Consider the following 115,343-nt stretch of genomic DNA (forward strand, 5'->3'; position numbering starts at 1 on the left):
CTGAGAAATTGGATATAGGCCTGACGGTTTACTAGGCTCAATCTCGATGTTTGAAAAATTGATAGATTCTAGAAATTTGGCAACTGATAAGCTTTCCCAAAGAAATGTTCTTTTCTTATCTGAGGTCTTTAGATAGTGATTTAGCCAAGCTGTGAAGCTTGTAAAATTAGATTGCTTGTAGATTTTGTTTCGCTGAATCAGTAAAAGCTTTTTACCGAATTGAATTGATATCTTATCTAAACCTTTTTCCATTGAAAGAAGTTCAGCTTCGATTGTTGAGAGTGAAATAGTAGTTTCTGTCATTTTTATAAGTCCTCTTAATTTTGGGGTAATAAGAGGCCTATAACATGAGATTAATCTAATGCCTCCTGTAAACCGAATTTTAAAAATACGTTGATGTATTTCATTTTTTTGTCCAAAAGTTGAACGTTAATTAAAGGTATTTTCATACCAAATTAGTTTAAAGGTCATGCACCTCATTCCACTCTATTCGTGCAGTTGAGCAGCGGCTTTCAATATATTCTGCTAAGTCATTAATACTTACTAAATATGGAGCTTTTTGACTACCATTTAACTTAACAACTGGAAATGGCAACTCATACTTCTTAGCTTTTCTTTTGGCTGAATTTTTACTTAGTCCTAGTACAGGTTGTGCCAACTCCTCTAGAGGTATTAATTGTCTAACCCCAAATTCAGCCATTAATAAGCACATTACAATAGAACTGCTTGGATTCGTCATTATCATTCGCAGCCCTCCTAGTGATCATTCGCTTGATTCAATGAAATACCGTGCATGAAACGCAGTAGTATATTTTTCATGATAAAGTGAAATATTAACCAATAATTGTATAAATTCTTTTCAGGTGCTGATTTTTCTTTTTGTACAAATAGTATTTTCAGAGCGTCCGCAAAACCTAAAACCATGCATGAAACTTCGAATAATTCATCAGCTTGCTCTCTATCTATTTTCTTTGTTTCTAAAATATTACTTAAAGTGACTTTGGTATCTACAGAAATAAAATAAAAGCCTAAATCAACTTTATTCTCATAATATGAATATAGATTTTCAATTATTCCAATCAATTTATCAGGGACATCAATTTTTATAATTGAAGGGGGGGAATTTGTCTGTATTGTCATAGTAACTCTCCTAATTTAGGTTATAGGAGGCTTATGACATGAGATTAATCTAATGCCTCCCGTAAACCATGATTTAAAAATACGTTGTTGTATTTCATTTTTTTGTCCAATAGTTGAACGTTAATTAAAGGTATTTGCATACCAAACTAGTTTAAAGCTAGAAAGTCCCTTTCCAGTATTCCAACTAATAAAAGCTGGCAGTGCCCTTCTACATTTTTAAAAACTATCTATGTGATAGCAAAATTAAGTCCTTTTACGGTTCTCCAACTAATCTAAGTTGGCAGTTTCCTTTTTCATCTTTCAAAGCTATCTGTGTGATAGTGAGTTAAGTCCTTTTACGGTTTTCCAACTAAACTAAGTTGGCAGTTTCCTTTTTCATCTTTCAAAGCTATCTATGTGATAGTGTGTTAAGTCCATTTATATTTTTCAAAGCTATCTATGTGATAGCAAGTTAGCCAAATTTATCTACCTGTCAGTTTTGAGTAGAAGCCCTCGACTTGCTGCATATTATGTCAAAAAACAGAGTGCAAGTCAATGGTGTTTCATAGTTTTAATTCAAAGTCAACCACTTTTTAATGTTTTTAAATCATTGTAACTTATTGAAATTATTGAATTATTTATGGTGTTTTTCTTGACATACTGAATTTAATTAAAATTAAAATAATTTTAAAAGTAAGGAAAAAGAATATAATAATAAAAAATATTGTTTATATTTTGAGCTTGTATATGGTGGTATTTGACTACGAAATTCAAATTTAGGGAGGTTATAAAAAGCTAAGGGCTGATATGGTTTTTATAAAATATGATTTGATTTAAGCTTTAAAAAACTCTTCAATATTAACGTTTAAGCTATTTGCGATTACACGTAATTGAGCAGCAGAGATCCTGTTTTTATTTTTCTCGAATAATGATATTTGTTGATTCGACACTTCGATAAAGTCTGCAACCTTTTGTAATGAAAGACCTTTTTCAGCTCTGATTCTAGCTAAGTTCTTACTTATTAAAGCGTTAATTTGGTCTTCTTTTTCAGACATTTATCAATAATTTCTTAATTCAACATATTGATAAATTTTAAGTAACTTGCTAATTTATAGCTCCAAGTCACACTTGGAGTTATTCCAATTTCAAATCTGTGACTTTTTTAATATGTTTTATTCCAAGTAATACTTGGAAGATTTAAGCTGTGGTAGCGAGGTGCTATATGAAATTATTAAAGGTTACAGGGTTAGTTAGTTTTGGTTTATTGAGTCTTTCTGCTTGTGGAGAAAGCACTAAAACGAAAGATGAACTTAGCAAACTTTCTATTGATGAATACGCTGTCAATGTTTGCCAAGCATTTGTTGATGGCAACATCGATCAATTAAGACTGATGTACGATGCAAAACTATTTGAAAGAGTAGAGAAAAAGATCACTCCTGATCTGAAATGGTATGTAAAACGTCAGGAAAAATTAGGCGAATGCGTAATCACCAAAAGCAAAAAATATAGCCGACTTGAAGGCCACCCTCAAAAATATGGTATTGAAATTAATGGAGTCAAAATTTTAATCCAAGAAGCTGACAACGGTCATTTTACAGTAACTAAATTAGGGTAACTGATTGTGAATTTAGTCAAATCATCATTCACCATTTTACTAGCCACTGTTCTCGCTGCTTGTGGTTCACCTGAAGATAGGGCAAATGACGTAATCGCAGATTTCTGTGACGCATATCGAGATAATGATCATGAAGCCCTAAAGGAACTAACCACTTCAAGAGAATTCAGTAACTTTAATTTAAGTTCTGCCGAAGAGCGTGAAAAAGCAGAGTGTGGTGAGCAAGTCAAAAAAATCAGTGATAAAAAGTTCATTTTTATTCTGAAAGAGTCAGGATTTGCTGCTCCTGTTAAAGTTGAAGAAGTGAATGGTGTCTTCCAAGTTACTGGCTTTAACATGTAATTTTAAAAGGAATTTATAATGAAAATAGTCAACAAAATATTAGCCAGTGTGTTTGCTCTGGCTATTAGTACACAAGCGTCCGCTGGCATAATCACACTTGATACTGAAACCAATGAAGATTACCTCAATATTTTGAACGAAGGTACGCTTACCACGTACTCTTTTGAAAACTATGGAGACATGGTTATTGGCTTCAATGACAATCACGTACTTTTCGATTTTCAAGGTGAAAAAACTAACTTCGCAGTCATTCAATTCGACCCTTTGTTGGTCGATTTTAATGATGTAACCAGCTTTGCTTATGGGGAAAATTTAGGTTACTTTTTTGATAGCCACATGAATGTAATGGTTGCTCAAAGTGCTGTGGAAAATGATTCTAATTTTAAATTGATGTTAGAGTTTAACGACACTTTTCAAATTGACGCTATTTCAATTGATGAATCTGGTGGTGACTCACAGAGCGGTATAATGTACAACGATTTCAGTCAAAATGTGCGCTTTGGCAACGTAGGAATTGAATACTCTGAATATGTATCCAATGCTGTCGATGTGCCAGAACCGTCATCTCTTGCAATATTTGGTCTAAGTATACTTGGATTAGTTTCAAGAAGATTCGGTAAAAATAATCAATATATTTAAATTAATCTCAGATTTGATATTAATCTAATGCTGAGTTTTTTTGATTTACAATAAGGGGGGATTTTCCCCCTTTAATCAAACCTTGGTTTAACAGCTTATTGTCTTTGCAAGTTAAATATTTACAAAATCGTCAGCTGAAATCTTCAAACGGGTCATAGTCTGTGTCGTCATGGCCTTTTAAATGATCATCATCAAGATCTTTGTAAATACTTTTTATTAACTTGTATTCTTCAGGATCTCTTTCTTTTAAATGTAAAAGCCAAATATTCTGTAAATATCTATCAACGTCAACAATTTCATTTTGTTCTTGCTTATAATCAGTAACTATCCAAAGCATATTCCAATTTCTATTTTGGTTTGGTAAATACCCGGCTACAAATCCTTCTTTTTTTAATTGTTCTAGTGCTTTTTTAAGCCTCTTTCTACCTTCTTTTTTTACCTCACCGACCTTTTTAGAGCCTGCACTCTTATCAGGTATGGGGTAATTTATGATTTGAAGCAGTTGGCTTAAATAAAACTGAACAAACTGTTGTTTTGTTAAGAACTTCATTAACGCTTTAGCGTTCTCTGAGAGCTTCTTAGACGTTAAGCGGCTAATGTCGATAAATGTACTATCTAAATGTTTTAGATAGGGTAAATCTTCATAGAATAATTGTAGAGTTTCACCTATTTTCACTATGATTCTTTTTGGGTTGCTCTTATTTTTATAATAGAATTCGGCATCGGCTAAAATTGGAGAAAACTTAGTCATCTTTTTGCCTTTAATTTTGCTTTGCAAAACAACAGAGCAAGATATTAATCGTTTTAAACTATCCTTGATAACCTGATATCTTTCTTCGTTTTTGGGTTTATGTTTTAAATACTCCTCAAACAACTTGTCTATTTCTTCTAACTCAATAACCACTTTATCGATATTTGAATTTTCTTTTAATCGTTCATTGAGCCAAAATCGAATAATAATAGCTAACAAGGGATAATCAAATCGATGCGATAATCTGCTTTCTTGAACTTCAATTCTATATGAATCATTTTCATATACTACAGATTCGCCACTAGAAATCTTTTGATTTACTTCCTTCTTTTCAAGAGGAATAAATAGTGGAAGTCTATTAAATATATTAATTATTGGAATTGCATTATTTGAAGCAATTTCACCAATTATATTGTCCTTTACAGTAGAAATGTTTTTCTCCAAATGTCGTTTTAGCAACACCAAAATATTAGTTTAGCTACACTTTTATTTCTATTTAAAGCTATGAAAAATATTGATAAATTTGAATCAATGACATGCTGCCAGTATATCTTATAGTGTATGTTCATTAGGTTTTCTGAATTGATAAGATACTTTAACTCGAAAACGTTACTTAGATCATTAACATATTAAAACTGAAAAACAACAACTTAGTATTTTACATTTAAATGTTATAGGTGTTTAAGAAATGTTTTAATAGCCAGTAATATTTTGTATTAAAGTTGAATATAGAGTTGCTGTGATGCATGTCTTCGACATGTGACTTAGTTAATCTATGAAACTATAATTTTATGAGCAGAGTACAGGTTTTTAATTCCTGTACCTTTTATTATTTCTAGCCACAAGTTTGAGCATGGCACTTACTGATAGAATTTTTCTAAGGATTTGGATGATCGAGTAACACCGTATTATTCGTGCCAACTATAAAAAAATCCGCATCACTTTTATTGATAATTTTATTTTTAATATCATCAATTTTTAACTTTAAATCTGGATATCTCTGCAAATTACATCCTGTAGTTTGTGTCATGAATTCCAGCACGTTTGGTTTGTTACTATGTTTACTAATAGCGTTTAATACTCCCTCTTCAACGTCATCGTCACTTGTAATAACTTGCTCGATGAATGTATCAACTGACATGATAAATCGATGCTCTAACGTATCTTTGTTATAAATATGAACTGAGTTATCTCGAATGAACTTGAAAGGATAAACATCATCAACTCTATGTCTAATCATGTTTCCATTATCAAAAACAATGCCCATCGCAAAAGGCCTATCTTTTAAATGGAATAAAACATACAACAACATGCACATTTCTACTATTGAAACAAAGGATGTTCTATCAACAAGTTGAAATTGCCATTCGAGGTAATCATCATCATTTATCACGGAACATTGGCTACATTGCTTAAGATGCTGAAACACGATGTTCATCAATTGATCCAAGGTCATGTTTTTTAGGTCTAATTTTTTGAGAAATGGAAACTCCAAAATTAACATTCGTACTAATTTGATAATGTCGTTTCGTCTATCTTGTAGTCGAATTGCCGTAATTTCTTCAAAATGATCTATAAAGTTTTGAGCAAATAATCGATCTAATGGTAAGTCGTTCATGATTAAATAATTTTGTTCTATATTTTATTTTTACCATATCTCAAAATTATAAAAACCAAAGTATGGGTTAATAGCTAATTAACTAATAAATAATGAATTATTTTTTATTATTGGCTGCCGCTATTCTTATTTGTGGGTTTTTGCTTTTTTCTTCTCCTACGTTTTCGTGTTTTCACTTTATTCGAAATTTTTAATGGCTCGGCTAAATCGTGATTATTTTCAACTATTTTGGCTGTATCTATAATGATTGATACTTCGCTATTTTTAACATTTTCGAGACTGTTAATATCATTTGAAATTTCTACAGCTAAATCAGCGACTAGCAGTTTTTGGTTGGCATGAATTGCATTTAGCCACTCTTTAAATTTACTTTTTACCCTTTCAAATATGGCTTTAAATTCCGATGCGTATTTAAAATATTTTGGACGAATTTCGACAGGCTTTTTGTCAGTAAAATATTCATCTTCTGGCTTGAAAACAGATGTATTTGGCTGATACTTCATGTGATCTTCATTAACCAGTTTTTTCATCGCATAATTAAAACTTTGTTTGATATTAAAAGTTGCGCCTGTTTGAGTGATGGGTTTGATCACTTCGTTATTCATGATGTTACTAACGAGGATGTGGAGATGATTCTTTTTATCTGCACTGGCAGATTCATCATGCAAGACAACATGGCAATGCTTAAAAAATTCTTCCTCTGAAATATTTTTTAATACTGGCTGTTTTTTCGTTGTTTTTTTAAGGTTGGCAATTGAGTATTTTTCGTTTTGTTTATCTATCTTATGATTAAGATGTAACAGCAGTTCTTTCAGGACATACTTTGACAAAATCGTCCATTGCCTATCGGTCAATTGCGTAATATCTCTTGGAATAGACAGAATGAAAGAAGTAGCTTCATTCTTGACTCTATAAGCCCCTTTGAGCTTATTTTCTTTCCTGAATTCAGCACGTTTATCATTAGCATTAATTATCGATTTTGCACCGTCCTTAAGAACAACAATTCTTGTTGCATCATGTGACTTTGCATTTTGATTCGATAAGTAACTTATGTGTCCATAACTTGTTCTAATTTGAGATGTTTTAACTAACCAATTTTTCAACATACTTTAAACTTAACATTAGAAATTAAATTTAAATCAATAAAATAAGTCTGTTGGCAGTTTCTCCATTAGCTATTGAAAAATTTGTAGTTTTGCCTTTTTAAATAGCTCTGTTACATCTTAATTTTGCTGTTATGGGTTAATAAGTAATAGATTAATGGAAAATGCATTTTCATTCGAATCAGAGAGACGTTACAGCTTAAGCAGATAAATGATTTCTTTTTTTTGAATAGATAAGTCTATAAGCAAGATAGGGGGGGAATACATCTGTCACGATTTGCAACGGTAAAAAAGTAGGCCGATACACCGTTCCAAATTTTCTCATATGTCTTCTGATCCCCCCTAATTTCTTGGCATGGGGATAAATCCCCCTACAACCCCAAAATCAAACAAGTTGATTTTCAAAAGAGAGAAAAAATAGAGAAGTTTTAAACTTCACTATTCTTTTGGGATTGATACTTTTCAAATTCAGATTTAGCAAAATTTTTGACTTCCATCGTTGAATAAATGTCATAGAGAATATTAAGATTTTTGTGACCTGTAATTTTAGCTACAGTCCTAATATCATAACCTTGCTCTGCGAGTCTTGATGCACCTTCTCGTCTCAAGTCGTGATATCGAAGATCTTCAATACCTAAAGATGATCTAACTCGTTGCCAACCTGCACTAATACTGCGTGGATTATATGGAAAAATTAAGTTTGGGTTATCAGGATCTATTCGCTCTTTCTGTTTCAATATAATAGGGTAAGCTTCACCAAGTAGTGGTACTTCCCAATCGTTGTTCTCTTTTCTACGAGGATCTTTTCTATCTCTAACTATGATGGTTTTATTTTCATGGTCTAAATCAGACCATCTTAATTTTGTTAATTCTCCCACTCGCATTGCTGATAAAATCGAAAATTGTAAGATATCATTGAACGGTATTTTTGATGAACGGTTCATCTCTCGTTTTGCTAAACCTTCTTCTAAAAGCCTTAATTCTTCCCGTGTTGGTCTTCGGTTCCGCTTTCCTGAACGGCCTATTAGCTTCAAAGAAACTAATTCAGGAATAGCCTCTTCATGATAAGACAAATTTGTATTGACCTTAAAAACTTGCTTTGCTCTTTTTATGACTGAATGTAAATAAGTCACATCGTGATAAACGGTCTGTGGGGATGGTTTTGTTTCATCTTCTAATCTGAATTGGCAGTGGTTGATCAAATCATTTGCCGTTAGCTGGCTAACTATTTTTTGTGATATATCATAGTTTAATAGAGCTTCTAAAACGTAACGTTTAGTTCTTCCAAGATCTTTTGAAGTAAGCGGATTTTTAAGATATTCATTAATCAATTCACCTACTGTAGTTTCTTTAAGTTTCTCTGATGCTTCAGGCGAAAAATAAGTACCATTCTTAATGTCGTCTTGTTTACTCAACAACACTTTTTCAGTTTTTTTCGCCCATGCTTGTGCGGCTTCTCTAGTTTTTAGGGTCTTTTCATCTTTATCTATAATTTTGCCAAACTTAGTAATTCTCACTCTTGCTCTATAAGAGTAACCATTTTTCAATTTACGCTTTTCAATGTTAATTGTTGCCATATTCAACAGATCCTTTTTTCTAGTATAATCCTGCCTACATTCGTTTTATTACGGTCATGCACAATATATGTTTTGTACCCTATTGATGTACCCTAGGGTACAAAACAATAAGGGAATAGTACAAAATGTACAGAAATAGTACAAAATAATTGTATGGTTTTATTGGTGATTATGGCTGCAAGCCCTTATTAAGGAAGGGATTATGAGAAAGAAAATAGATCATAGATTTTGTGTTGCTCCGATGCTGGATTGGACAGATCGTCATTGTCGTTACTTTTACCGTGCAATGAGTAAGCACACTGTACTTTACACGGAAATGGTGACAACTGGTGCAATTCTGTATGGAAAATGGGACTACCTGGCGTATAACCAAGAAGAGCATCCAGTGGTATTGCAACTTGGCGGTAGCGATGTAAAAGCAATGACAGAGTGCGCTAAGATTGCACAAGACCGAGGCTATGATGAAATTAACATTAATGTTGGTTGCCCGTCTGATCGCGTGCAAAATGGTAGATTTGGTGCCTGCTTAATGGCAGAGCCAGAACTCGTCGCTGACTGTGTAGCTAGTATGCAAGCGCAAGTTGATATTCCTATAACGGTTAAATCACGTATTGGTATTGACGATCAGGACAGTTATGAATTTCTGCATACTTTTATCGATACTGTCGCCAAGGCTGATTGTAAGCACTTTATCATTCATGCTCGCAAAGCATGGCTAAGTGGTTTAAGCCCAAAACAAAACAGAGAAATACCACCGCTTGATTACTCGCGGGTATATCAAATTAAACAAGAATTTTCAGATCGTTTGATTTCTATCAATGGCGGGATCACCAGTTTCGAGCAAACGCTTGAGCATCTAAATCATGTCGATGGTGTCATGATTGGCCGTGAGGTTTACTACAACCCATATATTTTAGCGAGTGCGGATCAAACTATATACGGTGCAGATACCCCGATCATTACCCGAGAAGCACTAATAGATCATATGTGTGAATACATTGACCAAGTTGTCGCATCAGAGCAAGGTAGGGCATGGCATGTGATCCGCCATATGATTTCGATGTGCAATGGTTTACCTGGTGCCAAGAAATTCAGACGCTACCTAAGCGAACAATGCCAAGTTGAAAATAGCAGCCAAGTATTACGTGACGCGTTTAAACTCGTTGGTTAATCAAATTGGTTAAAAATTGGTCTATTTTGCCAATGTAGGGTGTTTCAGCCGCCGTCGGCTTTTCTATCAAAACCATTTCTTAAAATTAAATTATTATAAATTTCAATGATTTATGATTTTTTTACTATTCTGGCACAACCTTTGTAAGTGTTATTGCAACTTAATAAGTAATCGAATGAGTTAAATCACACGATTATGGCAACCGCTTTTACTTGTAATTACGCAATGGAAGCACCGAAGGAGAGTAACGATGAAAGCATTAAAAATAACTGTAGTAGCAGTTGCGATGTTCACATCAGTTACTTCGTTAGCCAATCAAGCTGTACAGGTTAAACAAGTAACTGATCAAATGGTGAGCAAGCAACAAGCCACTTTTAATCAAACATTAAACGATCAATTACTGTTGGATATTCAAAAAGCTGGTATCGCACTAAAATACGAAATGGCGACTAAAGAGGCGCAAAAAACGTTATTAGTTAAAGCGACCAGTGACAAAAATAAGAAAGATAACACGGTAAATAAATAACGGGTTTATGACAATGTTAAGTACTATTTCACTACTTACTATGATGATTCTGCCAAGCATTTGCTTACTAATCACATCGATAGTAGTCAGAGTTTTAGAGATACATTCCGAGTAGCGGTAGGTTTAACTGCAATAGCAGTTAGGTGAATGCTTGTTTGAGACAAGTTTCACCGCCTCACCAGCACTTGGGTCTTTTGCTAAAGTTAGCGTAAAGTATATGAAAAGACTCAAGGCAACTACCTTACATGTTCCAATCACCGATCATCTCAGCGAAACAACTTCTCGATAACGTTTCAAACACTTTAGTTAAAGTACTCGATGCGAGCATTCCGCCAATAGGCATCAATAAACAGCCGCAATATGCTTGGCCGCAGCAGGTGATACCTGGCGCGCTTAAATGTGACATCAATCAAGCCTTTTCCGATCACAACGCAACAACCGCCCATGCGATGTTATCTCCAGCCGCATTCCAGCAACAGGCACGCCAGTTAGGTATTAATCAAAATGACACGCTAGTGGTTTACGATAATTTGGGTCTGTTTAGTGCCGCTAGAGTTTGGTACATGTTTAAAAGTATGGGGCATAAACACGTCGTGGTCCTTGATGGCGGCATTGACGCCTGGGTAGCGGCCGGCGGCAAATTGGCTAAAGCACAATCAAACTCAAATTCGATTGGAAATTTTGTCTCCCAACCTGTTGCTGGCGCTTTTGCTGATAAACATGATGTATTGGCGGCTATAAAACATAACTCTCATTGTATTGTTGATGCTCGTTCACCGCAGCGCTTTTTAGGATTGGTTGAAGAACCTAGGGCGGGCGTTCGCAGTGGACATATTCCCACATCAATCAATCTATTCTTTAATGATTTGCTTCAAGATGGATATTTATTATCTCAGCCAGCATTAGACGCCTTGTTTGCGCAAGCTAAGGCCTGCGAGCAAAAAGTCATCTACAGCTGTGGTTCTGGTGTGACCGCATGTATTTTAGCTTTGGCTGGAGAAACCATAGGAATTTCTGACTATACCGTTTACGACGGTTCATGGTCAGAATGGGGGGCAGATCACACCTTACCAATTGCCTAAACTATTGATTGGTCAAAATGACCAACTAGATAATATTTTGACCACTTGTTCGTTCTTCTTTCATACCAAATAACTCTATCAAATTTTTCGTTGTCTAAATTTTTATAATTAAAACAGTATCTTAATTATTTTTTAAAAGTTGGCACGCCACTTGTAATAGTAAGTGTGTAATTAACTAATTTAACAAATAACACAGATAGTGACATTCAAAGGAAAAATCATGAAAACGGTAAAAATGAGTGTTGTATTAACAGGGTTTTTAGCAGGTATGTTGTCGTTTACAACCTTAGCAAGCAACGAAAAGTTAACCACAGATATTGAACATGCATTAGCAAACCAAAATGCAGCAGTAAAAGCGAACATTAGCAATCAGTTCAAACGTTCAGTATCAGAGCAATTGTCTCAACTAGCGATTGAGAACGAAGTGCTACTACAAAGTGTTGCATTGGATTCGTTAAACAAAAACGAAAACGATGACACAAACAAAACAGAAATTATTGCATCGGCAAAGTAATAGGAGTCAATCATGGGAATTTTTTCACGCTTTACAGATATTGTTAACGCCAATTTAAATAGCTTATTAGACAAGGCTGAACATCCTGAGAAAATGATCCGCATGATCATCCAGGAGATGGAAGAAACCTTAGTTGAAGTACGTGCCACCGCAGCCAAACAAATCGCTGAGAAAAAACATGTACAACGTCAGTTACGTCAATTAGCAACATCGGTTTCAAATTGGCAAGACAAAGCCGAACTGGCTATTGCAAAAGGTCGCGAAGATCTAGCTCGCTCTGCACTGACGCAAAAGTTAAAAGCACAAGAAGAGCATGATGAATTGCAAAATGTGCTAACTGAAATAGACAAGATGCTGGATGCTATCCAAGAAGATAGCAGCAAGTTACAAGCTAAGCTAACGGAAGCTAAGCGTCGTCAAGAAGCATTATTAATGCGTCAACAATCGGCAGAAGTTCGTTTGAAAGCGCGTGAAAAGGCTGTTGTTTACAACATCGACGAAGCAATTGGTAAGTTTGAGCGTTATCAGCAAAAAATTGACCGCATCGAGGCAGAAGTAGAGGCGTTTGATGTAACAGCAGAAAACGACTTGGAAAGCCAGTTTAAAGCGCTAGAGCAAGACGAAAAACTTGCCGAAGAATTAGCTGCTTTAAAAGCGAAGACCGCTAATAAAAAGGCAAATGCTAAGGAATAGCAATGATTAACGTGCCATGGATAGCAGTATGTACATTATGTTTAGCGCCAGCATTCTTGTTTTTATTGCTGGGCTTAACCTTCGCAACATTTAGTTCTCCAAAGCGGAGATAAGGGTTAAAAATGAAATATCAAAGAGACTATGGTTTAGAAAGAACTTTGTCTAAAGATAACCTAAACAAAAAATTATCAGGAGTATGTGCCGGTATCGCTAGATACTACGACTTAGCGCCCCTTTTTGTGCGAGTGCTAGCGATATTGGCATTACTAATGTTCCCAATGGCTACAGGTGTTGCATACATAGTAGCTGCAGCATTAATGCCTAATAGCAAACACTATTAGGCCATTTTGGAGAGCAATATGACCTTTTTAAAATCCTTATGCTTAGCGATTTTAGCGACCGTTGTGCTAACCGTATTTTTGGGCTTAGGATTATTGGAAATGTTTGACATTGATGTTGTCGTCGATTCACAAATCTTGGAGCCTTTGGCCGCGATAGGCCTTTCAGCATTAGTGGCAGTGTTTTTGGTACTAGTCGCTTTTGCTATTGTGTTGACCGTATTCGGTTCATTGATATTCGCAGCAGTAGTTGCTGTTGGTGCTATAGCGATGGCGCTAGTTGGCGTGTTTTGGCCAATACTTGTTGCTGCATTTATTATATGGCTGCTGTTTAGAGATAAAAAACAGCCACAGCGATATCACCAGTATCAACGTTAACGTTTAAAAAATTGGGCTAAGATGGCTTGGCAATCATCGCTTGCAAGCAGTGCTTTAAACCATTTAGCCTCTTCATCCATCGCTTCAGCGATATGTTTTGGCCTACTGCGCAAAAGCTCGCGGCTTGCCATAACAGCTTGATGAGGTAACTTGGCAATTGCAGTGGCACATTCAAGCGCCTTTGATAGTACTTCTGATTCATCAATTTGGTAGTTAATGATACCCAACGCTAATGCGTCAGCAGTTGAAAAGGTATTGCCTAAAACCAGAAGCTCAAAGGCTTTGTTGTAGCCTAAACGTTCACGTAAAAGCATGCTAGAGCCTGCTTCTGGTGCTAGCCCTAACTGCGCAAAAGGTAATTTAAATTTGGCATTGGGGGCAGCAAATACCATATCGCAATGCAATAGCATAGTTGTGCCGATACCAACAGCGGCACCAGCAACTGCAGCGACTAACGGCTTGTTAAATTGCGCCAGAGTATGAATGAAAGAAAAAGCGACTAGGTCTTCGTCTTGCGCCATAAAATCTGCGAGATCATTTCCCGCACAAAAACATTGCTCGTTACCTTGAATTAACACACAATGGATATCCGGCGATTGACTAGCATGGTCAAACGCGTTACAAAGTTGTTGATACATATCATTATTTAGCGCATTTTTCTTATCGAAGCGGGCTAAAGTAATGATCAAAACATGTTGTCGTTGTTCGGTTAAAATTAAGTTACTCATCTAGGCTAACTTGGTTACAATGCCATATACTGACAATAACGTTTCCGATATAGGATGTATAGCGAACATGAAAAAAATACTATTTACTCTCATCACAGTTACTACAACATTGTTCAGTGGCTTTCTCATGGCGGACGAAAGTGAAGATCAGGGGCAAGTGTCAGTAAAAAATCCTTATGTTCGTGAGTCTATTCCTGGTACACAAATTACCAGCGCATACATGCAAATAACCAACACTACTGACAAAGATTATCAGTTGGTTGGCGCAACGGCTAACATTAGCCCGCGTATTGAAATTCATGAGCACTATCAAGAAAATGATGTGATGAAGATGCGCCAAGTGCTCGCTTTACCATTGCCGGCAAACGGCGAGATTACGATGAAGCAAGGCGGTTTTCACTTAATGATATTTGATATCGTTAAGCCAGTTAAGCAAGGACAGAAGATCTTACTTACCTTACATTTTACCGATCACGATGACATCACCATAGAAGTCCCTGTGCAAGGCATTAAAAAGCAGCACAAAAGTGGACATCATCACCACTAATTAGAGCAATTCATTATGACCTTTAAACTTTCTCCTAAATTCTTCGCGTGGCTATTTACGGGATTATTCGTACTTGGTTATTTGATTGGTGTTTATTGGAGCTTTGAGCCCGATATGATTGATATCAGAGCTGAAGTTACCAAGGATGCATCCGCTGAAAATGTGGCCCCTGTAATAGGATATACCACAACGACGACACTGATCAGAGTGTCCGAAACGCTGCTAGATAAGCCGGGTGGATATCTTGCCAATGATGCTATGCCGCCATCTGTGTTTTTAGACAATATTCCAGCGTGGGAGTTTGGCGTATTAGAGATGGTGCGTGACTTATCGCTTATCATGCGACAAGGCTTTAGCCGCAGCCAATCTCAGTCGGTAGAGAATGAACACCTTAAAAAAGCACATCCGAAATTCAATATTGACCATAAAAAGTGGGTGTTGCCGAGTGCTGAAGGCGAATATAGAGACGCTATTCACGAATTGTACTTATATCGCCAAGCACTAACTGACGTAAATACCCAAGGTGCGCAATTTTATGCACGTGCAGATAATTTAGTCGATTGGTTAAACGAAGTGCAAAAGCGCTTGGGTAGCTATTCGCAGCGCTTGAGTGCCAGTGTTGGTAGAGAGCAACTAAATACAGATTTAGCCGGTGATAGTGCCGCACAGCAATCGACTTTCGCCGATTCATCCATGGTGTTAAAAACCAGTTGGTGGCAGATTGATGATGTATTTTATGAGGCGCGCGGTGCAAGCTGGGCATTGCTTCATTTTTTAAAAGCAATTGAAATAGATTTTAACGACGTACTAGAAAAGAAAAATGCTAAGGTGTCGTTACAACAAATCATACGTGAACTGGAAGCAAGTCAACAAACGGTGTGGAGTCCGATGATTTTAAACGGGGATGGCTTTGGCGTGTTGGCTAATCATTCATTAGTAATGGCTAACTACATTTCTCGCGCTAATGCCGCGCTAATTGATATAAGTGAATTACTTAACAAGGGGTAAAATAATAAGATGAAAAAATCAGCATTAGCCGTAGCACTATCTATGTGTGTTGCAGTATCAGCACAAGCAGACGTTATTGGTCTGTATATAGGTGGCAATGTTTGGCAAAATCAAGGTTCAGGATCGTTTGGCGATACTGGCGTGGTATCTACACTGAGTTCTAGCGGTGCAGAATTTGATTTCGAAAAAGAAAACAACGCGTCATATTTTGTTGCGTTTGAGCATCCAATTCCAATTATTCCTAACATCAAAATCGCTTCTTCTACCCTAGATACAACGGGTATGGGTATGGTTACTGGCGAGTTTGATTTCGGTGGTATCGAGTTTCCAGTGGGGACCAATGTAGATTCAGTGTTCAATACCAGCTTTATTGATTACACCCTTTACTATGAAGTGTTTTCTAACGACCTTATTGCTTTTGACTTTGGTGTAACAGGTCGTGATATTAGCGGTGACATAACTGTTTCTGAAGCAACTGCGGGTACCGGTGAGCTTGAGTATGAAGGTATCATTCCAATGGCTTATGTTGCTGCTAAAGTAGGGATCCCTGCAACAAGCTTCAACGTCTTTGCCGAAGTAAACTATGTTGGTTGGGCAGATGATGCTATTACTGACTACCAAGTAGGTATTGGTTACGAATTATTAGATAACTTAGCTGTCGATTTAGATATTACTGTTGGTTATCGTTCAGTGACTTTAGAGCTTGATGATGTTGATGGTCTATATAGTGACCTAACATTTGATGGTGCCTATGCTGGCGCAGTAGTACATTTCTAGTACGCTGCAACGCACTAATTCAATCAAGGCCCAGCAATATATTGCTGGGCCTTTTTTATTTCTATGCTTTCAATATCAATAACTAACGCACCTGATTTTTACTATCAACGATTTTAAATTCTTTTTTAGCATAAAAAATCGTTTTTTATTCTTTTTCATATTGACCTAACCGCACTATCCTTTGCACATTGATAGTAATAGGCATAGAAACGCTATGACGGGTAGTCAACAAAATATGAATGCAGCTGCACTGGACGCGAGCCAGTTGTCTCAGTTGCAACAACTTACGGCGGGTTACTCGCCGTTACAACTTGCATGGGCAAGTGGTTATTTAGCGGCAAAAAGTGAAGGTGGCGATATTAGTATTGCGCCTCAAGGCCCAAGTGCATCTGTCACGGTGTTGTATTCATCGCAAACCGGTAACGCTAAAGGCGTTGCTACGCAGTTTGCCAAACAAGCAGAAGAAGCTGGTCTTCCAGTAAGCTTGAAGAACATCGCCGATGTCAAAGCGAAAGCGCTTAAGAACGAAACACATCTAATCATTGTCACCAGTACCAATGGTGAGGGTGAGCCGCCTGATGATGCATTAGCCTTCCATGAATTTTTACTAGGTAAAAAAGCACCGAAATTAGACAACTTAAATTTCGGTGTTTTAGCCTTAGGTGATACCAGCTACGAGTTTTTCTGCCAGACAGGTAAAGATTTTGATGAACGCTTAGCTGCGCTTGGCGCAAGCCGCATATTAGATCGTGTTGATTGCGATCTAGATTATGATGAACCTGCCGCACAATGGACATCAGAAGCTATAGCATTACTGAAAGAGCAAGTAAGCACTGCCACTGCTGCAGCGCCTGTAGCAGCTAGTTCAGCTGTTGCTGCAAGCCAATTCGACAAGCAAAACCCGTATGAAGCAGAACTGTTAGTGAGTCAAAAAATTACTGGTAGAGACTCAAATAAAGATGTTCGTCATGTTGAGATTGATTTAGCAGAGTCTGGTTTAAGCTATCAAGTTGGTGATGCGCTAGGCGTTTATTTCGAAAACGATAGCGAGCTTGTTAACGAGCTTGTTGATGCACTTTCATTTAGCGGTGACGAAGTCGTAACGGTAAAGGGTAATGAATTATCGTTATCACAAGCGTTAACAACTGAACTGGAAATTACTCAAACTGCTCCAGCGTTTGTGGATTTTTGGGCACAGGCAAGTGCTAGTGAAGCCTTGTTGGCACTTGCAGAAGACAAAAATGCGCTACGCGAATTTGCTGGCCGCCATCAATTGGTGGATGTGGTTAAACAAGGTAGTGCAGATATCGACGCACAAACCTTCGTTGATACCCTACGCAAAATAACGCCGCGTTTATATTCAATTGCTTCTAGCCAAACGGAAGTGGAAGAAGAAGTACATTTAACCGTTGGTTTAGTGGCGTATGAACAAGACGGTAAACAACGTTTTGGTGGCGCCTCAGGATTTTTATCTAACCGATTGGAAGAAGGTGGCAAAGTAAAAGTATTTGTTGAACACAATGATAACTTCCGCTTACCACAAGACAGTAATACTCCGGTGATCATGATCGGCCCAGGTACAGGTGTAGCACCTTTTAGAGCGTTTATGCAGGAACGTGAAGCAACTGATGCAACCGGCGACAACTGGATGTTTTTTGGAGACCAAACTTTTACCCAAGATTTCCTATACCAAGTTGAATGGCAAAACTATTTAAAGTCGGGCTTGCTGACTAAATTGGATGTTGCATTTTCACGTGATCAAGCTGAAAAAGTGTATGTACAACATCGAATTAAAGAGCAAGCACAAGAGGTGTTCCAATGGTTGGAACGCGGTGCCCATCTGTATATTTGTGGTGACGCTGATCGTATGGCAAAAGATGTTCACAATGCACTTGTGGAAGTGGTTGCTGAGCAGGGCGGTCTATCTTTAGACGACGCCGAAGAGTATTTGAAAGAATTAAGACTGAACAAACGTTATCAGAAGGATGTTTATTAATGAGTGATTCAAGCACAGGTCCATTAATCGTGGAAGGTAAGCTTGCTGATAACGAGCGCCTAAAAGATCAAAGTAACTATTTACGCGGTACCATTGAAGCAGATCTTCAAGATCGTATTACCGGCGGTTTTACCGCTGACAATTTTCAATTGATTCGCTTCCATGGCATGTATCAGCAAGACGATCGCGATATTCGCGCCGAGCGTCAAAAGCAAAAATTAGAACCATTGCATAATGTTATGTTGCGCGCGCGTATGCCGGGCGGAATCATTACACCGACACAATGGTTAGCTATCGATAAATTCGCGACTGACCACACCATGTATGGCAGCATTCGCTTAACAACGCGCCAAACGTTTCAATTTCACGGTGTACTTAAACCTAACATTAAGTTGATGCACCAAACATTAAACAGTATTGGTATTGATTCGATCGCAACAGCAGGTGACGTCAACCGAAACGTGTTGTGTACATCAAATCCAGTTGAATCAGCGTTGCATCAAGAAGCATATCAATGGGCGATTAAAATTAGTGAGCACTTACTCCCTAAGACGAAAGCCTATGCCGAAATTTGGTTAGATGGTGAAAAAGTTGAAACAACGGAAGAACCTATTTTAGGTAAAACTTACTTGCCACGTAAGTTTAAAACGACGGTTGTTGTGCCACCTCAAAACGATGTGGATTGTCATGCCAACGATTTAAACTTCATTGCTATTGCAGAAGACGGTGAGCTTGTTGGTTTTAACGTGCTTGTTGGCGGTGGCCTCGCAATGACGCATGGCGACACCTCAACGTATCCACGTAAAGCGGATGACCTTGGCTTTATTCCATTGGATAAAACACTTGATGTTGCAGCTGCTGTTGTTACAACGCAACGAGACTGGGGTAATCGTGTCAATCGTAAAAATGCTAAAACCAAGTACACCTTAGATCGTGTAGGTACAGACACGTTCAAAGCGGAAGTTGAAAAGCGTGCCGGTGTTACCTTTGCAGAAAGCCGCCCATTTGAATTCACAGGTCGTGGTGATAGATTTGGTTGGGTAGAAGGTATCGATGGTAAACACCATTTAACCTTGTTCATTGAAAATGGACGTTTGTTAGACTTCCCAGGCAAACCATTAAAAACGGGTGTTGCTGAAATCGCCAAAATACACCAAGGCGACTTCAGAATGACAGCAAACCAAAACCTGATTATTGCCGGTGTACCCGAAGCCGATAAAGCTCAAATTGAGCAGCTTGCCATTGAATTTGGTTTATTGGACGGTAAAACCAGCGAGCAGCGCAAAAACTCTATGGCGTGTGTTGCGTTCCCTACCTGCCCATTAGCCATGGCAGAAGCAGAGCGCTACTTACCGGGACTAGTGACAGACGTTGAAGGCTTATTGGCCAAACACAACGTGGCAGATGAGCATATTATTTTACGTGTAACAGGCTGTCCAAACGGTTGTGGCCGTGCGATGTTGGCTGAAGTTGGACTCGTGGGTAAAGGCCCTGGCAAGTACAATATGTATTTAGGCGGTAACCATGAAGGTACCCGCATACCGAAGCTGTACAAAGAAAACATCAACGAACAAGAGATCATTGACGTACTTGACGCATTAATCGCTGATTGGAGCGCTTCTCGTCAAGCAGGTGAAGGTATTGGGGATTTTGCCATCCGCACCAAAATTGTTGCTGAAGTTAAAGTCAGTAAAAGGGATTTTCATGACTAAAAACTCCGCGCATAGTCGTTTTCCTGAATCCTTGCCCGAGCCGTGGCTCGCGCAACGAAACGAAGTCTTAGAAAAGCAATCGCCGATTGAGCGTATTGAGTGGGCAATGCAAAACTTGCCTAGTCAATTTGTATTGTCTTCAAGCTTTGGTATTCAGTCTGCGGTAATGTTGCATATGATGACGCAAGTTGATCCCGATATTCCGGTTATTTTAACCGATACCGGGCATTTGTTTCCTGAAACCTATCAGTTTATTGAACAGTTAACTGAACGCTTAAAGCTGAATTTGCATGTATACAGTGCCGTTGAAAGTACGGCATGGCAAATGGCTAAATATGGTGAGCAGTGGAACCAAGGTGAAGATGGGCTTAAGGCTTATAACCAGCGAAATAAAGTTGAGCCGCTAGAGCGAGGATTGGACGAGTTAAATGCCGGTACTTGGTTCTCTGGTATTCGTCGTCAGCAATCTAGTCACCGTAAAACCTTGCATGTGGTTGATATACTTCGTGGCCGTTTCAAGGTGCACCCGATTATCGACTGGCACAATAAAGACGTACATCAGTACTTAACTAAACATGACCTACCTTATCACCCTTTATGGGAAGAAGGTTATGTATCGGTAGGTGACGTGCACAGCACCAAACCACTGACCCTAGGTATGAGTGAAGAAGACACTCGCTTTGATGGCAATGGCCGCGAATGTGGTCTGCATATTGATGGTGACGGTATTTAATAAAAAGGCGCTTGTAGCGCCTTTTTTAATTCACTTCAGCTCGCGTTAAGCGAGTAATATTGTCCTGACTTGGCTGCATAGGCACTAAGGTAGACAACAGTAACGAACACACAGCAAATCCAGCGCCAACAAAAAACACCAAACTATTATCATAGACCCAAACCAACCCTAGTAATGCTGGAATGAAAACGGCTGCGATATGGTTTATCGTAAAGCTAACACCAGCACTTGCTGCGATATCTTTTGGATCCGCTATTTTTTGGAAGTAGGTTTTGATAGCAATCGCCAACGCAAACAGCAAATGGTCAATCACATACAGTACTGCTGCCCAAGTACCACTTTCCACTAAACCATAGCTAACGAATAAGATTGCTAAACCAATATATTCAAATATTAACGTTCTGCGCTCACCAATGATGCCAATTAACTTGCCAATTTTGGCTGCAAACAACCAGTTAAAAACATAGTTTATTAAAAATAGTGCGCTGACTTCGGCAACACTATAACCAAATTTCTCGACCATCAAAAAGCCTGCAAATACCACAAAAATTTGTCTTCGGGCGCCGCTAAAAAAGGTCAACGAATAAAACAACCAATATCGTTTGCGAAGAATTATTTTCTTATGTTGCTCTTCTTTTTGTTCAAAGCGAGGAAAGCTTGCAGCTAAAATGATGGTAGCTAATAAGCCAATAGCGCCGAACAGTAGGTAAGTATTTTGATAGTCCCATTGGAAATACTCCATGAGTAACCAAATGCTAGAAAAGGCGAGTAAAGAGGCGATAGATTTTGCCGACAATGCGCGCCCTAAGAAGTGAGCGGTGTCTTCTTTTTTAATCCATTGTAGTGTCAACGATTGATTAACGGTTTCAAAATAATGAAAGCCGGCAGACATAATAATGGTGGTGATGTATAAGCCAAGCGCAGTTGGGTAGAAACCTGTGATCATGACACCAAAGCAGGTGACACCTAAAGAAAGCAGTGCAAGGCGTTGCTCTTTAATAAACAATAAAAGATAAATCACCGTAAACGCTAGAAAACCAGGAATTTCACGAAGGCTTTGTAGTATGCCAATTTCCTTGCCGGTGAATGCGGCACGTTCAACCACAAAATTGTTTAACAGTACCATCCAAACGGAAAACACGAGTGGCATTATAAACGCCATGGCGAGTAACATATTTTCTGGCGTACGAGCGAAACGAAACGGCATAGGAAGATTCTTTATATTGTAGTTGAGCACCAGTATATCGTGCTTGATGCTTGTTTAACATGGGGTTTTAGTAATTTATCTGATCGCCCACTAATTAGGGTTTGGGCATTTTTATTTACAAAAATTCAACACTCAAACAATTATTTTAAACAGGTGTTTAAAAAATTTGCTTTCGCTTTGAAGAAAAGGCATAGTTACTGCCACTTTTTCGACTTAAGTCGACTATTATTATAACGACATTAACGATTATAGTGATCACAGTCGTTCCACAAATATCGCAACAGGTGAGGAGAGCAGGCATGTTATTTGAAGGCAAAAGCCTATCTGCCCAGTTACTAGATAACGGCATCGTCGAAATGAAATTCGACGCGCAAGGTTCTGTAAACAAATTCGATCAAGCAACGTTTGCAGAATTTTCACAAGTGATTGAAGTCATCAATCAATGTGAACAAGCCAAAGGTGTATTAGTAACATCAGGCAAATCAGCATTTATCGTTGGTGCTGATATCACAGAATTCTTAGATACCTTTAAAAAGCCAGAAGACGAATTAATTCCATGGATCAAAAATGCTACAGACATTTTTGATGCGTTTGAAGATTTAGATATGCCAACTATCGCTGCCGTAAATGGTTTCGCGTTAGGTGGCGGTTGCGAAATGACACTAGCGTGTGATTATCGTGTAGCAGATACAACAGCTAGCATAGGCTTACCTGAAGTTAAATTAGGTTTAATGCCAGGTTTTGGTGGTACGGTGCGCTTGCCACGCCTTATTGGTGCCGACAATGCCGTTGAGTGGATGTCTACAGGCAAACCAAACAAGCCAGAAAAAGCAATGGCAGTTGGTGTGGTAGATGCTGTAGTCGCGCCAGAGCAACTTAAAGATGCTGCGATACAAATGCTCACCCAAGCGATTGAAGGTAAGTTAGATTGGCGTGCTAAACGTCAGCCAAAACTTGAGCCATTAAAGCTGAGCCAAATTGAATCGGTTATGACATTCACCACATGCAAAGGCATGATTGCTGCCAAAGCTGGTAAACATTATCCAGCGCCAATGGTGATGGTGAGCACGATTGAAGCTGCAGCGCTTAAAGACAGAGCGGGCGCTATGGCACTTGAAAATGCTGGTTTTGCTAAGCTTGCTAAAACAGATGCTGCAACTGCTCAAATTGGTTTGTTCATGTCTGATCAAGTGATTAAAGGCAAGGCGAAGAAAGCGGCGAAGTCAGCACAAAAACAAGTAAACAAAGCTGCTGTGTTAGGTGCGGGCATTATGGGCGGCGGTATCGCTTACCAATCTGCATACAAAGGCACGCCTATTGTCATGAAAGACATTAATGACGACGCGCTAGATTTAGGTTTAACTACTGCAGCGGGCATTTTAACTAAGCTAGTTGAACGTGGTCGTTTGAACGCGAAGAAGATGGCTGGCGTGTTGAACAACATTACACCTAGCCTAAGCTACGACAGCATGAAAGATACTGACATTGTAGTAGAGGCGGTTGTTGAAAACCCTAAAGTGAAGGGCATAGTGCTCGCGGAAGTCGAAGGACAAGTAGCAGAAGACACCATTATTACCTCTAATACGTCTACGATTTCTATCGATCTTCTGGCTGAAAGTGTATCTCGTAAAGATAAATTCTGTGGTATGCATTTCTTCAACCCAGTCCACAAAATGCCATTAGTAGAAGTTATTCGTGGCAAAGACACATCAGACGAAACGGTTGCGACGGTAGTTGCTTACGCGGCGAAAATGGGTAAATCACCTATCGTGGTAAATGACTGTCCGGGTTTTTACGTGAATCGCGTATTATTCCCTTACTTTGCTGGTTTCAGTCAGTTGGTGCTCGAAGGCGCAGATTTCACTGCCGTTGATAAAGTGATGGAAAAACAATTTGGTTGGCCAATGGGTCCAGCTTATTTGCTTGACGTTGTCGGTATTGATACGGCGGATCATTGTACAGGCGTTATGTCAGCTGGTTTCCCAACCCGTATGGCAAAAATAGACAACGACCCTGTCACTAAGCTCTATGGTGATGAGCGCTATGGTCAGAAAAATGGCAAAGGTTTTTACGACTATGGTAAAGACAAACGTGGTAAGCCAACAAAAGTAGCGAGCGAACAGGCTTATGCGCTTATTGGTGGTGAACAAAAAGAATTCTCTGCAGATGAAATTATTGCACGCCTTATGATTCCAATGGTGAATGAAGTTGTTCGCTGTTTAGAAGAAGGTGTTGTAGCGAGTGCTGCTGAAGCGGACATGGGTCTGATATATGGTTTAGGCTTCCCGCCGTTTAGAGGTGGTCCAATTCGTTATCTTGAAACATTAGGTCTCGATAACTTTATTGCGATGGCTGATAAGTATGCTCACTTAGGTGAGATTTATCAGGTGACTGATGGCATGCGTGAAATGGCAGCGTCAGGTCAATCGTACTTTTCAACAGATGTAAAAAAAGCATAGGCCTAAGGAGATAATCATGAAAGAAGTAGTAATTGTCGATTGCGTACGCACGCCGATGGGACGCTCTAAAGCTGGTGTTTTTAGAAATGTTCGTGCTGAGCAACTTTCTGCTCATCTAATGACGGCTTTGCTTGAGCGTAATCCAAATCTAGACCCTAACGAGATAGAAGATATTATCTGGGGTAACGTAAAGCAAACCAAAGAACAAGGTTTTAACATCGCTCGTAATGCGCAGTTGTTAACCGATATTCCAAAACATGTAGGTGCGGTAACAGTAAACCGTTTATGTGGTTCATCAATGCAGGCGCTTCATGACGCAGCTACAAGCATCATGGCTGATCAAGGCGATGTATTTTTAATTGGCGGTGTGGAGCACATGGGTCACGTACCTATGATGTACGATGTTGATTTTGATCCAGCACTTAGCAAATATATTGCTCGAGCATCAGGTTCTATGGGCTTAACAGCCGAGCTTTTAGGTAAGCAACATCAAATCAGCCGTGAAATGCAAGACGCTTTTGGTGCTCGTTCGCATCAAAAAGCACACGAAGCTACATTAGCAGGCCGTTGGAAGAATGAAATTGTACCGGCGCTTGGTCATGATGCTAATGGTATTCTTACCATGGTAGAGAGCGATGAAGTTATTCGCCCAGAAACTACGATTGATACGCTGTCTGGTTTACGTCCAGTGTTTGATCCTGCTAACGGTACAGTGACAGCAGGTACATCATCTGCGCTTTCAGATGGTGCGTCAGCTATGTTGGTGATGTCAGCTGACAAGGCAAAAGCACTTGGTTTAACTCCTCGCGTTAGAATTCGTGGTATGGGTGTTGCCGGTTGCGATCCAGCAACCATGGGTTTTGGTCCAGTACCTTCAACTAAAAAAGCATTGAAACGCGCTGGCTTGTCGCTTGAAGATATCGAATTGTTCGAATTCAACGAAGCCTTTGCTGCACAAGCGTTAAGCTGTGTAAGAGCGCTAGGTTTAGAAGACAAAATGGACGATCGCATTAACTTAAACGGTGGTGCAATTGCATTAGGTCACCCGCTAGGTTGCTCAGGTGCACGTATATCAACAACCCTGATTAATCTGATGGAAGGACAAGACGTTAACCTTGGTTTAGCGACCATGTGTATCGGATTAGGTCAAGGTATAGCGACAGTGTTCGAGCGCGTATAAAGTTGCGCTTAGCTAAAGAACCATAAATAATAAGGCCAGTATCTACTGGCCTTTTTTATGGTTAAAAAGCAGTTATCAAGGAAATTACTATGCAGATGCCTAACTACGAAGAATACAACAGGGAAGAAATCGAACAAACGTTAAAGTATATCGATAAGGATAGTTATCCTGAGCGGGCAGAGAAGCTAGCAGAAGAGTTACAAAAGCGTATAGAGCAAGAAGCGCTGGAGGAAGCAGAAGCAACGCGTATACAACAAGAGCAAGCGCAGATGGCTCCAAGCCATCAAGTTAAATCGAAAAAAGGGATATGGTTATTGCTCGTATTATTGGTTGTGATTGTTGCTGGTATTTTCGTGATGATGAGTCAACCGGCACCAACAGAATCACCAAGTGCACCTGACACTGAAACGCAGCAACCAACACAAGATTAACTGCCTTTCGCTAATTTTTTCCTTTGCGCGGTAAAGAGGTTTACTGCGCGTTCATGGAATATGCTTGAACAAGGTGCTACTTTGCCAATTATCGCCACAACCAAATTTGGCAATGGTTTACATTATTGCTTTTAAGTTTGTGCTTATCTTTTTCAGCTAAACGCTTACGCTCGTAAGGACCTAAGTAAACTTTAAACCACTTGCCGTTGCTGCCGTTTGATTCACTTACCATAGCTTCTAATCCAACAAACGCGATTTGAGCGCGCAATCGCTCGGCGTCACTTTGTCGCTTAAAAGAGCCACATTGCATTTTATACGGGCCTTTTTCTGGTACTTCATATTCACCGGCTTCAACTTCTTTGTTCTTCAAATCGTCGACATAAGACCACTCTTCTTTGGGTGGTTCTGGTAACTCAACACCATTTTTAGTCTCAACAGTAGCGACCGTTTCTACTGGTTTTTCTTCGGGTTTACTCACTGTTTTCGTAGGCTCTATTTTTGCTAATTGCATCAAGCCATAGACAAAGGCAGGAATAATAACAAGCATGGCAACCGTAGCGATTTTGGCTTTTAGCGGCATAGCAGGGCTCGCTTTTTTCTTAGTTTGCTTGCGCTGATAAGGGTTGTTCTTTTTATTAGGCTTGCGAGAGCGAGAAACGTAATCTTGATGCGCCATGAGGAAATACCGAAATCTAAACGTGAAAAATATGCTTTATTGTTATATTGCCATTGTAACTAGGGTCGAATTTTAAAATCAATACATCGACCATAAATATCATTATGCAATAAGAAATCGCTACTGTTTACCAAGTTAAATCTATCGGGTCTACATCGAGTGTCCATCGCACCCTGCTAGTTAAACTATGTTGCTGTGCCACCTGCAACAAAGACGATAATGCTCGGTGCAATGTATTTCGCTGTTTGGCCTGAATTAATAGATGGAATCGATATTTACCTGCTTTCTTTTCTGCGGGCGCAGGCATGGGACCGGCTACCTGACAAGAAGCTATGGGTGTATCTGCTAAAGCGGTTAAAAATTGTTTTGGTAAAGTGTCATTGTTAGCCTCCGCGCGAAACAAGGCTTGGAAGCTCGCAGGCGGTAAGCCAGCAAGTTTTCTATCTGTTAGTGCTTGCCGGGCAAAATGGCCGTAGCCATTTAATACCAGATCTTGTAGCAATGGATGCTGTGGATACTGACTTTGAATTAACACATGTCCAGGTTTACTTGCTCGCCCTGCACGACCAGATACTTGCGTAACAAGCTGCGCCATATGCTCGCCCGCGCGAAAATCATAGCTAAACAATGCACCATCTATGTCCAACACTACCACCAAGGTTACATTGGCAAAATGATGCCCTTTAGCTAACATCTGAGTACCAACTAAAATGTGATGCTTGCCCTGGTGTATGTCATTAAAAAGGGTTTGCATGCTACCTTTTTTGCGCGTGCTGTCTCTATCTATTCTGACAATACTGGCTTGTTCAAACTTTTGATTAAGTAACTCTTCTAACTGCTCAGTGCCTTGACCCAAAGGGTGGATGTGCGTTGACCCACATTCGGGACATTGCACAGGCACTCTTTTTTGACTGCCACAGTGATGACAAATTAAACGTGCTGGATGCTGATGCAAGGTATAAGGTTTATTGCAACGTTTGCAGTCTGCTAGCCAAAAACATTCTTGGCAATTGATCGCTGGGGCATAGCCACGACGATTCAAAAACACCATGACTTGCTCTTGTTTGTTTAAGGTCGCCGCAATTGCGTCGAGTACAGGTTTTGATAGCCCTTGCTCCAATCTGTGCGTACTGGCGTCAATAATGTCGATCTTAGCGACACTGGCGTTGCCGGCGCGTTTGGTTAATGTTAAGTGAGTAAATTTTCCTAATTGCGCGTTGGCGATTGATTCCAAGGCGGGGGTTGCACTACCTAATACGATGGGAATATTGAGTCCTCGCGCTCGCAGTACGGCAAGGTCACGCGCTTGATAGCGAAAGGTGTCTTGTTGTTTAAATGAATTGTCATGCTCTTCATCAACAATAATTAAACCCAGCGATTTGAAGCTCGAAAACAAGGCTGAACGCGTGCCTATAAGTAAAGCTGCATGCCCTGTTTTAGCCATTTGCCACGCTTCATATCGCTCTTTATCATTTAAGCCAGAATGGTGGATAGCGATTGGGACGTTAAATCGTTGTTCAAAACGAGATAATGTTTGTGGCGTTAAACCAATCTCTGGTACTAAGACTAACACTTGCTGATTGCGTTTTAATGTTTCTTCAATCGCTTGCAAGTACACTTCAGTTTTACCGCTACCCGTAATACCTTCAAGTAAAAAGCTTTGAAACGAATCAGCCGCATGATTAATCGCTGAAACGGCTAGTGCCTGTTCGGTGTTTAGCTGATGTTTTGCTTCTTCATTAATACAATTTTGTTGCCAGTGAAAAGGAGAAATTTGCTGCGCTTTGCTCAATATTAGCTGTTTTTCTTCAAGTCCGTTGAGTTGCGCTTTGGTGTATCCAAGGGTTCTTAGTTCTGCCCATGTAAGGCCAGGCTTTTGCGCGATAGCTTGAAACAACGCTTTTTGTTTTTTAGCGCTTTTTAGCGCAGTTTCAACGACGTCAGGGTTAACATCTTGGCAGTGCCAAACCATCACAGGTTCGGGCTTTGGTTTGTCTATTTGGCGCAATACAGCGGGCAAGGCAATATTAAGCACTTCGCCTATCGGGTGATGATAATAGTTGGCCGCTTGCGCTAAAAACGCCATATGCTGAGGTGAAAAAGTCGCCTCTGCTGACAATACGCTAATAACGGGCTTTACCTTTTCGGCATCATAGGCACAAGATTCAGCGACGGATAGAACAAAACCAATGAGTTGTCGGCTGGTAAATTGCACTAAAACTCGTGCACCAATATCCGGCGCATCTTTAAGAGACGCAACTGACAATTTGTAGGTGTAACTTTGTCGCATGGGCACTGGCAGTGCCACTTCGAGAAACAGATCCGTCATGTGGTTATTCTTGTTTTATCGATAAAGCTATTTTGACCAACTAGTAAAAGAGGTACAAGAAAAAAGATAGAAAGATGCAAGATTGAAAGAAATAAAGAGCCGCGGGCTGCATGCTGCGGGTTGCGTGAAAACCACTCCACGTCCCTTGTCCCCAGCAGCATCGCTGCGCGTCCCTCGTCCCGAATAGCTAGAAACTAAAAAAACTCTTGCGCAAAACACGTTGTTCATATATTATTCGCGCCCAATTAATTTTGTAACATTCGTATGGTGCTTAGCGGTAAAGACTGACTAAGTGGCGATGCGGCCTAATATAGAGGTTTCCCATGAAAGACGGTATTCATCCTAACTACGTAGACATCAAGGCAACATGTTCTTGTGGTAACGTTATTAACACACGCTCAACACTTGGCAAAGACATCCACTTAGATGTTTGTTCTGAGTGTCACCCATTCTACACTGGTAAGCAAAAAGCTGCTGAGACTGGTGGTCGTGTTGATAAGTTCAACAAACGTTTTGCTGTTCTTGGTAAAAAATAAGCCAGAATTCCAAATAAAAAAAGCGCCTTTAGGCGCTTTTTTTATATCCATGGACGGATGGTATCCTTGAGTTGTCTGGAACATTCTCAAGGGCATGCCCAGGGAAGGGCGGTATTAATATACCCAAATCATCAAGTACCTTTGTGTTCAGTAAACTTTCTATTTATTCATTGTCCGGAACATTCCAAACACAAACGCTACCCTAGAAGCACGAAGCACGAAGCACGAAGCACGAAGCACGAAGCACGAAGCACGAAGCACGAAGCACGAAGCACGAAAATATCCTTTTCGTTTTGGCTAAATGCTTGTTGTTTACGAAAAGATACGAAACGACAACAGATAATCGTAAATATCGCTTGAGTATCAACCTTGACTCAGTATAATAGCGGGCTCACTTCTAGAGTATCTCTTAACTTTCCCAAAAAAACTAAGAAATCACTCGACAAGTGTAACTTGAAAACGGCGTATTGAGGCTACATATAGTCAATACGTCGAAGAATTAGGGGTATAGTTCCAATTGGTAGAACAGCGGTCTCCAAAACCGACGGTTGGGAGTTCGAATCTCTCTACCCCTGCCAAATTCCAGCGAAAGCTGACAATAAGTGACAATGATGTTACTTATTTAAAATGAAAGTAGTTTACAGGTAGAAATATGAACGCAAGTACAGAAAACCAAACAGGTGGTTCTCTAGACACAGTAAAATGGTTACTCGTGTTAATCATTTTAGCTGGTGCCGTTGTTGGCAATTACATGTTTGGTGAAGAATCAGTATTAGTGCGCGCTATCGCAGTTGTAGCGGCTGTTATCGTTGCTGGTTTAATTGCTATGACCACTGAAAAAGGTAAAGCAGGCGTTGCTTTTGCTAAAGAATCACGTACAGAAGTTCGCAAAGTAGTTTGGCCAACGCGTCAAGAAGCAATTCAAACGACTGGTATCGTTTTAGTTGCTACAGTAATCATGGCTCTTATTTTATGGGGTCTAGACTCAGTGCTATTCTGGGTTGTTGGTTTCATCACTGGCTTACAGGTGTAATTAAAGATGACTGAAGAAAATAAACCAAAGTTAAGATGGTATGTTGTACAGGCTTTTTCTGGCTATGAAGCGCGTGTACAAAAAACATTGCTTGAGCATATCGAAATTCACGGTTTACAAGATAAATTCGGTCAGATCTTAGTACCTACTGAAGAAGTAGTTGAGATGCGTGCTGGCCAAAAACGCAAGAGCGCGCGTAAATTCTTCCCAGGCTATGTTCTAGTTGAAATGGCGATGGACGAAGAAGCATGGCACTTAGTTAAAAGTGTACCACGTGTATTAGGTTTTATTGGTGGTACAAGTGATCGCCCAATGCCAATTACACAGAAAGAAGCTGACCGTATTCTTCAACGCCTTGAAGATTCTACGGACAAGCCAAAGCCAAAAACAATGTTCGAAGTGGGCGAAGTGGTTCGCGTTATCGATGGTCCATTTGCAGACTTCAATGGTGTGGTTGAAGAGCTTGATTATGAAAAATCACGCATTAAGGTATCAGTCCTTATCTTTGGTCGTTCAACACCAGTAGATTTAGAATTCTCACAAGTTGAGAAAAGCTAATTCAATACTTAATTGAATAAAAAAGCCCGCAATAGCGCAATGCTGATCTATTAAGAATGTGATCAGTTGACCGATCCAAATGATCGTGCAAAATCCGTAGTCAGTTTTCTGATTACGGATTTTTTTATGCCTGCCTTCACCCAGTTTCACGATTTTATCGAAGAATCCCCAGTAGATATTGCCAAGTTAACCACCTTTTGTGAGCACATTCCTGACGATTGGGTTTATCAAGCGACAGGGTTGTCAGCCAAAGCTACAATCCGAAGACGGCGTTTGCCCAGTGATATGGTGCTTTGGTTGGTAGTTGGTATGGCATTTTTTAGAAACGAACCGATTGCTGAAGTAGCAAGGCGTATGAACATATGTGCTGAAGGCTTAGCTGATGAAAAACTTTTAGCTAAAAGTGCATTAACCGAAGCGAGAAAACGTCTTGGCTCTGAATCGATGGCATGGCTATTTAGGCAATGCAGCAACCAATGGGGATTAGAGCGTTACCCAGGTGACACTTGGCACGGCCTTCAGGTTTTTGCTGTTGATGGGGCTTTATTTCGCACAAATGATACGCCTGAATTACGTGAGCATTTCGGCTCTGGAAATACGAGCACAAATCGGCAAACGCCATTTCCTATGTTAAGGCTCGTGACGCTAATGAATGTTCGCTCTCATGTGATTGTTGATGGCGATATAAGCCCTTATCGAAAAGGTGAAATTCCTCTCGCAAAGGGGTTCATGGATAAGTTGCCAGATAACTCAGTTACCCTACTAGACAAAGGTTTCTATAGCGCAGAGCTACTTCTGGGTATAAACAAACTGGGAGACAACAGTCATTGGCTTATTCCCGCAAGAAAAGGTTTAAAGTACACGCTGCTCGACAAGCAAGAAAGTAATGACCAATTGGTCGAGATGAAGGTCTCCCCTCAGGCAAGAAAGAAGAATCCTGACTTACCGGAAACTTGGAAAGTTAGGGCTGTAACGTATGAAGTTGCTGGCAAAGTAAAAACGGTATTCACATCATTACCTCGTGATAAATACAACGCTCAAGATGTTGCCGAGTTATACCATGAGCGTTGGGAAATTGAGCTAGGTTACCGAGACATCAAATCATCAATGCAACACAATGCGATCACCCTTAGAAGCAAAACAGTTGATCTTGTATATCAAGAGTTATGGGGACTTGTGCTGGGTTACAACCTTGTTCGAAGAGAAGCTAGTCAAGCGGCCGTTTCTCATCAAAGAGCTCCTAACGAAATTAGTTTCAAATATGCTTGCCAGTTCATCGCCAGTCAATTGAAAGTGATGGCAAAAGCGCTATCACCTGGTAATACACCAAAACGATTAGCTCAGCTTCGAGGTGACTTGACCATGCTCTTCAAAGAAAACCGCCCTAGGCCATCAAGACCTAGGGCGGTAAAGATATCAAAGACCCGTTATCCAATTAATCGCAATGCTGCTCCACTAAAGTGAACAGCATTGCGCAATAGCGGGCTTTTTTATTGATATAAGATTACACCCTTTAGCTACATGCAGCTTATAGCACGCAGCATACAGCTTCTAATTATATGCACCACTTGAATAGGTTAATTCATAACTGTGGCTATAAATTTCTAGAATATTGCCAAACGGGTCTTCCATATAAATCATGCGATAGGGTTTTTCACCAGGGTAATAGTATCTGGGTTCCTTCATTCGTTTTTTACCGCCAGCGGCAACGATTTTTTCAGCCAAACCTTCTACATCTGGGTCTTGTACGCAAAAATGAAATACGCCGGTTTTCCAATATTCGAAGTTATCTTCAGGGTTTTCCTGATTATGAAATTGAAAAAGCTCTACACCAATACGATCGCCTGTCGACATATGGGCAATTTTGAATCGTTTCCAACCACTGCCAAATACGTCTGTACACATGACGCCTATTGGGGAGTCATCTTCGACAATTTCGGTTGGAGTCATGATCAAGTACCAGCCTAAAACTTCGGTATAGAATTTAACGGCTGCTTCTACATCGGGAACTGAAATGCCAATATGTGAAAAGGTTCTTGGGTATACAGAATTGCTCATTATTGCCTCTATGTTTTGTTTGCTTAACAGCAGTATAGGCACTATTTGGAAAGTTGCTTCACGGCTTTGCGATTGTATTTAAGAACTAAGAACTAAGAACTAAGAACTAAGAGCTAGGAGCTAAGAACTAAGTGCTGCGCGCTTCGAGCTACGTGCAGTGTGTTGATATGAATTCCATGCCCCATGCCCCATTAGCGAAGCGAACATGCCCTTTTCTCGCATGAGATCCCGTATCAAGGTACGGGATGACGGAATCTTATACGCCTTTTGCCCCTCAAAACGACTATTTCCAAAAAATGCTTGATATTCAGACGTTGATTAATTTATAATCCACCGCCGCTTTTTATTGGGTGCTTATTTTAGCATCAAATTGGCGGCGTATTTTTAACCGGGGAGCTGTATTGTTTCAGCGTTATCACCCATATAAAAGGTATTAAACAATGGCTAAAAAAGTCCAAGCTTTAATCAAGCTTCAAGTTGCTGCTGGTGCAGCTAACCCGTCACCACCAGTTGGTCCAGCTCTTGGTCAACACGGTGTGAACATCATGGAATTCTGTAAAGCGTTCAACGCAAAAACAGATTCTCTAGAGAAAGGTGCTCCAGTACCTGTAATCATCACAGTTTATAACGACCGTTCTTTCACGTTCGAAACTAAAACTCCACCTGCGTCTTTCCTTCTTAAGAAAGCTGCTGGTATCAAGAGTGGTTCTGGTCGTCCAAACACTGAGAAGGTTGGTACTGTTACACGTGCACAACTTGAAGAAATCGTTAAGACTAAAGAACCAGACTTAACGGCAGCAGATATGGATGCTGCAGTACGTACAATCGCGGGCAGCGCTCGTTCAATGGGTTTAGTGGTAGAGGGTTAATCAATGGCTAAATTATCAAAACGCGCTCGTCTTATCCGTGAAAAAGTAGACGTATTAAAAGAATACGATATCGAAGAAGCAATCGCACTTCTTAAAGAGTTTGCTACTGCAAACTTCCGTGAGAGTGTAGACGTTGCGATCAACTTAGGTATCGACGCTCGTAAATCAGACCAAAACGTTCGTGGTGCAACTGTACTACCTAACGGTACTGGCCGTGAAGTTCGCGTTGCTGTATTCACTCAAGGTGAAAACGCAGACAAAGCGAAAGAAGCTGGTGCAGACATCGTTGGTATGGACGACTTAGCTGAGCAAGTTAAGAAAGGTGAAATGGACTTTGACGTAGTAATCGCTACTCCAGATGCTATGCGTGTAGTTGGTCAATTAGGTCAAATCTTAGGTCCACGTGGCCTTATGCCTAACCCGAAAGTTGGCACAGTAACTCCAGACGTAGTAACTGCTGTTAACAACGCTAAAGCGGGTCAAATTCGTTACCGTAACGATAAGAACGGTATCATCCATACTACTATCGGTAAGGCTGATTTCGAAGAAGCACAATTAAAAGAAAACCTTGAAGCATTATTAGACGCGCTTAAGAAAGCTAAGCCGGCTCAAGCTAAAGGTCAGTACATCAAGAAAGTATCAGTATCTACAACAATGGGTGCTGGTGTTGCTGTAAACCAAGCGAGCTTGGCGTACTAATTCTTTTTTAAGACGCTTTACAGGGGCGAAATTCTAAACTATAATTTTGCCCCTTAAATTTTGGTAGGAGCTGCAAGTTTTACTTGTTCAGCGCCCGTCAAAGACCGTAGGAGCCGAGACTTTTAGGAGTTAACGCTTAATAAAACAATCCTACGTAGATGGTGATTACCCAGATATTTCCTAAATACTGGTTTCGCCGTTCAGTTCCAAGGGTGACCTTGGGAAATGTTAATACCGGATTTATCCGGTGAACCAGGAGTTAAAGCCAATGGCTATCAATCTTGATGACAAAAAAGCAATTGTTGCTGAAGTTCAAGAAGCTGCTGCTGGCGCTCAATCAGCTGTAATCGCAGACTCTCGCGGTGTTACAGTAGATGCAATTACTGCTTTACGTGCTACAGCACGTGAAAACGGTGTGTGGATGAAAGTTGTTCGTAACACATTAGCACGTCGCGCAGTTCAAGGTACTGACTTTGAATGTCTAACTGACAACTTAGTAGGTCCTTCATTAATTGCATTCTCAACTGACCACCCAGGTGCTGCTGCACGTATTTTTAACGATTTCGCGAAAGAAAATGACGCGTTTGAATTAAAAGCAGCTGCATACGAAGGTGAAGTTGTAGACGTATCGGTACTTGCTAAGTTACCAACATACGACGAAGCAATCGCACGTTTGATGAGCGCTATGAAAGAAGCATCTGCAGGCAAGCTTGTTCGCACTATTGCTGCAGTTCGCGATCAGAAAGAGCAAGAAGCTGCTTAATATTAGCAAGCAAGCTTTTTGGTTTAATAGTTATTTACACAGCCTATAGGCTGTATTTGAAACAGGAAATTGAAAATGTCTATTTCTAAAGACGATATCCTAAACGCTATTGCTGACATGTCAGTAATGGAAGTTGTAGAATTAGTAGAAGCAATGGAAGAGAAGTTCGGCGTATCTGCTGCAGCTGCTGTTGCTGTTGCTGGTGGTGCTGATGCAGGCGCTGGTGCTGCTGAACAAACTGAGTTCGACGTAATCTTAACTGGTTTCGGCGACAAGAAAGTTGGTGTTATCAAAGCAGTACGTGGTGCAACTGGTCTTGGCCTTAAAGAAGCTAAAGAGCTTGTTGAAGGTGCACCTAAAGCTCTTAAAGAAGGCGTTGACAAAGCAGAAGCTGAAGCTCTTAAAGAAGAGCTTGAAGCAGCTGGCGCTACAGTTGAGCTTAAGTAATCTGTTAATCTACAGATTCGCCTGAAAAGGCAATGGCTGGTGATTTAAACGTCACCGGCCTTTTTGCGCTAAAGAAAGTTGTTTTTTTAGCGCAAAGCCTTAACTATTAAGGTGTTGGTAAGAAAACTTGAATTTTATTCAACTAACTTACTGATAAAAAATAGTAAATCTGTTTGGTATTTGTACTAAAACAGTGCATTATTTGATGTTTAGACGTAAACGTCATTGCAAGAAAACTTGTCTTGATAAGACATTTTGGCCATAACCATCAAGCTGAGGAACCCCATGGTTTACTCTTATTCAGAGAAGAAACGAATCAGAAAAGACTTCGGTAAAAGCACACAGGTAATGGATTATCCATTCCTTTTGTCTATTCAACTCGAATCTTTCCGCAAGTTTATTGATATCGATGCGACTGGTGAAATCGGTTTAGAAGCCGCATTCCGCTCGATTTTCCCTATCAAAGCCTATTCAGGCAATTCAGAGTTACAATATGTAAGCTACCGTTTAGGTGAGCCATTATTTGATGTTAAAGAATGTCAAATCCGTGGTGTTACATACTCTGCGCCATTACGCGTTAAGTTGCGTTTGGTTGTTTATGATAAAGACGCACCAGCAGGTACAGTTAAAGATATCAAAGAACAAGAAGTGTACATGGGTGAAATTCCCCTGATGACAGACAACGGTACGTTTGTTATCAATGGTACAGAGCGTGTTATTGTTTCACAATTGCACCGTTCTCCTGGCGTATTTTTTGACCACGATAAAGGTAAGACACACTCTTCAGGTAAGGTGCTTTATAATGCACGTGTTATTCCTTACCGTGGTTCTTGGTTAGACTTTGAGTTTGACCCTAAAGATAACTTATTTGTACGTATCGACCGTCGTCGTAAACTTCCCGCGTCAATTATCCTGCGCGCGTTAGATTTCTCGACAGAAGAGATCTTAGCTACTTTCTACGACACAACTGATTTCACTATAAAAGGTGACAAGCTAATTATGGAGCTTGTGCCTGAGCGTTTACGTGGTGAAACAGCGACGTTTGATATTAAAATGCCTAATGGTGATGTATTAGTTGAGCAAGGTCGTCGTATTACTGCTCGTCATATCCGCACCTTAAGTAAAGAGAAAGTTACTGAATTAGAAGTACCAGCAGAATACATTGTTGGTAAAGCACTTTCTAAAGCATATGTTGACGAATCAACAGGTGAAGTAATTGCAGAAGCAAATGCTGAACTTACGCTAGAAATGTTGGCTGAACTTTCTCAAGCAGGTCATAAAGTAATTTCTACTTTATATATGAACGAATTTGATGTTGGTTCATATATGTCAGATACATTACGTATCGACTCTACAACTAACCGTTTAGAAGCGTTAGTTGAAATCTACCGCATGATGCGTCCTGGTGAGCCACCAACAAAAGATGCAGCAGAAGCATTATTTGCTAACTTGTTCTTCTCACTAGAACGTTATGACTTATCTAACGTTGGTCGTATGAAGTTCAACCGTCGTGTTGGCCGTAAAGAGTCAACGGGCGAAGGCGTATTGTCTAACGACGATATCCTTGCGGTAATGAAAACATTAATTGCGATTCGCGATGGTAAAGGTGAAGTGGACGATATCGATCACTTAGGTAACCGTCGTATTCGTAGCGTTGGTGAAATGGCTGAAAACCAATTCCGTGTAGGTCTTGTGCGTGTAGAACGTGCGGTACGTGAGCGCTTAAGCTTAGGTGACCTAGACGCAGTAATGCCACAAGACTTAATTAACGCTAAGCCTATCTCGGCTGCGGTTAAAGAGTTCTTTGGTTCTTCTCAGCTTTCACAATTTATGGATCAAAACAACCCGCTTTCAGAAGTTACGCATAAGCGTCGTATTTCTGCATTAGGCCCGGGTGGTTTAACACGTGAACGTGCAGGCTTCGAAGTACGTGACGTACACGCAACTCACTATGGTCGTGTTTGTCCAATCGAAACGCCAGAAGGTCCAAACATCGGTTTGATCAACTCATTATCATGTTACGCTCGTACAAACGACTACGGTTTCTTAGAAACGCCGTATCGTAAAATTGTAGATGGTGTTGTAACAGACGAAGTTGAATATTTATCAGCGATTGAAGAGGGCGGTTATGTAATCGCTCAGGCTAACGTTGATATTGACGCAAAAGGTAAGATTTCAAACGAATTAGTACCTTGTCGTCACAAAGGTGAAACAACATTGATGTCTGCTGAAGCAGTTCAGTACATGGATGTTTCTCCACAACAAATCGTATCTGTAGCTGCATCACTTATCCCATTCCTAGAGCACGATGATGCCAACCGTGCATTGATGGGTTCAAACATGCAACGTCAAGCGGTTCCTACGTTAAAAGTAGACAAGCCACTTGTTGGTACTGGCATGGAGAAAATCGTAGCGGTTGACTCTGGTGTTACTGCAGTTGCTAAGCGCGGTGGTGTTATCGATTACGTTGATGCATCTCGTATTGTTGTTAAAGTAAATGAAGATGAAATGGTTGCTGGTGAAGCAGGTATTGATATCTACAACTTAACTAAATACACGCGTTCTAACCAAAACACATGTATTAACCAACGTCCTACTGTAAACGTTGGTGAGCCAGTTGTACGCGGTGACGTTTTAGCTGACGGCCCTTCAACTGACTTAGGTGAATTGGCACTTGGTCAAAACATGCGTATCGCATTCATGCCTTGGAATGGTTACAACTTCGAGGATTCGATGTTGGTTTCTGAGCGTGTAGCGCAAGAAGACCGTTTCACAACAATTCACATTCAAGAATTAAGCTGTGTAGCTCGTGATACCAAGCTAGGTGCAGAAGAAATCACTTCTGATATTCCTAACGTTGGTGAATCTGCGCTTTCAAAACTTGATGAATCAGGTGTTGTATACATCGGTGCTGAAGTTAAGGGCGGCGACATCTTAGTAGGTAAAGTAACGCCTAAAGGTGAAACGCAATTAACACCAGAAGAAAAGCTTTTACGTGCAATCTTCGGTGAAAAAGCGGCAGACGTTAAAGACAGCTCACTACGTGTACCTAACTCAGTGTCAGGTACTATCATCGACGTTCAAATCTTCACACGCGATGGCGTTGAAAAAGATAAGCGTGCATTAGAAATTGAAGAAATGCAGCTTAGCGAAGTGAAGAAAGACTTAGGTGATGAGTTCAGCATTTTAGAAGACGGCATTTATGCACGTACTAAGAAGTTACTTCTTGCATCAGGCATGAAAGAGTCAGATATCTCTGCATTGCCACGTGAGAAGTGGTTAGTTCAAAACTTGTCTGACGAAGGTCAGCAGTCTGAACTAGAGCAAATCGCTGAGCAGTTAGACAATATCAAAGCTGACTTCGATAAGAAGTTTGAAGCTAAGCGTCGTAAAATCACTCAAGGTGATGATTTATCACCAGGCGTACTTAAGATTGTTAAGGTTTACCTTGCAGTTAAACGTCGCATTCAACCGGGTGATAAAATGGCCGGTCGTCACGGTAACAAGGGTGTTATCTCTAATGTTGTACCTGTGGAAGACATGCCTTACGACGAGAACGGTGTACCAGTAGACATCGTACTTAACCCACTAGGTGTACCATCGCGTATGAACATCGGTCAGATCCTTGAAACTCACTTGGGTATGGCTGCACGCGGTATTGGTGAGAAAATCAATCGTATGATGCAAGAACAACGCGAAATTGCAAAACTTCGTGAGTTCTTGAAAGACGTATACGACCTAGGTAACTCTCGCCAAGACGTAGATATTGCCAACTTTACGGACGATGAAATTGTTCGTTTAGCTAACAACCTACGTGCTGGTTTACCTATCGCGACACCTGTATTTGACGGTGCTAGCGAAAAAGAAATCAAAGAGCTATTCAAGTTAGCGGACATGCCTGAGAGCGGTCAATTTACGTTAACTGATGGCCGTACTGGTCGTACATTTGAACGTCCAGTAACTGTTGGCTACATGTACATGTTGAAACTAAATCACTTAGTTGACGACAAGATGCATGCTCGTTCAACAGGTTCGTACAGCCTTGTTACGCAACAACCACTTGGTGGTAAAGCGCAATTTGGTGGTCAGCGTTTCGGTGAGATGGAAGTATGGGCACTTGAAGCATACGGTGCTGCTTACACGCTACAAGAAATGCTTACTGTTAAGTCAGATGACGTTAACGGTCGTACTAAGATGTACAAGAACCTTGTTGATGGCGACCATCGTATGGAGCCAGGTATTCCTGAGTCATTCAACGTATTACTTAAAGAGATTCGTTCTTTAGGTATTAACATTGAGTTAGACGAAGAGTAATACAAACGAGAATAGCTGACGTTCAATTAGAGTCAGTACACGAGAGGGGAAATTTTCCCCTCTTACTAAGGTTAAAACTCCGACAGGAGACAGAGTGTGAAAGATTTACTTAAGTTTCTTAAGCAACAAAATCAAACCGAAGAATTCGATGGTATTCGCATCGGATTAGCATCACCGGACATGATTCGTTCGTGGTCTTATGGTGAAGTAAAGAAACCTGAGACAATTAACTACCGTACTTTCAAGCCAGAGCGCGACGGTTTATTCTGTGCGCGTATTTTCGGCCCAGTAAAAGACTATGAGTGTCTTTGTGGTAAGTACAAACGCCTTAAGCATCGCGGTGTAATCTGTGAGAAGTGTGGCGTAGAAGTTACATTAACTAAAGTACGTCGTGACCGTATGGGTCACATCGAATTAGCAAGCCCAGTAGCACATATCTGGTTCTTAAAATCGTTACCATCTCGTATCGGTTTATTACTAGACATGACATTACGTGATATTGAGCGCGTACTTTACTTTGAATCATACGTGGTAACTGAACCAGGTATGACAACGCTTGAGCGTGGCCAAATTTTAACAGAAGAAGAGTACTTAGACTCTTTGGAAGAGCACGGTGACGAATTCGACGCGAAAATGGGTGCAGAAGCGGTATTAGCCCTTCTTCAACACATTGAGCTAGACGAAGAAATCGCGCAAATGCGTGAAGAGTTACCAGAAATTGGCAGCGAAACTAAGCGTAAGAAAATTACTAAGCGCCTTAAGCTTATGGAAGCTTTTGCGCAGTCTGGTAACAAGCCAGAGTGGATGATTATGTCGGTTCTTCCGATCCTTCCACCTGATTTACGTCCACTAGTTCCACTAGACGGTGGCCGTTTTGCTACGTCTGACTTAAACGATTTATATCGTCGTGTTATCAACCGTAACAACCGTTTGAAGCGTTTATTAGACCTAGTTGCACCAGACATTATCGTACGTAACGAAAAACGTATGTTACAAGAATCTGTAGACGCGTTATTAGATAACGGTCGTCGTGGTCGTGCGATCACAGGTTCTAACAAGCGTCCACTTAAGTCGCTTGCAGACATGATCAAAGGTAAGCAAGGTCGTTTCCGTCAAAACCTTCTTGGTAAGCGTGTTGACTACTCAGGCCGTTCTGTAATTACTGTTGGTCCAACGTTACGTCTACACCAGTGTGGTCTTCCTAAGAAGATGGCACTTGAGCTATTCAAGCCGTTTATCTACGGTAAATTGGAAGCTCGTGGTCTAGCTACAACGATCAAAGCAGCGAAAAAATTAGTAGAGCGTGAAGGCGCAGAAGTATGGGATGTGCTAGACGAAGTTATTCGTGAGCATCCAGTACTATTAAACCGTGCACCAACACTTCACCGTTTGGGTATCCAAGCGTTTGAACCAGTACTTATCGAAGGTAAAGCTATTCACCTACACCCATTAGTGTGTGCGGCGTATAACGCTGACTTCGATGGTGACCAAATGGCGGTTCACGTTCCATTGACATTAGAAGCACAGCTAGAAGCTCGTACGCTAATGATGTCGACTAACAACGTACTTTCTCCAGCGAATGGTGATCCAATCATCGTTCCTTCACAAGACGTTGTATTAGGTCTTTATTACTTAACACGTTCACGTGTAAACGGCGTTGGTGAAGGCATGGTATTTGCCAGCACTAAAGAAGCTGAAAAAGCGTACCGAACTGGTGCTGCTGAGCTACACGCACGCGTTAAAATTCGTATCACAGAGCACACTCGTAATGACGAAGGTGAACTAGTAGCACACACTACCTTGCGTGATACAACAGTTGGTCGTGCAATCTTATGGCAAGTATGTCCGAAAGGCATTCCATTTGAATTAATTGACCAACCACTTGGTAAGAAGCCAATTTCTAAGCTGATCAACCATGCGTACCGTAACTTAGGTCTTAAAGATACTGTTATCTTTGCTGACCACATTATGTACACAGGTTTCCACTACGCGATGGTAGCGGGTGCGTCAGTTGGTATCGACGATATGGTTATTCCTGATGAGAAATACACTATTATCGAAGGTGCAGAAGAAGAAGTTGCAGAAATCCAAGCGCAGTTTGACCAAGGTCTTGTAACTGCGGGTGAGAAATACAATAAAGTTATCGATATTTGGTCATCAGCTAACGAACGTGTTTCAAAAGCGATGATGGATAACTTATCTAAAGAGCACATCGAAAACCGTGACGGTGAGATGGAAGAGCAAGACTCATTCAACTCTATCTTCATGATGGCCGACTCAGGTGCTCGTGGTAGTGCTGCTCAGATTCGTCAGCTAGCAGGTATGCGTGGTCTAATGGCTAAGCCGGATGGCTCAATCATTGAAACGCCAATTACCGCTAACTTCCGTGAAGGTCTGAACGTACTACAATACTTCATCTCAACTCACGGTGCGCGTAAAGGTCTTGCCGATACAGCACTTAAAACAGCGAACTCTGGTTACCTAACGCGTCGTCTAGTAGACGTTGCACAAGATTTGGTAGTAACTGAGCACGATTGTGGTACTGAAGAAGGTATCATGATGACACCACTTATCGAAGGTGGTGACGTTGTTGAACCATTACGTGAGCGTGTACTTGGTCGTGTAGTATGTGAAGACGTACTTATCCCGGGTTCAGAAGATGTATTAATTGCACGTAACACATTAATTGACGAGAAACTTTGTGACGTACTTGAAGAGCATTCAGTCGATCAAGTTAAAGTTCGTTCAATTATTACCTGTGAAACAGACTTTGGTATTTGTGCACACTGTTACGGTCGTGACTTAGCACGTGGTCACCTAATTAACCAAGGTGAAGCGGTAGGTGTTGTAGCTGCTCAATCAATCGGTGAGCCGGGTACACAGCTTACGATGCGTACGTTCCATATCGGTGGTGCGGCATCTCGTGCGTCAGCAGAAAACAGTGTTCAAGTGAAGAACACAGGTACTTTGAAATTGCAAAGTGCTAAGACTGTTGAAAACACAGACGGTAAAACAGTTATTGTTTCTCGTTCATCAGAGCTAACAGTTATTGATGAGCTAGGTCGTGAAAAAGAGCGCTATAAAGTACCTTACGGTGCTGTGCTTGATAAAGGCGACGGCGCTGCTATTGAAGCAGGCGAAACAGTGGCTAACTGGGATCCGCATACGCATCCAATCATTACTGAGGTTGCTGGTAAGATCAAATTCGTTGACCTTGACGAAGGCATTACAATGACGCGTCAAACTGATGAATTAACTGGTTTATCAAGCATCGTTGTTACCGATCCAAACCAACGCTCAAGCGCTGGTAAAGAAATGCGTCCAATGGTTAAGCTAGTTGACGCTAAAGGTAACGATGTAATGATCGCAGGTACTGAAATTCCAGCACAATACTTCTTACCAGGTAACGCAATCGTTAACCTAGAAGATGGTGCAGAAGTTGGTATCGGTGATGCATTAGCACGTATTCCTCAAGAATCTTCTAAAACACGTGATATTACCGGTGGTCTACCGCGTGTTGCTGACTTATTTGAAGCGCGTAAGCCAAAAGAGCCAGCTATACTTGCAGAGAAGACAGGTATCATTGGATTCGGTAAAGAGACTAAAGGTAAACGTCGTCTTCTAATTACTCAGCCTAGCGGTGAAGTATATGAAGAGATGATTCCTAAGTGGCGTCAACTTAACGTGTTCGAAGGTGAACAAGTTGAGAAAGGTGAAGTTATCGCCGACGGTCCAGAGTCTCCACATGACATTTTACGCTTACGTGGTATTGCACCAGTTGCAAACTACATCGTAAACGAAGTACAAGACGTATATCGTTTACAAGGTGTAAAAATTAATGATAAACACATTGAAGTTATCGTGCGTCAAATGATCCGCAAGTGTGAGATCTTAGACGGTGGTGATAGTGAATTCTTGAAAGGCGAACAAGTTGAAGTGGCGCGCGTTAAAATCGCAAACCGTGAACTTGAAGCGGCAGGCAAGCAACCAGCTGAATATGACATCCAAATGATGGGTATCACTAAAGCTTCACTTGCTACTGAGTCATTTATCTCAGCTGCATCGTTCCAAGAAACAACTCGTGTTCTAACAGAAGCTGCAGTAAGTGGTAAGAAAGACAGCTTACGTGGTCTGAAAGAAAACGTTATTGTTGGTCGCTTGATCCCAGCAGGTACAGGTTATGCTTATCATCAAGACCGCGCTCGCAAACGCGCTGCGTCAATTGAAGAAGAAGCAACAGTATCAGCTGACGAAGCAGCGATTGCACTTTCTGAAGCATTAAGTGCAGATGCTCAAGACGATACACAAGCACCAGAGAGTGGCGAATAAGCAATTCTTTGTAAAAATGTGCTAACAAGCGGCCTGTCAGGCTTGACAGGTTAAAGCTTGACCATTAAAATGCCGCGTCCATTATATTCTAGTAATATTATGGACGCGGTTTTTCACGTTTATGAAAGTGTAATTTTTACTGGTGATTCGGTAACTATTACCAATGTTTTAACTTAATCAGGAGCTATAATGGCAACTATTAACCAATTGGTACGTAAACCACGTACCAGAAAGGTTGCGAAAAGCAATGTTCCAGCATTGGAAGCTTGCCCGCAACGCCGTGGTGTATGTACTCGTGTATATACTACTACGCCTAAAAAACCTAACTCAGCACTACGTAAGGTTGCTCGTGTTCGTTTAACTAACGGTTACGAAGTTACTTCTTACATCGGTGGTGAAGGTCACAACTTACAAGAGCATAGCGTTATCTTAATCCGTGGTGGTCGTGTTAAAGACTTACCTGGTGTTCGCTATCACACTGTTCGTGGCGCACTTGACTGTTCAGGTGTTAACGATCGTAGACAAGGCCGTTCTAAGTACGGTGCTAAGCGCCCTAAATCTTAACGGTTTCCGTGAAGTAAGGCCAAATTTAAACTATTAACAATTTTGGGAAATCCCTGAATTAAACGGAGAATTCAAGATGCCAAGAAGACGCGTCGTAGGACAACGTAAAATATTACCGGATCCTAAGTTCCATAGTGAACTATTAGCAAAATTCATCAACATTCTTATGGTTGATGGCAAAAAAGCTGTTGCAGAAAAAATCGTATACGGTGCACTAGACATTTTAGCTGAGAAATCAGACAAAGAGCACTTAGACCTTTTCGAAGCTGCGTTAGAAAATATTCGCCCAGCAGTAGAGGTTAAGTCTCGTCGTGTAGGTGGTTCTACTTACCAAGTTCCAGTTGAAGTTCGTCCAGTTCGTCGTAATGCACTAGCCATGCGTTGGTTAGTTGAAGCAGCTCGTAAACGTGGTGAAAAATCAATGGCTCAGCGCCTAGCTAACGAAATGTTAGATGCGTCTGACAACAAAGGTACTGCGGTTAAGAAACGTGAAGACGTTCACCGTATGGCTGAAGCGAACAAAGCGTTCGCACATTACCGTTGGTAATATAATGAGCGGCGTGGTTACTAGATGTCATCATCTGGTAACTACGCTTTTCTATAATCTGAGGAAATTCTCCTTAGAAAGAGGATAAGATTGTGGCTCGTACAACCCCTATAGAGCGCTACCGTAATATTGGTATTTGTGCTCACGTAGATGCAGGTAAAACGACAACAACAGAACGTATTCTATTCTACACTGGTTTATCTCATAAAATCGGTGAAGTACATGATGGCGCAGCTACCATGGACTGGATGGAACAAGAACAAGAGCGTGGTATTACAATTACCTCTGCTGCTACGACTTGTTTCTGGAAAGGAATGGATGCGCAGTTCGACGATCATCGTATCAACATCATCGACACTCCAGGTCACGTTGACTTTACTATCGAAGTAGAACGCTCTTTGCGTGTACTTGATGGTGCTGTGCTTGTGCTGTGTGCTTCTTCAGGTGTTCAACCGCAAACTGAAACGGTTTGGCGCCAAATGGAAAAGTACTCTGTACCTCGTATGGTTTTCGTTAACAAAATGGACCGCATGGGTGCAAACTTCCTCAGCGTTATCGACCAAATGAAAGATCGTTTGGGCGCAAATGCAGTGCCAATTCAATTACCGATTGGTGCGGAAGAGAATTTCACAGGTGTTGTTGATCTTATCAAAATGAAAGCAATCAACTGGAATGAATCTGATCAAGGTATGACATTTTCCTATGAAGATATTCCTGCTGATATGCAAGATCTCGCCGAAGAATGGCATGAAAACCTTGTTTCAGAAGCTGCAGAATCTTCTGATGAGTTAATGGAAAAGTACCTTGAAGAAGGTGAATTAACTGAAGCAGAAATTAAAGCAGGTCTTCGCCAACGTACACTAGATAACGAAGTAGTACTTTGTTCATGTGGTAGTGCGTTTAAAAACAAAGGTGTTCAAGCTGTATTGGATTCAGTGATTGAATTTATGCCTTCGCCAACAGAAGTTCAGGCGATTAGAGGGATAAACGAAGACGAAACTGAAGGTGTCCGTGAAGCAGACGACAATGCGCCGTTCGCTGCATTAGCCTTTAAGATCGCAACTGACCCATTCGTAGGCACTTTAACGTTCTTCCGTGTTTATTCTGGTGTAGTTAACTCTGGTGACAGTGTTTACAACCCAGTAAAAGGTAAGAAAGAGCGTTTTGGTCGTATTGTGCAAATGCACTCTAATGACCGTCAAGAAATTAAAGAAGTTCGCGCAGGCGATATTGCTGCCGCTATCGGCTTAAAAGAAGTTACCACTGGTGACACACTTTGTGATGCAAACAAGGTTATTACACTTGAGCGCATGGAATTCCCAGAGCCGGTTATATCAGTAGCAGTAGAACCACGCACTAAAGCTGACCAAGAAAAAATGGGTATTGCTTTAGGTAAGCTAGCGGCCGAAGATCCTTCTTTCCGTGTTGAAACGGATGAAGAGTCGGGGCAAACGATTATCTCAGGTATGGGTGAACTACACCTTGATATTATCGTTGACCGCATGAAGCGTGAATTTAAAGTGGAATGTAACGTGGGTAAACCTCAAGTTTCATACCGCGAAACTATTCGTTCAACTGTTGAAGTTGAAGGCAAATTTGTTCGTCAATCAGGTGGACGTGGACAATTTGGTCATGTTTGGCTTAAATTAGAACCACAACCAGAAGGCGAAGGTTTTGAATTTGTTAACGAAATCGTTGGTGGTGCTGTTCCAAAAGAATACATCCCGGCTGTTGAGAAAGGTTGTAAAGAGCAAATGGAATCTGGTGCTTTAGCTGGATATCCAATGCTAGATGTCAAAGTGACACTTTACGACGGCTCTTACCATGATGTTGACTCAAACGAAATGGCGTTTAAAGTAGCAGCATCTATGGGCTTTAAAAAGGGTGCGCTTGAAGCAAATCCTGTCCTGCTTGAACCTGTTATGCAGGTTGAAGTAACAACGCCTGAAGAAAACATGGGTGACGTTGTCGGTGATTTAAACCGTCGTCGCGGTGTAATCGAAGGTATGGACGAAGGCCCGTCTGGCTTAAAACTGGTAAATGCAGTTGTGCCACTGGCGGAAATGTTTGGTTACGCTACAGATTTACGTAGCGCAACTCAGGGTCGTGCATCATACTCTATGGAGTTTAAGCAATACGCTGAAACCCCTAAAGCAGTTGCCGATACTATTATTGAATCTCGTAAGGCTTAATAAAAGCCTGGCTCGGTTTAGGCTGGGCTTTTAAATTAAACTTTAAGGTACATGTAAAATGGCTAAAGAAAAATTTGAACGTTCGAAACCGCACGTTAACGTTGGTACTATCGGCCACGTTGACCACGGTAAAACAACTTTAACAGCTGCTATCTCTGCAGTATTAACAAAAACTCACGGTGGTGAAGTTCGTGATTTCGCACAAATCGATAACGCTCCAGAAGAGCGTGAGCGTGGTATCACAATCAACACATCTCACATTGAGTATGACACAGCAACTCGTCACTACGCACACGTAGATTGCCCGGGTCACGCGGATTACATCAAAAACATGATCACTGGTGCTGCTCAAATGGACGGCGCGATCTTAGTTGTAGCTGCAACAGACGGTCCAATGCCACAAACACGTGAGCACATCCTTCTTTCACGTCAGGTTGGTGTACCTTACATCATCGTATTCATGAACAAATGTGACATGGTAGACGACGAAGAGTTACTTGAATTAGTAGAAATGGAAGTTCGTGAACTTCTTAACGAATACGAATTCCCAGGTGACGACCTTCCAATCATCCAAGGTTCAGCACTAGGCGCACTTAACGGTGAAGCACAGTGGGAAGAGAAAGTACTTGAGCTTGCAGAGCAACTTGATACTTACATTCCAGAGCCAGAGCGTGCGATTGACGGTGCATTCATCATGCCAATCGAAGACGTATTCTCAATCTCAGGTCGTGGTACAGTAGTAACAGGTCGTGTAGAGCGCGGTATCATCAAAGTTGGTGACGAAGTAGAAATCGTTGGTATCAAAGAGACACAAAAGACAACTTGTACTGGTGTTGAGATGTTCCGTAAGCTTCTAGACGAAGGTCGTGCAGGTGAGAACTGTGGTATTCTTTTACGTGGTACTAAGCGTGAAGAAGTAGAGCGTGGTCAAGTACTAGCTGAGCCAGGTTCAATCACTCCACACACGAAGTTCGAATCAGAAGTATACGTACTTTCAAAAGATGAAGGTGGTCGTCACACGCCATTCTTCAAAGGTTACCGTCCACAGTTCTACTTCCGTACAACTGACATCACTGGTGCTGTAGAGCTTCCAGAAGGTGTAGAAATGGTAATGCCAGGCGACAACTTGAAGTTTGTTGTTGAGCTAATCAACCCAGTAGCGATGGACGAAGGTTTACGCTTCGCTATTCGTGAAGGTGGCCGTACAGTTGGTGCTGGTGTTGTATCTAAGATTATCGACTAATCTTAGCTAACACAGCTACCACTTAAAAAAGAGCGCTTAGGCGCTCTTTTTTGTTTTAAGGCCACCAAGCGGAGAATCCGTGATGACGATTTAGTTCTAAATTAGTCCCAATGGCCTAATTTACTAAATCGCCACATGCCTCTGGCTTGGGGATAAATCATTGTATGATTTACATGAGTCGTACAGTAGGTGCATTCGTTGGCCGAAAGTGTTCCCGACACGTATCGGCATTTCCTCCTTCCATGGGGATAAATCATTGTATGATTTACATGAGTCGTACATAAAAAGGAACGAGGGACACGCAGCACAGCTGCTGGGGACAAGGAAGGAGATGATTAAGCGCTTCGCTATAGGAGCATGGTGCATGGAGCAGGTTGTTTTACTTAAAGCATTCAGCTTTAAAGCCTATGGCCAATAATTTCTTCCGTCATCCCGTGATGTTTTAACACGGGATCTCCATGGGGTACATTGTGCGTTTAACAAGTACTTCAAAGTTTAAAGGAGATCCTGTTTTTCAACAGGATGACGAATGCTATTGGTGCCAGGCACCAACCTAGTATTTTCTATGATTTACTAGCGCCGTACGTAAAATAGGGACGACGGACACGCAGCACAGCTGCTGGGGACAAGGAACGTGGTTACTTATTCTCGTGAATATGCAGTTACCACCGTCATCCCGTGATGTTTTAACACGGGATCTCCATGGGATTCATTGCGCGTTTAATAAATGATGCTAAGTTTAATTGAGATCCTGTTTTTCAACAGGATGACGAATGCTATTGGTGCCAGGCACCATGTCTTTTTCAGCTTCTTTTCTTTACCTAACCGAGTTAAATTTTTAGTTCTTAGTTCTTAGTTCTTAGTTCTTAGTTCTTAGCCCTTAGGTTTGTGTTGTTCTCTAACTTTACGTCGATACCAAACCACATCCCAATCACCTAAATAGTCTTTATGCAAATATTGCTTGTGGAAGGTCATGCCAAGCTTTTTCATTACACCTATTGAGGCGCCATTATCTTCATCTGCAATTGCAGAGACATATTCAACTTCCGGTGACGCTGATACGACGTCGATAATGGCTAAAGCCGCTTCAGAAGCGTAGCCCTTACCCCAATGGTGTTGAAAGAAACGCCAACCCAATTCTAGGTCGTTAAATAGTGGTTTATCCAAGAAGAAATGCATAGGGCGCACTAACACCCAGCCCAAGTATTCACCTGTTTCAGTTAGGCTAATATGCCAAAGTCCCCATCCCTTTTCTGGATTGCGATACTTCTCCATACGTGGCACGAAAACCTCTTCAATTTGCTGCATAGAGTTTTTCTTACCACCATTAATAAACTTCATCACTTCTTCGTTTTGATCTATATCGTAAAGCGCTTGCTTATCTGATGCGTCCATTAATCTGTAAGTTAGGCGTTCGCTGTTTGGAATATGCATAGAAGTAGGTTCTTAGTTTTTATAAGTATGCAGTATCTTAAATGGGGTATGTGTTGTGAGTAAATACTTATGTTGATTTTGGCACAAGTGCGCTTCGCTGCAGGTACAAATGAATTGATGCATTAACACGGGATTTCAAACAACTTTCCACAAAAACTTACTTTTAAGTTCATCAGTTGGAACCATACATTCTTGAGTTCTTCCAAAAATACTGTATCTATTTCGTGCGAATGAACGATAGAAATAATCTCTAATAGGGCGAGGCAATATTTTGAATATTCGAAAAAGGTACCAGTAGCCGTTTAAATCTTTAGTAATTTCTAATGCTGCGTTGCTTCTGAAAAAACACTGGTTTTTTTTGACGAGTAAAAAAGTGTCAAAGCCCACCTTATCTGCGCCATACTCACTAATTAAATTTTGTGCAAAAGGGCTTTGCATCGGCGCAAACAAAAATTTGTTTGAATGATCTCTTTTAATGATGAAGTTAACAGCTGCATTACAGAAATTACAAACGCCATCAAAAACAATAATGTGTTGATTATTCATTTTTCTCCTGACTAATTACAATCATTAAGCGAAAACAACATATGGCTTAACAATTAGATAACCTTCGATGGTAAATCAGTTACCTACCCAAATCAAAACAAGACTTTTTTGTTCATCAAAGAATGGCGAAACTTTTGGCAGGCGTTTTAGGGTCTGAACACATAGAGGAATTAGCCAACACAATGAGCTGTGCAACATAACCGTTCCCCCATTGAGGGTTGCCGATAGCGTTTTTTAATGATCATGTATAAGTTCTTCATGGATGAAGAACAAGGTGAAATAGGACAGGGATGTGCTATTGAGACGGTACATCGACATCATTGAAAAATGATAGCGGGGTTGTCAAACCGAGTTGGGGCGTGGGGGTATGCCCTAGGGGTGTCACGCTACACCCCTGGGCTATTGCTCCTTTAGGAGTAATAAAACTTTTAAAGCTAACAAATAGCTCGCAGCTTACTACTAATAAGATAAAAGAATTTTTTATCTTTTTCCCTTTTCCTTTATACTGACAGTATCAAACCTTTTAACGGCATTTGGATGACTGTTAACGACCCTCATCAAAAGCGCGAAGCGCAAAAATATCAAAAACCTATCGCCAGTCGAGAATATATCCTCGAACTTATTCAACAAGCTTATGCGCCGCCTACGTTCAGCGCTCTTTACAAAAGGCTTGGCTACTCAGATGAAGCAGACAAAGTCGCCTTGAAACGCCGCCTTAGAGCGATGGAGCAAGATGGTCAGTTAGTCTTTAATAAGTTTAAGCAATACGCCATACCCAAAGAAAATAGTGTATTAACAGGTACTATTATTGGTCATCGCGATGGTTATGGTTTTTTTACGCCGGATGGTGGCGGAAAAGATTTATTTGTCTCCTCTCATGAAATGCAAAAAGTATTTCATGGCGACGTAGTAGAGGCGATAAAAATGGACCGTACTGATCGTAAAGGCCGTCAGGAAGTCCGTATTCTAGATGTTATTGAAGGCCGAAAAACGCCCATTGTTGGACGTTTTTATGTGGAACACAATGTCGCGTTTGTGGTGCCAGATGATGCCAAAATCAGTCAAGATATTGTGATTGATCCGAAAGCAAAAATGGGTGCACGCCATGGGCAAGTGGTTGTGGTTAATGTGGTACAACGCCCAAGTAAACGCAACAATGCTGTTGGTGAAGTGGTGGAAATTCTAGGTGAGCATATGGCACCGGGAATGGAAATTGAAATTGCGCTGCGAGAGCATGATTTGCCGCATAAATTTTCAGCAGAGATTGAGCAAGAGCTAGCACTTATAGCGGATGAAGTTACCGATGAAGCAAAATTGCCACGCAAGGATTTGCGAGACTTACCTTTAGTCACCATTGATGGCGAAGATGCGCGTGACTTTGATGATGCCGTTTACTGCCAAGTAGAGCCTGATGGTGGTTGGCGCCTTTGGGTCGCAATTGCCGATGTTAGCTATTATGTAAGACCTGGCATGGCCCTAGATGATGAAGCAATAGCGCGAGGTAACTCGGTTTACTTCCCAAGCCAAGTCATTCCTATGTTGCCAGAAAAGTTATCTAACGGACTATGTTCACTAAATCCTGACGTTGATCGTTTGTGTATGGTCTGTGAAATGACCGTGAGCGCCGCAGGTGAACTATCAGGTTTTGAATTTTACCCTGCGGTAATGCGTTCAAAAGCTCGTTTTACTTATACAAAAGTGGCCGCTATTTTAGAAGGCGACCCTGAATTATGCGAACAGTACAATGACTTTATTGGCGATTTAACTCATCTCCACCAATTATATACTGCGTTGAATTATGCTCGTGGGCAACGTGGTGCTATCGCCTTTGAAACGGAAGAAAGTCAGTTTCTATTTAATAGTGACCGAAAAATAGAGTCGATTGTGCCACTGGTTAGAAATGACGCGCACAAGATGATTGAAGAATGCATGATTTTGGCAAATGTCTCGACAGCACGTTTTGTTGAAGAACATGAATTTCCAGGTTTATTTCGCGTCCACGACAAGCCGAGTGAAGAAAAGTATAACAACTTTGTGAGCTATATCAGCGAGCTTGGCTTAACCATAGATAGGGAGCAAGAACCGACACCGGCAAACTTTAGCAAAATTCTTGATTTAGTTGATGGGCGACCTGATCAAGAACTTATCCAAACCATGCTATTGCGCAGTATGAAGCAAGCCGTTTATCAATCGGAAAACCTAGGTCACTTTGGTTTAGCCTTACCGCAATACAGCCATTTTACCTCACCTATTCGTCGTTATCCTGATCTTGTTATTCACCGTGTGATCAAAGCTATTTTGCAGCAACAACAGCACAATGATGCCAACATTGGTTATTACAGTTATGACGAACAAGCAATTTCTGAACTGGGTGAACATTGTTCAATGACTGAGCGCAGAGCAGACGATGCAACTCGCGATGTGTCGGATTGGCTCAAATGTGAGTATATGCAAGACCATGTTGGCGATGTTTTTTCTGGGGTGATCTCTACGGTAACTAACTTTGGTGTTTTTGTAAGGTTAAGTGACTTACACATTGAAGGCCTTATTCACATTAACTCTCTTGGTCGCGATTATTATCATTATGATGATGTGCGAATGACATTAACTGGCGAAAAAACGAAAACACGTTATCATGTCGGCGATTTGTTAGAGGTGCAAGTGGCTGCGGTCAATCTTGACGAAAAGAAAATTGATTTAACGCTATTTGGCAAACAAGAAGAGCCGGAAAAAGCGAATAAATATCGTCCGCCTAAAAAACCAAAAAAACAGGCGGCGACAACAGAGCGCAAGTCGGGAAAATCAACTACGAGTAAGAAAGCTAAATCTAAAGCAGGACGACGCCAGACTAAAAAATCTCGCCCAGGTAAAAATGCTCGTAATAAAACGAAAAGCCGAATATAACAGCAGGAATAGATAACGCTATGGCAAAAAGTGAAGAAATCGTTTTTGGTATTCATGCCATTACTGAATTAATTAAACGTTCACCAGAACGTTTTAAAGAACTTTGGTTATTAAAAGGCCGTGAAGACGATAGAGTCATGCCGATTATTAATTTAGCGCGAAAGTACAAAATTCCTGTACAAGTAGTACCGCGTAAAGTTTTAGATGACAAATCTAAAGGAGAACAACATCAAGGTGTTGTTGCTAAGGTAGCACCAGGCAAAACCTATACTGAGGCCGATCTCGATAGTATTTATCTCGATGCAGAAAAAGCGGGACGTGATCCTTTCTTCTTGATTCTTGACGGGTTAACAGACCCGCACAATTTAGGGGCTTGCTTGCGCAACGCAGATGCCGCCGGCGTTGATGCGATAGTGGTACCTAAAGATAACGCCGCACGCTTAACAGCAACTGTGCGCAAAGTAGCGGTAGGGGCCGCTGAAACGGTTCCTTTAGTGCAAGTCACTAATTTATCGAGAGCGATGAAACAATTACAACAAATGGGTTTGTGGATTGTGGGTACCGCTGGCGAAACTGATGTGTCTTTATATGATGTCAAATTAACGGGCCCCATGGCACTTGTCATGGGTGCAGAAGGCAAAGGCATGCGTCGCTTGACGCGAGAGCATTGTGATCAGTTGGTGAAATTACCTATGGCGGGTGCCGTTAGTAGTTTGAATGTATCGGTTGCAACCGGTATTTGTCTCTATGAAATTGTCAGGCAACGTAAGCAGGCTTAACAGCCTAATCATAACCTTTCCTGGCACTGTTTCAACCCTTTAGCAGATTGTTTTAATTGGCAAATACCTGTATGTTATAGCCCTCCTATTTCTCATTAATTAGTGATGTAGGCGTCCACACATTAAGCTACGTAGTGTCTTTTATGCAAAACAAGCGCTTGCAAAATACCTGTGGAAAGATGAAACGAAAAACTGATTTATGGCAACACAGTAGGAAAATTGTCGTTACTGGCAAAGGATGTGTTGGCACACAACATAAAAATATAAAAGTAAGGGAAGTTTAATGAAGAAACTCGTTGGTCTGCTCGTTGTTTTAGCAGCGATTGTTTTAGTAGCGCCAAAGTTTGTTGGCGATGTAGTAAAAGAAAAGTATTTAGATATTGCTGAAAAGGTAAGTGAATCTGGCGATATCACAGCGACGACGCAATTTACTGATGAAGGTTGGTTCGGCGCGACGGTAATTACCGATTATAAAATCAACCTGCCAATTGAAGCTGAAACGTTTGAAATCATTATTACTTCTACAGAAGAGCTGTCTTACGGTCCTGTTATTTTTAAAGATGGTGTTAAATTCGCATTAAGCTATTCAGACATCGTTTTGAGTTTCTCTTTTGGTGAAGAATTGCCTATTGAAGCACAGGATATTTTAGACAGCTTTAATGAAAAAGTAGCGATTAAAAATAGCATCACTTATGGCTTAGACGTGCTATCAACGTTTGATATGGGGCAAGTAGAAACTGACCTAGATGGTGACACATTCGTACTTAAGCCATTGCATGGTGAATTCGTTGTTGAAGACAACAAACGTTTGTATGGCTTCATGCAGTGGGACGGTATGACAATCGGAAACCCTGACATGAGCGCTGAAATTGGCAAGATCATTTTTGATGTAGACCAGACTGCGCTTGAAGGAAACGTATACAGCAGCACTGCATTGTACGAAGGTGGTGGCTCTGTATTAATAGAAAACTTTGACATGACGTCAGCTCTACAACCACAGGCAAATGTCAAAATGAAAGACTTTTTGATAAAAGCTTATGGTACTGTAGAAAACAATTTAATGGCAGTTGAAGTGCTTTACAACGTCAAAGAAATTGTCGCTGCAGGTCAAGTTATCTCTGATGCTAACATCGACATTTTAATCGAAAACCTTGATGTTAAAGTGCTACAAGAGCTAATGGATGAAACTTCATACAGCGCTATAGCGGTAACAGAAGAAGAAGCTGCTGCTCAGGTGGAAAGAATTGGCGCAATCAGCGAGAAGCTACTTGCATCGAACCCAACTTTAAATCTTCGTGATATGAGTTTTCAAATGCCAGCAGGTGGCGCACAAGCCAATATGACTGGTCATATTGATGCTTCTATGTTTGATTTGAGCCAAGTAGAGCATATAGATAAAGCTATGGTTGCTAATGGTAACGTAGCTGTAGACGAAAGCTTGTTAGCAACATACGGCATAATGCCAATGGCAGATATGTATATTCAGCAAGGCTTTGCTGAAAAAGCAGATGGCCAAGTAAAGACAACAATTAGTGTTGCAAATGGCGAGCTCAAAATTAATGGTATCGTGATGCCACTTGGTCAAGAGCAACAATAAAATACTTGGCTGCGGGCTGCGGGCTGCGGGCTGCGGGCTGCGGGCTACGGGCTTAGTAAGTTTTACCAATTAGTTAGATTGTAAAAAGCGACATTTATGTGTCGCTTTTTTTATGCAAGCGATTAATTTTTTAAGTATTTTATTGCGTCATTCCTTGCGTTAAAACGGGATTTTAAACAGCCTGTTTTAAGCCAAGCGATTAACGTTTAGTTATTCAGCAAGTAGAATAAACGTCAATATAATCTAGATTCCTTTAAAACTTTACGGTATCCCACCATAAAAGCTTGCTTTACAAGGTCATTTTATCTACAATACGCCGCCTTAATTCAGCCGCAAGTTATTTTGTTCCTTGCCTCAATACTGGTGGTGGCTGAGCCAGATAAGAGGCTACAACCGTAAGGAGCTCGTAATGCGTCATTACGAAATCGTTTTTATGGTTCACCCTGATCAGAGTGAACAAGTTCCAGGTATGATTACACGTTATACCGACATGATCACTGCTGCTGAAGGCAAGATCCACCGTCTAGAAGACTGGGGTCGTCGTCAGTTAGCATACCCAATCAATAAGCTTCACAAAGCTCACTACGTTTTATTAAACGTTGAAGCTCCTCAAGCTGTTATTGATGAATTAGAAACTTCTTTCCGTTTCAACGACGTTGTGATTCGTAACATGATCATGCGCACGAAAGGCGCGGTAACTGAAGCATCACCTATGGCTGCTGCTAAAGAAGACCGTCGCGAAGTTAAGAAAGAGGTTACTGAAGCGCCAGCTGCTAAAGAAGCACCTGCTACTGAAGAAGTAGCTGCTGAAGAAGCTGCAAGCGAAGAATAAGTAATCTGTGACATCAAACAGTCTTACTTTGGTAGGCATGGTCGTTAAAGCGGCAAAATTGCATACCAGCCCGGCGGGGATTCATCATTGTCAGTTTTCCGTTGAACATCGTTCAACACAAGTGGAAGCTAACTTGAATCGCCAAGCATTTTTAAGAATGCAGGTCGTGGCAACAGGAGATTGGTCACAACACTTAACACGTGAGTTAATTGAGGGCAGAGAAGTTAAGATTCAAGGTTTTTTAAACCGACATGAATCGCGAAATGGTAACCCTATTTTGGTACTTCACGCTCAACATATTGAAATGATTAATTAGGTAGCTGTTAGTTTTAGCGGTTACATTAAAGGAGAAATCCATGTCTCGTTTTTTTAGACGTCGTAAGTTCTGTCGTTTTTCGGCAGAGGGCGTAGAAGCAATCGATTATAAAGACGTTGCTACGCTTAAAAATTATATCACTGAAAGTGGTAAAATCGTTCCTAGCCGTATCACTGGTACAAGTGCTAAATACCAACGTCAACTTGGTCGTGCGATCAAGCGTGCTCGTTACTTAGCATTATTACCGTATACTGATTTACACAAGTAACCTATAGGGGATTTGAAAATGGAAGTAATTCTTCTTGATAAAATCGCCAAGTTAGGCGGCCTTGGTGACAAGGTAACTGTTAAATCTGGTTACGCTCGTAACTATCTTTTACCACAAGGCAAAGCTGTTTTTGCTTCAAAAGCTAACGTTGAGCACTTCGAAGCTCGCCGTGCTGAATTAGAAGCTAAATTAGCTGACGCTTTATCAGCTGCAGAAGCTCGTGCTGCTAAATTAGCAGAACTTGCTGAAGTAACTATCGCTTCAAACGCTGGTGATGAAGGTAAATTATTTGGTTCAATCGGTACTCGTGACATTGCTGATGCAATCACTGCTGCGGGTGTTGAAGTAGCTAAATCAGAAGTACGTTTGCCAAACGGTACTATCCGTGAAGTTGGTGAATTCGATATCGCAATTCACTTACACACAGATGTTGATACAAACATCAAAGTAAACGTTGTTGCTGAAGACTAATTTTTAATTATGTTTTCAAATAAAAAGGCTGGGTAATCCCAGCCTTTTTTGTTTCTAGTTTACTAACTGTTTCACTAGTTACATGTGCCTATTTCATAGTAACCGTCGCTAGTTTCTGCAAGCGTAGTGGTAACAAAAGTATTGTAAAGTCCCATATTTTCATTTGAACCTACGCTATAAACATAGCCCAGTGATGTTGTCGCTCTACCGGCTACCACGTGAGAGTAGTTGCTTGCGGTAGTTTCTTGACAGCTGAAGTCGCCATTTGGCGTTGAATCACATGCATCGCCAAGGCCATCACTATCAGCATCAGCCTGACTAGCATTTGCTATTGCCGGGCAATTGTCTAGTGCATCCTCTATGCCGTCATTATCACTATCTAGTGGCTCACCATTAGGTGTTGAATCACAAACGTCGCCTAAGCCGTCGTTGTCAGTATCTACTTGATTCGCATTGGCAATTGCCGGGCAATTATCAAGCGCATCTTCAATACCGTCATTGTCGCTATCAGTGATTTGAGTCTCACCATCTGGCGTCGCATCACACACATTACCAATACCATCGCTATCGTTATCCGCTTGATCGGCATTGGCGTTGTTTGGACAGTTGTCACTGTCATCTGCTATGCCATCATTGTCTGAATCTACAGGCGTTGGCGGTGTTGTTACCGTACATGCTTGTGCAGGCCCTGCGCAGCTCGGCTCGCCATCAGCTACCCAATTACATTGTCCTGAGCCTGCGTCATACTCACGCATAGTAAAATCACTGGTGCCAAATGCAAGGTAGCAAGCAGAATAACCTACACCCCAGGTGATGTGTCCTTCATTGATATGTAAATTGTAGTCTCCGGTGACACCAGCATCGATATCAAAGGTGATTGTCTCACTGCTTGATAGTTGCTGTGTATCGGTTGCTGTCACGGTTGCTTGGTTAAGGCCACCAGGCAAGTTACATCCTTCCGCCATAAACGTAGTGCCTGTTACAGAGGCGCTAACAACATTATTTGCAAAAGCGACATTCACAGTATTTAAATCCTGGTTTACGTCCACTACCGTGCCTGTAACCGTTGCACATTGACCAGATACAGCAGCACTTAACGCAGATAACTGAGGTGGTTGATTAGCCGGTGGCGCGCCAATGCGCTGGGTTAACGTAATATCGTCACTTGCCTTTGACTCATTATCTATGGCTGAAACGGTTACGCTGTATAGCGCATCTGGCAAAGCAGCCGAGGTGTAGCTAAATTGGTTGCTCGCATTTGTGGTAGCAGAGCCAGTATCAACAACAACAGCAGGCGTTACATCAACTTGCGTTACTGTGATATTAACTTGTGCAACACTTCCCTCACTATCGACAGCATTACCAGAAATAGTAATAGCTGAAGACGATACGCTTGTGGCTAAATTCGACAATTCAGGGGCTTGATTTCGGCTTACACGTTTGTTGTGCTGAGCAAAATATTCACCTAAGTAAGTTGCAAAGTTAATGCTATTGCCAGCAACATAAGAGCCAGATGCACCGGCGCCGCCCGACCATGAATGGTCTAAGCCGTCAAAAAATAGCATAGATACACGATTGTCTTGCCATAGAGACTCGGACGCTGTTCTTGTTGCGTCATCAGATACAGTGGTTGAGCCTGGCAACTGATTGACGCCATAAACATTAGCGAAACCATCGGCATTTTGTTGGTTATAGCACGTATTTACCGTTGTATCGGCTGTACCATGTCCAATCACCGCGATTTGTGTATCTAAATGGGAAGCATAACTACCCGCGTAGCTTTCACAGCGATTTTTAAAGGTCGTTTGCGTAACCGTTTCACAAGTAGATATTGCACCACTTGAACTGGTACCAATACTTGGTCCTGCACTAGGCGCAACACCCGCGAAGATGTCTGGCGCGGCACAAGCGGTTTGCATGGCAAATGCTGCACCAGAGGAAAGGCCAGCAATGTATACCTGATCTGGGTCTATATTACGGTTGCTATCGGAAGACATCGCATTCGCTAAATTAACTAGATTTCTGTAATCGCCAGAGTTTCTGTTAATTGCACCTTGCCAATAAGACCAACAAGAAAAGCCTGCCTTATTGACGGCGTCGGGTACGGCGATGACCATACCGTGAGCTTCTGCTGCATCTTCTAAATTGGCGTTTAGATAGGCATCGATTGATTGAGTACATCCGTGTAAAACAATTAGTAAGGCTTGTCCATCGCCTATGGTTGATTGAGTGTCTGGAGTATAAATATGCACATTGTTGAAACCGCCTAAACTGACATTTTGCTGCCAATCACCGGCGTTCGCTGTTGCAGTCATTCCCCATGCTAAGCCCGATAGAGCTATTGCTTTCTTAACTGTTTTCCACTTCATTTTATTTAATTATCCTCGTGGTTTAGATGGCATTGGCGACGTTGCTTAGGGAAGAAGTGTACTGATAATGCCGACAACTAAAAAACGAGAGCGAAAAAAATGATCTTGAATTCAACAGTAATAGACTACTTCACGTTAAACGCGTTGGCTTAACATCCCTTATGCCTTCCCTGAGGGTAATAGATATAACAGATCTCTCTATGGTACTTTGGTGGTACTACTCTGAGGTAGTACATTGGTGGATACTAGGAAAAGTTAGGTTTATCAGGAAGTTGAATTGGCGCTTTGGTAATAATTCCTCGTTCGAGCATACCGCCTAATCCCTGTAGCCCACCAGTATGTATGAGCATGATTTTGTGCCCAGCAGGAAAATAATCCTGCTCTACAAGCTGTTTTAGCGCTAGTAGCATTTTGCCGGAATACACAGGTTCAAAGGGGATATTTAATGTGGCCGCAAAATGGCACATTTGCTGATAGGCTTGCGCAGAAAACTTTGCATAGCCACCCAGATGAAAGTCATGCATTAAGCGCCAATTATCGTACTGCTTGCCTGCTAGCTTCTCAATATCGCCTTGCAAATAGTTGCCACCTTTTAATACACAAATACCAATAAGTTTATGTTGATTCTCATCCGCTTTTACTAGGCCCGCCAACGTACCGCCACTTCCGACAGGAACAATTAATGTGTCAAAGCTTTGTTGGTGCCTCAACTCACTTATCACATCGCCAACACCATCTAGCGCTAATGTGTTTGAACCACCTTCTGGTACAACCATGTAATCGGGGTATTGTTCACTCAGCTTTTTTAGGTAGGCATCATTGTGTCTAAGGCGGTAAGTTGCGCGATCAACAAATTGCAATTGCATCTGCCAATGCCTAGCCCAGCTTAGGGTATAGTTGCTTTGATAAGCTTGTTCACCTCGAATAATTCCAATGCTGGGAATATTGTGCTGGTGACAAGCAAAAGCAAGCGCGTGGATATGGTTTGAATAACTACCGCCAAAGGACAAGATCCCCTTGTTGTTTTTTCTGGCAAGGTGCAGATTTTGTTTAATTTTTCGCCACTTATTACCCGAGATTATAGGGTCAATGAGGTCGTCTCGTTTAATAAATACTTGCAGCTTTTTTTCGCTAAAAAGCTGATGTTTCAGGGTTTGTATTGGAGATGCTGGTTTCATATCAGTGTACGAAGAAATTCCTAAATGCTAATAAGATGTTAAATTCCTTGCCAATATCTTTCAAACAAGCATAATGAGCTAAGTAGGGATAAAATAATATTAACGCTAAATGAGCTTCATTACACGGTTAAAGCAAAGGTTTTCAGGTAAAGCCGCTAAACAAAGTATTGGACTTGCGTTTCAACGTGCAGGTGTAGGTGTATGTTATATTCCCTCACTTGTGGTAACGCAAGCACAAGCAGAACAACAAGCATCAGCAGTTGCCGAAAAAGCCGCTGAGGAAGCTTTAGACACGCCTGAAAATACTTCAGAAGAAATCGACACTAATTTTGCCACCAAAGATACTGTAGATTCTTTGGCTGTTGCGCTGGCAAAACAAAGCCAAGCAGAAAGAGCACAAATTGAGGAATCACCGGATCCAACACCTGCTGCAAACCCACTAAAATCGAATGGCCTTTTCCTAAACCTAGAGGGTACGCCAGGGGATAAAAGTGAAGCTATCGCTAATATTGCAACGTCTGATCTAACCGGTGACTGTTTTGTTGTATTGCCATCCGATCAAGTAAAAATCGTTCAAATCGACAAACCTATGGTGCCTGAAGCTGATTTAGCGCAGGCGCTAAAATGGCAAGTAAAAGATTATGTTACAGTGGGCGCAGAAGACTTAGTGTTAGATTATTTCGATTCACCGGTGCTACTTAACGGCGTTGAGAAGGTCAACGTTGTTTGTGCCAGCAAGCGTCAGATTCTGCCGATACTTGAAGGCATTCACGGCAGCAATATATCGATTAAGAAAATCATTTGCGAAGAATTTGCTTTTGCGCAGTTAGTGCCTGTGCAGGAAGAAGCAGTGCTGCTACTTTGTCAGCAGCCAGATGAAGAACTGCTAATCATTATTGTTAAAAATGGTCAAATATGGTTTAACCGTCATCTGCGTGGATTTGCACAAGTGGGTAATTTTGAAGACCAAGAACTTAGTGACAGCGCAGAAAAGCTAAGTTTGGAATTACAACGCGCTTCTGACTTCTTTGAAAGACAGCTCAAGCAAGCGGCCGTAACGGAAGTGCAAGTATTGGTGCCAATTGAAAAAGAAGCCTATCTTGCAAGAAAGCTGGCGGAAAACAGTAATGTGCCTGTTACTTTATTTAAGATGCCAGAAGGTTATGAAGATCAACGAGGCTATGCCGCCTCAATCGGCGCGACAGTGGTACAAGAGGAGGTAAAAAATGGCTAAGTACACCATTAACTTACTTTCAGAAGAGCTATTACCAAAACAACCACCGTTGACCCTCAATCGCGTAATCGCAAGCTGGGTAGTTTTACTTGTTATCATGCTTGTGTGGGGCTCTTCTATTTCAAGCAAAGAAACGTCACTTGGCCAACAAGCAAGCATGATCAAAGATGAAACAGATGATTTAGTAAGGCGCGAAACTGTACTAAAAGCACAGCTTGCGGCGTTAAAGCCTGATCCTGATTTAGTCGCGCAATTAGAAAATATTCGATTGCTGATGCGCAATAAGAAAGCTTTACATGCGCAGCTTACCGACCCTAATCGGACACAATCCCAAGGCTTTTCGGGCGCAATGACTGAATTGGCTCAAAATTACAGTAAAGATATTTCTTTGCAGAATATACACATTAGTAATCAAGATATGAGTTTTAGTGGTGTTGCTCGTATGCCTGCAGCGGTGCCAGCATGGCTTGCTGGATTTGAAGAATCGCCATTCTTAACCGGACAAACCTTCAATAACTTCCAAATTACAGAAGATGATGAAAAAAACATTGGCTTTATAGTGAGCTCTGAGTTGGCTAAAGGAGCAGGTAAGTCATGAAAGAGCAATGGTTAACCTATAACAACAAGTTCTTGGAACTATCGCCTAGAGAACAAATTCTGATTTTGTGCTCTGGATTGTTTGTTGTGTTCTTCTTAGTCTTCAACACTATGATATCGCCGTCGATGGACGCAATCGATGAACATGAGTCTCAGATTTCTTCGTTGACAACCAAGAAGTCGCAAACTGTTAAGTCAATTGCTGTGCTCAGTGAAGGCATCAAGAAAGATCCTAATGAAGCAATCCGCACGCAAATTGAGCAGTACAAATCTCAACTTACCGATGTAGATAAAGATCTATTGTCTTTAACTAATGAACTGATCGGCCCCGTCCAAATGCGTCAAGCTTTGGTCAATATGTTGAAACAAACCAATGGTGTGAAACTTACCAAGTTTGAACAGTTGCCAACGCAAGTGCTGGTGTCACCATCGAAAGAGAAAGTGACCGAGGACGGCGAAGAAGTTACTGTAAAATCGGATTTGTACTTATACAAACACAGTATTCGAATTACGCTGTCGGGTCGTTACTTTGAAATTCGCAACTATATAAAGTCATTAGAAAAGATGGAATGGAAGTTCTTTTGGCAGGCATTTGATTACAAGGTAACAGAATACCCTACAGGCGAACTTATTATTGAAATGTATAGTTTGAGCACGAAGAAGGAGTTTATCGGTGTATAAAAAATTACTCCTTTTAACCATGTTGCTTATAGCGCCTAATGCGCTAGCAGCAGAAGTAGATCCCACCAGGCCGCTTAGCTATCGAGCGCCGGTGAAGTCAGTTTCAGAGCCCGTGTTTTATTTGCAATCTATTGTATTAAGCAAGGAACATGGTCACACAGCCATTATCAACGACACTCTGGTTGCAGAAGGTCAATCGATTAGTGGTTATAAAGTCGTGAGTATTAGCAATAATTCAGTATTGTTAAGCTCTGGTGAAAAGCGTAAATCTTTGTCGCTTTTTTCAGGCTCGGTAAAAAAACAAAGTGGAAAAGATAACTAGTATGATTAAACATCCTTTAAAACTTTCGTTAGTCACTATGCTGCTTATTGCAGGTTGTACTACAACGCCAGATAAGCCAACCGAAGTGAATGAAGCGCTTGACAAAGCTTATGCGGAAAACGTTAGGCAGAATATAAAGCCGTTAACTTATGTACCCAATGCTGTGCAAAACGAGTTGATGCAGCAAAACATTCAAACCGCTAAAAACCAAATGCTAGCGGAGAAACGATTTGATGTGGCTGCTCGCGGTGTACTTGCGCAAGATTTCTTCTCAGCGCTAGTTAAAGGCACAAAATACAATATTGTGATGCACCCAGACGTTAAAGGGCGCATTACCATAGACTTGCGTGACGTAACACTGATTGAAGCGTTAAAAGTCATCGAAGATATGTATGGTTATGGCATTGAAAAATCTGATCGCGTTGTACAAGTTTTTCCAGCCGATGTGCGCACAGAAACAATTCCGCTAAATTACCTGTTTTTAAAACGTTTTGGTTTATCAACCACTACAGTTAATTCTGGTGGTGTTTCTGAAAATGATCCAAACAGCGGTGGCAATAACAGCGGCAACAACGGTAATTACAACAACAATAACAATAATAACTACGGCAACAACAACAGTAGTAATGGCGGCAACAATCAAAACAATCCAAGTGGTACCAACATTTATACCGAGAATGAATCGGATTTCTGGAAAGAGTTGAAAGAAACTCTAACCGAAATTATGGGTAATGAAGAAGGCCGTTCAGTAATAGTATCTCCTCAAGCAGGTTTGGTGACGGTGCGTGGATTGCCTCAGGAAATTAGAGCGGTTAAGAAGTTTATTTCTGATACCCAAGAGCAATTGCGCCGACAAGTGATTATTGAAGCGAAGATTATGGAAGTTACGCTTAATGATGATTATCAACAAGGTATTAACTGGAGCAATGTTATAGCGTCAGCGGGCGATACTGACTTTACTTTCGATACTACAGGCAACATTGTAAATAACGTTATTTCTACCGCGATAGGCGGTACAACAAGCTTCGGTGTGTCAAACCCTGATTTCACTGCGGTAATTGATTTGTTGCAAACTCAAGGTAACGTACAAGTCTTGTCTAGCCCTCGTATTACCGCGTCAAATAACCAAAAAGCGGTAATTAAAGTAGGTGAAGATGAGTACTTCGTTACAGAAGTCTCTAGTACCACCACAACGGGTACGGCGACAACTACAACGCCTGAAATTGAGTTAACTCCGTTTTTCTCAGGTATTGCACTAGACGTAACGCCACAGATTGACCACAACGGAGAAGTGATTCTTCATGTGCACCCTTCAGTCACGGTGACAGATGAGCAAACTAAAACAATTAAGATTGCGGAAGATGAGTATGTATTGCCACTAGCGCAAAGTAACGTGCGTGAGTCTGATACCATCATCAAAGCGAAGTCTGGTGAAATCGTCGTGATTGGCGGCTTAATTGAAACCAAGAAAACCGATATAGAATCGAAAACGCCACTGCTTGGCGATATTCCATTTCTTGGTGAACTCTTCAAGAGTAAAGCCGAGTCTATTCAGAAGAAAGAACTTGTTATCCTATTGAAACCAATCGTAGTCGGTCAGGACACATGGCAGCATCAGATTAAAGATGCCCGTGAAATGCTGAAAAAATGGTTCCCTGAAGATGATGACTCAGACGATGAAGAAGGCGAATAAGGTAAAGGTTTGAAAGGCTAAGCAACATGTATTTATACCACTTTGGTTTAAAAGAACTGCCTTTTACACTTACCCCAAATACAAATTTTTATTTGGGGTTAGCGCCTCACAATGAAGCGCTCGCAGTACTGCTAACGGCCTTGCAAACTGGAGAAGGGTTTATCAAGGTTGTCGGCGAAGTCGGTACGGGGAAAACTTTAATATGCCGTAAGCTGTTGAATGAAATACCAGATCATTTTAAAACAGCTTATATTCCGAATCCGTATTTGTCTCCTGATGAGTTAAGACGTGCGGTTGCTACTGAATTGGGCGTTGAAGGTGCAGAAGATTTATCAGCACAACTGCTTACTCAAAAAATACAGCAAAAACTGTTGGAGTTGCATGCGCTAGGTCATAGCGTAGTGTTGATTTTAGATGAAACACAAGCGTTACCTGACGAGAGTCTTGAAGCATTGCGCTTATTCACTAACTTAGAAACAGAAACAAGAAAGTTGTTGCAGGTGGTGATGTTTGCACAACCCGAATTAGATGAAAAGTTAGCGGAAACCAAGTTTAGGCAGTTAAAACAGCGTATCACGTTTTCATATAAACTCCGCCCAATGACTGAAGCGGAAGTAGAACAATATATAAATCATCGCATGGAATGCGCTGGTTACAAGGGACAACCCGTGTTTACCTCAAGTCTTTGTAGGCGAATTACAAAAATTACTAAAGGGGTACCAAGGTTAGTCAATATTTTATGCCATAAGATGCTCATTTTGAGTTTTGGTAAAGGGCGACATAAGGTCAGCCATCAAGATTTTGTCGCCGCAGTAAAAGACACTGAAGGCGTGCAAAATATCGGTTTGTTTAATCGATATTTGTTCTCAAGCATAGCGCTAGCTAGTTTGGCAGCAGCAGTTTATTTAATTTGGAGAGTTCCAGTTTGAGCGTAATTAATCAAATGTTAAATGACCTAGACGAACAAAAGTCTGGTCAAGGTTCGTCGTCTAATGGCGACGCTACGCAAAAAGGTCGTGCTAACAAACCTGCGTTTTTTCTCACGATATTGCTCGCCTTAGTGATTGTTGCAGCGAGTTACTATATTTGGACGCTAAATAACAAGATTGAAGCGTTAACAGAACAAACGCAAAAAACTGAGGTTGCCCATAAGCATCAGGTGAAGCAGCTTGAACAAGAAATTGCCTCGCTTAAACAGCAACTAGCGCAATTGCAAGCAGACAACCAAAAGTTGCAACTTGAAAACCAAATGTTGAAAGATCAACTTGCTACTCAACCCAAGGCTGAAGAAAAACCAGTAGAAGTTGCGCAGCAGCCAGTCGCTCCAGTAAGTAAGCCAAAACCAAAAGCGAAACCAAAGAAAAAAGTAACGTCATCACTGGCTAAGAAAGAAGAGCCAAAAATTGCGGTGACGATTCACAAGTTAACGCCAGAAGAATTAGCACAACGTAAACTCATTAGTGCAGAGCAAGCGCTCGACAAAAACGACATGCAATCGGCAGAAAAATACCTGGCGGAAGCGCTTGTACTGACGCCGGATAACAAAGAAGCACGCATGAAATTGGCAACATTGTATTTCGCGCGTGGTGCTAATAGCGCTGCTCACAGCACCTTAGCGCAAGGCATCGCGATTGACTTTACAGACAAAGACTACCGCATGTTGAAGGCGCGCGTGTATATGAAACAAGGCAACTTTGAGGCCGCTTATGACACGCTTGCTCCACTAGAAGACATCACAAAACAAGATTATCAAGTGTTACTGGCTAATGTTGCACAAGGTATAAGCAAATACGACAAAGCCGCATTAGCATTTCAACGCTTAATAAGCATGCAACCAGAAGCAGGTCGCTGGTACTTAGGCTTGGCTACAGCACAGGATCAAATGGGGCAATTTGAAGCAGCAGTAAAGTCGTACAAACAAGCGCTTGATATGGGCAATTTAGCTAAGCCTTCCGCTGACTTTGTTAAACAACGTCTTGTAGCGCTTGGAGAGTAGTTTATGGTCGCACCAAAACTAAAAATGCGACTAGGTGATTTGCTCGTACACGAGCATATCATCTCAGATGAACAGTTGATGCAGGCGCTGAATAGCCAAAAATCAACAGGCAGAAAGCTGGGTGACACCCTAATAGAGCTTGGTCATATTCAAGAGCGTCAGTTATTGGAATTCTTGGCGCAGCAACTTGATGTGCCGTTTATTGATATTAGTCAAAAGCGTATTCCTGCTGAAGTAGCCACAGTGCTAGCGGAGGTGCAAGCACGCAGACTCAGAGCAATTGTGCTAGAAGATAGAGGTGATTCTGTCTTACTTGGTATGAGCGATCCCGCTGATTTAAATGCCTTTGACCAATTAGAACAGTTAATTGCGCCGAAACGCATCGAATTGGCAGTAGTAATGGAATCGCAACTGTTTGATGCCTTTGACACCATCTATCGACGTACCGCTGACATTGAATCTTTTGCAAGTCAGCTAGAGGAAGAGTACGAACAATCATCTGATTTTGAATTGTCGACGAGCCTGATTGAAGAAGGTGGTGATGCGACAGTTGCTAAACTATTGCAGTCTGTATTCGAAGATGCCGTACAAATGCGTGCATCCGATATCCATATTGAGCCGGATGAAAATCAACTACGCATTCGTCAACGTATCGATGGCGTATTACAAGAAAATATTCTGAAAGAAAGCAAAATTGCTGCTGCCTTAGTACTTCGTTTGAAACTGATGGCTGGACTAGATATCGCTGAGAAACGATTACCACAAGATGGCCGTTTTAATCTCAGTATTAAAGGACACGAAATTGACGTTCGTATGTCTACCATGCCAGTTCAACATGGTGAATCAGTGGTTATGCGTTTGCTTGACCAATCGGCAGGTTTATTGTCATTAGACGAAACCGGTATGCCAAAACACTTAATCGAACGTGTACGCAGACAAATTACACGCCCTCACGGCATGGTGTTGGTAACAGGACCTACCGGTAGCGGTAAAACAACCACGCTTTATGCAGCGCTGAGTGAACTAAACCAAGCAAGTAAAAAGATTATTACGGTAGAAGATCCGGTTGAATACCGTATTCCGCGCATTAATCAGGTGCAGGTTAATAACAAAATTGATTTAGACTTTTCAGCGGTACTAAGAACAACGTTGCGTCAAGATCCCGATATCATCATGGTAGGTGAGATGCGTGATCAGGAAACGGTTGAAATCGGTATGCGTGGCGCATTAACTGGTCACTTAGTACTATCTACTTTGCATACCAACGACGCTATCACTAGTGCATTACGTTTAATGGATATGGGCGCAGCCGGTTTCCTTGTGGCCAGTTCTTTACGTGCTATTATCGCGCAGCGACTCGTTCGTAAAGTATGTGAAAAGTGCGGCGAAGATCACACGCCTGATCCTCAAGAGATGTTATGGTTGACCAACCTAGCAGGCGATGATGCTAAAAACCAAACCTATAAAAAAGGTAAGGGCTGTCAAACTTGTCACTATACTGGCTACAAAGGTCGTATCGGTGTATTTGAATTACTAGAGCTTAATGAAGCGATGATGTCAGCACTGAAAAAAGAAGACACAGACGCCTTTACGCAAGCGGCGAAGGCAAATAAATCCTTTGTACCACTATCTAAAAGTGCATATGATTTTGCGGCGGCTGGCGTTACTAGTGTTGCTGAAGTACTTCGAATCGTCGAATCTGTCGAGCTTGCGGAGTAACATCGATGCCGGTATTTAACTACAAAGGACGCACAGTAAAAGGAGAATCTGTTGAAGGGCTGTTAGAAGCCAAAGATGCAGAAGCTGTCGCCGCGCAGTTAATGAGGCAAAATGTAACGCCGGTTTCGATAGAAGCATCGTTAAAAACTGAAAAATCAAAAGGCTTGCTTAGTAAAGACCTGAAGAACTTACTAGGCATGAATACGGTCTCTGTTGAAGAGCTTATCTTATTCTGTCGCCAAATGTACGCACTAACAAAATCTGGTGTACCGATATTGCGCGCTATTCGAGGGATGAGTGAGTCTAGTTCATCAGAAGTGCTCAAAGAGGCGTTGGATGATATTGCCGGGCAATTGGAAGGCGGTTATGCGCTGTCTGCAGCCTTGAATTCGTATCCCAATATCTTTTCACCGCTTTTTGTATCGTTGATTCATGTTGGTGAAAACACCGGTCAACTTGATAGTGCATTCTTAAAGTTATCGACTTACTTTGTTCGTGAACACGAAACTAAAAAGCGTATTAAGCAAGCAATGCGCTACCCATTATTGGTTATCGGTTTTATTGGCGTTGCATTAGTTATTTTGAATATTTTTGTTATTCCAAAGTTTATGCAGCTGTTTTCCACTTTGGGTGCCGACCTACCGCTACCAACCAAGTTTTTGATCGCAAGTTCAAGTTTATTTGTTAACTATTGGCCCCACATGCTGGTCACCATATTGGTGATTTACTTTGCAATACGGCATTACTTAAAAACCGAAAAGGGCCGATATAGTTGGGATCAGAAGAAAATCAAAATGCCCATTATCGGTTCAATTGTAGAACGATCTATCTTGGCAAGGTTTTCACATAGTTTTGCCATTGTATTGCGGGCAGGTGTGCCGATGACATCTGGTTTAAGCCTTGTTGCAGATGCAGTAGATAACACTTATATGAAGGCCAAAATAGTGGGTATGCGTGCTGCAATCGAAGGTGGTGAAAGCTTATTACGCGTCGCTATTTCAAGTACCTTGTTTACACCCCTAGTTTTGCAAATGATTTCTGTGGGTGAAGAGACTGGTCGCGTAGATGAATTGCTCGAAGAAGTGGGTGAATACTATGAACGTGAAGTTGATTACGACTTGTCGACATTAACTGCGAAAATAGAACCTATTTTAATTGTGGTTGTAGCGGCAATGGTATTGGTACTAGCGCTCGGTGTATTCCTACCAATGTGGGATATGGCGTCTGCGTTCCAAGGGAAAAAATAGCCATGAACTCCCCCCTACAGCAAGACGTAGAAAGAAGGGAGCGCAGTTTAATAGAAAACATGTTTGTCGGCCTGTTTGTATTTTTTATGATGGCTGTTTTCATCATGTTTTTCTTTATGCATGATGAAGGCATTGAAGATAAAGGCCTAGCGTCATTAGCAAAATCGTTCACCGTGCACGTGAACAATGTGAAAGCGCAATGGTTGATAGATAGCAAAACTGATGTAGTGTTTTATCAGCTTTATGATATGAACACAGACAGCAAAGAAACACGTAAGGTGCGTGTTAATAAAAAAGGTTGGCCAGACAACCAAGAACAACACTTTGCTTGTCGAATTATTTGGATGGAATTAATGGCGCAGCCGTTGGAAGTGTTGAATAAACAAATTTCAGCAATTGAGGTTGTGAAAAAAGATTTTGGAGAGGGTCGATTATGCCAGTTTGGTATTGATTCTCGTGTATATTTTGAATATAACTCAGCAAATGGTGTCGTCAGCGATATAAAACAGTATGAAGAGTCGTAAATATATTGTTTTAAATTGTTTTCACCGTTAAATTTGTTGTAATGTAACTTAAGCACTTACTGGTAGTATGTAGAAATGTTTGGAGAAAGTATGAAAAAACAATCAGGTTTCACACTTATAGAGTTAGTGGTTGTTTTAATTGTTATTGGCTTATTAGCGGTTACGGCAATACCGAAATTTATCGATTTTACCGATCAAGCTAAGCAAGCAAATATCGAAGGTATGGCTGGTGGCTTTGCTACGGGCATTTCGCTCGTGCGCGCGCAATGGGAAGTTGAAGGTCGACCTCAAAATACTTCTGGCCAAAATGCGGTAAATTATGAAGGCACATTGATGATCCTTACCACAGAAAGTAGCGATGGTTCTGTTCGTCCAGGCTACGCTGTAGGGTTAAGTGATGGTGAAAACTTAGATGGTGCATTTGATGTAACAAACTGCGTAGAAGTTTGGACCAATTTATTACAAAACCCGCCATTGGTGGCTGGGGATATTGCTGAACTAAATAGCTCAGACAGATTTAAGTATTTAGTAAGCCAATCTGGTGGTGGTTCTGGTGCATTGTGTCACTACCACTTGAAAGAAACACTAAATAAAGATGCGAACAACAACTATGTAGCTCCTTCGAACCTAACGGGAGAGGGAAATAGCTTTACATATCAACCGGCTAATAGCGCAGTTGTTGTTTATATAAACAATTAAACCATATTTGTTAATTAAAGGTTTACAGTCAAAATTCGTTAATGTACTGTAAATTAAAAGTTTTAACTGGGGATAATTAAATGAAAAACTTTTCAAACCAAAAAGGTTTCACGCTAATTGAATTAGTAGTGGTAATTGTAATTCTAGGTATTTTAGCGGTAACCGCGGCGCCTCGTTTTATCAATCTTCAGGATGATGCTAGAACAGCAACTTTAGAAGGTGTTGAAGCTGCTATGTCAAGTGCAGCAGCTTTAGTATATTCAAAAGCGTTGATAGATGGTACTGAAACAGTTGATACTGGTGAAAGCGTCCAATGGGGTCCTAATGTAGCGCAGGTTACAACTATTACTTATGGATACCCAACCGCGGATGACGATGGAATCTTGGCAGTTTTGGATTTAGATGCGACTGAATTCGAAAGCGCAGAAACAGCTGCTGACTCAGGCATCTTTGTTGTTTGGCCTGTTGGGCAATACACTGCTATCGGTGACATCACTCCAGCAAGCAGTGGTTGTATTACTGTTTACGATGTTTCGGGTTTTACAGGTGCAGGCGACCAACCAGTCATCACTACAAACCCTTGTCCATCGACACCATAGTAAAAGACAATCATTCAAAAAGAGAGCTTAGGCTCTCTTTTTTTTTACCTCTACTTTATACAAAGACGCTGTATAAAAGCGTTATAAATCCGCCACTTTGTTTACTTGATATAGTTATTAATATATTGTTAATACACAGATAGTTAATCGAGTACAACAATGACTTTAAATGGTTTGAAACAAGGCTTTACCTTAATTGAGCTTGTCGTTGTTATCGTTATTTTAGGTATTTTGGCGGTAACGGCAGCGCCTTACTTTATCAATTTACAAGATGATGCACGTACTGCGGATTTAGAAGGCATTAAAGCAGCCTTTGTCACAGAAGCTGAGTTGGTTTATGCCAAAGCACTTATAGACGGTAAAGAATCAAATTTATCAGATTCGGTAGAATACACTGCAGACACAAGCAAAACCGCTGCTATCAAATATGGCTATCCAACTGCCGCAGAGATGATAAACCTACTTGGTATTGATGCGAGTGAAGGAGCGACATCTACCGATACCGACTTTAAGTATAAAGTAACGCCAGGCACAGGTGGTGGAGGCGACACCTTGATCATTTATTTTGCTAGTAGCGGCAAAGTATACGATGATATCAAATACTATACAGAATCATGCATTGTCTTTTATACCGAGCCAATAGACGCGAACCCAAGCGATCCCATTTTTACTGTCGAAGAATGCCCTTAAATGATGACAGCCAATTGCCAACTATATAAAAGCAAACAGTCAGGCTTTACTTTGGTGGAGCTGATAGTTGTCATAATTATTATTGCTTTATTAGCGGTAACTGCATTGCCTAAGTTTGTTAACTTACAAACAGATGCGCGAGATGCATCCCTTGCTGGCGTGAAAAGCGCACTGGAGTCACAAGCCTCGCTTATCTATGGCAGAGCCGTAGTTAAAGGTGTTGAGATAGACGATAAAACAGCTGGCTCATTTGTTGAAGCAGAAAGCTCGGCGGATCCAGTCTTTACTCATTTTGGTTACCCGGTTGGCAACTACGATGAAGGTGTGGGTCGCGCAATGAATATTCGCTCGTCAGAAACACCTAATGCTGACCGCACAGAATTTGGTCATATTACTGATGAAGAATCAGGCATTACTTACACTTTGTTTTTCTTCACTAAACGATTTAAATCAGACGCAGACATCGCGCTGACGTTAACCAGCGAATGCATTGTTGTGTATGAAGAACCCGAAAATGTCGGTGAATTGCCCGATATTTATGTAAACCCTTGCACCTAGAGGTCCGTATGAATAGTCGTGGATTTACATTAGTAGAATTGATTGTTGTTATTGTCATTGTTGGCATTATAGCATTATTTGCGCTGCCTAAGTTTTTTAACCTATCTACCGATGCGAAAACTGAAATCGTCAGAGAAATGGCAGTAGCAATGAAAGAGTCTGCTGACTTGGTTTACGATAAAGCGGTCATTAAGGGCATAGAAAATGAACCGCCGGCCTCTACTAATCCACCAACAGTTGATGTCGGGACTGGCGGCAGTTATGGTGTGCGATTGGCTTATGGTTATCCAAGTTCTCAACCAGGCTATGCCCACAACTGGGCATTATTGTTAGATTTTGATCGTCAGGATTGGGATGTTAAATTACTAGGTAAGCCTCAAGGTGTTGGAACGATTATCTTTTATGACAAAGGGCTTAAACTCGATTTTGATAAATTTACGGGAATTTCAGGTCAAGCACCGACATCAGATATGCAGTGTTTAGCCTTTTACATTGCACCGAATAAAAAAGGCGGGCTACCTGCCACAGGTTATATTCCCTGCCTATAATTAAATAGGGCGCAGTAGTAGATGGAATATGGGTATGAATAAAGCGTTTTTACACAGCAAAGGTTTTACATTAATTGAACTTGTCGTCATCATTTTGTTGTTGACGATACTGTCGGTGACGGTGTTACCTCGCTTTCAAACGACTGATGCCTATGAGGCATATACTTATCGCTCCCAGCTGATTTCTGCACTTAGACTGACACAACAACGTGCTATGCAACAAACCAACCCTAATGCTGTTGGCGCAGGGCAGAGCTTTTGTCATCAAATTATCATTGAAAATAAGCGCTACGGTATTCCAAATCGGCTCGATTGTTCGGTGACCAGTTTTCCTACGGGTTGGGAGCCAGATGAAACGGGCTTAATCGTCGACCCCTCTCACGATATAACGATTTCAATTTCTGGCTCAGCTAATCCGTCCAACGTGGCGTTTGACAGTTGGGGCCGACCTGCAGCTACAAGTGATTGTGCCGGTGGCTGTCTAATTGATATCACCTCGGCGGTTGATGCCGTACAAATAGCTATTGAGCCAGAAGGGTATATTCATGGTTTATAAAACGCTTTCAAAAGGGTTTACGTTAATAGAAATCATCATAGGTATTGTGGTGTTGTCTATTGCATTTGCTATTGTTGGTACTTTGATAGGGCCCACAGATCGCCAAAGTGCTGATCATATATTGCAAGTGAAAGCGGCAGAGCTTGCGCAAAGTATCTTACATGACGTTAGCAATCGCGCTTTTGACCATAACTCTGATATGGCAGGCGGCAGGTTACGCTGTGGCGAGCCAACCATGTTGGCGTGTACAACAGAAGCAAATTTTGGTCCAGAAGCAGGCGAAACAGGCCGCGATTTATTTAACGACGTTGATGATTTTCATGGGTTTAATCAACGGGTCAATGCCACCGGAGACGCCATTGATGACAGCTACGATAGTTTCGTCGTGCTCGTGAATGTCACTTATGCAGGCACTGAAATGGGCTTAGATAACGAAGATGCAAAAAAAATCCTTGTGTCAGTAACTACATCGCTGGGCACAGAAATGTTGTTTACCACCTATAAGACGAATTACTAATGACGAGCAAGAAGACACTTAAACTACTATCTAAACAACAAGGCTTTACCTTGATAGAGCTTGTGTCTGTTATTGTATTGCTTGGCATTATGGCGGTAGGTTTTACAAGCTTTATTGGCCTAACAACACAATCTTATGTCAACGCCACCGTACGCGATGAGCTTATCGCAAGTGCAAGGTTTTCTGTCGAGCGCATTAATCGCGAACTCAGGCATGCAGTGCCAAACAGTATGCGCGTTACAGAAGCGTTTGATGGTTCAATTAAGTGTTTAGAGTTTATTCCAATCAAAGCATCAACATCATACGTTGATATTCCAGTAGCCCCAGAGACTGCTGAAAGTGAATTTCCGGTTATTCCTTTCATTAATCAGCAAGGCAATGATTATTTGTGTAGTAATTGTGGCGACTTCGTTACCGTCTATCCATCGAGTACTGCAGCGGTTTATACCAACCTGTCGTCTTCAGTTTCTTCAGGCCGCAGTTTTCCTATTACAGACATTGCTGATGATGCAACCACAAGCGATCAATGGACAGTGACGCTGGCAAATGGCAGTGGCGTATTGTTCGAAGAAGAGTCTCCAACAAGACGATTATATGTGTTTGATTCACCTGTTAGCTTTTGTATGAGTGATGCACAAGGATTGGTTAGATACTCAAATTATCCTATTTCTGTGAATCAGCCTTTGCCGCCCAATAATGCTAATCAAAGTTTAATGGCACAGAATTTTGAACCACTGATCACCTATAGACCTTTTGAAGTGATTCAACCAACGCAACAACGAAATGCGTTAGTGCAAATTGAGTTACGTTTTTCGCAAAACAATGAGCAAATTGTATTTGAAAATGAAGTGCACGTGATGAATACGCCGTAATAGAAACGCAAGGAGCGAGGAACTGGCGCGTAATGAGAGAATAATGATGCAAGTGATACAGACAAAGACATTTATGAAAAAACAACGAGGTAACGCCTTAGCTATTGCCTTGTTTTTGATCCTTGTACTTCTGCTGTTAGGTAGCGCGTTGGTGCAAATGTTGTCTTCATCTAGCGAAGCTATCGCACAAGAGGTACTTGGTACTAGAGCCTTGGCTGCAGCAACCGCTGGCGCAAACGGTGAGCTTGCTCAAATCTTTCCTTTAGATGGTAAAACGGGCGCGGGTTGTCGTGCCAACTTTACTTATAATTTTGCAGGGGTAGACGGATTAAACCAGTGCAGAGTATTTACCTCGTGCGCGAACTATGCAAATAATGATGGAATAGCCTACTATCGTATAGAGAGTATTGGTGAATGTGGTATTGGCATTTCGGCGGATGAAGACAACGCCGTGGTCAGTAGCCGCACAATTAAAATAGAAGCTAGGAGTTTGTAGTGTTAATTCGTGGTTTAGCTTTCAGTCTATTTTTGTTTTCGGTCAATGTGCTTGCTGCTGAGCAAGTGCCGCCAACGTGTGATCCTATTTTTCCTGGCCCAGACGCTATTTTAGAAGATGGTGAATTTACCCCTCGTTCCCCGAAACCTAACCCACCCAACGACGGTGATGTATTTAGATTGCGCACCGTGCAAGGTGGTCAGGAGTATGTCTATAACGAATGGGATGATAGCGAAGACTATAACCTGACAGTCAGTGGCAGCGGCACAGCAACTATTTATATTAAAGAAGAAACTGTCATCAAAGAAAATCCACGATTAAATGCAGGTGGTGATCCCAGTCAGCTATTAATCATCTTTTTGAAAGACGCAAAAATTGAAGAAAAAGGCGTTATCAATGCATATATATATGCATACGAAGACTTTATTTTGGAAGAAGATAACGATTTTTCGGGTGGTCTTTCAGTCGAAGGTGATTTAGATTTAAAAGAAAATGTAGATGACACCTATGTGCCGCCAGACAATATTGATAGTGGCTTTTGCCAAGGTGCGCCAACCGATGACTTTTACTATTTTGTAGAAACTGATGGCGATGGTTCAACCTGTGCATTAGAAACAGTTACTATTAAAGCATGTACTGATGCATCGTGTTCTCAGCTTTCTAGCGAAACCGTTACCTTAGATTTTGTTGTCGGCGGTGAAACTAAAGTCATTGATTTAGCGGTAACTGGTGAACGCACGTTCCAATTTGCGCACCTCAATACAGGCAGTGCAGCAATAACAGTAGCCAATTCAAGCAAAACAGAAACTTCTAGTGTTGAATGTACACCGGGTACAAGTTGCCAAATAGATTACCTATCAGATGGCTGCGCTGACTCGTGTTTTGCTTATTTTCCAGATTCTGTACAAGGCCATCAAGACGATTCTGAAATTGAATTTAAAGATAATGGTCTGTTATACGACGACTTTGATCACTTAGTGACGTTTCCAAAGTTAAAAGACAACGATTCAAACTTGGGAAGAACCTGTAATACCGCTCCGTGTGAAATTACCGGTACTAAAGCAGTTGAAATGCCGCTTGGCAATTTCAAGGATTCTACAGGCAACACTAAAATAGACATCAGTGGCGGTGGCTCTGACATTACTATCGGGCCTGGTGGTGACTACACTGAAACTGAATACGGTGATTTTAAAGTAAAAGATGGTGCGACCGCTGAGTTTTTTGCTTCTGGTAGTAGTTATCATTTTAAGAAGAGTGAAATCAAAAATGCTACCGTTACTTTTGCCGAAGGCAGCTATTGGTTTGAAGAGCTAAAAATTAAAGAAAATGCGGTTATCATTACTAAAGGTAAAGTAAGCATATTCTTTAAAAAGCATTCGGATATAGAGAGTGGCTCTAAGGTGAATGTCAATGGCAATTCAGAAGACTTAGCATTGATAGCCTACGATGATTTGCACTTTAAAGAAAATACCCAAACCCATGCGTTTTTATACATGCATGGTGACAAGGACATAACCTTAAATAACAATGCGATGTTTAGAGGTAGTGCTTCCGCCCGTAAAAAACTGAAAATAGAAGATACCGCACACTTTTTCTTTGAAGGTGGTGAACCTTATATCGAAGATATTTGTGGTCAGCCAGTAGCGCCAACACCATCAAATGAAGTTGCGTTTTATTCGTTTGAAGAAACAGACTTTTCTTCGGGCATTGCCGATAGAACCGGGAATGGTTTTACTGGTAGCAACAACAATGGTGTCTCTATTCCTGATGGTCGATATTGCCGCGGCTTTTCTTCACCAAATCAGAATAGAAACAACAATACAGATTATACCTTTAACTCTAATGTTGATATCACTAATGATGTCGGCAATAAAGGTACGATAAGTTTTTGGTATGCGAGTCGCTATAACTGGAATAGAAGGCAAGATACTGGTGGTAATGGCGGTTTAAGAACCTTATTTGATGCCACAGAAAGTAGTAGCTCAGGCGCGGGAGACAAATATTTCACGCTTAAAATTTTGAACAATGGTCGTTTGCGCTTCAACTTTGAAGACTCTGCCGATAGAGACTTTGTGGTGACTGAACCTGGGGGACAAGCTAGACAAGCACAAACTTGGTATTACATCACAACCACGTGGGACTTTGAGAACAATTTATTTGAAATCTATGTCGATGGTAATCGTCGTATTCAAAGTTCACAAAATACTAATGGAATTCTAGCGGGATTAGGCGATATTGTGTTTGGAGACAACTCATCACCTTATGCAACTTGGTCAAATACCTCTAGCTTACCGGCACGAAATTCTGCTGGCGGTCGTTTTGATGAAGTACGTATTTACGACAAAGTGCTAACCGAAACAGAAATTCGAGAAGACATGGCAAAGAGCGACTGCGCCACCATAGTCGATCATTTTGAAATAGACCATGATGGCTCAGGTTTAACTTGTGAAGCCGAACCTATCCTTATTAGAGCTTGCGCAGACTCTTCGTGTACTGCACTCGTGAGCGATGCTTATGACGTGCAGCTCAGCGTTAACGGTGTACCAAATAAAACAGTTACGGTTACAGGTGGTACAGCGACTACCTTCGTTAATACCAGCCCCGGCGCGGCGACTTTAAGCCTAGATCAAAACTATAGCTGTAATAATCTTTCAAACGGGGGAACTGATTGTGACGTAGTGTTTGCTGATTCAGGCTTTAGGTTTGGCACCATAGATAGTGGCAACTTTGGCGGCATCCCGACGCAGTTAAGTGGCAAGCCGTCCAATACCGGCTACAAAGCTGCTGATTTATATATTCAAGCAATACAAAAAGACCCAGATACTGGTGCTTGTGCAGGCCTTGTCGCGCCAAGTGCGACGATTGAAGTATCTGCAACGTGTTCAACACCAGGAGGCGCCTGTGCTGGCCAGGCTGTGCAATTTGTGCCTAATGGTATCGGTGCGGGTATTTCGCTGCCGACAGCGCCAACGAGTTATCAAAGCACTAATATGTTGTTTAATGCTGAAAGCGGTACAGCGGGTTCATTTGTTATGAATTACCCTGATGCTGGTCTTGTAACTCTAAATGCGCGAATGGAAATACCATTAGATGACGGCACGCCCTCGGGCGAATATATTGTTGGTAGCAGTAATCCTATTTTCGTCAGGCCGCTCGGCTTTTATGTTAACGCGCAGGGTAACCCTGAAGCGAAAAGTGCAAGTGATGGTAAATTTGTCACTGCGGGAGAGCAATTCCCATTAACAATTGCCGCCGTGCAATGGCAAGCAGGCGATGACACCGACAACGACGGTTCACCGGACACACAAAATACGACGGTCAATGGTGTTAATTGGTTTACAACCGCAAATCTTGCAGACAATGGTGTTACCCCGTCGTTTAATACTTCGGCTATTCAACATCAAATGGCGCTGTTTATGCCAAGTGGTGGTAGAAACGGTACATTTACAGCACCAACAGCATATGCGTTTAGCAATGGCGTAAGTGCTCAAAACCATGTCTATGAAGAAGTAGGTATTATTGGTGGGCGCTTCTCCGCTTATCAATATTTAGGGATTAGTGGTGAGAACATTAATGGTTACATACCGCATTTAGGGCGCTTTGTGCCTCATCACTTTGATCAGTCGGTAGAAAAACAAGGTAATCTGCTTGGTCAATGTGGCCCTACAACTACCCCTGGGACAAGAGATTGGGTATACACCGGCCAGGGGCTTGAAGGCGCTGTAACGACAGGTGCCATTACCTATGACAGTGAACTGCCGACTTATCGTATTGAAGCTAAAAGTTTAAGTGGTAATGTTACCGAAAATTATATTGGTGACTTCATGAAACTTGATGACAGTAGTGTTACTGTGCTTTCGCCGAATAACGATGTTTATCAGGTAGGTAAAGATGGCGTCACCTTAACGCCGCTTGATGGGGTAATTGAGCAAGGCACTATTGAAGCATCCACCACTGAAAAAGGGGTGGTATTCTATACCTTTAGTGTCAATGACAGCTTTATGTATACCAGAGAAGCGAATACTGAAATTCAGCCGTATGATGCAACTATTCCGTTAGCGGTAGAAACTATTGAAGACGACGATAACGTTCGTGAGGCAGCAACAGAAACCGCGATGCCTACTGGTGTTAAGATAAGGTTTGGTCGTGCTGTTTTAGCGAATAGCTATGGTCCGGAAACAGAAGACCTACCACAACACTATTGGGTTGAGTATGTCGATGACACAGGCGCTTTTGCACCTAATCGACCTGATGATTGTTCAGGCTTCGACAGTACCAATATGTCTATGGCTAAAATTGATTTAGATCCGTCATTAACAGATGTTTACCCAGCCGATGGCATGGTTATTAACGCTGAAACGTTTGATATGATATTAGAGCCTACAGGGGCTGGTAACATGGGAAGAATCGAGGTCATTTATGACGCCTCTCCATGGTTACAATACAATTGGGAAACGGGAACAACGGATTACAGCGAAGACCCAACCGCGGTTGCAACTTTCGGTATATTTAGAGGAAACGATCGCATTATCCAATGGCAAGAGGTTAACGCCAACTAATCCCATCTCATCTTAAAAAGTGGCTCGTTGCAATCCGTGTTGCAACGAGCTTTTTAATTTTTGAGCACATATATTTTGTCAAAACGTGTTTTGCTTCAGATATCACGCTATTTTAATTTTTGCAGGGCTCTAATGCGAAAATATTCGTACATAGGTGTTTTTTGGTGCAATTTTTTTACAAAAAGTATTAACAACCCCTTGTTGTTAGGGTTTAGCATTGATAAAGTTGCACTATACGCCAATAGGGCTATTTAACCTTTAGAAATTTACTTTTCTGTGTTAATTCGCTGGCTCAAGGCAAGACAGAACAATTCAAAAATAACGCCAAAGAATAAACAGGACACCCCTACAGTATGTTTAAGAAATTACGCGGAATGTTCTCTAACGATTTATCCATCGATTTAGGGACCGCAAACACACTTATTTATGTAAAAGATCAAGGTATTGTTCTTAATGAACCTTCTGTGGTGGCAATTCGCCAAGAAAGAGAAGGTGGCCAGAAAAGTGTAGCGGCTGTAGGTACAGCGGCTAAACAAATGTTAGGCCGTACGCCAGGCAATATCGAAGCGATTCGCCCAATGAAAGACGGTGTTATTGCAAACTTTTTTGTAACAGAAAAAATGCTTCAGTACTTCATAAAGCAAGCGCACAACAATAATTTTTTCCGTCCAAGCCCTCGCGTTTTGGTTTGTGTACCTTGTGGTGCGACTCAAGTTGAGAAAAGAGCCATCGAAGATTCTGCGCTAGGAGCAGGAGCACGTGAGGTATTTCTTATCGAAGAACCTATGGCTGCAGCAATCGGTGCCGGTTTACCCGTGTCAGAAGCAACAGGCTCTATGGTTGTTGACATCGGTGGTGGTACAACTGAAGTTGGTATCATATCGCTAAATGGTGTTGTTTATTCTTCATCTGTGCGTATTGGTGGTGACAAATTTGACGAAGCCATCATCAACTATGTTCGCCGTAATTTTGGTAGCTTAATTGGTGAAGCAACGGCTGAAAAAATTAAGCATGAAATCGGTTCAGCATACCCGGGTGAAGAGCTAGTTGAAATTGAAGTTCGCGGTCGTAACCTAGCCGAAGGTGTACCACGTAGTTTCACGTTAAATAGCAATGAAATCCTAGAAGCATTACAAGAGCCGTTAACCGGTATCGTAAGTGCTATCATGGTTGCGCTTGAACAATCGCCACCAGAGCTTGCCTCAGATATATCAGAAAGAGGTATGGTGTTAACAGGTGGTGGTGCTTTGCTAAAAGATTTGGACCGCTTACTAATGGAAGAAACAGGCATTCCTGTGGTCATAGCTGATGAGCCACTAACATGTGTAGCTCGTGGCGGTGGTAAAGCGCTCGAAATGATCGCCGACCACGGCGGAGACCTCTTCTCTTACGTATAATTAAAAGGGAGCTTGCTCCCTTTTTTCATTACTGTGGTATAGACACGCGATGAATCCAATTTTTAAAAATGGCTTATCTATTCAGCAAAGATTGCTTATTTTCATAGTGATCTCTGTTGGCCTGATTTTCATGGATCATCAAATGAAAGCATTTGAAAGTGTGCGTGGCGCCATGCAATCGGTAGTAAGCCCTTTGCAGTATCTTGCCACAACACCAAAAAGAGCGATGACATGGGCGGCAGAAAATGTTGTGACGCGACGTCAGCTAATGCAAGACAACGAAGCGTACAAACTTGAACTCCTCTCTGTTCACGAATCTTTAATGCAATTGGAAATTTTGCGCCAAGAAAACGACCGCTTACGTAATCTACTGGCGTCGCCGTTGCGACCCGAAATTCGTAAAATGGTCGCTGAAGTGCTTTCTGTTGATAGCGATCCCTACACGCATCACGTGGTGATAAATCGTGGCACGGATGATGGTGTCTATGAAGGTCAACCGGTACTTGATGAAACGGGTATTGTTGGTCAAATATTGCATGTTGGTGCAACAAGCTCACGCGTTATTTTAATTACCGATGTTAATCACGCTGTTCCTGTTCGAATTAAGCGAAATGGTATTAGACTTGTCGCCACGGGTACGGGAAAAATTGACCAACTCATTCATAATTTTGTTCCTCATTCAACGGATATAAAAAGCGGCGATATATTGGTTACATCTGGCCTTGGTGGTAAGTATCCTGAAGGTTATCCTGTCGCTGAAGTAACCACAGTGGTGCAAGATGATCGAGCATTCGCCAAAGTGTTAAGTCGCCCAGTGGCGAGCATCGACCGCTTGCGTTATGTGTTGTTGCTTTGGTCTCAGCCAGCTCAACCAAAAAGTATTAAGCCTGATGCGGAGGTCAAATAGCTGATGTTCGCTCATAATGGTTTTATCGTTGTTTTAACCCTATTTATTGCGTTGCTTGCTGCGATTATGCCAATGCCGCTGGGGATTGATTCATTTCGCCCAGATTGGGTGCTAGTCGTCTTATTGTATTGGGCAATGGCGATTCCAGTGCGAGTAAGCGTTGGCACCGCTTGGGTGATGGGATTACTGCTTGATATTCTGCTGGGAAGCCTACTTGGCGTTCACGCCATCGCATTGATGGTACCTGTGTTTATTGCAGCGGTTAATTGCCAAAAAATTCGCAACTTTTCTGTATGGCAACAAGCTTTAGTGGTGGGTGTGTTATCGGCACTGCAACATTTGCTCGTGTTCTGGCTTCAATTTGTATTTTTAGATGTCGTCTTTTTACCTGCTTATCTTTATCCTGTTGTAACAACAGTGATTATTTGGCCTTGGGCGTTCTTATTGTTAAGAAACATTCGCCGTAAGTTTCAAATCAAGTAGGCTTTATGACTTCTCTTGTATTAGCGTCTCAATCACCTCGTCGAGGCCAATTGCTGAGCCAATTAGGTTACAGCTTTACCGTATGCCCTGCGGATATTGATGAAACAGTACTACCAGAAGAAACTCCTCACGCTTATGTAGAGCGGTTAGCAAGACAAAAAGCCTTGTCGGTAGCAGAACAATTTCAAGCGTCTGATGTTATTATTGGTTCGGATACGACCGTTGTACAAAGTGGCAACATTTTAGGGAAACCAAGTGACGAAAATGATTGTCTAACTATGTTGCGATCTCTGTCGAACAATACCCATCAAGTATTAACGGCGATTGCGGTTGTAAGCAATCAAACAGTGGCGTCAGAAGTGGTTGCTACTAACGTGTCGTTTCGTCATTTAAGTGATGAAGAAATTCGCATCTATTGGCAAACAGGTGAACCACAGGATAAAGCAGGTGCTTATGGCATTCAGGGTATTGGTGGGCAGTTTGTCAGTAACATTCACGGTAGCTATTCGGCAGTAGTAGGGCTACCTTTATATGAAACGGCTAATTTATTGAAGTTAGCAGGTATTCGCTCCACTTTTGGACTATAGAGGTAATATGAGCGCTGAATTACTAATCAATGTTACGCCGAGTGAAACACGAGTAGCGTTAATCGAGAATGGCTCTTTGCAAGAAGTGCATATCGAGCGTGAAGCAAAACGCGGCATTGTTGGTAATATTTATCTGGGCAAAGTCATTCGAGTATTGCCTGGGATGCAAGCCGCCTTTGTTGATGTCGGCCTTGAAAAAGCAGCTTTTTTACATGCGTCTGACATAAATTCAAACTTAATTCTCAATGAAAAAGCCGATAAACCATTAGTACAAGTACCTGATATTCGCACCTTAGTGCACGAAGGTCAGCACATCATGGTGCAAGTAGTAAAAGACCCGTTAGGTACTAAAGGGGCTCGTTTAACCACTGAAATAACGGTTGCATCGCGCTACTTAGTGCTTATGCCTAAAGCAAACCATGCGGGAATCTCTCAGCGAATAGAAGAGGAAGTTGAACGCGAGCGTCTGAAACAAATCGTGACGCCATTTTGTGATGAAAACCAAGGGTTTATTGTTCGTACTGCGGCGGAAGGTGCAGGTAAAGAAGAATTAGAACATGATGCGGAATTTTTGGCGCGCGTATGGAAAAAGGTATTAGAGCGAAAGGCGCGTAAGCAAACCAAGTATCCGATTTATCAAGATTTAAGCTTGGCATTTCGTATAATTCGAGACTTCGTTGGTGTGCAGCTAGAGCGCATTCGAGTCGATTCAAAGCTAACCTTTGATCAGTTGATTGAGTTTACCGAAGAATTTGTTCCTGAGCTGACAAAAGTGATGGAGTATTACCCAGGTGAGAGACCGATATTTGACCTTTTCAGTGTTGAAAGTGAAATTCAGCGCGCCTTGCATCGTAAAATTGAATTGAAGTCTGGTGGCTATTTGATTATCGATCAAACAGAAGCAATGACCACCATCGATATTAATACAGGCGCATTTGTTGGTCATCGTAACCTCGAAGAAACCATTTTTAATACCAATATTGAAGCAACTCAGGCTATAGCAAGACAGTTACGATTGAGAAACTTAGGTGGGATCATCATCATCGATTTTATCGATATGTCTAGTGAAGAACATCAAAAGCGAGTGTTACATAGTTTAGATGCGGCCATGGCAAGGGATAAGGTTAAGTACAGTATTAGCGGTTTTTCTTCGCTCGGTTTAGTTGAAATGACCCGCAAGCGCACACGCGAAAGCCTAGAGCACGTGCTTTGTGGTGAATGTGATGTATGTAGTGGCAGAGGCAATTTAAAAACCGTAGAAACGGTCTGTTTTGAAATACTGCGTGAAATTGTGCGAGTTAATCGCGCCTATGACGCAGACAAATTTATTGTATACGCCTCGTCTTCGGTAAGTGAGTCTTTACTTAATGATGAATATCATAACCTGGCGGAGCTCGAAGTGTTTGTTGGCAAGCAGATAAAGATCCAAACTGAGTCTATGTACAATCAAGAACAATTTGACGTGGTGATGGCGTAATGAGTGTTTCTGCAGTAATCAATCGTTGGTTGAATCGGCTATTTAAATTAATAGCCGTAATGCTGGTGTTTGTAGCGGTTGTGATTAGTGCACTTAGACTTTATTTACCATATGCCCACACCCACAAAGATTTGCTGCAAGACTATATTAATGAAGAGTACCAAGCCAATATTGTCATCGACCATTTAGCGCTTGGCTGGGGAGCTCTAGGGCCGACATTGGTGGCAGAAAATGTCCAGTTTTTGGGCCTCGATGATGCTGAGTTAAAGGTCGATCGCGTTAATATTGAAGTGCATATCTGGCGCAGTTTGCTCAACCAAAGCTTAATCACAAAAGATCTCACATTCGATGGCATTGTTGCCAAAGTAGATAGAAACTTATACGCCTCTGACAGAGAACAAGCAGAAGACGCTGATACCTTAGACAATATCATTAACCTCTTTCTTACTCAGGTAGATCGCTTTTCGCTACGTAACAGCCAAGTGGAAGTGACCGACGAAGATGATATTCACCACTATCAAATCGAGCATTTAAACTGGCATAACCAAGGTAGCCGTCACAGAGCTAGCGGTAGTGTACGAATTAAAGGCGTAACACAAAACCATTTGAAACTATTGATTGATGTCACAGGCGACACTCGTGCTGAACTAGCAGGCCAAGCCTACATTGAAGCCAATCAACTTGATGTTGCTCCTTGGATTAAAACAGCCTTTAGCGTCAATGATTTTAATGTTACTTCAAGTATTGATTTAGGTGCTTGGCTGACCATTGTGAATGGGCGCTCAGGCGAATTGCTTGTTGCCTTGAAAGAAACTGAACTTAATTGGCAGGAAGGCCAAAGCCAGCATCAAATCGCACTAGGTTATTCATTTGTTCATCTAACTGATATCAATGAAGTAGAAACGCCAATACAGTTATCAACTTCTGATTTGGTGTTTTCATACAACGATGCACCATACAACCCTATGCATCTGCAAGCGATGTTTAACCAAGAAGACTTTAATCTTTACCTATCGCAATTAGATATCGGGCTATGGCGTAAAATCGTGCCAATGCTTAATCTATCAGACAAGCTTAAGCAGCAAATCAATCAAATGTCACCTGAAGGGCGAGTGGCTGAAGCTTATGTGAAGTATTTGTCGGGCCACTTAAGTGTTGCTGCAGAACTAGATCAAGTGAACGTAGATTTTTATCAGGGTATTCCGGGGATAGATAACCTGTCTTTGTCACTCATATATGATGATGAAACTTTTTACGCAGATATCAAAGCGGTTGATGGCTTTTTGGATTTTGATAAGCACTTTATTTTGCCAATGCCATACAACAGTATTGAAGCGACAGCACAAGGATTATTTAAGGGTGACACGTTTGAAATTGCGGTAACCGACCTTGTGTATGACTCGCCTGAAATACAACTGGTTGGTGACGTAAGGATAGATATTCCTGACAATGAACCTGTCGCCATGTCTTTATTAGCAACCGCAACAGAAGCCGATACCATCAATGCCAATCATTTTTACCCACATTTATTGATGGGCAAGAACTTAGTGGATTACTTAAATGGCGCTATTTTGTCTGGTGAATTGACGCAAGCTGTGGTGCTTTTTAATGGGCCATTTACTCGTTTTCCGTATACCAAGGACAATGCCCATACCGGCGTTTTCATGGTCGATGCAGAACTTGAAAACTCGACCTTTAGATTCCAAAAAGACTGGCCTGCAATCGATCAATTCCATGGCAATTTAAACTTTACCAATAATGGTATGTTAATTACTGGCCGAAGTGGTTCTTTGAAAGGCTTAAATGTAGAGGGTGTTGAAGCAGCTATCGCTGACTTTGGCGAGGGCATTTTAACCGTTAAAACGGATATACAGCCTAGTAACCCAATGTATGTTACGGATTTGATGAATGAAAGCCCGCTTAAAGATTCTGTTGGCGCGACGCTAGAACAAGTTGTGATAACACAGCCGATTCGGGGTGATTTGTATTTGTACATCCCTCTGGATGACGGCTCTCAAACAGTGGCTTCGGGCAACATATTTTTTAACGACAATAATTTACACCTTCAAACGCCGGAAATGCATTTTAAGAAAGTTAACGGAAAACTTAACTTTAACAATGATGTAATTACTGTTGAAGACCTGGATTTGCATTGGAAAGATATGCCGATGGCAATGAAGATTGCTTCTGCAGATAAAGTGTCTCATTACCAAACCGACATCGCTTTGTCTGGTCAATGGCAAACAGACCATTGGCGTCAGCATTTATCGACCGGAATGCATGATTATTTGACCGGAGACTTTTCGTGGCAAGGACAGCTACAACTGAATATGCGCAACAATGGCGATTTTGATTATAAATTTAATGCCAATAGCGATTTAGTTGGCTTTGCAAGCACTGCACCAGCACCGTTATCAAAAACAGCAGAAGCTGATACCGCTTTAGTGGTTAAAGTAGACGGGAATAGGCGCGATTCTGTTGTCGATATTGAACTCGGAAATGCCGCAAAGTTTTATGGTGTATTAGGTCACGAGCAAGTGCAGTTTACGCAAGCGCATTTGATGGTCGGTAATGAACAGATGTTGCTACCACTTAATGGCTTCCATATCAGTGCACATGTAGATACAGCAGAATTTGAACAGTGGAATCCGTTTTTAAAAGAACTGCTCGATGCCGCAGCACCGGCAGAATACTACGAAACGCAAAGTGCCAATCATATTTTTCCTGTACCTGAACGCATTCAAGGCACGGTTGAAAAGCTGACATTGGCGGGTGCGCAAATTGATCAGATGTCGTTCAACTTGCTTGACCAGTCAAACCATTGGTTGTTGCAACTTAATGCGAAACAAACGCGCGCTAAAGTAAAGTTTTATAACGATTGGCTGGAACAAGGCGTCGATATAAATGCAGATTACATTCACTTCGTATCACAACGTCAAGAAGTAGAACAAAACGAAGAAACTGAGATTGTTGCGCCAGACACTACAGCTAGCCCAATAGATGAGCTGCACAATAAGGAAGTTTTTGCCAATATGCCACCGATTAAAGTCAATTGTGCCAGCTGTAAATTTGGGCGTGCCGACTTTGGCTACTTAGTGTTTGATATCCGCAGAAAAGATGATCAAACCTTAGCGCTCGATAATTTAGTGGCAACGCGCGGAAACAATCGTTTGTCGCTTAACGGTAATTGGCAGTTTGATGGTGAAAAATCAACGACTAGCCTTGAAGGTAACCTGCAAATAAAAGACTTAGAGCAAGAGTTAGCATTGTTCGACTATCAATCACTTGTTAAAGAAAGTGGATTAAACACCACCTTTGATGCAAGTTGGCCGGGCGCACCATATGATTATAGTACCGGAAGATTGGCGGCTAAAATTAATGTTAAATTGGACGATGGTTACTTGGACGAAGTCAGTGACAAAGGCGCTCGAATATTTAGCGTTCTAAGCTTGCAGTCTTTGGTTAGAAAACTCAGTTTAGATTTTAGAGATATGTTCAGTGATGGTATGTTCTATACCAAAATTGAAGGCGACTTTACTGTAAACAAAGGTGTGTTGTATACCGATAATTCAATGCTATATGGGCCAGCCGGTGACTTGTCGATTAAAGGAAATACAAACTTAACCAGCGCTATTTTAGACTATCGTTTGTCTTACAAACCTAACCTTACTTCGAGTTTACCTGTGCTAGCATGGATAGCGACATTAAACCCAGTAACCTTCTTAGCAGGTATTGCTATCGACGAAGTGATCACGTCGCAAGTGGTTTCAGAGCTTACGTTTGAGTTAACGGGTAATGTTACAGACCCACAAATAAAAGAAGTTGATCGTAAAACACAGGACATCACTGTGGGCCGTTCTACACCACCTCAAGTGGTGGAAAACAGTATAGAAGAACAACAGGATGAAACCCAAAATGACGGTGAGCAAGAACCTCAACTCGACCAATTCGACAATTAGATTGTCGGCTGTTCAGCTGACTAGTGTTCCCGACATAGATCAAAATCTTGTTGCCATTGAGGCCACTTTGTCGCAATTGCCAACAGCACAGCAGCACCTTGTCGTGCTACCAGAGTGTTGTTTATTTTTTGGTGGCAAAGACAATGAACAGCTCGCTGTTGCTAAACAATATCAAATTGAGATGACGAAAGCGCTTGCCAAACTTGCTCAGCAATTTAAGGTCTATCTTGTCGCGGGTTCCATACCGGTGTTATCGCAAGAGCCTGAAAAATTTACCAACACTAGCTATATTTTCTCACCAGAAGGCGAAGTGCTTTCGCAGTACGATAAGATTCATTTGTTTGACGTTGAAGTAGCGGATAGCAGTCGTCATTATTTAGAATCAACCTACACATTAGCAGGAGATCGCGTTGTTACAACGCAGCTGCCATTTGCCACAATAGGCCAAACTATCTGTTACGATTTGCGTTTTCCTAGCTTGTTTCAAATGTTAGCTAATATGGGCGCTGATGTTATTACTGTGCCAGCAGCGTTTACCAAATTAACGGGTCAAGCCCACTGGTTGCCTCTACTGCAAGCTAGAGCAATCGAAAATCAAGTATATATTGTTGCAGCGGCTCAGTACGGTACCCATAAAAATGGTCGAGAAACTTGGGGGCAAAGTGTTATCATTGACCCTTGGGGTGAAATACTTGCAACTTGCGCACCAACAGAAACGGCAATAAGCGTCGAAATTACGCTGGAAAAACTAGCAAATATTCGTCAAAAAATGCCTGTGCATTCACACAACCAATTTAAGACAGAGCTTAAAAATTAATGAATTTAGTTGAACAGTCATTGCTAGGTGAGAGCCAATTATCTCGCGACAATTTAAATCAAACATTAGCGTCAATTCTGACGCATCAAATTGATTACGCAGATTTGTACTTCCAATCGTCACGCCACGAGAGCTGGGTATTGGAAGACGGCATTGTTAAAGAAGGCTCGTATAATATTGAGCGAGGTGTTGGGGTGCGCGCTATCTCTGGCGAGAAAACTGGCTTTTCCTATTCAGATGACATAAACCCTGCGTCACTGATGCAAGCGGCCGATGCCGCTAGAGCTATCGCAGGCAAAGGACAACAGACCGAGGTCTCACCATTTAGCATGGTTGACGCTAACGCAGTGTATAGTGGAGCTGATCCTCTTGCTAGTTTGAGCCAACAAGCAAAAATTGATTTACTACATGAAGTCGAAGCACATGCACGAAGTGTCGATAGCCGTGTATCGCAAGTTATTGTGAGCTTATCAGGTGTATACGAGCATATGTTAGTAGCAGCCACTGATGGCACCTTTGCTACTGATATACGCCCACTTGTGCGTTTAAACTGCTCTGTTTTAGTTGAACATAACGGCAAACGAGAGCGCGGCACTGGTGGTGGCGGTGGCCGCACAGACTATGCCTATTTTTTCGAACTGGATGGCTCACTACCTCGCTATAAAAATTATGCAGCAGAAGCCGTTAGACAGGCTCTTGTTAACTTGGAAGCTATAGAAGCACCTGCGGGCACCTTACCCGTTGTATTAGGCAATGGTTGGCCAGCGGTACTATTGCATGAAGCTGTTGGACATGGATTAGAAGGTGACTTTAACCGTAAAGGGTCTTCGGCTTTTTCTGGCCGTGTCGGCGAACAAGTTGCATCAGAGTTATGCACTATTGTTGATGACGGTACCCTTGCCAATCGCCGCGGCTCTATTAGCGTTGACGATGAAGGGGTACCTGGCCAATACAATGTGTTGATCGAAAATGGTATTTTGAAAGGGTATATGCAGGATAAACATAATGCTGGCTTGATGGGTGTAAAGCCTACCGGGAATGGCCGCAGAGAATCATATGCTCATCTTCCTATGCCTCGCATGACCAATACTTATATGTTGCCAGGAGAGCACAACCCGAAGGATATTATCTCGTCCGTTAAAAAAGGTATTTATGCGCCTCATTTTGCCGGCGGACAGGTCGATATCACGTCAGGAAAGTTTGTTTTTACCTCTTCTGAAGCCTACTTGATAGAGAACGGCGAAATAACACAACCCATTAAAGGCGCAACGTTAATCGGCAGTGGACCTGAGGCGATGCAAAAGGTGTCTATGGTAGGTAATGATTTATCTCTAGACCTTGGTGTTGGTGTTTGTGGTAAAGACGGGCAAAGCATTCCTGTTGGTGTTGGTCAGCCAACATTAAAGGTAGATGAAATGACGGTAGGTGGCACAAACTAGCTTGTAACCCATAACAATAATAATAAGTATCTATGCCATTAATTATTAGTAAACATGCTATTTATTTGTTTCTATTAATTGCCATCTTTGTTGCGATTAAACACAATAATAAGAGTGATCACGCCCATTTACCTGCTGAAATTCGGCTAGATTTGGACGTGATTGCTATTGATACCTCGCTACGCAATCGCGATTATGACTTGGCATTTTCACTGATAGAACAAGCATTACGCGCGCAGCCACAAGACAATTTAAACGACGTAAGAACAGTCTGGTTGCTCAAGCATCAGGCGGATATATATAAGCGTCGCTATCATTTTCATCTTGCAATTAAATCGCTTGAATCAGTACAAAAAATTTCTCCAAGCAACACCATCGCGCTAAGAATTAGAGATTTACAAAGTTTAATCGATCGCAATCAATCAGAACGTCATAAACGCACAACCTACATTGCAGGTAAAGACGCTGGGCTGTCAAAAACACTAACGGGCACCGTAAACTTAGCTTACGTATATATTAATGATGGTTTAAATCCGCAATGGACAGGCAAGCGGCGTTTAATGAATCAGTCTTACGTGGAAAGGATTGTTGCCTTTTATCAAAGAGAAGCAAAAAAATACAATCAAACACCGCCAACGATTAATGTGCGATATTTTTACATTAGTAGCCCAAAGGGGATTGCCAATAAACTGCTAAGAAAAAATACGACGTTACCTTATTTACTCGAACTACTTGTCAAACAGTCTGCATTTTCATCTGCACAAGCCTTTGTTGACGAGATACGTGGTGACGATGAAAGCAACGAAGTAGCACTTGTGTTCCATTCAAATTTTGAAGGTCGTTCTCACGCATATAGGTGCAGTAATAAATACAGCTACTGCCCAACTGAGTATGCCATGTTGACGGAAAATATATCCCGTAAAAAATATGGTTGGGTGATCGAACAAGTGCAAGCACACGAGATCTTGCATGTATTTGGCGCGGATGACTTGTATCACATCAGCAAAGCGAAAAACTTTGCCGTTACCGACATTATGAATTATTACAGTAGCGACATAAATTACGCTACGATTGATCCTATTACAGCTTGGGCGATAGGTTGGCGAGGCCTTCCTATCGTACCGTTTAACGTGGAGAATTAGTATGGAAGTGTCTACTTTAGAACATAGCATTAGCTTGATGTTAGTTAATTTGAGTTATGCCGTGTTGAGTTTGTTTATCGGGGTAATAGCGCTTGTCATAATCGACAAGTTTATATTTAAAGATGTAGATTTCATGCAAGAAATCAAAAAAGGTAATTTGGCGGTCGCGATATTCCAATCGGTTATTTTGCTCTTTATTGGTATAGTGGTTTCTTCTGCTATGGCTTAAGGTCTATAGTAAGAGAGAAAGTTTTGTGCAACGCAGCGTTTTAGTATTAGCTACAACGCTTCTAGTGATTGCCGGATATTTTAAGGAGCAGCGATGAAAACTGTTTTTACACTATCAGCTATTTTTCTTGTATTAGGTCTTGCCCTAATAGCCTTACTACCTGTTTTAGGGGCGGTTACTTTAGAACAAGCGATGGGCATTGGCATAAAATTCACCATGACTGTTTTCATACTTGCTATTGCAGCGGCGCTTATTGCCTTGCTGACGAAAGAGCGAACTAACACAGAATCATAATTTCTCAGGCGTTAACAGGTCCTATACTTTTATGAAAACAATAATGCTGACCTGTTTGGCTCTTCTCGCTTTTGCTGCAAACTCTGTTTTTTGCCGATTAGCGCTCGCTGAAGGCGAAATTGATGCAGCAAGTTTTACTGTGATCAGGTTAGTATCAGGTGCCTTTGTATTAGCACTCATATTAGCCGCTAGTAAATCAAGCAAAAGCCGTTCAAAAGGCAGTTGGCTCGCCGCCATATCATTGTTTGCCTACGCAGCAGCGTTTACTTATGCTTACCTATCTTTAGATACCGCCACCGGCGCAGTCATTTTGTTTGCCACCGTACAAATCACCATGATTGTAATCAGCGTGATACAAGGGGTGCGACCGTCGATAAGTCAGTGGCTAGGTATTTCGATCGCCTTGATTGGTTTTGTTTATTTGATGCTACCGGGAGTTTCCGTGCCATCATATCTAGGCTTTAGTTTGATGGCATTGTCAGGAGTTTCGTGGGCGCTTTATACCGTGTTAGGTAAAGGTAGCAAACATCCATTAAGCGATACGTGTTTTAATTTTGTACGCACATTACCAATTGCCTGCTTACTGTTGATAGTTGCTTTAAACAATGGTTACGTGTCCTTATCAGGCGTGATGTACGCTATTGCTTCAGGCGCTTTGGCATCAGGTGTAGGTTATACCATTTGGTATATTGCCATCAAAGGGTTGTCGTCGATTCAAGCTGCCGTCGTTCAGTTGCTTGTACCGGTATTGGCGGGTGCTGGCGGCATCATGTTTGCTGATGAACAGTTAACCTATCGATTAGCTATTTCATCAGCATTGATACTGTTCGGCATTTTACTGGTTACCCTTGGCGCTAACATAAAGCGCCAAAGCGGACAGGGCCAGGTAGAAAGCGCTAGCTGATGTGCTCTTTTAAGTAAGCAAGTAGCGCTTTACACTGTTTGCCAGGTTTTTCAGCCTTCATTTCTTTACCGGCCATACGTACTAGCTGACGTAATTTTTGACGCTCCAGTCCATCATGCTCCGATAGCGTTTGTTCTAATAAGCTATTGTCACTAATTAACTGATCGCGTAGTTGCTCCAATTTACTTTGTTGTGCGCTTGCTTGCTGGTGTTTGTTCCCCATAAAATCAAGCGTCGCTTGAATCTCTTCGGTGCCGGTTTCTTGCAACAGTTTCGCGACAAAGCGAACGTGACGTCGAAGTGCCTCTGGTTTGTTGATAATTTTATCAGCCAAAACCATAGCGTCTTTCAATTCGTCATCTAGGGGAAGTTTACTACGCTGCGACTTCGGCAACTTAATAATCTTGTATGCGAAGTCTTGTAGCTGATGCATTTCTTTTTTTACATCAGTCTTACTTTTATATTCTTCATCGAATTCATCGTATTCGTGTTCAGAGTCGTGCATAATACTTGGTCTTAATTCAATAATTAGCGCAAGTATACATCATCTGCTTAAAACACAGAAAGATGAAATAAGGAAAGTATGTCTGAAAAACAGGCCATTGAGCAGCAAATATCGCAAGTTAAGCAACGAGTAGAGGCATCGATTGCACTGGCAAAGACCCTTGGGGCGGACGGTGCTGAAGTGTCAATGAGTCGTCAACAGGGCCTTAACGTAACTACACGATTGGGCGAGGTTGAAACTGTTGAATTTACTAACGATGGTGCTCTTGGCATTACTGTATACAAAGGGGGCCGTAAAGGTAGTGCTTCAACAGCAGATTTGTCTGAGCAAGCCTTACAGCAGGCTGTGCAAGCCGCGGTAAATATTGCGGACTTTACCTCTGTCGATGAATTTTCCGGTTTGGCAGATAAAGAATTACTTGCATTTGATGCGCCGGATTTAGATCTTTATCATCCGCAAACAATCAATACTGAAGAAGCCATTTCTATGGCGTCAGAATGTGAACAACATGCATTGTCATTTAATGACAAAATAACAAATTCTGATGGCGCAACATTCGCTTCTTTTGAAGGTTTCAAAGTGTATGGGAATACTCATGGGTTGCTTGTTGCCTCACCGAGTACACGTCATAGTTTAAGTTGTGTGGTTTTGGCGAGCGATGGTCAGGATATGCAACGAGACTATGCGTACTCTGTCAACCGTGACTTTAGCTTGCTAGATCCGGCAAAAGCGATTGGTGAGAAAGCTGCAAGAGAGACAATCTCTCGCTTAAACAGCCAAAAACTAAGTACTAGAAAAGTACCCGTAATGTTTCGAGCTGACATCGCCAATACACTTTGGGGACATTTTATCGCGGCGATTAGTGGTGGAAACTTGTATCGTAAATCGTCGTTTTTACTTGATGCCTTAGGTCAAGAGATTTTCCCTGATTTCATTACTATTGAAGAAAGGCCACATTTAAAGCGTGCTCTCGCTTCTAGCGCCTTTGATAGTGAAGGTGTCGCGACAATCGATAGAAACATAGTCACCAATGGCCAATTGGATACTTATCTGTTAACCAGCTACTCTGCACGCAAGTTAGGTCGTACAACAACCGGACATGCTGGTGGCATCCACAACTGGCTTGTGCAGCCTAACGGCGGCGACTTTGAACAGATGCTGGCGCAACTTGGTACAGGTTTACTAGTCACTGAATTGATGGGGCAGGGTGTTAACGTCGTAAATGGCGATTACTCTCGTGGCGCTGCTGGTTTTTGGGTTGAAAACGGCGAAATTAAGTATCCCGTATCGGAAATCACTATTGCAGGCAACTTGAAAGAGATGTTTGCCAATATCGTTGCTGTGGGCAGTGACATTGATATGCACGGCAGCATTCGCACGGGCTCTATTTTAGTAGAGCAAATGCAAATAGCCGGCAGTTAATTTTTTTAACATTTGGGGTCAGAACATGTTCTGACCCCAAATGTTTTGAGCAAATAAAAAGGAGCCAAATGGCTCCTTTTTTTGTCTATAGCTTCCTAGTAAAAATCTACCCATAAATAAGTAAGAGCCAGAATTTTATAGGGATGAGGGCCAAATATAATATTTGTAATGCAAATAGGAGTTAATTAGCCGTATACAAAAAATGGGGTCAGAACATGTTCTGACCCCAAATGTTTTAGGCAAAAAAAAGGGGCCAAATGGCCCCCTTTTTTTTGTTTGCGATTAGTTCGCTTTTGTTACTGCTAGTGTCAGGTTCAGTGGATCTGGACCTGTAACAGTAAAGACGTAATCACCTGCTTCTTCGATCGTCATCGTGAAGTTGGTTTGAGAGTCTTGTACTAAAGCTTCTTCAACATCGACAACCACTTCAGCATCTTCTGCAGAGGTTGCACCTAAGTTGAATGTTGACCAGTCGCCTGATGCTACTTTGAACTCATAGCTTTGAGCGTCTAATGCAATCGTTACACTGTATTGGCTCGCACCATGGTAAGTTAGTGCATCAACTTCACCCCAACCATTCATACCGCCGCGGATAAATACAGTTGTTGCGCCAAACATTTCAGCGTTGTAAACCGTTAAGATAGGCTCTTCAATGTTTGAAGCGTCTAAAATAAAGGTGTACTCACCGTCATCGAAGTTCATGTAGAAGTTGTCATTAGAACCTGCAACCACTAGTTGCTCTTCACCAGGCAAGACTTCTTTATCGTCTGCTGGTGCACCTAAGTTTACAGTAGACCAATCAGCAGAGGCTAACTTGAAGTTTTTCTCACCAGCTTCAATCGTTGTTGTTACACTGAAACGACCTTCACCTAAGTAAGTCATTGCATCTGATTCACCCCAACCATTCATATCGCCGCGCAGTAGCACAGTGTTACCGAAGAATGGATTTTCGTTGCGGACATTCAGCACAGGACTTTCTGTATTTGATGCGTCTAACGAGAAAATGTACGTCGCGTCAGCTGCAATCGTAATGCTTAAGTTGTCGTTACTACCAGGTAATAGCGTAAAGTCTTCACCTTCAACAACCATATTGTCGGCTGCAGATGGTGCACCTAAGTTAATGGTAGACCAATCTTCAGAAGCAACTTTAAAGCTATATGAACCAGCAGAAAGCGTTAATGCAACTTCATAGATGCCTGAACCTTTATAAGTCATCTGATCTACGTCTGCCCAACCGTTCATTTCGCCTTTAACAAATGGGAAAGTATCACCGTAAGGCACTACGTCTGGCGCACCAGAAGTTGCAGTGGCTAGTAAACCTGTACCTTGAGCTTCGCCTTGTGGCAACACAAAGACAGCTGTTGTAAACGCAGGAACGGTAAATGTACCTTCGCCTTCACCGTCAGTGAAACTTGCGCTTGCTACGCTACTGTCAACTGAGGCTTGTTGCACAGGATGTAGACTAAAGCCTGCTGCTGTAGCAACAGTGTGGCTTAATTCATTCGCACTACCATTCACAACAACCACGATTGCATCAACAGTAGGGTCTAAGTCTTCAAGGCCCGTACCATCATCAATACTCATCACAATTAGACCTTGCGTTTGACGTTTGCCAATGTTGTGGAAACCAACACGGTCAATGACGTCTTGCGCTGTCGCTAAACGGAAAAGCTTACTTGTAGTTCTGATTTGTAAGAACTCGTTGAATACATTGCTTGCAAACTCGATCTCGTTGAATCCAGCCTGTGCAGAAGGGTTAGAAAGTGTCGCCACTAACGTATCTTCGTCAATCTTTTCACCACTAAATGGCGCAGTTTCTGGACGCTCTAACGGTAAGCCGATATTGAAGTTGTTGCTTTGATACGTGAAATCTACTTTGTTGAACCAATCACCTGCATCGTAAGTATTGCGATCTAATGACTTAGAACGCAGCATGTCACCACCTAATTGGAAAAATGGTACACCTTGCGAAAGTAAAATGATTGATTGCGACAAGTTTTGGATACGTACACGGTTCTCTAACGAAATGTCGTAAGGTAGTTTAAGTTGTAGCTGATCCCATAACGTTTCGTTGTCATGCTTAGAAATGTAGTTCACTACATCAGCAGGGTCTTTTGCGTACATGCTTTGGTTGTATGCACTACCTAACGTAGGTGTGCCTTTAAAGCTTGTTAGTACGTAATCTGCTAAAGAGCCAGCTAAACCAAACTTAATGATGTCTTGTTTAATAAATGGACCATCTTCAAAGTCGATGCCCGAGAACAATTCACCTGTTCTAATGCCGTCACGAAGGCGGTCATTAAACGTCGATATTTCAGTACCAGCCATGTTGAATTGGTCAGCATGTTCAAATCCACGATTCGCACGACCCCAACCTTCACCATAGAAGTAGTTGTCTGCATCTACCGCCTGAACTGCATCACGCGCTGCCAACATTTGTTCTTTTGAACCATGGCTCATGATATCAAAGCGGAAACCATCAAACTTGTATTGCTCTGTCCAAAGTACTAAAGAGTCCACCATGAACTTGTCCATCATGCGATGTTCAAGTGCTGTATCGTTACAACAGGTATCTTGAATCACGGCACCAGAAACAACGTCACGACTGTGGTAATAACCAGGAACAACTTTATCAAATACTGAATTATCCCAAAGGCCTGCAGAGTTTGTGTGGTTGTACACAACGTCTAATACAACGCGTAAACCAACTTCATGCAATGCTTGCACCATGGCTCGCATTTCTACAATTCTTGCAACACCATCCGCGTCACTTGCATAGCTACCATCAGGTACATTGAAGTGTTTAGGATCATAACCCCAGTTGAAGCTATCATAGCCGCGCAATGCATCTACTAATTTAGCCGCATCGTCTGTGTAAGTAGAGTAACCTTCAAGTACAGAAAGAATTGTCGCGTTGTCATCTTCTACACCACAAACTGGTGCATCCGCTTTAACCGCACATAGATCTGCTACAGTATCGTGTAAATCTACTTTATCTTCATCACTTTCGTTGACAGAGGCTAGATCGTTAGCTGGTAACATATGGAAATGCGTTAAACCACTATCTGCAAGCTTTTGTAAATGCTGTACAGGCGCGCTATCCATTTCTGTAAACGCTAAATATTTACCACGATTTGCTTCGCTTGTGCTCTCATCTAATACACTGAAGTCACGAATATGACCTTCATAAATAACAGCGTCTTCTGGTGCACTACCTGCTGGAACAGTATGGTCTACCCATCCGTCTGGTTGTAAGTCTGCGTCGCTTAAATTAACGAACTGAGAATACATACCGTTAGTCGACAAACTGACTGAATAAGGGTCAGTAACCGTCACCGTTTCAATTTGTGCATTTTGTGGATGGAACAATACAATTTCATACTGATAGAACATACGGTCCATGCTGACATCTGCCGCATAAGACCAAATACCCGTGTCGCTACTTTCAGTCATTGCATGACTTGCAACTTCAGCTTTACTCGCATCGAATACTTTTAATGTAACGCTTTGCGCTGTTGGTGCCCAAAGAGCTACATCAATCATATTGTTGTTATAGCTAACGCCTAGTGTGGCTTCGTCAGCATCGGCTTCACCCGCTGTGTATAGTGCGTCTAATACTAGGTCAGCTTGTACCGCACTTGCTGCGATAGTTTCGCCATCAGCGTTTGCACCAACTACAACGAGTTGAGATTTTAATAGTGATTTAGCTTGCTCAGCAGACACATCAAGTTGGTAAGCCGGCCAATCGCTAACTTTCGGTGCAGCTGCTTTTTGTTCATCGGTCAATTCAGCTGGAACAAGAGCAATCTTACTGCCATTGAAGACATCATTTTCGTCTGCTTCAATGCCCGCTGTCATAGAGTGATGTAGTGCAACATCAGTTACTGTGTCAGCAAGTGGATTATCGATAAACCAAACGAATGTATTTGCGTCAATCCAGTGAGCAGCAGCATCTTTTACTGATACTGGTTGCTTGCCTAAGCTTACCACTGGGTATTCAAATACTGATGGCACGCCATCAAAAGTAAAGTTCATACGCGCATAATCAGGATCGTCTTGTTGTAGAGGCATTTGGAAATCACCACTACCTAACGCTTTACCTGCATCGTCTGTACCAATATGGATAATAAAGTTACCACACTCGCCATAACCGTCTTTCAGGTTAAGGATCCAGTAAGCACCATAAGTTGGATCAACACCGTCATGTACGTGGCCATTTGCCCAATCAGTAGTGTCGTGTGGCGCAGCATATGCGTCACAAAAATCACTGTTCCAGGTGTGCAGGCGATAGCCTTCATAAGAAGGATCGTCACTTTCGTTTGTAGCGCCTAGTGCCGCACGATTGTAGTAAACTACCGCTTCGTTTTCCGCTGGAAAATAAATTGGCAATGGTGCATTAGGATCAACACCAACTACACAGTTTTCATTTAATGCATCCGGGACTGTCGGCGCAGGACATTGGATAGGTTCTGGTTCGACACATGTTGTGCCTGTTGCGTCAGGTACCATAGGTACATCACAGGTCAGCAATACTTCACCCGCATCTAAATCACTTTCGCCGCCACAAGCAGTTAAGAAAAGTGAAAATAGTGCGACAAAAAGCATTCTTGCTAAATAAGTTGTCGTTTTCATTATTTTTTCCTTATTTTTATTACTTAAGTGCACTCATTCTTAGAACGAGTACGTCGCACCGAAGTAAAATTGGCGACCAAAGAATTGGGTTGTACCTGAAAATTCAGGTGTACCAAAGTAACTTTGGGTAGGTTCATCAGTTAAGTTATTCACCTGGAACAATAAACCAAGGTTGTCTGTTACGTTGTAAGACGCTTGGTAATCAACGATTAGTTCATCGTCAAAACGCAGACGTTGTTCATCGATGCCCCATTGTCTAGAAACAAAGCTGTCGCGGTAGCGGAAACTCAAACGCGTTTCAAAATCGCTATATTCATAAAACAGTGTCGCGGTTGCTAAGTTTTCAGAAAGACCTTCTAGAGGCTGATCTATAGTTGTACCTAACAAATCAGTTTCAAAGGCTACGTTACTTTGTGTGTATGAATAACTTACATAGATACCAAGGCCAGACCATAAATCAGGTAAGAAGGTAAACACTTGCGTTAGTGCAACTTCAGCACCTGTAATGTGGCCGCCATTTTCATTATTGAACGCCGTATAATAAGTACCTACAGGGTCAACTTCTGTTTCTACACCAGTAGTTTCATTAACGATTTTCTCCGGCACGTAAAATCCTGCCGCTTCAAAGTCGTAATTAAATAAGGTTTGATCCTGTAAAAATGATTCTACGTCTTTGTGGAATACAGCAAATACAAAGGCACCTTCTGTTTCAACAAAGTACTGCTCATAAGACAAATCATATTGATTTGCATAGAACGGACGAATAAATGGGTTATTGTTACTATTACCCGTTACTTCACCTTCGTCAGAAATCTGAATACTACGGTTAGACGCTAAACGGTTAATGTCAGGGCGTGACATGACTTTACCCGCTGCAAATCTAATTTGTGAGTTGTCAGTGATATGGAAGTTTAAGTTAAGAGACGGTAGGTAGTCTGTGTACTCAATACCTTCAACAGTATATTTGAAATTAGAATTTACTAATCCAACTTCATCCATAATGTTTTGAGCGCCAGCTTCAACTAATCCGCCTACATTCTCGTATGCAGTTGAAGATTGTTTTGTTTTTACCGCACGAACACCGATGTTACCAGTAATCGGTAAATCGAATAGTTCCATGTCTAGGTTAGCCATGATGTAAGCAGAAGCAACTTCTTCATAAACTTCACCACTTTGCAAAACTGACCAAGATGTCGAGTCGTCGATTTCGCCGTCTCTGTTTGCACCCCATGTTTGCACTGGCTGAGGAATATCATTACCAAACCAGGCATTAAGTGCTTTGTCTAAGTCAATCGCTAAGTAACTTGGGAAATAAGAAAACTCACCTTCCCAATCGACTACTTGTACCATGTCATCAGTTAGCTTGAGCGGTGGCTCTGAGCTAGAAAAGTTATTGTCTGCACCATATTGGTAGACAGAGCGGTCATTGCTGTACTCACGATCTGAGTAACGCATACCAAAAGCAACAGAAGATACGAATTCGTTATCTAATTCATATTCTAAATCTAAGCGAACAGCGCTTAATCTATCTGAATTTTCAAACGGGTAGATACCATACTTACTGACCATCACGCGATTGATATCAGTAAATGCATCAGCTTGACTAAAACCAATGTCAGGTAGGTCTGAACCATTTAATAAGTATGAAATAGAGACATTTGGATCAAGTACAGGTACATCTGCATTTGCATCTTCAGCGACTAAAGCCCAAAGTAAGCCGTTTCTAAAGTCACTTTCTGCAGAAGAATAGGTAAAATCTAAATTCGCATTTAAACGATCTGTTATTTGCCAATCTAAATTCAAGCCGTAGCTTTCAACGCTATCAAAATCTTGGTTGTCATCGTTGACGATTTCTACGCGAGTGTTGTTACCGGTACTCTTACGATTAATGGTACCGCCGATCATTGAATTACCAAGAATGGTAGGGTTAGCTATCGCGGCAGTTTCACCATCAAACTTAACACGGAAGCCACGAGCAAAAGATTCTGAATCAAATTTAGATACAAAGGCATCGGCACGCACAGTAAAGGTATCGTTTGGCTGCCACTCTAGTGCACCTACGTAACCATTGCGTGTTTCAACACCACCTAAATGTTGTAGTTCGAAACCTTCACTAATGTATTCTTCATTTGGCGCGTCAGCTGGACCATTAGTGTCATCTGGAAGCATGTCGACATCTGCTTGCGCGTTATAGGCAAAGCCGATGAATTGTGTTGCAACACTTGGTTGATACAAACGTGCGTAACCAACAGATACACCTAATGTATCTTCAAAGAATTTTCCTTGGTAAGAAAAGCTTAAACGATGGCCAAACTCTTCCGCATCAGCAACCTCACTTGCACGGTCGTTGTACATGCCACGCGCATTTAGATTAAAGGTGTGTTGCTTATCATTGTTAAGCGCACTTGCCGTTGTTAATTCAACAGTACCGGCTACGCCACCTTCGATAAGTGATGCTTTGGTTGATTTGTAAACGGCTGCTTGTGAAATAAGCTCAGAAGGGTATTGGTCGAATTCGATTGAACGGCTACCTGAAGTAGATACCTGCTCACGGCCATTCAAGGTTGATGATACAAAGCCACCACCTAAACCACGAATATTGATTTCTGCTGCTTGACCACCGGTTCTTACTGCCGCAACACCCGGTAAACGGGTAAGTGCGTCAGCCATAGACACATCTGGCAGACCACCAAGGTCATCTGCAGAAATTTGTTCTGAAACCGTGTCAGCAAAACGTTTTTGATTAAGTGACTTGATTAACGAGCTTTTAAAACCCGTGACTTCAATGACTTCTACTTCGTCATTAGCTGAATCACGGCTTTCTACTACGCTATCCTCATTGCTCGATGCTGGTGGCGTTTGTTCTTCTTGTGCAAAACTTGCAGTTGAGCACATCAAACAGCCGCTAGCGACTAAAGCGAGCGTAACTTTGTTTAACGAAAACATAAAGTTATCCCCAGATTTCTCGTGAAAGAAATTCTTATTATTAAAATGCTTTGTTGTTGTTTTTGTTGCTGGCTTAGATTGCCGCAATCACTACTATAAAAATTGCATACTTGTTCAACCATTGTTTGCATACGTATTCATTAATTGTGCAAAACCGTGATTTCGATGAATAAATCGAAGTAAGAGAAGAGAAAAAGCGCATGGTAATTATTCTAATCTAGTAACTTAAGCCCGTTGCAGCGGTGCTTAAACGATAGCTGTTTCAAAAAATACAACACTCGAAAGAACAGATATTTATGCAGGTTTATGCAAGTTATGAATACGTATGCATATATTTGGGGTCAGAACATGTTCTGACCCCAAATGGTAGAAATTTTACTAATTGGTGGTGATGAATGGCGGAGTTTAGGCATAAAAAAAGCACCTTTTAGGTGCTTTTTCATAGGGTTAAGTATGCTAGTCGCAACAACTTTCTTCGCTATTGCTATCACAACAGCTTTTCTTGCTATGCACGTGACCATGTTCCAACTCTTCTTTTGTTGCATCACGGACTTCGAGAATTTCAACGTCAAATTGCAGGTCGATACCGGCTAGAGGGTGGTTACCGTCAACGGTAATAGAGTCTTCTGAAACATCAACAACGATTACGGTTTGCTCACCTTCTTCAGTTGTTGCTCTTAATTGCGTGCCAACTTGTAGATCGTCAATGTCAGCAAACATTTCCTTCGGTACTGTTTGAACAAAACCATCGTGGCGCTCACCGTATGCTTCGTCTGCCTTAACTGCAACTTCAAAGGTATCGCCTGTTTGTTTGTCAACTAAAGCATTTTCTAGCCCTGGAATTAAAAAGCCAATGCCGTGAATAATTGACAATGGCTGATGATCGTAAGAGCTATCGATCAAGGTGCCTTCGCTGTCGGATACTGAGTAGTGCATTACGACGACTTTGTTTGGTGCTATTTTCATAAAATAATTGTCCTAATCTTCAAGGGAATAAGGTAAAGGATTAACTTCAACCGCGGCGTCTTTATCCTTTTCAAGACCGAGCACCGTTTGCTCATTGGTATCGTTAGCTAATACTGCTTGTATGTAAACATCGCCGTTGTCCGCTTGGTAAAGGTTAATGATATCACCAGCGCCACGCCAATTTTCGCCTACTTTTTTGATCAGTTTGTCGTCTATATCAACCAGTTGATCACTCTGTGTCGCCAAGGTATACATGGCTTTTTTGTTTCTACCTAAGTACTTCATGCGAGCGACTGTTTCTTGCCCTAGGTAACAGCCTTTCGTAAAGCTAATACCACCAATGGCTTGTACATTAAGCATTTGAGGCACGTATTTACTAATTGCGGGTTCGCTCATTACAGGCACGCCATCTAATATTTCGAGCATGTGCCAAACACTTTGACCATACAACGGAATGTCTGCATTTTCGAATAATTTTTGTAACTTATCTTTTCTACCAACGAGCACAAATCTTGGTATTGCGCCTTTGACGTAAACAATATTGAAATCGTCAAAGGTAATATTTTGATTTTGTGGGTTAGGTATATCGCCAAAAGCGGCCGTTAACCAATTGGCGGCATGCTCACCTGCAAGTGCAAAAATACCTAGCTCTTGCTCCAAGGTAATGTCAGTTTTTGCAAAAACACCAAATTTCTGTAGCTCTTTAAGTGACGCCCCGGCGACCGCAGAAGGCATTAATAACAAGTGTTTGTCTTTGTAATTGAACAATCTGAATAGACTAAACATTTTGCCTTTGGCATCACAATGGGCGCCAAAACTCACGCCATTTTCGGCCATGGCATCTACATCGCAGGTCACTTGGCCCTGCAGATATTTAGTTTTTTCTTCACCACTTAAGGTAATCGCATTTGTGCCAGATAAAGCGATTGCGAATACCTGCGGTAAGTCAGGTAACGACGGATTTTTTTGAGATAGCGTCATAGTCTCTGGATAAGCAATTTGTATCACTTAACTTTATATGGTCAATGATCAAAAAAACAAGTACAAAAGCATTAAAAATATCTAGCGCTTCTTGCTACAATAATCAGCACTATTTAGTTAAGGAGTCGTTAGCATGTCGCTAGCAAATAACAAGGCGAGGCTGCGCTGGGCATGTCGCCGCGGTATGTTGGAACTTGATGTACTTTTTATGCCATTTGTCGATGAGGCATATGATGATTTAAGTGAGGCCGATAAACTGACCTTTGAGCGATTGTTATCCTGCCAAGATCCTGAACTTTTTGCCTGGTTTATGGGACATGAGCAATGTGAGGATGCTGAACTTAATGCAATGGTTCAGTTTATCTTAGGTCGTGTCAAAGCATAATCTAGCGTTTGCCAACCCGTTAAAAGCTGTGTTGTATGCGCAGCTTCCTTTTGTTGGCTTTGCGCTGCTACTGTTTGCCTTTTTCTCGAGGGATGGTTTGATGATTACGGTGGCAACATTAAGTGCATTGCTGACTTCGTTGCTACTTAGCCTCTATTTGTATCAACACAGGTTATCCAATGTTTATGTCGATTTCACGATACCTTTGATAAGAGTGGAGGGTGTTGATTACACCTTGTCCACACGCTCTAAGCAAAGTTTTTTAGGTTTACATCTTATTTTAAATAACAATGAAAATGGTCGTACTCGTCGATATTTCGTCGCCAACAGCAGTAATAAGGGCCAACCCTACCGCACTTTAGCGCGCTTTATCGAGTTTACCAAAGAACAAGTAAATTAGCTGTTAGCGCTGTACTTTTCTGGTTTTAATACTGTGGGTGATGTTGTTTCGAGCATGTTTGGATAATCCAAGGTGTAGTGTAAGCCTCGGCTTTCTTTACGTTGCATCGCACATCGAATAATAAGCTCAGCTACTTGTACTAGATTTCTTAGTTCCAATAAATTATTACTGACTCTGAAATTACGATAATACTCATCGATTTCTTTTTGTAGCAATTCAACGCGGTTCATCGCCCTTTGCAATCTATTGTTGGTTCTCACGATGCCAACGTAATCCCACATAAATAGTCGCAACTCATGCCAATTGTGCTGAATAACCACTTCTTCGTCTGAATTAGTTACACGCGATTCATCCCACGCAGGCAACTTTAAATAACGATGCTTGCTATCTAAGGTTTGCTCTATTTCTAGGGCCGCAGCGCGAGCAAACACTAAGCATTCGAGTAATGAATTACTCGCCATGCGGTTAGCGCCATGGAGCCCGGTATAAGCGACTTCACCAATTGCGTATAGGTTTTTAGTGTCTGTTTGACTGTTCTTATCAACCATAACACCACCGCAGGTATAATGGGCTGCGGGTACGACCGGCATTGGGTTTTTGGTAATATCGATACCCAACTGTCGTGTTTTTTCATAAATGGTTGGAAAATGACTTTTAATAAATGCCGGCTCTTTATGACTAATATCTAGGTACATGCAATCTGCACCAAGTCGTTTCATTTCAAAGTCAATTGCACGAGCCACAATATCACGTGGCGCTAGTTCAGCACGCTCATCAAAATCGGGCATAAAGCGGCTACCATTAGGGCGGCGTAGAATAGCGCCTTCTCCTCGAAGCGCTTCCGTTAATAAAAACGTGCCGGCTTCAGGGTGATATAAACAAGTAGGGTGAAATTGATTAAACTCCATGTTGGCAACGCGACAACCAGCCCGCCAAGCCATCGCAATACCATCACCGCTTGCAACATCAGGATTTGACGTGTACTGGTAAACTTTACTCGCGCCGCCCGTTGCCAGCACAGTTTTTTGCGCATAAATACTTTCAACTTTTTCGGTATTGCGGTTCCATATGTAGGCGCCGATACAAGGTTTATCGCCGTCTGTTGCACGAATAAGGTCAACTGCATTGTAGCGCTCGAAAATACGAATGCGGCTATGACGCTTTACGCGCTCTACTAAGGTCGTTTGAATTTCTTGCCCAGTTGCATCAGCTGCGTGCAATATGCGCCTATGGCTATGGCCGCCTTCTCGAGTTAAATGGTATTTGTCGTTGCCGTTCTCGTCTTTTTCTTTATCAAAATCGACGCCTTGACCAATGAGCCAATTGAGGCACTCTTTAGCATTTTCAGCTGTATAGCGCACTGCGTCTTCTTCACAAAGTCCGGCACCTGCTATTAATGTGTCTTGTACATGAGAATCAACGGTGTCGTTTTCGTCAAATACCGCTGCGATACCGCCTTGCGCATAATAGGTTGAACCAGCATTAATACGACTTTTACTTAAAATAACGACGTCGGCATGCTGAGCTAAGTGCAAAGCCAAACTAAGTCCGGCGGCGCCACTACCAATAATCAGCACGTCGCAATTATGTTGAAGATTCATAAACGGGTTATTTTCATGTACTCTATGGATATTTCTGGTATCAATTCTATCCTTAATTACTGACACGATACAGCTTTATTGGTGGGCGAAAGCTTTTTTTTAAATTTTTAACACCACGATGCGAACTTTTTTCGGTTAGCAAAGTCCTACTTATGCGCAATAAATTTAACAGCGCAAAATGTTTGCGATAGAGCCGGTTTTGGTTAATTGACGATACCATGTAGTTTGTAAGGAGATAAGGCTCGAATGAGCGAACAAAACATCGACCAACAGTTGGTTGAGCGAGTACAGCAGGGCGACAAAGCTGCCTTTAATTTATTGGTAACCAAGTATCAAAGCAAAGTTGCTAATTTAGTGTCTCGTTATGTTAAGAATCAAGCCGATGTGGCAGATATAGTGCAGGAAGCCTTTATAAAAGCCTATCGAGCGTTGGCTAATTTTAGGGGCGAAAGCGCTTTCTATACTTGGCTATATCGCATTGCTGTGAATACAGCAAAGAATCACTTAGTTGCTAGTGGTCGGAAACCTCCAGGAAGCGACATAGAGATTGAAGATGCGGAAATTTATGATAGCGGAGAAGCATTAAGAGAAAATGCCTCTCCAGAGCAATTGATGTTAACGCAAGAGATTAAACAGGTGGTTTTTAACACCATTGAGCAACTGCCTGAGGATCTGCGAACCGCAATTAATTTGCGAGAACTTGAAGGACTAAGCTACGAAGAGATTGCCACCATCATGGAATGTCCAGTTGGGACGGTAAGATCGCGTATATTTAGAGCGCGTGAAGCAATAGATAAAAAACTGAAACCATTACTTCAGCGCTAATTTTAAGGTGTATTATGACTGATAATAATTTGCAGACCCTATCTGCTGCCATTGATAACGAAGCTGACAAGCGTGTTATCAAACAAATTGCTAAAGACGAGGATATGTCTCAGGCATGGAGTAGATACCATCTGATTGGAGATGTGATGCGTGACGAAGTTCCCGCCTCGTTTGACCCATCCATTGCCGATGCAATAGCACAGCAAATCGATCAGGAACCAACGGTATTAGCACCAAAACCTCGCTCACAAGTGGTTGAGACGATAAAAGCTAATGTGGTGAAGTTTGTCAAACCTGCAGGTCAAATGGCAATTGCAGCATCGGCTGCTGCGATGATGGTGATTACGGTGCAAAATACAGGTCAGCAAGATCCTGTTACGCCAAGTCCTGTGGTTCAAACTAATGGAGCGTTAGGTTTTGCCGCGCCAGTGAGTTTGAATACAGTATCACCAACAAGAACAACAACACAGCAAGAGTTAATTCAACATCAGCGTCGTTTCCACGCATTGTTAGCTGATCACCAGCAACAAACTAAGTTGTACAATCCTCAAGCTGAAAAAGTTAACAAAACGTCGCAAGAAGACAATAATCAATGATAAAAAGATTTTTCATGTGTTTGCTGGTCATTTCACTACCAGCTACCGCAACGGAAGCACCTAAAAGTGCGGAACAATTGCTTTCTCAACTAGCAAACACATTAAAAAATACTAACTTCACTACGTCATTTGTAGTTGTTAAAAACAATCACGCTGATCCGTACCATTGGTTTCATGGAGTAGGCGAAAACGGCGACCAATTATCCATTGTATCTTTGCTTAATGGCCCAAGGCGCGATATTTTAAGACGCGGCGATACCGTAAGTTACGTTGAGCCAGAATTTGCTCCATATTCGATCGAGGCCAAGCACATCAGTAGCCCGATTCCGAGTATATTGTCAGGCGATATTTTAAGCTTAAATGATAGCTATAACTTTGTTTTAGTAGGTAAAAATCGAGTGTTGGGTAGACCTGCACAGTTGATTCGACTGGTTTCAAAAGACCCGCACAAATATGGCCACTGGTTGTGGCTAGATCAGCAAACATCCTTTCCTTTAAAAATAGCCATTGCCAATAAGAAGGGGCAATTGTTAGAACAAATTCAATTTACGCACTTGGACGTATCTTCGAATCTTTCTGAGCAGTTACTACAATTGTCACAAGCCGAACTACCACCAGTGGTAGAGTCTCCAGCTGAAAACGACAATGTGCAGCTAAAATGGCGCCTAAGCTGGTTACCGGTGGGCTTTGAATCTATTGCCACCAACCGCCATCGAATGTCGATGACCAAGCAACCTGTTGAGTATCGTTTGTTTAGCGATGGCCTTGTCGACTTTTCTGTCTATGTTGGCCCGTCTAATGACAGTGCGAGGGAACAATCGTATGTGTTAGATGGTGCTACTGTGGTATTGAATCAGGTAGTCAACGGTATAGAAGTGAGTCTAGTGGGCAAAGTGCCGGTAGAAACGGCTAAAGCCATAGTGGCTGGCGTTGTTGTCGACTAAACTTAAGCTATCGTCATTCAACTTTTAATTACACTGAACTATGAGTGAAACTTTTGTCGAAGAAGTCGCAACTGTTGTGTCTGTACAAGGTAAACAGGTCACAGTCACTAGCGAAGTTAAATCTACATGTAGTAGCTGCCAACACAACGAAAGTTGTGGCAGCGGTATAGTGGCTAAAGCGATTCCTCACAAGCAATTATCTGCTACCATCGACAGCAATTTGTCGCTTGAATTAGGCGATAAAGTGGTTATCGCGATACCGGCAACATGCCTGTTGCAAAGTGCATGGGTAACTTATTTTTTCCCACTCATAGGGATTATGCTGTTCGGCGTTATGGCACAAAGTGCGCTAGAAAAAGGCGTTTTTGAACAAGAGATAGTTGCCATTGTATTGTCAATATTTGGCGGATACTTAGGCTTTGTACTTGCCAAAATATGGCACGCAAAAAGCGCAACATCACAAATCCTCACACCAAAAATTCTCAGAAAAGTACCAGAAAACATAATCGTGACAAAAATTGATTAGGTTGAAACACGGTAATGCTAGCTCAATTGCTTGAAATTCGATAAAATCCGCCCATTATTTTCGTTGTTTCTTTAATGTAAGTTTTCTTTTATGAAAAATATTCGCAATTTCTCGATCATTGCCCATATAGACCACGGTAAATCTACCTTGTCGGATCGACTCATCCAATTTTGTGGCGGCTTAAGCGATCGCGAAATGGAAGCGCAAGTTTTAGACAATATGGATCTAGAGCGCGAGCGTGGTATTACCATTAAGGCACAAAGTGTGACCTTAGACTACAAAGCTAAAGACGGCGAAACATATCAGTTAAACTTTATCGATACACCGGGTCACGTAGATTTTTCATATGAGGTTTCTCGCTCTTTGGCTTCGTGCGAAGGCGCATTGCTTGTCGTTGATGCTGGCCAAGGCGTAGAGGCACAAACCGTAGCGAACTGTTACACCGCGATTGAAATGGACTTGGAAGTTCTACCTATTCTAAACAAGATTGATTTGCCGCAGGCTGATCCTGATCGCGTCAGTGAAGAAATTGAAGATATCATTGGTATCGATGCAACGGGCGCAGTTGCGTGTTCTGCGAAAACAGGCATTGGTATTGAAGATGTACTTGAAACAATCGTAGAAAATATTCCGGCACCAGAAGGTGATCCAGACGCTAACTTACAAGCGCTAATCATTGACTCGTGGTTTGATAACTATCAAGGGGTTGTATCACTTGTTCGTGTGATGAATGGTGAAGTTAAAGCGGGCGATAAGATGGTTGTTATGTCGACAGGACAAACGCACATCATTGATAAAGTCGGTATATTTACGCCAAAACAGACAGAAACCGGTATTTTGAGAACCGGTGAGGTTGGTTTTGTTATCGCAGGTATCAAAGAAATTCATGGTGCTCCGGTAGGTGATACATTAACCATTGCTAAGAAAGAAGCGGCCGCGCCATTACCGGGCTTTAAGAAAGTTCAACCGCAAGTCTATGCAGGTATTTTCCCAATTTCTTCAGACGACTATGAGAACTTCCGTGACGCGCTAAATAAACTTAGCTTGAATGATGCGTCATTATTCTTTGAACCTGAAAATTCTTCTGCACTTGGATTCGGTTTCCGTGTTGGCTTCTTAGGAATGCTGCACATGGAGATTATTCAAGAGCGTTTAGCACGTGAATATGACCTTGATTTAATTACCACAGCACCAACGGTAAATTATGAAGTTGTTACTACTGCAAATGATGTGTTATCGATTGATAATCCAACGGATTTACCGCCTGTAAATGAAATTGCCGAGATTCGCGAACCTATCGTCGAAGCAAATATTTTAGTTCCTCAGGAACATTTAGGTAATGTTATTACTCTATGTATAGAGAAGCGTGGCGTACAAAAAGATTTGGTGTACCACGGTAATCAAGTGGCACTGAAGTACGAACTACCGATGGCGGAAGTGGTAATGGACTTCTTTGATAAGTTGAAATCGACTAGTCGTGGTTATGCTTCGTTGGATTATAGCTTTGTACGCTTCGAACCTTCAGATATGGTACGAGTAGATGTGATGATTAATGGCGACCGCGTTGATGCGCTTGCGATGATTACGCATAGAAGTAACTCAGTGCCGCGCGGCCGTGATTTGGTTGATAAGTTAAGAGAACTAATTCACCGTCAAATGTTTGATATTGCAATACAAGCGGCAATTGGCAACAGCATTATTGCTCGTTCTACGGTTAAACAACTGCGTAAGAACGTAACAGCGAAATGTTACGGTGGTGACGTTAGTCGTAAGAAGAAACTATTGCAGAAGCAAAAAGAAGGTAAAAAACGTATGAAGCAACTAGGTAATGTTGAAGTACCTCAAGAAGCGTTTTTAGCCGTGCTTAAATTGGAGAAATAGCAATAAAATGGCGGTTTATTTTTCAATATTTTTAGTGGTAACCAGTATTGTAACCGGTATTGTTTGGTTAGCAGACAAGTTCTATTGGGCACCACAAAGGCAATTAAAGCTTGAAGCAGCACAGGCACAGTGTGCAACGGATTTGTCAGATGAAGTAACGGAGAAAATTGTTACGCCTAATGCATTTGTTGATAATGCCGTTCAGATATTTCCGATCATTGCGTTAATCACCGTACTGCGTTCATTCTTGTATGAACCATTTCAAATCCCTTCGGGCTCAATGATGCCAACGCTACTTGATGGCGACTTTATCTTGGTGAACAAGTACAACTATGGTTTAAAAGATCCTATAGCACGTAATAAATTTGTCGATATCGGACTACCTGAGCGTGGTGATATTGTTGTGTTTAAGTTTCCTGAAGAGCCAAACGTTGACTATATTAAAAGAGTGTTAGGTGAGCCTGGCGACAAATTAGTGTACCGCAACAAGTCGTTTTGGGTTAAGCCAGCGTGTGATAGTACACAAACATCGTGCCCTGGCTATGAGCAACTAACGCAAGACTATGTCGGCGTTAGTGAATATGACGATGGTAGTGGACAATTGCGCGAATATACCGTCAATTGGGGCGATAAAACGACAAGCTTGTTAATCGACCATTCTCAGCTTCAACGTGTCGATGGTAATTTTGAATATGCTGTACCTGCAGGCCACTATTTAATGGTGGGTGACAACCGTGATAATAGTTATGACGGTCGCTTTTGGGGCTATGTGCCAGAGCAACTAATTGTTGGAGAAGCAGTGGCTATTTGGATGAGCTTTGAATTTGAGCGAACAGAAGATAGTTGGCTTCCAACGTGGATACCGACAGGTATTCGCTTTGATCGAATAGGCGGAA

The 115,343-nt window shown here is 41.6% G+C and carries 104 protein-coding genes and 1 tRNA gene (2 of these 105 running past the window's edge); 82 read left to right on the forward strand and 23 right to left on the reverse strand.

Going from position 1 to position 115,343, the window contains the following annotated elements:
- From QUD85_RS01905 to QUD85_RS01920, 4 genes are all read right to left on the reverse strand, one after another.
- Nucleotides 1-303: the 5' portion of a hypothetical protein gene (locus QUD85_RS01905; protein WP_093331498.1), read on the reverse strand. It extends 240 nt beyond the left edge of the window; 303 of the gene's 543 nt are visible here — the first part of the coding sequence; its start codon is at nucleotides 301-303; its stop codon lies off the left edge, out of view.
- Between the two features lie 157 nt (nucleotides 304-460).
- On the reverse strand, nucleotides 461-739 hold the full coding sequence (locus QUD85_RS01910) for a pyocin activator PrtN family protein (protein ID WP_245732142.1): 279 nt from the start codon (nucleotides 737-739) through the stop codon (nucleotides 461-463).
- A 17-nt stretch (nucleotides 740-756) separates the two neighbouring features.
- Nucleotides 757-1,140: a hypothetical protein gene (locus tag QUD85_RS01915; RefSeq protein ID WP_093331503.1), complete on the reverse strand. Its 384-nt coding sequence runs from the start codon at nucleotides 1,138-1,140 to the stop codon at nucleotides 757-759.
- A gap of 812 nt (nucleotides 1,141-1,952) precedes the next feature.
- Nucleotides 1,953-2,174, reverse strand: coding sequence for a helix-turn-helix domain-containing protein (locus QUD85_RS01920; RefSeq protein ID WP_093331506.1), 222 nt, complete (start codon nucleotides 2,172-2,174; stop codon nucleotides 1,953-1,955).
- A 167-nt stretch (nucleotides 2,175-2,341) separates the two neighbouring features.
- Here QUD85_RS01920 and QUD85_RS01925 point away from each other — a divergent pair, with 167 nt between their 5' ends.
- The 3 genes from QUD85_RS01925 to QUD85_RS01935 are packed head-to-tail and all read left to right on the forward strand — an operon-like array spanning nucleotide 2,342 to nucleotide 3,715.
- Nucleotides 2,342-2,734 carry a hypothetical protein gene (locus QUD85_RS01925; protein WP_093331508.1) on the forward strand — a complete coding sequence of 131 codons (393 nt, stop codon included), beginning with the start codon at nucleotides 2,342-2,344 and terminating at the stop codon, nucleotides 2,732-2,734.
- A gap of 6 nt (nucleotides 2,735-2,740) precedes the next feature.
- The gene (locus tag QUD85_RS01930) at nucleotides 2,741-3,076 is read left to right on the forward strand and encodes a hypothetical protein (protein WP_093331511.1); all 336 of its coding nucleotides are present in this window, start codon (nucleotides 2,741-2,743) and stop codon (nucleotides 3,074-3,076) included.
- Nucleotides 3,077-3,094: 18 nt separating this feature from the next.
- A complete protein-coding gene (locus tag QUD85_RS01935) occupies nucleotides 3,095-3,715 on the forward strand; it encodes a PEP-CTERM sorting domain-containing protein (protein ID WP_093331513.1) in 621 nt (206 codons plus the stop codon).
- Nucleotides 3,716-3,845: 130 nt separating this feature from the next.
- On the opposite strand, the gene QUD85_RS01940 is transcribed toward QUD85_RS01935, so the two are convergent.
- The 4 genes from QUD85_RS01940 to QUD85_RS01955 form a co-directional block, all read right to left on the reverse strand.
- Complete coding sequence (locus QUD85_RS01940) at nucleotides 3,846-4,910, reverse strand: hypothetical protein (RefSeq protein WP_143047965.1); 1,065 nt, start codon at nucleotides 4,908-4,910, stop codon at nucleotides 3,846-3,848.
- Nucleotides 4,911-5,343: 433 nt separating this feature from the next.
- The gene (locus QUD85_RS01945) at nucleotides 5,344-6,084 is read right to left on the reverse strand and encodes a hypothetical protein (RefSeq protein WP_093331517.1); all 741 of its coding nucleotides are present in this window, start codon (nucleotides 6,082-6,084) and stop codon (nucleotides 5,344-5,346) included.
- Between the two features lie 107 nt (nucleotides 6,085-6,191).
- Nucleotides 6,192-7,190 (reverse strand): hypothetical protein, encoded by a 999-nt coding sequence (locus tag QUD85_RS01950; RefSeq protein WP_093331520.1) that lies wholly within the window; start codon nucleotides 7,188-7,190, stop codon nucleotides 6,192-6,194.
- Nucleotides 7,191-7,615: 425 nt separating this feature from the next.
- Nucleotides 7,616-8,764 (reverse strand): integrase, encoded by a 1,149-nt coding sequence (locus tag QUD85_RS01955; protein ID WP_093331524.1) that lies wholly within the window; start codon nucleotides 8,762-8,764, stop codon nucleotides 7,616-7,618.
- A 202-nt stretch (nucleotides 8,765-8,966) separates the two neighbouring features.
- Here QUD85_RS01955 and dusA point away from each other — a divergent pair, with 202 nt between their 5' ends.
- From dusA to QUD85_RS01990, 7 genes are all read left to right on the forward strand, one after another.
- Complete coding sequence (gene dusA, locus QUD85_RS01960; RefSeq protein ID WP_093331527.1) at nucleotides 8,967-9,935, forward strand: tRNA dihydrouridine(20/20a) synthase DusA; 969 nt, start codon at nucleotides 8,967-8,969, stop codon at nucleotides 9,933-9,935.
- Between the two features lie 250 nt (nucleotides 9,936-10,185).
- Nucleotides 10,186-10,461: a hypothetical protein gene (locus tag QUD85_RS01965; RefSeq protein WP_093331529.1), complete on the forward strand. Its 276-nt coding sequence runs from the start codon at nucleotides 10,186-10,188 to the stop codon at nucleotides 10,459-10,461.
- 245 nt (nucleotides 10,462-10,706) lie between these two features.
- Nucleotides 10,707-11,543 (forward strand): sulfurtransferase, encoded by an 837-nt coding sequence (locus QUD85_RS01970; RefSeq protein WP_093331532.1) that lies wholly within the window; start codon nucleotides 10,707-10,709, stop codon nucleotides 11,541-11,543.
- Between the two features lie 220 nt (nucleotides 11,544-11,763).
- Entirely contained in the window at nucleotides 11,764-12,057 is a 294-nt protein-coding gene (locus QUD85_RS01975; protein ID WP_093331535.1) for a hypothetical protein, read from the forward strand.
- Nucleotides 12,058-12,069: 12 nt separating this feature from the next.
- On the forward strand, nucleotides 12,070-12,750 hold the full coding sequence (pspA, locus tag QUD85_RS01980) for a phage shock protein PspA (RefSeq protein ID WP_093331537.1): 681 nt from the start codon (nucleotides 12,070-12,072) through the stop codon (nucleotides 12,748-12,750).
- A 122-nt stretch (nucleotides 12,751-12,872) separates the two neighbouring features.
- Nucleotides 12,873-13,091 carry a PspC domain-containing protein gene (locus QUD85_RS01985; RefSeq protein WP_093331540.1) on the forward strand — a complete coding sequence of 73 codons (219 nt, stop codon included), beginning with the start codon at nucleotides 12,873-12,875 and terminating at the stop codon, nucleotides 13,089-13,091.
- A gap of 18 nt (nucleotides 13,092-13,109) precedes the next feature.
- A complete protein-coding gene (locus QUD85_RS01990) occupies nucleotides 13,110-13,466 on the forward strand; it encodes a hypothetical protein (protein WP_093331542.1) in 357 nt (118 codons plus the stop codon).
- Here the strand turns inward: QUD85_RS01990 and QUD85_RS01995 are convergent.
- Nucleotides 13,463-14,194 (reverse strand): enoyl-CoA hydratase-related protein, encoded by a 732-nt coding sequence (locus QUD85_RS01995; protein ID WP_093331544.1) that lies wholly within the window; start codon nucleotides 14,192-14,194, stop codon nucleotides 13,463-13,465. The genes QUD85_RS01990 and QUD85_RS01995 overlap by 4 nt on opposite strands.
- A gap of 67 nt (nucleotides 14,195-14,261) precedes the next feature.
- Here QUD85_RS01995 and QUD85_RS02000 point away from each other — a divergent pair, with 67 nt between their 5' ends.
- The 6 genes from QUD85_RS02000 to QUD85_RS02025 all read left to right on the forward strand — a co-directional run bounded on the left by QUD85_RS02000 (nucleotide 14,262) and on the right by QUD85_RS02025 (nucleotide 20,967).
- Nucleotides 14,262-14,741, forward strand: coding sequence for a copper chaperone PCu(A)C (locus tag QUD85_RS02000; protein ID WP_177168927.1), 480 nt, complete (start codon nucleotides 14,262-14,264; stop codon nucleotides 14,739-14,741).
- A 15-nt stretch (nucleotides 14,742-14,756) separates the two neighbouring features.
- Nucleotides 14,757-15,749, forward strand: a complete 993-nt coding sequence (locus tag QUD85_RS02005) for a DUF2333 family protein (RefSeq protein ID WP_093331549.1) — start codon at nucleotides 14,757-14,759, stop codon at nucleotides 15,747-15,749.
- A 9-nt stretch (nucleotides 15,750-15,758) separates the two neighbouring features.
- Entirely contained in the window at nucleotides 15,759-16,526 is a 768-nt protein-coding gene (locus tag QUD85_RS02010) for a TIGR04219 family outer membrane beta-barrel protein (RefSeq protein WP_093331552.1), read from the forward strand.
- Between the two features lie 214 nt (nucleotides 16,527-16,740).
- Nucleotides 16,741-18,522, forward strand: coding sequence for an assimilatory sulfite reductase (NADPH) flavoprotein subunit (locus QUD85_RS02015; RefSeq protein WP_093331554.1), 1,782 nt, complete (start codon nucleotides 16,741-16,743; stop codon nucleotides 18,520-18,522).
- The gene (gene cysI, locus QUD85_RS02020) at nucleotides 18,522-20,234 is read left to right on the forward strand and encodes an assimilatory sulfite reductase (NADPH) hemoprotein subunit (RefSeq protein WP_093331557.1); all 1,713 of its coding nucleotides are present in this window, start codon (nucleotides 18,522-18,524) and stop codon (nucleotides 20,232-20,234) included. The genes QUD85_RS02015 and cysI overlap by 1 nt, the downstream gene beginning before the upstream one ends.
- Nucleotides 20,227-20,967 carry a phosphoadenylyl-sulfate reductase gene (locus QUD85_RS02025; protein WP_093331559.1) on the forward strand — a complete coding sequence of 247 codons (741 nt, stop codon included), beginning with the start codon at nucleotides 20,227-20,229 and terminating at the stop codon, nucleotides 20,965-20,967. The genes cysI and QUD85_RS02025 overlap by 8 nt, the downstream gene beginning before the upstream one ends.
- Before the next feature lie 25 nt (nucleotides 20,968-20,992).
- Here the strand turns inward: QUD85_RS02025 and QUD85_RS02030 are convergent, their stop codons facing one another.
- Nucleotides 20,993-22,174, reverse strand: coding sequence for an MFS transporter (locus tag QUD85_RS02030; protein WP_093331562.1), 1,182 nt, complete (start codon nucleotides 22,172-22,174; stop codon nucleotides 20,993-20,995).
- Nucleotides 22,175-22,473: 299 nt separating this feature from the next.
- Here QUD85_RS02030 and fadB point away from each other — a divergent pair, with 299 nt between their 5' ends.
- From fadB to QUD85_RS02045, 3 genes are all read left to right on the forward strand, one after another.
- Nucleotides 22,474-24,633: a fatty acid oxidation complex subunit alpha FadB gene (fadB, locus tag QUD85_RS02035; protein ID WP_093331565.1), complete on the forward strand. Its 2,160-nt coding sequence runs from the start codon at nucleotides 22,474-22,476 to the stop codon at nucleotides 24,631-24,633.
- A gap of 16 nt (nucleotides 24,634-24,649) precedes the next feature.
- Entirely contained in the window at nucleotides 24,650-25,813 is a 1,164-nt protein-coding gene (gene fadA, locus QUD85_RS02040) for an acetyl-CoA C-acyltransferase FadA (protein WP_093331567.1), read from the forward strand.
- An 89-nt stretch (nucleotides 25,814-25,902) separates the two neighbouring features.
- A complete protein-coding gene (locus QUD85_RS02045) occupies nucleotides 25,903-26,244 on the forward strand; it encodes a hypothetical protein (protein WP_093331570.1) in 342 nt (113 codons plus the stop codon).
- 88 nt (nucleotides 26,245-26,332) lie between these two features.
- On the opposite strand, the gene QUD85_RS02050 is transcribed toward QUD85_RS02045, so the two are convergent.
- Together QUD85_RS02050 and priA are read right to left on the reverse strand one after the other, a co-directional pair.
- On the reverse strand, nucleotides 26,333-26,920 hold the full coding sequence (locus QUD85_RS02050) for an SPOR domain-containing protein (protein ID WP_093331572.1): 588 nt from the start codon (nucleotides 26,918-26,920) through the stop codon (nucleotides 26,333-26,335).
- 127 nt (nucleotides 26,921-27,047) lie between these two features.
- Nucleotides 27,048-29,249, reverse strand: a complete 2,202-nt coding sequence (gene priA, locus QUD85_RS02055) for a primosomal protein N' (protein WP_093331575.1) — start codon at nucleotides 29,247-29,249, stop codon at nucleotides 27,048-27,050.
- A 323-nt stretch (nucleotides 29,250-29,572) separates the two neighbouring features.
- Here priA and rpmE point away from each other — a divergent pair, with 323 nt between their 5' ends.
- The 5 genes from rpmE to QUD85_RS02080 all read left to right on the forward strand — a co-directional run bounded on the left by rpmE (nucleotide 29,573) and on the right by QUD85_RS02080 (nucleotide 32,840).
- Entirely contained in the window at nucleotides 29,573-29,785 is a 213-nt protein-coding gene (gene rpmE, locus QUD85_RS02060; protein ID WP_093331577.1) for a 50S ribosomal protein L31, read from the forward strand.
- A gap of 501 nt (nucleotides 29,786-30,286) precedes the next feature.
- Nucleotides 30,287-30,363 (forward strand) — tRNA-Trp (locus tag QUD85_RS02065).
- Between the two features lie 74 nt (nucleotides 30,364-30,437).
- Nucleotides 30,438-30,818, forward strand: a complete 381-nt coding sequence (secE, locus tag QUD85_RS02070; protein WP_093331580.1) for a preprotein translocase subunit SecE — start codon at nucleotides 30,438-30,440, stop codon at nucleotides 30,816-30,818.
- Nucleotides 30,819-30,824: 6 nt separating this feature from the next.
- On the forward strand, nucleotides 30,825-31,376 hold the full coding sequence (gene nusG / locus QUD85_RS02075) for a transcription termination/antitermination protein NusG (RefSeq protein ID WP_093331581.1): 552 nt from the start codon (nucleotides 30,825-30,827) through the stop codon (nucleotides 31,374-31,376).
- Between the two features lie 126 nt (nucleotides 31,377-31,502).
- Entirely contained in the window at nucleotides 31,503-32,840 is a 1,338-nt protein-coding gene (locus tag QUD85_RS02080; protein WP_093332494.1) for an IS4 family transposase, read from the forward strand.
- An 87-nt stretch (nucleotides 32,841-32,927) separates the two neighbouring features.
- On the opposite strand, the gene QUD85_RS02085 is transcribed toward QUD85_RS02080, so the two are convergent.
- Nucleotides 32,928-33,434 (reverse strand): lactoylglutathione lyase family protein, encoded by a 507-nt coding sequence (locus QUD85_RS02085; protein WP_093332413.1) that lies wholly within the window; start codon nucleotides 33,432-33,434, stop codon nucleotides 32,928-32,930.
- Nucleotides 33,435-33,874: 440 nt separating this feature from the next.
- On the opposite strand from QUD85_RS02085, the gene rplK reads away from it, so the two are divergent.
- The 10 genes from rplK to tuf all read left to right on the forward strand — a co-directional run bounded on the left by rplK (nucleotide 33,875) and on the right by tuf (nucleotide 49,401).
- The gene (gene rplK, locus QUD85_RS02090; protein WP_093332412.1) at nucleotides 33,875-34,303 is read left to right on the forward strand and encodes a 50S ribosomal protein L11; all 429 of its coding nucleotides are present in this window, start codon (nucleotides 33,875-33,877) and stop codon (nucleotides 34,301-34,303) included.
- A gap of 3 nt (nucleotides 34,304-34,306) precedes the next feature.
- Nucleotides 34,307-35,002: a 50S ribosomal protein L1 gene (gene rplA / locus QUD85_RS02095; protein WP_093332411.1), complete on the forward strand. Its 696-nt coding sequence runs from the start codon at nucleotides 34,307-34,309 to the stop codon at nucleotides 35,000-35,002.
- Between the two features lie 268 nt (nucleotides 35,003-35,270).
- The gene (gene rplJ / locus QUD85_RS02100; protein WP_093332410.1) at nucleotides 35,271-35,765 is read left to right on the forward strand and encodes a 50S ribosomal protein L10; all 495 of its coding nucleotides are present in this window, start codon (nucleotides 35,271-35,273) and stop codon (nucleotides 35,763-35,765) included.
- A gap of 75 nt (nucleotides 35,766-35,840) precedes the next feature.
- Nucleotides 35,841-36,212 (forward strand): 50S ribosomal protein L7/L12, encoded by a 372-nt coding sequence (gene rplL, locus QUD85_RS02105; protein ID WP_093332405.1) that lies wholly within the window; start codon nucleotides 35,841-35,843, stop codon nucleotides 36,210-36,212.
- A 285-nt stretch (nucleotides 36,213-36,497) separates the two neighbouring features.
- The gene (gene rpoB / locus QUD85_RS02110; protein ID WP_093332402.1) at nucleotides 36,498-40,526 is read left to right on the forward strand and encodes a DNA-directed RNA polymerase subunit beta; all 4,029 of its coding nucleotides are present in this window, start codon (nucleotides 36,498-36,500) and stop codon (nucleotides 40,524-40,526) included.
- Nucleotides 40,527-40,622: 96 nt separating this feature from the next.
- The gene (gene rpoC / locus QUD85_RS02115; protein WP_093332400.1) at nucleotides 40,623-44,855 is read left to right on the forward strand and encodes a DNA-directed RNA polymerase subunit beta'; all 4,233 of its coding nucleotides are present in this window, start codon (nucleotides 40,623-40,625) and stop codon (nucleotides 44,853-44,855) included.
- 189 nt (nucleotides 44,856-45,044) lie between these two features.
- On the forward strand, nucleotides 45,045-45,419 hold the full coding sequence (gene rpsL, locus QUD85_RS02120) for a 30S ribosomal protein S12 (protein ID WP_093332398.1): 375 nt from the start codon (nucleotides 45,045-45,047) through the stop codon (nucleotides 45,417-45,419).
- A 76-nt stretch (nucleotides 45,420-45,495) separates the two neighbouring features.
- The gene (gene rpsG / locus QUD85_RS02125; RefSeq protein ID WP_093332395.1) at nucleotides 45,496-45,966 is read left to right on the forward strand and encodes a 30S ribosomal protein S7; all 471 of its coding nucleotides are present in this window, start codon (nucleotides 45,496-45,498) and stop codon (nucleotides 45,964-45,966) included.
- 92 nt (nucleotides 45,967-46,058) lie between these two features.
- A complete protein-coding gene (gene fusA, locus QUD85_RS02130) occupies nucleotides 46,059-48,158 on the forward strand; it encodes an elongation factor G (protein WP_093332392.1) in 2,100 nt (699 codons plus the stop codon).
- Between the two features lie 58 nt (nucleotides 48,159-48,216).
- Nucleotides 48,217-49,401 (forward strand): elongation factor Tu, encoded by a 1,185-nt coding sequence (tuf, locus tag QUD85_RS02135; protein ID WP_286219620.1) that lies wholly within the window; start codon nucleotides 48,217-48,219, stop codon nucleotides 49,399-49,401.
- Between the two features lie 873 nt (nucleotides 49,402-50,274).
- Here the strand turns inward: tuf and QUD85_RS02140 are convergent.
- Nucleotides 50,275-50,835, reverse strand: a complete 561-nt coding sequence (locus QUD85_RS02140; RefSeq protein ID WP_093330535.1) for a GNAT family N-acetyltransferase — start codon at nucleotides 50,833-50,835, stop codon at nucleotides 50,275-50,277.
- A 135-nt stretch (nucleotides 50,836-50,970) separates the two neighbouring features.
- A complete protein-coding gene (locus QUD85_RS02145) occupies nucleotides 50,971-51,381 on the reverse strand; it encodes a thiol-disulfide oxidoreductase DCC family protein (protein WP_093330532.1) in 411 nt (136 codons plus the stop codon).
- A gap of 537 nt (nucleotides 51,382-51,918) precedes the next feature.
- On the opposite strand from QUD85_RS02145, the gene rnr reads away from it, so the two are divergent.
- The 7 genes from rnr (at nucleotide 51,919) to rplI (ending at nucleotide 58,548) form a co-directional block, all read left to right on the forward strand.
- A complete protein-coding gene (rnr, locus tag QUD85_RS02150) occupies nucleotides 51,919-54,285 on the forward strand; it encodes a ribonuclease R (protein WP_093330530.1) in 2,367 nt (788 codons plus the stop codon).
- Nucleotides 54,286-54,305: 20 nt separating this feature from the next.
- Nucleotides 54,306-55,064, forward strand: a complete 759-nt coding sequence (gene rlmB / locus QUD85_RS02155) for a 23S rRNA (guanosine(2251)-2'-O)-methyltransferase RlmB (RefSeq protein WP_093330528.1) — start codon at nucleotides 54,306-54,308, stop codon at nucleotides 55,062-55,064.
- Between the two features lie 283 nt (nucleotides 55,065-55,347).
- A complete protein-coding gene (locus tag QUD85_RS02160) occupies nucleotides 55,348-56,661 on the forward strand; it encodes a DUF945 family protein (RefSeq protein WP_093330525.1) in 1,314 nt (437 codons plus the stop codon).
- A gap of 409 nt (nucleotides 56,662-57,070) precedes the next feature.
- Nucleotides 57,071-57,493, forward strand: coding sequence for a 30S ribosomal protein S6 (gene rpsF, locus QUD85_RS02165; RefSeq protein ID WP_093330523.1), 423 nt, complete (start codon nucleotides 57,071-57,073; stop codon nucleotides 57,491-57,493).
- A gap of 7 nt (nucleotides 57,494-57,500) precedes the next feature.
- Nucleotides 57,501-57,809: a primosomal replication protein N gene (gene priB, locus QUD85_RS02170; RefSeq protein ID WP_093330520.1), complete on the forward strand. Its 309-nt coding sequence runs from the start codon at nucleotides 57,501-57,503 to the stop codon at nucleotides 57,807-57,809.
- Between the two features lie 40 nt (nucleotides 57,810-57,849).
- Complete coding sequence (gene rpsR, locus QUD85_RS02175; RefSeq protein WP_093330516.1) at nucleotides 57,850-58,077, forward strand: 30S ribosomal protein S18; 228 nt, start codon at nucleotides 57,850-57,852, stop codon at nucleotides 58,075-58,077.
- A gap of 18 nt (nucleotides 58,078-58,095) precedes the next feature.
- Nucleotides 58,096-58,548, forward strand: coding sequence for a 50S ribosomal protein L9 (gene rplI / locus QUD85_RS02180; RefSeq protein ID WP_093330514.1), 453 nt, complete (start codon nucleotides 58,096-58,098; stop codon nucleotides 58,546-58,548).
- A gap of 74 nt (nucleotides 58,549-58,622) precedes the next feature.
- Here rplI and QUD85_RS02185 read toward each other — a convergent pair whose 3' ends face one another.
- Both QUD85_RS02185 and QUD85_RS02190 read right to left on the reverse strand, forming a co-directional pair.
- The gene (locus QUD85_RS02185; protein WP_093330511.1) at nucleotides 58,623-60,917 is read right to left on the reverse strand and encodes an extracellular catalytic domain type 1 short-chain-length polyhydroxyalkanoate depolymerase; all 2,295 of its coding nucleotides are present in this window, start codon (nucleotides 60,915-60,917) and stop codon (nucleotides 58,623-58,625) included.
- Nucleotides 60,918-61,162: 245 nt separating this feature from the next.
- The gene (locus QUD85_RS02190) at nucleotides 61,163-62,095 is read right to left on the reverse strand and encodes a 1-aminocyclopropane-1-carboxylate deaminase/D-cysteine desulfhydrase (RefSeq protein ID WP_093330508.1); all 933 of its coding nucleotides are present in this window, start codon (nucleotides 62,093-62,095) and stop codon (nucleotides 61,163-61,165) included.
- Between the two features lie 109 nt (nucleotides 62,096-62,204).
- Here QUD85_RS02190 and QUD85_RS02195 point away from each other — a divergent pair, with 109 nt between their 5' ends.
- The 32 genes from QUD85_RS02195 (at nucleotide 62,205) to QUD85_RS02350 (ending at nucleotide 95,837) form a co-directional block, all read left to right on the forward strand.
- Nucleotides 62,205-63,329, forward strand: coding sequence for a hypothetical protein (locus tag QUD85_RS02195; RefSeq protein ID WP_093330506.1), 1,125 nt, complete (start codon nucleotides 62,205-62,207; stop codon nucleotides 63,327-63,329).
- Nucleotides 63,322-63,927 carry a PilN domain-containing protein gene (locus QUD85_RS02200; RefSeq protein ID WP_093330503.1) on the forward strand — a complete coding sequence of 202 codons (606 nt, stop codon included), beginning with the start codon at nucleotides 63,322-63,324 and terminating at the stop codon, nucleotides 63,925-63,927. Before QUD85_RS02195 ends, QUD85_RS02200 begins: the two co-directional genes overlap by 8 nt.
- Nucleotides 63,924-64,607, forward strand: a complete 684-nt coding sequence (gspM, locus tag QUD85_RS02205) for a type II secretion system protein GspM (RefSeq protein ID WP_093330501.1) — start codon at nucleotides 63,924-63,926, stop codon at nucleotides 64,605-64,607. Before QUD85_RS02200 ends, gspM begins: the two co-directional genes overlap by 4 nt.
- A complete protein-coding gene (locus QUD85_RS02210; RefSeq protein WP_093330498.1) occupies nucleotides 64,600-64,929 on the forward strand; it encodes a hypothetical protein in 330 nt (109 codons plus the stop codon). The genes gspM and QUD85_RS02210 overlap by 8 nt, the downstream gene beginning before the upstream one ends.
- A gap of 1 nt (nucleotide 64,930) precedes the next feature.
- Nucleotides 64,931-66,622 (forward strand): pilus (MSHA type) biogenesis protein MshL, encoded by a 1,692-nt coding sequence (mshL, locus tag QUD85_RS02215; protein ID WP_093330495.1) that lies wholly within the window; start codon nucleotides 64,931-64,933, stop codon nucleotides 66,620-66,622.
- Between the two features lie 26 nt (nucleotides 66,623-66,648).
- Entirely contained in the window at nucleotides 66,649-67,551 is a 903-nt protein-coding gene (locus tag QUD85_RS02220; protein ID WP_093330493.1) for an ExeA family protein, read from the forward strand.
- Nucleotides 67,548-68,618 carry a tetratricopeptide repeat protein gene (locus QUD85_RS02225; protein ID WP_093330490.1) on the forward strand — a complete coding sequence of 357 codons (1,071 nt, stop codon included), beginning with the start codon at nucleotides 67,548-67,550 and terminating at the stop codon, nucleotides 68,616-68,618. Before QUD85_RS02220 ends, QUD85_RS02225 begins: the two co-directional genes overlap by 4 nt.
- A gap of 3 nt (nucleotides 68,619-68,621) precedes the next feature.
- Nucleotides 68,622-70,337, forward strand: coding sequence for a GspE/PulE family protein (locus QUD85_RS02230; RefSeq protein WP_093330488.1), 1,716 nt, complete (start codon nucleotides 68,622-68,624; stop codon nucleotides 70,335-70,337).
- A 5-nt stretch (nucleotides 70,338-70,342) separates the two neighbouring features.
- The gene (locus QUD85_RS02235; RefSeq protein WP_093330485.1) at nucleotides 70,343-71,584 is read left to right on the forward strand and encodes a type II secretion system F family protein; all 1,242 of its coding nucleotides are present in this window, start codon (nucleotides 70,343-70,345) and stop codon (nucleotides 71,582-71,584) included.
- A gap of 2 nt (nucleotides 71,585-71,586) precedes the next feature.
- Nucleotides 71,587-72,108, forward strand: a complete 522-nt coding sequence (locus QUD85_RS02240; RefSeq protein WP_093330482.1) for a hypothetical protein — start codon at nucleotides 71,587-71,589, stop codon at nucleotides 72,106-72,108.
- Nucleotides 72,109-72,198: 90 nt separating this feature from the next.
- Nucleotides 72,199-72,807 carry a prepilin-type N-terminal cleavage/methylation domain-containing protein gene (locus QUD85_RS02245; protein WP_245732122.1) on the forward strand — a complete coding sequence of 203 codons (609 nt, stop codon included), beginning with the start codon at nucleotides 72,199-72,201 and terminating at the stop codon, nucleotides 72,805-72,807.
- A gap of 80 nt (nucleotides 72,808-72,887) precedes the next feature.
- Nucleotides 72,888-73,406: a type II secretion system protein gene (locus QUD85_RS02250; RefSeq protein ID WP_093330477.1), complete on the forward strand. Its 519-nt coding sequence runs from the start codon at nucleotides 72,888-72,890 to the stop codon at nucleotides 73,404-73,406.
- A gap of 159 nt (nucleotides 73,407-73,565) precedes the next feature.
- Nucleotides 73,566-74,096 carry a type II secretion system protein gene (locus tag QUD85_RS02255; protein WP_177168908.1) on the forward strand — a complete coding sequence of 177 codons (531 nt, stop codon included), beginning with the start codon at nucleotides 73,566-73,568 and terminating at the stop codon, nucleotides 74,094-74,096.
- Complete coding sequence (locus tag QUD85_RS02260) at nucleotides 74,097-74,654, forward strand: prepilin-type N-terminal cleavage/methylation domain-containing protein (RefSeq protein WP_093330475.1); 558 nt, start codon at nucleotides 74,097-74,099, stop codon at nucleotides 74,652-74,654.
- An 8-nt stretch (nucleotides 74,655-74,662) separates the two neighbouring features.
- The gene (locus QUD85_RS02265; protein ID WP_093330472.1) at nucleotides 74,663-75,202 is read left to right on the forward strand and encodes a prepilin-type N-terminal cleavage/methylation domain-containing protein; all 540 of its coding nucleotides are present in this window, start codon (nucleotides 74,663-74,665) and stop codon (nucleotides 75,200-75,202) included.
- Between the two features lie 34 nt (nucleotides 75,203-75,236).
- On the forward strand, nucleotides 75,237-75,758 hold the full coding sequence (locus QUD85_RS02270) for a prepilin-type N-terminal cleavage/methylation domain-containing protein (protein ID WP_093330470.1): 522 nt from the start codon (nucleotides 75,237-75,239) through the stop codon (nucleotides 75,756-75,758).
- Nucleotides 75,748-76,275, forward strand: coding sequence for a type IV pilus modification PilV family protein (locus tag QUD85_RS02275; protein WP_093330467.1), 528 nt, complete (start codon nucleotides 75,748-75,750; stop codon nucleotides 76,273-76,275). The genes QUD85_RS02270 and QUD85_RS02275 overlap by 11 nt, the downstream gene beginning before the upstream one ends.
- Entirely contained in the window at nucleotides 76,275-77,147 is an 873-nt protein-coding gene (locus QUD85_RS02280) for a PilW family protein (protein WP_093330465.1), read from the forward strand. Before QUD85_RS02275 ends, QUD85_RS02280 begins: the two co-directional genes overlap by 1 nt.
- Before the next feature lie 73 nt (nucleotides 77,148-77,220).
- Nucleotides 77,221-77,643 (forward strand): hypothetical protein, encoded by a 423-nt coding sequence (locus tag QUD85_RS02285; RefSeq protein ID WP_093330462.1) that lies wholly within the window; start codon nucleotides 77,221-77,223, stop codon nucleotides 77,641-77,643.
- Nucleotides 77,643-82,202 carry a DUF6701 domain-containing protein gene (locus QUD85_RS02290; protein WP_093330461.1) on the forward strand — a complete coding sequence of 1,520 codons (4,560 nt, stop codon included), beginning with the start codon at nucleotides 77,643-77,645 and terminating at the stop codon, nucleotides 82,200-82,202. Before QUD85_RS02285 ends, QUD85_RS02290 begins: the two co-directional genes overlap by 1 nt.
- Before the next feature lie 353 nt (nucleotides 82,203-82,555).
- Nucleotides 82,556-83,599: a rod shape-determining protein gene (locus tag QUD85_RS02295; protein WP_093330458.1), complete on the forward strand. Its 1,044-nt coding sequence runs from the start codon at nucleotides 82,556-82,558 to the stop codon at nucleotides 83,597-83,599.
- A 49-nt stretch (nucleotides 83,600-83,648) separates the two neighbouring features.
- Nucleotides 83,649-84,506 (forward strand): rod shape-determining protein MreC, encoded by an 858-nt coding sequence (mreC, locus tag QUD85_RS02300; protein ID WP_093330454.1) that lies wholly within the window; start codon nucleotides 83,649-83,651, stop codon nucleotides 84,504-84,506.
- A 3-nt stretch (nucleotides 84,507-84,509) separates the two neighbouring features.
- Nucleotides 84,510-84,989: a rod shape-determining protein MreD gene (mreD, locus tag QUD85_RS02305; protein ID WP_093330451.1), complete on the forward strand. Its 480-nt coding sequence runs from the start codon at nucleotides 84,510-84,512 to the stop codon at nucleotides 84,987-84,989.
- Between the two features lie 5 nt (nucleotides 84,990-84,994).
- Nucleotides 84,995-85,576: a Maf family protein gene (locus QUD85_RS02310; RefSeq protein WP_093330448.1), complete on the forward strand. Its 582-nt coding sequence runs from the start codon at nucleotides 84,995-84,997 to the stop codon at nucleotides 85,574-85,576.
- Between the two features lie 7 nt (nucleotides 85,577-85,583).
- Nucleotides 85,584-87,053, forward strand: a complete 1,470-nt coding sequence (rng, locus tag QUD85_RS02315; protein WP_093330444.1) for a ribonuclease G — start codon at nucleotides 85,584-85,586, stop codon at nucleotides 87,051-87,053.
- Nucleotides 87,053-91,012: a YhdP family protein gene (locus QUD85_RS02320; protein WP_093330441.1), complete on the forward strand. Its 3,960-nt coding sequence runs from the start codon at nucleotides 87,053-87,055 to the stop codon at nucleotides 91,010-91,012. Before rng ends, QUD85_RS02320 begins: the two co-directional genes overlap by 1 nt.
- Nucleotides 90,969-91,829 (forward strand): carbon-nitrogen hydrolase family protein, encoded by an 861-nt coding sequence (locus tag QUD85_RS02325; RefSeq protein ID WP_093330438.1) that lies wholly within the window; start codon nucleotides 90,969-90,971, stop codon nucleotides 91,827-91,829. Before QUD85_RS02320 ends, QUD85_RS02325 begins: the two co-directional genes overlap by 44 nt.
- Complete coding sequence (tldD, locus tag QUD85_RS02330; protein WP_093330436.1) at nucleotides 91,829-93,268, forward strand: metalloprotease TldD; 1,440 nt, start codon at nucleotides 91,829-91,831, stop codon at nucleotides 93,266-93,268. The genes QUD85_RS02325 and tldD overlap by 1 nt, the downstream gene beginning before the upstream one ends.
- A gap of 32 nt (nucleotides 93,269-93,300) precedes the next feature.
- The gene (locus QUD85_RS02335; RefSeq protein ID WP_093330433.1) at nucleotides 93,301-94,410 is read left to right on the forward strand and encodes a tetratricopeptide repeat protein; all 1,110 of its coding nucleotides are present in this window, start codon (nucleotides 93,301-93,303) and stop codon (nucleotides 94,408-94,410) included.
- 1 nt (nucleotide 94,411) lies between these two features.
- Nucleotides 94,412-94,639: a DUF350 domain-containing protein gene (locus tag QUD85_RS02340; RefSeq protein WP_093330429.1), complete on the forward strand. Its 228-nt coding sequence runs from the start codon at nucleotides 94,412-94,414 to the stop codon at nucleotides 94,637-94,639.
- Between the two features lie 93 nt (nucleotides 94,640-94,732).
- Nucleotides 94,733-94,933, forward strand: a complete 201-nt coding sequence (locus QUD85_RS02345; protein WP_093330426.1) for a hypothetical protein — start codon at nucleotides 94,733-94,735, stop codon at nucleotides 94,931-94,933.
- A 31-nt stretch (nucleotides 94,934-94,964) separates the two neighbouring features.
- Entirely contained in the window at nucleotides 94,965-95,837 is an 873-nt protein-coding gene (locus tag QUD85_RS02350) for a DMT family transporter (RefSeq protein WP_093330423.1), read from the forward strand.
- Here the strand turns inward: QUD85_RS02350 and yjgA are convergent.
- A complete protein-coding gene (yjgA, locus tag QUD85_RS02355) occupies nucleotides 95,830-96,342 on the reverse strand; it encodes a ribosome biogenesis factor YjgA (RefSeq protein WP_093330420.1) in 513 nt (170 codons plus the stop codon). The two genes, QUD85_RS02350 and yjgA, sit on opposite strands and share 8 nt — an antisense overlap.
- A gap of 78 nt (nucleotides 96,343-96,420) precedes the next feature.
- Between yjgA and pmbA the strand changes: the two genes are divergently transcribed.
- Nucleotides 96,421-97,764, forward strand: coding sequence for a metalloprotease PmbA (gene pmbA / locus QUD85_RS02360; RefSeq protein ID WP_093330417.1), 1,344 nt, complete (start codon nucleotides 96,421-96,423; stop codon nucleotides 97,762-97,764).
- 282 nt (nucleotides 97,765-98,046) lie between these two features.
- Here pmbA and QUD85_RS02365 read toward each other — a convergent pair whose 3' ends face one another.
- The 4 genes from QUD85_RS02365 to ygfZ all read right to left on the reverse strand — a co-directional run bounded on the left by QUD85_RS02365 (nucleotide 98,047) and on the right by ygfZ (nucleotide 107,289).
- Nucleotides 98,047-102,396 (reverse strand): alpha-1,6-glucosidase domain-containing protein, encoded by a 4,350-nt coding sequence (locus tag QUD85_RS02365; RefSeq protein WP_093330414.1) that lies wholly within the window; start codon nucleotides 102,394-102,396, stop codon nucleotides 98,047-98,049.
- A 39-nt stretch (nucleotides 102,397-102,435) separates the two neighbouring features.
- A complete protein-coding gene (locus QUD85_RS02370) occupies nucleotides 102,436-105,342 on the reverse strand; it encodes a TonB-dependent receptor (protein WP_093330412.1) in 2,907 nt (968 codons plus the stop codon).
- A 456-nt stretch (nucleotides 105,343-105,798) separates the two neighbouring features.
- Nucleotides 105,799-106,308, reverse strand: a complete 510-nt coding sequence (locus QUD85_RS02375; RefSeq protein ID WP_093330409.1) for an FKBP-type peptidyl-prolyl cis-trans isomerase — start codon at nucleotides 106,306-106,308, stop codon at nucleotides 105,799-105,801.
- 12 nt (nucleotides 106,309-106,320) lie between these two features.
- Nucleotides 106,321-107,289, reverse strand: coding sequence for a tRNA-modifying protein YgfZ (ygfZ, locus tag QUD85_RS02380; RefSeq protein ID WP_093330406.1), 969 nt, complete (start codon nucleotides 107,287-107,289; stop codon nucleotides 106,321-106,323).
- Nucleotides 107,290-107,422: 133 nt separating this feature from the next.
- Between ygfZ and QUD85_RS02385 the strand changes: the two genes are divergently transcribed.
- Both QUD85_RS02385 and QUD85_RS02390 read left to right on the forward strand, forming a co-directional pair.
- The gene (locus QUD85_RS02385; RefSeq protein ID WP_093330404.1) at nucleotides 107,423-107,674 is read left to right on the forward strand and encodes an FAD assembly factor SdhE; all 252 of its coding nucleotides are present in this window, start codon (nucleotides 107,423-107,425) and stop codon (nucleotides 107,672-107,674) included.
- The gene (locus QUD85_RS02390; protein WP_093330400.1) at nucleotides 107,661-108,074 is read left to right on the forward strand and encodes a hypothetical protein; all 414 of its coding nucleotides are present in this window, start codon (nucleotides 107,661-107,663) and stop codon (nucleotides 108,072-108,074) included. Before QUD85_RS02385 ends, QUD85_RS02390 begins: the two co-directional genes overlap by 14 nt.
- Here QUD85_RS02390 and nadB read toward each other — a convergent pair.
- Nucleotides 108,071-109,675 (reverse strand): L-aspartate oxidase, encoded by a 1,605-nt coding sequence (gene nadB / locus QUD85_RS02395; RefSeq protein ID WP_093330397.1) that lies wholly within the window; start codon nucleotides 109,673-109,675, stop codon nucleotides 108,071-108,073. The genes QUD85_RS02390 and nadB overlap by 4 nt on opposite strands.
- Before the next feature lie 246 nt (nucleotides 109,676-109,921).
- On the opposite strand from nadB, the gene rpoE reads away from it, so the two are divergent.
- The 6 genes from rpoE to lepB form a co-directional block, all read left to right on the forward strand.
- Entirely contained in the window at nucleotides 109,922-110,500 is a 579-nt protein-coding gene (gene rpoE / locus QUD85_RS02400) for an RNA polymerase sigma factor RpoE (RefSeq protein ID WP_093330394.1), read from the forward strand.
- A gap of 14 nt (nucleotides 110,501-110,514) precedes the next feature.
- Nucleotides 110,515-111,096 carry a sigma-E factor negative regulatory protein gene (locus QUD85_RS02405; protein WP_093330392.1) on the forward strand — a complete coding sequence of 194 codons (582 nt, stop codon included), beginning with the start codon at nucleotides 110,515-110,517 and terminating at the stop codon, nucleotides 111,094-111,096.
- A complete protein-coding gene (locus tag QUD85_RS02410; RefSeq protein ID WP_286219622.1) occupies nucleotides 111,093-112,040 on the forward strand; it encodes a MucB/RseB C-terminal domain-containing protein in 948 nt (315 codons plus the stop codon). The genes QUD85_RS02405 and QUD85_RS02410 overlap by 4 nt, the downstream gene beginning before the upstream one ends.
- Before the next feature lie 40 nt (nucleotides 112,041-112,080).
- The gene (locus QUD85_RS02415) at nucleotides 112,081-112,566 is read left to right on the forward strand and encodes a SoxR reducing system RseC family protein (RefSeq protein WP_093330389.1); all 486 of its coding nucleotides are present in this window, start codon (nucleotides 112,081-112,083) and stop codon (nucleotides 112,564-112,566) included.
- A gap of 90 nt (nucleotides 112,567-112,656) precedes the next feature.
- On the forward strand, nucleotides 112,657-114,447 hold the full coding sequence (gene lepA, locus QUD85_RS02420) for a translation elongation factor 4 (RefSeq protein ID WP_093330386.1): 1,791 nt from the start codon (nucleotides 112,657-112,659) through the stop codon (nucleotides 114,445-114,447).
- 7 nt (nucleotides 114,448-114,454) lie between these two features.
- Nucleotides 114,455-115,343, forward strand: partial view of a signal peptidase I gene (lepB, locus tag QUD85_RS02425; RefSeq protein WP_093330383.1) — the 5' portion only. It continues 8 nt past the right edge of the window; only the first 889 of its 897 coding nucleotides appear in the window; it begins with the start codon at nucleotides 114,455-114,457; its stop codon lies beyond the right edge, outside the window.

The sequence above is a fragment of the Thalassotalea agarivorans genome (assembly GCF_030295955.1).
GTDB classification, from domain to species: Bacteria; Pseudomonadota; Gammaproteobacteria; order Enterobacterales; family Alteromonadaceae; genus Thalassotalea_D; species Thalassotalea_D agarivorans.

Coding starts and splice junctions, on each gene's coding strand:
- QUD85_RS01955 (WP_093331524.1), bottom strand. CDS start 8,764: ATGGCAACAATTAACATTGAAAAGCGTAAATTGAAAAATGGTTACTCT.
- QUD85_RS02310 (WP_093330448.1), top strand. CDS start 84,995: ATGACTTCTCTTGTATTAGCGTCTCAATCACCTCGTCGAGGCCAATTG.
- rpsG (WP_093332395.1), top strand. CDS start 45,496: ATGCCAAGAAGACGCGTCGTAGGACAACGTAAAATATTACCGGATCCT.
- rplJ (WP_093332410.1), top strand. CDS start 35,271: ATGGCTATCAATCTTGATGACAAAAAAGCAATTGTTGCTGAAGTTCAA.
- QUD85_RS02190 (WP_093330508.1), bottom strand. CDS start 62,095: ATGAAACCAGCATCTCCAATACAAACCCTGAAACATCAGCTTTTTAGC.
- QUD85_RS02325 (WP_093330438.1), top strand. CDS start 90,969: ATGACGGTGAGCAAGAACCTCAACTCGACCAATTCGACAATTAGATTG.
- QUD85_RS02025 (WP_093331559.1), top strand. CDS start 20,227: ATGACTAAAAACTCCGCGCATAGTCGTTTTCCTGAATCCTTGCCCGAG.
- QUD85_RS02000 (WP_177168927.1), top strand. CDS start 14,262: ATGAAAAAAATACTATTTACTCTCATCACAGTTACTACAACATTGTTC.
- nadB (WP_093330397.1), bottom strand. CDS start 109,675: ATGAATCTTCAACATAATTGCGACGTGCTGATTATTGGTAGTGGCGCC.
- QUD85_RS02285 (WP_093330462.1), top strand. CDS start 77,221: ATGAAAAAACAACGAGGTAACGCCTTAGCTATTGCCTTGTTTTTGATC.
- QUD85_RS01935 (WP_093331513.1), top strand. CDS start 3,095: ATGAAAATAGTCAACAAAATATTAGCCAGTGTGTTTGCTCTGGCTATT.
- rpsR (WP_093330516.1), top strand. CDS start 57,850: ATGTCTCGTTTTTTTAGACGTCGTAAGTTCTGTCGTTTTTCGGCAGAG.
- QUD85_RS02295 (WP_093330458.1), top strand. CDS start 82,556: ATGTTTAAGAAATTACGCGGAATGTTCTCTAACGATTTATCCATCGAT.
- QUD85_RS02010 (WP_093331552.1), top strand. CDS start 15,759: ATGAAAAAATCAGCATTAGCCGTAGCACTATCTATGTGTGTTGCAGTA.
- QUD85_RS01985 (WP_093331540.1), top strand. CDS start 12,873: ATGAAATATCAAAGAGACTATGGTTTAGAAAGAACTTTGTCTAAAGAT.
- QUD85_RS02345 (WP_093330426.1), top strand. CDS start 94,733: ATGAAAACTGTTTTTACACTATCAGCTATTTTTCTTGTATTAGGTCTT.
- pmbA (WP_093330417.1), top strand. CDS start 96,421: ATGTCTGAAAAACAGGCCATTGAGCAGCAAATATCGCAAGTTAAGCAA.
- QUD85_RS01945 (WP_093331517.1), bottom strand. CDS start 6,084: ATGAACGACTTACCATTAGATCGATTATTTGCTCAAAACTTTATAGAT.
- cysI (WP_093331557.1), top strand. CDS start 18,522: ATGAGTGATTCAAGCACAGGTCCATTAATCGTGGAAGGTAAGCTTGCT.
- QUD85_RS02275 (WP_093330467.1), top strand. CDS start 75,748: ATGGTTTATAAAACGCTTTCAAAAGGGTTTACGTTAATAGAAATCATC.
- yjgA (WP_093330420.1), bottom strand. CDS start 96,342: ATGCACGACTCTGAACACGAATACGATGAATTCGATGAAGAATATAAA.
- QUD85_RS02350 (WP_093330423.1), top strand. CDS start 94,965: ATGAAAACAATAATGCTGACCTGTTTGGCTCTTCTCGCTTTTGCTGCA.
- QUD85_RS02185 (WP_093330511.1), bottom strand. CDS start 60,917: ATGAAGTGGAAAACAGTTAAGAAAGCAATAGCTCTATCGGGCTTAGCA.
- QUD85_RS01925 (WP_093331508.1), top strand. CDS start 2,342: ATGAAATTATTAAAGGTTACAGGGTTAGTTAGTTTTGGTTTATTGAGT.
- QUD85_RS02045 (WP_093331570.1), top strand. CDS start 25,903: ATGCAGATGCCTAACTACGAAGAATACAACAGGGAAGAAATCGAACAA.
- dusA (WP_093331527.1), top strand. CDS start 8,967: ATGAGAAAGAAAATAGATCATAGATTTTGTGTTGCTCCGATGCTGGAT.
- QUD85_RS01950 (WP_093331520.1), bottom strand. CDS start 7,190: ATGTTGAAAAATTGGTTAGTTAAAACATCTCAAATTAGAACAAGTTAT.
- mshL (WP_093330495.1), top strand. CDS start 64,931: ATGATTAAACATCCTTTAAAACTTTCGTTAGTCACTATGCTGCTTATT.
- pspA (WP_093331537.1), top strand. CDS start 12,070: ATGGGAATTTTTTCACGCTTTACAGATATTGTTAACGCCAATTTAAAT.
- QUD85_RS02240 (WP_093330482.1), top strand. CDS start 71,587: ATGAACTCCCCCCTACAGCAAGACGTAGAAAGAAGGGAGCGCAGTTTA.
- QUD85_RS02250 (WP_093330477.1), top strand. CDS start 72,888: ATGAAAAACTTTTCAAACCAAAAAGGTTTCACGCTAATTGAATTAGTA.
- rplA (WP_093332411.1), top strand. CDS start 34,307: ATGGCTAAATTATCAAAACGCGCTCGTCTTATCCGTGAAAAAGTAGAC.
- QUD85_RS02080 (WP_093332494.1), top strand. CDS start 31,503: ATGCCTGCCTTCACCCAGTTTCACGATTTTATCGAAGAATCCCCAGTA.
- tuf (WP_286219620.1), top strand. CDS start 48,217: ATGGCTAAAGAAAAATTTGAACGTTCGAAACCGCACGTTAACGTTGGT.
- QUD85_RS01995 (WP_093331544.1), bottom strand. CDS start 14,194: ATGAGTAACTTAATTTTAACCGAACAACGACAACATGTTTTGATCATT.
- QUD85_RS02365 (WP_093330414.1), bottom strand. CDS start 102,396: ATGAAAACGACAACTTATTTAGCAAGAATGCTTTTTGTCGCACTATTT.
- tldD (WP_093330436.1), top strand. CDS start 91,829: ATGAATTTAGTTGAACAGTCATTGCTAGGTGAGAGCCAATTATCTCGC.
- mreD (WP_093330451.1), top strand. CDS start 84,510: ATGTTCGCTCATAATGGTTTTATCGTTGTTTTAACCCTATTTATTGCG.
- QUD85_RS02230 (WP_093330488.1), top strand. CDS start 68,622: ATGGTCGCACCAAAACTAAAAATGCGACTAGGTGATTTGCTCGTACAC.
- fadB (WP_093331565.1), top strand. CDS start 22,474: ATGTTATTTGAAGGCAAAAGCCTATCTGCCCAGTTACTAGATAACGGC.
- QUD85_RS01975 (WP_093331535.1), top strand. CDS start 11,764: ATGAAAACGGTAAAAATGAGTGTTGTATTAACAGGGTTTTTAGCAGGT.
- QUD85_RS02200 (WP_093330503.1), top strand. CDS start 63,322: ATGGCTAAGTACACCATTAACTTACTTTCAGAAGAGCTATTACCAAAA.
- QUD85_RS02340 (WP_093330429.1), top strand. CDS start 94,412: ATGGAAGTGTCTACTTTAGAACATAGCATTAGCTTGATGTTAGTTAAT.
- QUD85_RS01990 (WP_093331542.1), top strand. CDS start 13,110: ATGACCTTTTTAAAATCCTTATGCTTAGCGATTTTAGCGACCGTTGTG.
- QUD85_RS02145 (WP_093330532.1), bottom strand. CDS start 51,381: ATGAATAATCAACACATTATTGTTTTTGATGGCGTTTGTAATTTCTGT.
- QUD85_RS02245 (WP_245732122.1), top strand. CDS start 72,199: ATGAAAAAACAATCAGGTTTCACACTTATAGAGTTAGTGGTTGTTTTA.
- QUD85_RS01910 (WP_245732142.1), bottom strand. CDS start 739: ATGACGAATCCAAGCAGTTCTATTGTAATGTGCTTATTAATGGCTGAA.
- rpoE (WP_093330394.1), top strand. CDS start 109,922: ATGAGCGAACAAAACATCGACCAACAGTTGGTTGAGCGAGTACAGCAG.
- priA (WP_093331575.1), bottom strand. CDS start 29,249: ATGACGGATCTGTTTCTCGAAGTGGCACTGCCAGTGCCCATGCGACAA.
- QUD85_RS02280 (WP_093330465.1), top strand. CDS start 76,275: ATGACGAGCAAGAAGACACTTAAACTACTATCTAAACAACAAGGCTTT.
- QUD85_RS01965 (WP_093331529.1), top strand. CDS start 10,186: ATGAAAGCATTAAAAATAACTGTAGTAGCAGTTGCGATGTTCACATCA.
- QUD85_RS02050 (WP_093331572.1), bottom strand. CDS start 26,920: ATGGCGCATCAAGATTACGTTTCTCGCTCTCGCAAGCCTAATAAAAAG.
- gspM (WP_093330501.1), top strand. CDS start 63,924: ATGAAAGAGCAATGGTTAACCTATAACAACAAGTTCTTGGAACTATCG.
- rpmE (WP_093331577.1), top strand. CDS start 29,573: ATGAAAGACGGTATTCATCCTAACTACGTAGACATCAAGGCAACATGT.
- nusG (WP_093331581.1), top strand. CDS start 30,825: ATGACTGAAGAAAATAAACCAAAGTTAAGATGGTATGTTGTACAGGCT.
- QUD85_RS02255 (WP_177168908.1), top strand. CDS start 73,566: ATGACTTTAAATGGTTTGAAACAAGGCTTTACCTTAATTGAGCTTGTC.
- rpsF (WP_093330523.1), top strand. CDS start 57,071: ATGCGTCATTACGAAATCGTTTTTATGGTTCACCCTGATCAGAGTGAA.
- QUD85_RS02335 (WP_093330433.1), top strand. CDS start 93,301: ATGCCATTAATTATTAGTAAACATGCTATTTATTTGTTTCTATTAATT.
- rplI (WP_093330514.1), top strand. CDS start 58,096: ATGGAAGTAATTCTTCTTGATAAAATCGCCAAGTTAGGCGGCCTTGGT.
- rpsL (WP_093332398.1), top strand. CDS start 45,045: ATGGCAACTATTAACCAATTGGTACGTAAACCACGTACCAGAAAGGTT.
- fadA (WP_093331567.1), top strand. CDS start 24,650: ATGAAAGAAGTAGTAATTGTCGATTGCGTACGCACGCCGATGGGACGC.
- QUD85_RS02140 (WP_093330535.1), bottom strand. CDS start 50,835: ATGCATATTCCAAACAGCGAACGCCTAACTTACAGATTAATGGACGCA.
- QUD85_RS02370 (WP_093330412.1), bottom strand. CDS start 105,342: ATGTTTTCGTTAAACAAAGTTACGCTCGCTTTAGTCGCTAGCGGCTGT.
- rng (WP_093330444.1), top strand. CDS start 85,584: ATGAGCGCTGAATTACTAATCAATGTTACGCCGAGTGAAACACGAGTA.
- QUD85_RS02415 (WP_093330389.1), top strand. CDS start 112,081: ATGAGTGAAACTTTTGTCGAAGAAGTCGCAACTGTTGTGTCTGTACAA.
- QUD85_RS02005 (WP_093331549.1), top strand. CDS start 14,757: ATGACCTTTAAACTTTCTCCTAAATTCTTCGCGTGGCTATTTACGGGA.
- rpoB (WP_093332402.1), top strand. CDS start 36,498: ATGGTTTACTCTTATTCAGAGAAGAAACGAATCAGAAAAGACTTCGGT.
- rplK (WP_093332412.1), top strand. CDS start 33,875: ATGGCTAAAAAAGTCCAAGCTTTAATCAAGCTTCAAGTTGCTGCTGGT.
- QUD85_RS02260 (WP_093330475.1), top strand. CDS start 74,097: ATGATGACAGCCAATTGCCAACTATATAAAAGCAAACAGTCAGGCTTT.
- rnr (WP_093330530.1), top strand. CDS start 51,919: ATGACTGTTAACGACCCTCATCAAAAGCGCGAAGCGCAAAAATATCAA.
- QUD85_RS02220 (WP_093330493.1), top strand. CDS start 66,649: ATGTATTTATACCACTTTGGTTTAAAAGAACTGCCTTTTACACTTACC.
- secE (WP_093331580.1), top strand. CDS start 30,438: ATGAACGCAAGTACAGAAAACCAAACAGGTGGTTCTCTAGACACAGTA.
- QUD85_RS02235 (WP_093330485.1), top strand. CDS start 70,343: ATGCCGGTATTTAACTACAAAGGACGCACAGTAAAAGGAGAATCTGTT.
- QUD85_RS01920 (WP_093331506.1), bottom strand. CDS start 2,174: ATGTCTGAAAAAGAAGACCAAATTAACGCTTTAATAAGTAAGAACTTA.
- rplL (WP_093332405.1), top strand. CDS start 35,841: ATGTCTATTTCTAAAGACGATATCCTAAACGCTATTGCTGACATGTCA.
- QUD85_RS02385 (WP_093330404.1), top strand. CDS start 107,423: ATGTCGCTAGCAAATAACAAGGCGAGGCTGCGCTGGGCATGTCGCCGC.
- QUD85_RS02195 (WP_093330506.1), top strand. CDS start 62,205: ATGAGCTTCATTACACGGTTAAAGCAAAGGTTTTCAGGTAAAGCCGCT.
- QUD85_RS02270 (WP_093330470.1), top strand. CDS start 75,237: ATGAATAAAGCGTTTTTACACAGCAAAGGTTTTACATTAATTGAACTT.
- lepA (WP_093330386.1), top strand. CDS start 112,657: ATGAAAAATATTCGCAATTTCTCGATCATTGCCCATATAGACCACGGT.
- QUD85_RS02030 (WP_093331562.1), bottom strand. CDS start 22,174: ATGCCGTTTCGTTTCGCTCGTACGCCAGAAAATATGTTACTCGCCATG.
- QUD85_RS02160 (WP_093330525.1), top strand. CDS start 55,348: ATGAAGAAACTCGTTGGTCTGCTCGTTGTTTTAGCAGCGATTGTTTTA.
- QUD85_RS02375 (WP_093330409.1), bottom strand. CDS start 106,308: ATGAAAATAGCACCAAACAAAGTCGTCGTAATGCACTACTCAGTATCC.
- ygfZ (WP_093330406.1), bottom strand. CDS start 107,289: ATGACGCTATCTCAAAAAAATCCGTCGTTACCTGACTTACCGCAGGTA.
- mreC (WP_093330454.1), top strand. CDS start 83,649: ATGAATCCAATTTTTAAAAATGGCTTATCTATTCAGCAAAGATTGCTT.
- QUD85_RS02410 (WP_286219622.1), top strand. CDS start 111,093: ATGATAAAAAGATTTTTCATGTGTTTGCTGGTCATTTCACTACCAGCT.
- QUD85_RS01915 (WP_093331503.1), bottom strand. CDS start 1,140: ATGACAATACAGACAAATTCCCCCCCTTCAATTATAAAAATTGATGTC.
- QUD85_RS01970 (WP_093331532.1), top strand. CDS start 10,707: ATGTTCCAATCACCGATCATCTCAGCGAAACAACTTCTCGATAACGTT.
- rlmB (WP_093330528.1), top strand. CDS start 54,306: ATGGCAAAAAGTGAAGAAATCGTTTTTGGTATTCATGCCATTACTGAA.
- QUD85_RS02405 (WP_093330392.1), top strand. CDS start 110,515: ATGACTGATAATAATTTGCAGACCCTATCTGCTGCCATTGATAACGAA.
- QUD85_RS02015 (WP_093331554.1), top strand. CDS start 16,741: ATGACGGGTAGTCAACAAAATATGAATGCAGCTGCACTGGACGCGAGC.
- QUD85_RS02265 (WP_093330472.1), top strand. CDS start 74,663: ATGAATAGTCGTGGATTTACATTAGTAGAATTGATTGTTGTTATTGTC.
- QUD85_RS02085 (WP_093332413.1), bottom strand. CDS start 33,434: ATGAGCAATTCTGTATACCCAAGAACCTTTTCACATATTGGCATTTCA.
- QUD85_RS02320 (WP_093330441.1), top strand. CDS start 87,053: ATGAGTGTTTCTGCAGTAATCAATCGTTGGTTGAATCGGCTATTTAAA.